This is a genomic window from Shewanella sp. BJSY2023SW005 (assembly GCF_047314585.1).
In the GTDB taxonomy this organism is placed as follows: domain Bacteria; phylum Pseudomonadota; class Gammaproteobacteria; order Enterobacterales; family Shewanellaceae; genus Shewanella; species Shewanella algae.
This window is the reverse complement of the sequence record NZ_JBKORJ010000063.1, coordinates 1-104,469: the sequence shown is the minus strand read 5'-3', so window position 1 is coordinate 104,469 and position 104,469 is coordinate 1. Positions and strand designations below refer to the sequence as shown.

The window sequence follows — 104,469 nt, the reverse complement described above, 5'->3', positions numbered from 1 at the left end:
GAATCAAAGGCACTGTTCAATACCAAGTGGCTGCTTAACTCCATCATGCAAACCATGCGAATTTGAGGATAGGCAGCATCACCAGAAGCGTTGGCAGTTTTGGCAAAGGCCTGATTGTTTTGCTCACTATCAGGTGTTCGCCATACGATACCATCGACCCCATAGAGATTGAGTCCACACCAATGAGGATGCTCTGCTCTTTCATGCCAGGTCTTGGCACTTCGCTTAAACACATCTCGAACAACGTCGGAGCCCAGCCGCTTGCGCGCTTGCGTGACAGCGCTGCGCGCAACGTAATCCACCTCTTGAGGTAAGACGATATCAAGCTTATTGATGAGAGAGCGGACGGATTCGCCTCTGAACAGAGCCATACCAATCACCGCCCAAATCATGGCATCCATAGGTAACTTACGTCGCCTTAAACTGGCAACACCATGTGAATCAAGGCACGACTGAATTAAATCGGGCTCAAGTACATCGGCCAGACAGGTGAATTCGGTAAGACGGTTGATATGAGTACGCGCCAAAGCTTCTGAAAGTTGCATAAAAAAATCCGATGACATGGGGTCATCGGATTTTGATCCTTTCAGTGAGATCGTCAAGCGATCTGTCTTAACTGATCGGCATTAGGGTTATCCCCGCTTTTTCCGGATGACTGTCAACCTCTGAGGATCAGATACAGGCTGCTGTTGCCCCTGACTATCTTCAGTGCCACTGCGCCTTGTTGCTCTTTGAGTTCTTCTTTCAGTGCTTTGAGAGTGGCGGTCTTGGTACGGTTGACCCCAACAATCAAGTCACCTTTTTGCAAGCCACTCATGGCCGCTGGAGAATTCTGGGCGATATCGGTGATCTCGATACCTTTCTTGCTGTTCTCCAGAGTGGCACCGGCCAACATAGGATGAACGGCGCCGGCCGCAGTTTCTTTCACTTGGCTGGCTTCACCCAGAGTGACTTTGACTGTCTTGTCATCGCCATCACGTATCAGGCCAAGTTCTAGCTTGGTGCCGGCACCCATGGTGCCAATTTTGGCTCTCAATTCCTGGAAGCTCTTGATCTTGCGGCCATTAATGCTGACGATAATATCGCCTGCCTTGATGCCCGCCTTATCGGCGGCGCTGCCTTCCATTACTTCGCTGACAAAGCCACCGTGTTGGGTCTTGAGACCGAAGCCTTGAGCCAGTTCATTGTCCAGATCCCGACCCATGACCCCCAGAACGCCGCGGCGGACTTCGCCGTGTTCGATAATCTGATCTACCAGGCTATGAACCATGTTGGCAGGTATCGCGAAGCCGATACCTACGTTACCGCCGCCGGGAGCCACAATGGCGGTATTGATACCGATAAGCTCGCCGCGCAGGTTAACCAAGGCGCCGCCTGAGTTACCGCTGTTAATGGCGGCATCGGTTTGAATGAAGTTTTCCAGCATCTCTATGCCAAGGCCTGTACGCCCCAAAGCACTGACAATACCTGAAGTCACGGTTTGCCCAAGACCGAAGGGGTTACCTATGGCCACGGCAAAGTCGCCAACCCTCAAGTCATCCGAGTCGGCAGATTTGACTGCTGTGAGGTTGTCGGCCTCAATCTGCAGCAGGGCAATATCGGCATCTTTATCTTTGCCTATCAACTTGGCCTTGATTTCGCGGCCGTCGTGCAGCCCCACCTGAATATCATCGGCGCCATCGATTACATGGTTGTTGGTGACTATATAGCCCTTGTCGGCATCTATGATGACTCCGGATCCCAAACCGCGAAACGGTCGCTCCTGTACTTGCTCCTGCGGGGCGTTGGGGCCAAAGAAGTAGCGGAATATATCCGGTACCCGTTGGCGGGAAACCTGAGTGCCGGAAACAGCCACAGAGACAACCGCCGGTGTGGTTTGCTCCAACATGGGGGCCAGACTCGGCATGGCTTGGCCGTCTACGGCTTGTGGCAGCGCGGCCTGGGAGACTACAGGGGCCAGTGTCAGGGTGGCCCCGAGGAGGGCGGCGGAAACAAGAGATAACTTGGTCTTCATCTATGCATTGCTCCTAATACGGGATCAAATAACCATGTACTGTTTGCCACCGAGGTGGCTGAATCATAAAGGCTCTTACGAGCGTCCGGTAATTAATCCGACTTTAATCCTGTTTAAAAAGTTCATCATTCATTAACAAAGATTAATTTTTATTGCACGCTGACAGGGGACGCAGTCTCTGGCCTTTCTTCCGTGTCAGGCACACTGGTCAGCATAGCTGGCAAAGGGGCCAGTTGCTCCTCTTTGGCCAATCTTTGGCTGCCTTGATTCCAATGCTGATTGAGGCGATTGATCTGTTCTGTCAGTTGTCCCAGCAGTGCCCTCTGTTCGGCCAGATGATCGCTGACCTCCTGCTTGTGTTGGCTCAATTCCATCTTGCTGCGCTCTATGGCAGCCCCTTTACTGCTCTTGCCGAGCCCCCGGCTGACCAAGGTCTTGCCGATATAACCCAGTATCAACCCCAGAATGAAAGCCGCAAACACCAGTGGCCATTCCATATCGACTCCTTAAGTTTGTCTTTGTGTCTTATGCTCTTGCTCGACCCCATAGGGATACCTGGCAAAATATACCCCGAGCGTGGGTCTCATGATACCATTTGCCGCCCCAACTCTGTTGCGTGAGTTGGGTTAGGTACCCATCAAATAAGGTTAAAAGAGAAGAATTCAAGTGTCGCAGTTAACCCCCTGGCAGCATTACCAACAAGATCTCACCCGTGAGGATTTCAGCCATGACCCGGCGCAGGAGCAAGCGGTAAAGGCATTGCAGCGTGTTTATGATGAGCTGCAAAGGCCGCAAAAGTCCGGATGGCGCAATTGGTTCAGCCGGGAAAAAAACAGCAAGGTTCAGGGGCTTTACCTCTGGGGCGGTGTTGGGCGCGGCAAGACTTATCTTATGGACACCTTTTTCGATGCCCTGCCGGGTGAGCAGAAACTGAGAGCGCATTTCCATCGATTTATGCACAGAATTCATCGGGAACTGGACGAGCTCAAGGGAACCCGGGACCCGCTGTTGGTGATAGCCAAACAGATGGCGCAGCAATATCGGGTGATCTGCTTTGATGAGTTCTTTGTTTCGGACATCACGGATGCCATGTTGCTGGGCACGCTGTTCGAGGCCCTGTTCAAGGAGGGGGTGGTCTTGGTGGCCACCTCCAACATAGTGCCGGACGACCTTTACAAGAATGGTTTGCAGCGGGCCAGATTTTTACCAGCCATCGCCGAAATCAAGGCCAATTGCCAGGTGTTGAATGTCGATTCTGGAATCGACTACAGACTGCGGACCCTGGAACAGGCCGAGATCTACCATCACCCGCTGGATGAAACCGCCGAGTGCAATTTGCAACGTTATTTCACCCAACTGGCGCCTGAGTCTGAGGTCTCTGAAACGCCGCTGGAGATAGATGGGCGCAGCATAGTGATCCGTAAGCAGGCCCAGGGTGTTTTGCTGGCCGACTTCCGAGCGCTGTGTGATGGGCCGCGCAGTCAGCGGGACTATATGGAATTGGCGCAGTTGTTTCACACAGTGTTGCTCAGTGGCCTGGAACAGATGGGCGCCCAGCAGACAGGGGATGATATTGCCCGCCGGTTTCTGGCGCTGGTGGATGAGTTCTACGAGCGGCATGTGAAACTTATCATCTCGGCCGAGGTACCGCTCGAGCAGATTTACACAGATGGGCAGCTGAGTTTTGAATTTCGTCGCTGCCGCTCCCGTCTGATTGAGATGCAGTCCCGGGATTACCTGGCTCTGGAGCACCTGCCATAGGGGATGATTGCCCCCGTTTTGTTGCCGACAATCCAACCGAATGAGCACGGTGACCAAGGCGTTGATGGTGCCAAAGCGGTAACGACCTGAAAAAGATCGTCTTTTACGGCGGGATCTCAAAAAGCAGGTGATTTTTAGTTCAGCTTTGTCTATAATCCGCCACCTGCCCACGTTACTCCGCCGATTGGGCGGATTTAAAAGCCAGATTCTTTGCTCGAAGGGGCAGAGAAAGGCATTTTTGTGTTATCTGCATCCGCAGGTAGCATGTGACAGAATTTAACTTTGGGTTTTTGTAATAATGAAGACTTTTACTGCTAAGCCAGAAACTGTAGCTCGTGACTGGTACGTTGTTGATGCCGAAGGTAAGACCCTGGGTCGTATCGCCACTGAAATCGCTCTGCGTCTGCGTGGCAAGCACAAGGCTGAGTACACTCCTCACGTAGATACCGGTGACTACATCATCGTGATCAACGCCGAGAAAGTAACTGTGACCGGTAACAAGGCTGCAGGCAAGACGTACTACTCGCACTCAGGCTTCCCAGGTGGCATCAAGCAAATCAGCTTCGAGAAGCTGCAAGCTCACAAGCCAGAAATGATCATCGAGAAAGCAGTCAAGGGTATGTTGCCAAAAGGCCCTCTGGGTCGTGCCATGTTCCGTAAGCTGAAAGTTTACGCTGGCGCAGAGCACAACCACGCTGCACAACAACCTCAAGTTCTTGATATCTAAACGGGATTAAGCAAATGGCTGCAACTCAGTACTACGGCACTGGCCGTCGCAAAACTTCAACTGCTCGCGTATTCGCTAAAGCAGGTAGTGGCAATATCGTTGTTAACCAACGTCCTCTGGATGTTTACTTCGGTCGTGAAACCGCTCGTATGGTTGTTCGTCAACCTCTTGAGCTGGTTGAAATGACTGAAAAGCTGGACATCTATGTAACTGTTAAGGGTGGTGGTATCACTGGCCAAGCCGGCGCTATCCGTCACGGTATCACCCGTGCTCTGATGGAGCTGGACGAAGCTCTGCGTCCTACTTTACGTTCTGCTGGTTATGTAACCCGCGATGCTCGTAAGGTTGAACGTAAGAAAGTTGGTCTGCGTAAAGCACGTCGTAAGCCACAGTTCTCCAAGCGTTAATATCGCTTTCGAGATACCAAAAACCCAGCGTACGCTGGGTTTTTTTATGGCTGAGATTTATCCCTGGCAGCCCTGTATACTCAGGGTTGTTGTGGCAGGTTTAAATGGGGTGAAACATGAGTTGGCAACTACTGTTGATGGCCTTGGGTTTGGTATTGATCCTGGAAGGGGTGGGGCCCTTGTTATTCCCCAACCGCTGGCGTCGTTACCTGTTGGAAGTGGCTTCCCAACCGACAGCTATCATGCAACGCCTGGGCGGCGTCCTGGTTGTTGCAGGAATTGTCATATTGATTATTTTTTCATAAATACTTGCCCCTTCCATGCCAATATCTGTTAGAATCCTGCTTTAACCGCAACCTTGCAGCAAACAATGGGCAAAAATGTAGTTGTTCTCGGCACTCAATGGGGTGACGAGGGAAAAGGTAAGATTGTCGACCTTCTGACCGAACAGGCAAAATTCGTAGTCCGTTACCAAGGTGGCCACAACGCTGGTCATACTCTGGTTATCGATGGTGAAAAAACCGTTCTTCATCTGATCCCCTCAGGCATTCTGCGCGATAACGTCAAGTGCATTATCGGCAACGGCGTGGTTTTGGCGCCCGATGCTCTGATGAAAGAGATCGGCATGCTGAAAGAGAAAGGTATTCCGGTTGAGGAACGCCTGCTGATCTCTGAAGCTTGTCCTCTGATCCTTCCTTTCCACTGTGCGCTGGATATTGCTCGCGAAAAAGCGCGTGGCAACAAGGCTATCGGTACTACAGGGCGCGGCATCGGCCCGGCTTATGAAGATAAAATTTCCCGTCGCGGTTTGCGCGTAGGGGATCTCTTCAATCCACAACTGTTTGCCGAGAAGCTGAAAGAAGTGATGGCCTATCACAACTTTATGCTGACCGAATACTATAAGTGCGAAGCCGTTGATTACCAGAAGACTCTGGATGACGCGCTGGCACTGGCAGACTACCTGAAAGGTCTGTGTGTGGATGTCACCGAATTGCTGGATCAAGCCCGCAAGAATGGCGACAACATACTGTTTGAAGGCGCTCAGGGCACATTGCTGGATATCGACCACGGTACTTATCCATTTGTAACCTCTTCCAACACTACTGCAGGCGGTGTGGCAACAGGTTCAGGATTCGGCCCTCGTCATCTGGATTATGTTTGCGGCATCATCAAGGCTTATACCACCCGTGTGGGTGCCGGCCCATTCCCGACTGAACTGGAATGTGAAATCGGCGATCACTTGGGAACCAAGGGCCAGGAATTTGGTGCGACAACCGGTCGTAAGCGTCGTCCGGGTTGGTTGGACATAGTGGCTATGCGCCGCGCGGTTCAGATCAACAGCATCAGTGGTTTCTGCCTGACCAAGCTCGACGTTTTGGACGGCTTGAAAGAAGTGAAGCTCTGCGTAGGCTATCAGCACCCAGACGGTACTGTGTCCAATGTGACTCCGCTGGCGGCCGAAGGCTACGAGCACGTTACTCCTGTGTATGAAACCATGCCAGGCTGGAGTGAAAACACCTTTGGTGCCACTTCACTGGAGCAACTGCCACAGGCAGCAATCAACTATATCAAGCGGATTGAAGAACTGCTGGAAACACCTGTCGATATCATCTCAACCGGGCCTGACCGGAATGAGACCATGATTCTGGTGAATCCATTCAGTTAAGTAAAAAGGCCGCCTAAGCGGCCTTTTTCGTTTATGGGGCTTACACTGTTTGCCCTTAAGAATTGGGTTATACTGCCGATGAAAAGACAGTCTATTTGTCATCAGGACAGCTTATGTTGCGTATAGCCCTATTACTCTTGTTAGTAACCAGTGCCAATGTGTTGGCCGAAGAAACCAAGGCCGTGGATATCTACAGCCAGGAAGAACTGCTGGAGCTTATTCGCAGCAAACAATACCTGACCCGGGTCAAAGCCGATGACTGTCAGCTGGTGCAGGATATTGAGGCGCGCGCCGAAGTACTCAAGCAGCCGTTGTACCAGTACCTCTGGGGTGAGATGCTTAATTTCGGCATCTGCGTCAAGGCCAATCCGCCCAGAGGAATATCGCTGCTCAGGGATGCCGCCGAGCAGGGCAGTGCCGAAGCCATGGTGCGCATTGCCGAGTATTATAAAGATGGCAAGTTTGTACTGCAGGACAAAGAACGTTCGGTGCAGTACCTGTTACCCGCTGCCGCCAACGGTGACCTGCCGGCCAGAATGATGCTGGTCGAGCTGTTTGCCAAGGGTTATGGCAGCCCAAGGGATTATGTCTTGGGGTATCACTGGCTCTACAACCAGGTGTTCAGCGATGAACAGACCCAGCAAGACGCCAAAAGATTATTGCAGCTGTTAGCGGCTAAAATGCCCGCCAGTCAGGTGGAGAAGGCCAAAAAGGAACATCTGCAAAGCCGTTAACTAGCTTGTCGCACTGGATGCGACAACGAAAAAATTGGAAATTGAATGATAAAAGATCCTCATTTTGAGCGAGAACAAGATAAGTACGACAACCCCATCCCCAGCCGGGAATTTATATTGGAATATCTGCGCTCGCAGACCTCTCCCCTGAATCGTGAGCGGATCGCCACGGCCCTCAACATCTCCGACGAAGAACAACTCGAGGCGCTGCGGCGTCGGCTGCGTGCCATGGAGCGCGATGGTCAGCTGGTATTTACCCGCGGCCAGTGTTATGGCCTGCCGGAGCGGATGGACTTGATCCAGGGCACTGTGCTGGGCCACAGAGATGGCTATGGCTTCTTCCGTCCCGATGAAGGCGGTGATGACCTGTTTATCAACCATGGTGACATGCTCAGATACTTCCATGGCGACAAGGTGTTGGCGCAGAAGGCTGGAGTCGATCGCAAGGGGCGCCGCGAAGCTCGCATAGTGCGCTTGGTCGCCGAGCGAACCGCCGCCTTGGTGGGGCGTTTCCATGTCGATTGTGGCATGGCCTTTGTTATTGCCGATGATAAGCGTATTACCCAGGAAATATTGATAGACAACGCCGATCGCAACGGCGCCCGTCAGGGCGATGTTGTGGTGGTGGAACTCACCCGCAGGCCGGGGCGCTATGTCAAAGCCGCCGGTAAGGTGGTTGAGGTGCTGGGTAAAGAGATGGCGCCGGGCATGGAGATAGAAATTGCCCTGCGCAACTATGATCTACCCCATACCTGGTCTGCCGCAATCGAAAAGAAACTGCGCAAAATATCCGATGAAGTGCAGGAAGAGGACAAGGTAGGTCGGGTCGACCTGCGGCAACTGCCCTTGGTCACCATAGACGGTGAAGATGCTCGCGACTTTGACGATGCTGTCTATGCCGAGCGCAAGCGCAGCGGCGGTTGGCGCCTGTGGGTGGCCATTGCCGATGTCAGCTATTATGTGCGTACTCAATCGGCGCTGGATCAAGAAGCCCGTGCCCGAGGAAACTCTGTGTACTTCCCGTCACAGGTGATCCCCATGTTGCCGGAAAAGCTCTCCAACGGCCTGTGCTCCCTGAACCCGGGAGTTGACCGTCTCTGTATGGTGGCCGAGATGACAGTGTCGGCGTCGGGTAAGTTATCCGGCTACAAGTTCTATCCGGCGGTGATGCATTCCCACGCCCGTTTCACCTATACCCAGGTGGCGGCCATGCTGGAAGGCGAAGAAGGCCTGGAAGAGCATAAGCCTTTACTGCCGCATCTCAAGGTGTTGCAGGAGCTGTATCTGGCGCTCGATAGCCAGCGGGCCAACCGTGGCGCCATCGCCTTTGAGACGCTGGAAACCCAGTTCATCTTCAATGAGCAGCGCAAGATAGACAAGATAGTGCCCAGAGCCCGTAACCAGGCGCACAAGATCATCGAAGAGTGTATGATCCTCGCCAACGTGGCGGCGGCCAAGTTTGTCAAAAAGCACAAGGGTGAAGTCCTCTATCGGGTGCACGAAGCGCCATCCGAGCAGAAGCTGACTCAGTTCAAGGAGTTTCTGGCTGAGCGGGGGCTCTCCATGGGTGGCGGTCTCGAACCCGAACCCAGTGACTACCAGGCTCTGATGGAAAAAGTCCAGGGTCGCGCCGATGCCGAACTCATTCAGGTGATGTTGCTGCGCTCCATGCGCCAGGCGACTTACACACCGGACAATGAAGGCCACTTTGGTCTGGCGCTGGAGGAGTATGCTCACTTTACTTCGCCGATTCGCCGTTATCCTGACTTGGTGTTGCACAGGGTGATCCGTTACCTGCTCGCCAAAGAGCGTGGTGAAGCGAGCGACAAGTGGACCCCGGACGGCGGCTATCACTATCAGCTCGATGAGCTGGATCAGCTTGGCGAAGAGTGTTCCAACACCGAGCGCCGCGCCGATGAAGCCACCCGTGACGTCTCCGACTGGCTCAAGTGTGAGTTTATGCAGGACCATGTGGGTGACACCTTCGATGCGGTGGTGGCTTCCGTCACCAGCTTCGGGCTGTTTGTGCGCCTCAATGAGCTATTTATTGACGGCTTGGTGCATATCTCCACCCTGGGCAGCGACTACTTCCAGTATGATCCCATGCGCCAGCGCCTGATAGGTGAGCACTCAGGGCAGATCTACCAGATTGGCGACGCTGTGACGGTTAAAGTCGCCTCGGTCAATCTGGACGACAGACAGATTGACTTGCTGATGGTGGACGAAGAGGGACGCAGCCAGCGCCGTAAAGGCCGCAGCAAGAGTAAGCCGCTGACCGCACGGGAAAGGGTCAATATTGAAGGAGCCCGCCGCTCGGCCAAGGCACAGAAGCCGGCAGGTAAAGGGAGCGCCAAGTCTAAGTCCACAGGCGCATCCGCCAAGAGCAAATCAACCAAGGCTGCCGGCAACGCCGGGGCGAAAAAGCCCAAGGCAGCCAAACGAGTCAAGAGAAAGAAGTAAATGAAAAAACAGGAACTGGTGTTTGGCATTCACGCGGTCGAGTCTTTGCTGAAACACGCTCCGGAGCGGGTGCTGGAAATGTGGCTGCTCAGTGGTCGTCAGGATGACAGGGTCAAGCCCTTGTTGGAGATGGCGGCTCAGTGGGGCATTCGCGCCCAGCAGGCGTCCCGCAAGACACTGGATGACAAGGCCGAAAGTACTCAGCATCAGGGGATCATCATCCGGGTGCGTCCGGCCAAAGTCTTGACCGAAAACGATCTGGAAGCCTTATTAGACAAGACGGACTCGCCATTTTTGCTGATCCTGGATGGTGTCACAGATCCCCACAATCTGGGGGCCTGTCTGCGAAATGCCGATGCGGCCGGGGTTCACGGCGTCATAGTGCCCAAAGACAACTCAGTGGGGCTGACGCCGACCGTCAGCAAGGTGGCTTGCGGCGCGGCCGAGACAGTACCGCTGTTTCAGGTGACCAACCTGGCGCGTACCATGAAGCGTTTGCAGGAAAGGGGCGTGTGGATTGCCGGCACTGCAGGCGAGGCCGACAGCACCCTGTATCAGGCCGACCTCAAGGGGGCTCTGGCCATTGCCATGGGCGCCGAAGGCAAGGGGCTGAGACGCTTGAGCCGCGAAAGTTGCGACACCCTGATCTCTATTCCTATGGCTGGCAGTGTCTCCAGTCTGAACGTGTCGGTGGCAACAGGTATCTGCCTGTTCGAAGCTGTGCGTCAGCGCCTCTAACTGCCGAATATGGCAGCCTCTCTTGAGAATACGGGCCATGAATTGTATAGCAGTGCCGGCCCGTATCTCATGCAACTGCAACAAGGCTATCTGGGTGAAATCTATGGCATGGCGTTCTTCGAGCGCCTGGGCCGGGATTATCATTTTCAGGCAACCGAGAGCCAGTTAACAGAAAGTCAGTTAACTGAAAGCCACTTAATAGAAAGCCAAGCCGTGTTTTCTCTACTGTTCAAGGTGGAGCAATATACTGCCAAGGCTTTGCTGAAACTGCTGCCTGAGCTGACGAGTCTGGATGAGGCGTTGTTGGAGCAAGTGCGCATGCAGGCGCACAAAGAAGTGGACAGTTGGCTTAAGCTTCCCTGGCATAAACTGCTTGCGGCGCTGCTTCTCTGGGTTGAACCTTACCAGCAAAAATATGCCAAGTGGGCGGATGATGCCGAGAGCAACTCTGAGTACGGCGCAGCCTTTCGTCTGTTGGAGCGGCATGAAATCGCCATCTATCTCTACTTGCAGGCGCTTGAGCGCGGTGAAAAGCGCGCCGCGTTAATCCTGGAGCGTTTTCTTGGAGCTCTTTAGTTGAAAGAGCTCTTCAAGCGCGGGAGTTACTGAAAGGTATAGAGCAGGTTGAAGGTGGTGATGGTATCTGTCTGCTTACTGCCTTCCGGTACCACTTCTGTATATTTGACGTTGAAGCCTATCTTGAAGGCCCAGTCCTGAAAGAGGGTGTTTTTATAGCCCATGTCCAGTGCCAGAGTATTGTTATTTTCGCCCACCTCGGCGGTCAGGTCGGCAGTGAAGCTGGTGTACTCGTGGATCTTCTGTTCAAACTTGGCCGCGGTCCGTAGGATCACATCTTTCTCGGCCACAGGATCCGGCGCCGCATCAGTTTCTATTGGCATGTTGTATCGGTAACCCGGGCCGACTTCGAGACTCAACTTGGTACGGCGGGTGCTGATGGCATCGAAACCATAACCGCTGGAAACCGTGTAGATCTCTGTGTAGGAACCGAACTTGTCCCAGATGAATTCACCACGGCCAAAGATATAGCCGCCGTTGAGTTTGTAGTTGGACTGCAGCTGCAGATCGTATTTTTCGGCTGTGGTTTTTTCAGAGTCAGAGGCGAAATAGGCCTTGAGGGTTCCTTCCTGTTTGGCGTTTTCCGTGTCGTAAACCAACTTGGTACGACCGTTGAAACTGCTTGAATCTGTGTTACCTGTGTTGAGCTGAAAGCCGGCCTCAATCTCAGCGGTGAAGTCGCTTGGAGGCTCGCGATAATCCGGAGGCACCAAGGCCCACGCCGAAGTCGGTAGCGCAAACAATAACGCCAATACAGAGGATCTTGTCATTATTCTTATGTCTTTTGCTGTGACTGCCATAAATTTAGCGTCACATAATACCTGCTCATGGGGCCGAGGCAAAGTTATTGCTTGAGTTTACCGCGGCCTTTATGTACTATTTCGCGCCTAATTCAGTCACATTAATTTTCGTTCCTTGCCTCAATTTGGTCTGACTGAGCCAACAACGAGGCTAGATAACCGTAAGGAGCACTAAATGCGTCATTACGAAATCGTATTTATGGTTCACCCTGATCAGAGTGAACAAGTACCAGGTATGATTGAGCGCTACACAGGTGTTATCACCGAAGCTGGCGGTCAAATCCATCGTTTGGAAGACTGGGGTCGTCGCCAACTGGCTTACCCAATCCAGGATCTGCACAAGGCTCACTATGTTCTGATGAACGTTGAGACCACTGCAGAGTCTGTTGAAGAGCTGGAAACTGCTTTCCGTTTCAACGACGCCGTTCTGCGTAGCCTGGTGATGCGCACTAAAGCTGCCATCACTGAAGCATCTCCAATGGCCAAAGCTAAAGACGAGCGCGATTCACGTCGCAGCGCCGTTAGCGAAAAAGCTGCTGAAGAAACCCAAGAAAACGCTGAAGCAAGCGCTGAGTAAGTTTTTCTGTGACCACCAATCACTTGGTGTTGTCCGGTACCGTCATTCGGTCCAGACACTTTGATAGCCCGGCTGGAATACCTCACACGGTACTTCAACTGGAACACAGGTCGCAGCGTTTCGAGGCCGATTTGCCCAGAAACGTCTACTGCCAACTTCAAGTGATATTGAGTGGTGAACGCTTCAAGAGCGTAGCAGACAAGCTGAAAGCGGGTGTGGATATCCAAGTCAGTGGTTTTCTGGCTCTACAACAGAGTCGCAATGGCCAAAGCCGACTGGTGTTACACGCCGAAAATGTCGAATTGAAAAATTAGGAGACTGTCAAATGGCACGTTATTTCCGTCGTCGTAAGTTCTGCCGTTTCACTGCTGAAGGTGTTACGGAGATCGATTACAAAGATATCGCTACTCTGAAAAACTACATCACAGAAAGCGGTAAGATTGTTCCAAGCCGTATCACTGGTACTTCTGCCAAGTATCAGCGTCAACTGGCTCGCGCTATCAAGCGTGCTCGTTATCTGTCACTGCTGCCATACACTGATCTGCATCAGTAATCGGCACTGTTCTAGCTAGAGGAATTGATAATGAACGTTATTCTGCTTGATAAAATCGCAAACCTGGGCAACCTGGGTGACCAGGTATCAGTTAAGGCCGGTTACGCTCGTAACTACCTGCTGCCAAAAGGCAAAGCTGTTGTTGCCAACGCTGAGAACGTAAAAGTTTTCGAAGCTCGTCGTGCTGAGCTGGAAGCCAAGCTGGCTGCCGACCTGGCCGCTGCCACTGCTCGTGCAGAGCAGATCTCTGCTCTGGAAGCGGTTGTTATCGCTTCTAAAGCCGGTGACGAAGGCAAGCTGTTCGGTTCTATCGGTACCCGTGACATCGCTGACGCAGTAACTGCTGCCGGCGTTGAACTGGCCAAAGCCGAAGTGCGTCTGCCACTGGGCGCTCTGCGCACCACTGGTGACTTCGAAGTTGAAGTTCAGCTGCACACTGAAGTAAAAGCGGTAGTTAAAGTAACTGTTGTTGCTGAAGCTTAATCCCGGCTTTTACTAGAAAAACACCGCCTCCGGGCGGTGTTTTTTTATGCCTGTTTGCTGGCCGGGGCCGACGGTTTTTCCCCTTTCTTCTTCGCCTGCTAATGCCAAACTTAAGCACACTGTCATTTACCCACAGTTACTGTGGCTATCTCTGGCAGAACCGCTGCTGACTGGATTGCCTATAACTACAGAAACACCCGCCGGGGCGGGTGTTTTCTGGGTTATTGCAGATTAGTGGCTATCAGTTGCGCACCAGTTCCAGCTCTTTGAGCAGGTTGTCGGCATGATCCACTTCATCCATCATCCACAGAATGTAGCGGATATCTACGTGCACGGCGCGGGTGATGGTGGGGTTGAAATACCAATCTTTGGTGATGGCTTCATAGGTGGAGTCAAAGTTGAGGCCAACCAGCTCGCCCTTGCCGTTAAACACGGGGGAGCCCGAGTTGCCTCCTGTGGTATCCACGCTGGAGAGGAAGTTAACCGGTACAGAGTTGAACTCGGCCGGGTTATCCAGACAGGAGAACAGGCGGCACAACCAGCTGCGAGGATCCTGATACAAGTGCTGCACCTTATGCTCGCCCAGTCGTCCCTGCTTGATGGCATCCAGCAGCTTCTGCGGTGCATTGTAGGGCTCGACACCTGTGTGCTTGGCGACTATCCCTTCCAGCTTGGTAAAGGGTTGCTTGTAGAGCGCATCACGGGACTGATAGCCATCGACCATACCATAGCTGATCCTTAAGGTGCCGTTGGCATCCGGATAGACAGGCTTACCCATGGCCTTGTTATAGGCAATGATCGCCTTCATGTAGGCGGGGCGGGCGATGGACAGCTTACCGGCCAGTTCCTTGTCGGCTTTTTCCTGCGCCATATTGGTGTCGTACAGGGCCACTGCCATGCGAATGAAGGGATCGCTGCTGCTCTCAAAGGCTTCCGGCTTGGCCTGCATCCAGTCGAGGCGTTTCTCTTGGTCGGTCAGCTCGGTCAGGGCATACATGCCTTCGAGCTTGTCGCCCAGGCTGATACCTTGCTCGGGTGTCAGCAACTGATCCATCACGGCGACCCGGTTATCCTGCGCCAGGTAGGCGTCGATATCCATTTGCCATAGTGTTTTGTCGACGCTGATATCGAAGCTGGAGTCAAGTCGCTTGAGACGGGCGGCGAACATCTTCATGTCACGCTCTTGATAACCCGCTTCGCGCTCGGCATCCGGTTTTTGGTTTTCTTTGGCCAGGCGATAAAGCTGCTTGGCGGCGCCGAGCAGGGCACTGGATTGAGCATTGTCAAAATAGTAGCTCTGCTGATACTTGTGCTGTTGCTCGGCCAGCAGTTGTTCGAGCTCACTCAGTTGTGCCGTCAGCGGCTGTGCGTCTTTATCTTTGGCCAGCCAGTCGCGGAAGGCATTTTCCTCGACCTGCTTGATGGCGGCGATGTCAGTGGCGTGGAAGCCATCCAATAAGCCGTTGAGTTTTTTCATCCGGTTGGCCATGCCGGCCAGAGTCCCGGCATACTTGATGGCGATATCCTTGTCGGAAGCGCCCATGCCCTCAATGGTGTCGATTTTGGCCTGATAGCGGGCGGCTTGGGTCGGATAGAGCCAGTCGCTGGCGAATCTCAGCTCTGAGGTCAGGCGGTAGCGGCTGGTTGAACCCGGGTAACCGGCCACAAACACGCCATCACCGGCCTTAACGCCATCGGCATTGACCTTGAGGAAGCTCTTGGGCTGATAAGGCACGTTATCCTCGGCATAGGCTGCCGGTTTGCCATCCTTGCCGACATAAGCCCTGAGGAAGGTAAAGTCGCCGCTGTGACGAGGGTATTCATAGTTATCTATGTCGCCACCGAAACCGCCAACACTCTCGGGTGGCGCATAAACCAGGCGCACATCGCGAATAATCAGCTGTTTGATCAGGTAGTATTCAAGTCCATTGTGGAAACTACGTACTGAGCAGCGGTAGTTGTCGTCGGCTTCACACTCTTTGACCAGCGCCTTGCTGTTGGCCTGGATGGCTTCATAACGCGCCAGTGGCTCGGTCGGCAGATTGGCAGTTATCTTATCTGTGACATCTGTGACCGCCTCGGTGACATAGAGGCGCTCGTTGGGGCCGGCCGAAGGCTCCAGGCGTTGTTCTTTGGCCAAAAAGCCGTCGGCCAGATAGTTGTGTTCTTTGGTGCTGTTGTATTGGATACCCCGATAGGCACAGTGATGGTTGGTGACAACCAATCCTTGGGGTGAGACGAAACTGGCGGTACAATAGCCGAGGCCCACCACGGCGTTCATGGGATACTTTCCGAGATCGGCCAGTTGCTCTGCCGGGATGGCGATGCCGCGCTCACTGAGCTTGTCGGCAATAGAGGGCATTTGGTAAGGTTGCCACTGCCCTTCATCGGCTATGGCGAGGCCAGAGGTCAGCGCCAAGGCTGCAGCCAATGCATTGCGCATGTTCATTCCTTATTTATTGTTAGTGTCCGTTTGGATATGAAAAACAGGTTATTGTAGGTGTAAAATTCCTGTTCTGATTGAACCGGGTTTTATATCACATTTTGCCTGATTGTTGGAGAGTTGGAGATTTATGCAACAGCAAGGTGCCTTTAAGGCCAAAGACAAGCGAAGAGACGTCCAGGTTGACGCGCTCAAGCTGCCCCCCCATTCCATTGAGGCGGAACAATCCGTGCTCGGGGGACTGATGCTGGATGCAGAGGCCTGGGACAAGGTGTCCGAGGCCGTGGTCAGAGAAGACTTTTACTCCCGTTCCCACAGGCTGATTTTCGGTGCCATGCAAAAGCTGGTAGAAAACGGCCAACCCATAGATTTGATTACGGTTTCAGAACAACTGGAACTGACTGACGAGCTGGAAGATGCCGGTGGTTTTACCTATCTGGGTGAGATCGCCAAGAATACCCCCAGCGCCGGTAATATTCTTTCCTACGCCGAAATCGTGCGCGAGCGTGCCGTGGTGCGGGAGATGATCCGGGTGGCACATGAGATTGCCGATGCCGGTTACAACCCTGAGGGGCGGGACTCAGGCGCCTTGCTGGACTTGGCCGAAACCAAGGTGTTCAAGATAGCCGAGCAGCGCGCCAACGCCAACGAGGGCCCGGAGGGGATCAAGACCATCCTCGAAAAAACCGTCGACAAGATTGAGCAGCTGTACAACAACCCGCACAACGGTGTGACCGGGGTATCCAGCGGTTTCTCCGATCTGGATAAGATGACTGCAGGTTTCCAGTCCGGTGACCTGATCATTGTCGCGGCCCGTCCTTCCATGGGTAAGACCACCTTTGCGATGAACCTGTGTGAATACGCGGCGCTCAATGAAAACAAACCAGTGCTTATTTTCAGTCTCGAGATGCCCTCGGAACAGATCATGATGCGTATGCTGGCGTCGCTTGGCCGGGTGGATCAGACCAAGATACGTACCGGCCAGTTGGATGATGATGATTGGGCGCGGGTGTCCTCTACCATGGGGATCATGCTCGAGCAGGGCAAGATGTATATCGATGACAGCTCGGGCCTGACGCCGACCGAAGTGCGCAGCAGGGCCAGGCGTATCGCCCGGGAATACGGCGGTCTGTCTATGATCATGGTCGACTACCTGCAGCTGATGCAGGTGCCGGCGCTGGCCGATAACCGGACCCTGGAAATTGCTGAAATCTCCCGCTCGCTCAAGGCCTTGGCCAAGGAGCTGGAGATCCCGGTGATCGCTCTGTCGCAGCTGAACCGCTCATTGGAGCAAAGGGCCGATAAGCGCCCGGTGAACTCTGACTTGCGTGAATCCGGCTCTATCGAGCAGGATGCGGACCTTATCATGTTTATTTATCGTGACGAGGTGTATAACGACGATTCGCCCGATAAAGGCACGGCAGAGATCATCATAGGTAAGCAACGTAACGGCCCCATCGGCCGGGTCAGGCTGACTTTCCAGGGGATGTTCTCCCGCTTTGACAATTACGCCGGTCCGCAATTTGAAGAGGACTAAACCTCTGCGGACGGTTTTCCCGGCGCGGCCAGAGAGCGCGCCATCCAATCCAAGATTGAAGGTAAGCTTTGAAACCCTTTCCCAGAGCAGAGATTAGCAGCCGGGCGCTGCAACATAATCTGGCCAGGCTGCGTGAGATCGCACCCGCCAGCAAAGTTATTGCTGTCGTCAAGGCCAACGGCTATGGCCACGGCTCGCTGAACGTGGCCAAGAGTCTGAGCAGTGCCGACGGCTTCGGTCTGGCGCGGCTCGAAGAAGCGTTGGAGCTCAGGGCCGGTGGTGTAACGGCCAAGCTGTTGTTGCTCGAAGGTTTTTTTCGCAGCACTGAGTTGCCTCTGCTGGTTAAGCATGACATAGACACTGTGGTGCATCATGAGTCGCAGTTGCAGATGCTGGAGCAGGCCAAGCTGGATAAGCCGGTAACTGTGTGGCTCAAGGTCGACAGCGGCATGCACAGATTGGGTTTTCGCAGCGACGAGTTTAGCGAGGTGTATCAGCGGCTGCTGGATTGCCCGCAAGTGGCCAAGCCCATCAATCTGATGAGCCATTTCGCCTGCGCCGATGAGCCGGACAATGACTATACCCGCAAGCAGTTGGAGCATTTCAACCAGCTCACCGCCGGGTTGGATGGAGACCGCAGTCTGGCCAACTCGGCCGGTGCCCTCTACTGGCCCAGCAGCCAGCAAAACTGGATCCGCCCGGGTATCGCCCTCTATGGGGTGTCGCCTGTTGTCGGTGACCGAGGCGCCAACCACGACCTGCAACCGGCCATGAGTCTGGTGTCACAGTTGATAGCCGTGCGCGAGCATAAGGCCGGAGAGAGCGTGGGCTACGGGAGTTTTTGGCGCTCATCAAGGGATACCCGCCTCGGCGTGGTGGCCATAGGTTATGGTGATGGTTATCCACGCAACGCCCCCGAGGGCACACCTGTGCTGATCAATGGTCGCCGGGTACCTGTGGTTGGCAGGGTGTCCATGGATATGCTGACTGTGGATCTGGGGCCGGATGCCCGGGACGCGGTCGGTGATGATGCCCTCTTGTGGGGCCCGGCATTACCGGTGGAAGAGGTGGCGGCTCATATCGAAACCGTGGCCTATGAACTGGTGACCAAGTTGACCCCCAGAGTGGCCGTCTGCCTCGATTGAGTGAGTCATGCCATTGAGTTGGTAAACAATAAAGGGCGCTTCGGCGCCCTTTGTCATTACTGATTCTCGAAACAGATCTCTATGTAGGCCGAGCCCTTGGGAGCGACAAAAGGCATGATGATCTTCTGGCCCTGGGCCTGATGGGAAATCTTGTGACCTATGCCGGAAACCACTACAGGGGTGGCCATTTCAAACTCATAGCCCTTGTCCGACAGCAGGTTCTTGGCGCCGCCGGTCACCATGTTGGTGATTTCCCCCACCAGATCTGTCACTTCTTCATTGATATTGCCGGGATTCTCTCCCAGCATATTTTGCATTATCTCCAGGATCAGCCCTTGTTCAAAGGTGATCGACAGCGACCCTTTGGTCTGCGGGCCCACCATACCGATAAGCCCGGAGACATCGCCCTTGGCCAGGTTGTCTGTCTTGAGTCTGGGCTTGCCCGGGGTCAACTGCATGTTGGCCATGGTGGAAACCACATTGAGAAGTGACTGAAGAAAGGGATTGATAAAAGTGACATTCATGCCGGATTTGTTCCTCTTGCTGCCTAGGGAAGTGCAGATAGCGTAAGGCTAATCCATAAGCGGTTTCACTCCCGCCCACTGGATCACACTCTTATTAGCTTAGAACAATGGCTTGGGCTCTGTGGCGATTTCTTGCCCGGAAAAACTGTGCCCGGCATAAAAACCGGGCACAGAGCGAGCTTCAGGAGACTTTTTCGATTTTTGCCGGTAACCCCTGGCGCGCCGAGGCGCCGCTGGCCCAATCCACCAGAGGGTAGGAACCCGAACGGCTGGGATCCAGCACAGCGAGATCGTTGAGGTTAACCCCGGCGCGGATCAGCGGATTGGCAGCAACCTGCTTGCCATCTATGCTGAATGCCCGCGCGCCGAGCTCCTTGTGACCAAAGCCGTGTTCAATGGCGATGCACTCGGGATGCACGCCGGCGACGCATTCCACCAGTGCCAGCACACTGCCGTTGGGGGTGCTGATTTTCACTGTATCCCCTGTGGCTATCCCCAATCTTTGGGCCGTGTCTTTATTGATCCGCACCGGATTATTGGGGTGCACCTGCCTGAGCCTGTCAGAGCCGATACTCATGGAGCTCATGGTGTGCGACTTGTAGCTCGACAGCAACATGGGCCAGGACTGGCGGTCGAAGGCTTGCCTGAGTTCTGTGCCATCGGCCAGACGTTGACCATAGCTGCGCGGACAGCCACTGAGAAACTCGCCGCTCTGGGAGTGACGGCGACTGCCCACCTGAGGGTTCCATAACATCATCGGCTTGGGCCAGACCTTGGTGGGGTTGCCTTCGGCGTCCCTGGCCTTGTTCATTGATTCGAAACGGCCACCGCGGGCATAGAGATAAGCGACTCTCGATGCTTCCTCTTCGCCGAGACGGGCCTTGAGTTCGGGAATGATCCTGACAACCCCGGACCAATAGAGATCTTCCTTGCCGATGGCGGGGACTTTCTCTCCCAACCAGGCGACGTTGGCGGCGCCGTAGAGAGAAAAGTCGGCGGCGCGGGTCAGCGGGTGGCGTGTGCCATCATGGGCCAGCACAGCATTTTCACCGAAGCCGGGCAGGGCCAGCGCCATGGCAACCCGGGTAAGAAAGCTTTCCATACACACGGGATCGCCATCCACTGTGTGTTCCACCCTGGGTTTGACTATCGGCCAGCGGCCGGTGGCTATCTTGGTCATTGTGCCCTGCCAGGCCGAGGTCCAGCCCCAGGACTCATAGGTGAGGGTATCCGGCACTATATAGTCGGACAGTGCTGTGGTTTCGTTGATAAAGCTGTCGATACTGATAAACAGCGGCAGCACCTTGGGGTCTTTGAGTTTTTCGCCTATGGCGGCGCCGAGCCCGGCCTGACCGTAGACAGGGTTGCCCATATGGTTGATCCAGGCCTTGAGCGAATAGGGGTAACCGTTGACCGCCGCGGTTAGATGCTCGCTCAGCATGGGCGCCGAAATCGGGAACCAGGGTTCCTTGGCCGGGTAGGGCGACTCACCGGCCTGCTGCTTGCGCTTGTATTCCGAGCTTTTTTCATAGGGGAAACGGGAGCGCGACAGGAATACTCCCTTGGGCTGTACCATGCCGTCAAACTCGGCCAGATTGTAGCGCGGGCCTTTGCCGAAGGCCGGGAAAGTGCCGCCCTTGGCCAGCGCGCCGCCCTTTTGGTTGATATTGCCTATCATGGCGTTGAGCATCATGATGGCCCAGGCGGTATAGAAGCCATCGCTGCTCATGGTGCCGCCATGGCTGATCACCGCCGCCTTGCTGCCATGGCTGGTGAACTTGTTAGCCAGGGCCTCAATCTCATCGACCGGCACATCGCATTCGGCGCTGTATTGCGCCAATGTCTTGAGCCGGGCCGATTCGGCCAGCAGGCTGAAACTGCTCTTGCAGGCCAGGCTCTGGCCATTTGGGCCTGTGAGTCTGCGGTCCACTTCGAGCTGCGCCTTGGGGCAGACCTCGGCGGCCATGGGTTCACCGCTGACGGCGTCCAGTACCAGCAAGGGGTCTTCATCACCGAATGGCTTGCCGCTGAAGGCCAAACCCAATTCGCTGGCGCGCAGATATTGGCCGTATCTCGGATGCGCCTGGTCTGAATGCACCAGGAAACCAGCATTACTGAAACCGCGGAAACCGGCGGTTTTGGCGGCCTTGGCATTGGGAGCGCTGAGAAACTCGGCGCTGTAGCGCTGATTGTCGATGATCCAGCGCAGCATGGCCATTGCCAGCGAGGCGTCTGTGGCCGGGCGGATCGGCAACCAGACATTGTCCGGTGCCGATGCCAGGTTGGAGGTGTTGGGCAGCATGGGCGAAACCACAACATAGCTGAAGTTGCGGTTGTTGACCCTGGCATTGGCCATTTGCCGTGCTTGGCGCTTGAAGGGGTTGCCGGACTGCTGCGGTGAAGTGCCGATGAACAGCAGAAACTCGGCATGATCCCAGTCCGGTTTCAAGTGGGCGTACTTTTTCAGATCGTCCAGCAAGGCGCCGGCACCGGCCCGATAGCTGAAGCCACAGTAAGAGCCGTGGTTGGCAAAGTTACGGGTGCCGAAGCTGTTGAAAGTGAAGCGTTTTATCAGCGTGTCCCGCCCTTCATCCGAGGCGTTGCTGACCAACAGCTGATTGGCCTTGGGGCCGTATTCAGGGTTGGCGGGATCCAAAGGCGTGTTGAGATCGCGAATCGCCCTGAGTCCATCCACATGGCCTTCACCAAACAGATCGCCGCCTTCGACAACCTCCTTGAGCAACTGCTCGAAGGTTATGCTCTGCCACTGGCCCGAACCTCTGGGGCCGACCCGTTTCAGGCAGCGCGTTACCCGATAGGGGCTGTCCAATAATTCCAGCATGGCGTTACCGCGGGCGCAGGCGGTGGAACGCCCGGCAAGCCCCTGCTCCTGCCAGGCGCTGGTGGACACCAGGGCATCGCGCACCGGGGTGTCAAAGTCCAGGTGTTCACGGGCCGACAGCGGATGATAAGGATTACCACTGATACGGATAATGCTGTCGGTTTCATTATCGATACGGGCCCGTACCCCGCATTTGGTCCAGCAGCCGAAACACATGGTGTTGGCCAGACGCTGGTTGTCATTGGCGCTCAGTTGGCCACTATTCAGGTCAACCCTGAGCTCAGGTGCCAGCGAGTTGCCATGAATCGCTTCTTGGGTATTTTTGCCCGAGCTGCCATTGACCAGGCCCTTGCCCAACTGGGTCAGGGTGTGGCTGTAGCCTGCAACAAATAGTCCGGTACCACCTGTGATGGCAGCCCCTTTGATAAAACGGCGTTTACTCTTGTCCATTATGCGGCTCCTTTCAGTCCGGTGGCAGACTGACGTATCAGTTCGGAAATCAGGGTGATCAGGGCCAGCCATAGGCCAAAGGTACCCAGGATCCCCAGCAGCCCCTGTGGGCCCCAGGGCAGTTCATAGAAGTAGGTGCCGGCGCCATACTTGGGATCTGTCTGCGCCTGGATAAGCACCAGCCAGCGAAAGCCCCAAGCCAGGTGGATGGCGGCAAAGCTGCCAAACAGCAAGGCCCAGCGGGGCAGATGTCTGAAGGCCAGCAGCAGCGCCAACAAGGCCAGGGTTGCCAGCACCCAGATAGCGGCCAGTTGCCAACTGGGGCTGTCGCCGAGCAGTAATCTGGCTTCATTGGCGCTGTTGCCGCCACTGAGAGCCCAGCCGATAAGCAACAGGGCAAACAGGGCGAAGGAGCCACGCAGCCAGAGCAGCAGCTGTTTGTCGGTCTCCTGCTTATGGCCATTGAACAGGCGGTTGAGCCAAATCAACATGCCACTGCCGGCGGCGAGGGCGCTGGCGGCAAACAGGGGAGGCAGCCAGTAACTGTGCCACAGCGGTCTGGCCTTGATGGCCATGGTTTCCATGCCGGTGTAGAGGGCGATACTCAGGCCGCTGAGCAGGGCAACCCAGGCCAGAGGCTTGAGCCAGGGCTCACCTTGCCAGTTCCCCAGGCGTAACCAATATCCCAGGCGGCTCCAGCCATCTTTGGGCTGAGTCGGAAGGGAAGGGCGCAGCAAGAGGTAGGCAAAGGCCAGCGCCGCTGCCATAAACAGCGGCAGTAACCAGGCGCCATACCACATCCAGGAATCCGGTCTGAGCTGCATATAGAAGTGCCAGGCGCGGGCGGGTTGGTGCAGATCGGCCAAGAGTGCCACAGGTGCCACTATGGCGGTGCTGAGGATCAGGCTGCCGCAGAGTGTCAGCAGGCGCTTATCTTGGGCGCCGGGGCGGATAATGGTCAGCGCCGCAATCCACACCGCGGAATAGGCCAGTCCCATCATAAAGAAGTACTGCACCGCCCAGGGTAACCAGGTGATGGCGATATCCGGGGTCAAGATCTCTTTAATGTCCATGGTGCAACTCCTCTCCAGTGGCGGTCATCAGGCTGCGAACCGGTGCTTCGCCGCGGATCCTTTCTTCAAATGCGGCTGTCATCCCCAGATAGAATACGCAGGGCGAGGTTTCGGCCGAGGGCTTGAGTACCTTGATCTCGTCTCTGTACTCGGCCAGCATGCGACTGATTTGGCTGCCGGGATCGTTGAGATCGCCGATGATCCTGGCTTCACCGACACAGGTTTCGACGCAGGCCGGCAGCAAGCCCGCCTCCAGCCGATGGGCGCAGAAGGTGCACTTGTCGGCGGTGTTGGTGTCATGGTTGATAAAGCGCGCATCATAGGGGCAGGCCTGAACACAGTAACCGCAGCCGACACACCAGTGGCTGTCGACTACCACTATGCCGTCCTGGCGCTGGAATGTGGCGCCAGTGGGGCAAACCGGGATGCAGGGTGGGTTTTCGCAGTGGTTGCAGAGCCTGGGCAGCATCATAAAGGCGCTTTCCTGCCCTTGGGTCACTTCATACTGGTTGACTGTGGTACGAAACTGTCCCAATGGGGGTTGGTTTTCTATGGTGCAGGCGACAGTACAAGCCTGGCAACCGACGCAGCGGCGCAGATCGATGAGCATGCCATAGCGTTTGCCACTGGCTGCCTGGGGCTTGGCGGTCGACGCCTGGGCGACGGGCAAAAACGCAGCTCCGGCGCTGATGGCGGCGATTTGCCCCAGTAGTTGACGTTTACTCTTGTCCATACAGACTCCTGAGTCTTGCGGTGATTGGAAACCCACCGGGCTCCTGTTGCCTGTATTCTCGGCAACTGGCGCCCTTGGTCTCTATAGTGGTTTTCCACATATCGGGGCCGCTATTGATCCAGCGCAAGAAATTGAGGCTAGAATGGCGGGCAGACTGATGCTGACCCAGCCGCTTGTGGCCGCAAGATTTCCTAACCGGAGCTAAAACCAAGAGATGAGAACCCTGTATCTGCTGTGTTATCTGTTTGCGGCTGTACTGCTCGGCCATTGGCCGTCAGCTGCGGCAGCGACTGAGCCTTTGCCGCTATCAGGCCCAGCGATGACAACAGGAGCGCTGACCGATAAGGCGGTGGTGGATATAGGTGTGTTGGCTACCCGTGGCTACAGCGACAGCATCAACCGCTGGCAACCCACCATGAATTGGCTCGAGCAGCAGATCCCGGGATATTACTTTCGCCTGCACCCTTTGACGCTGGAGCAGCTGTCGCAGGCGGTGGCCGCCCAGGAGCTGGACTTTGTGATCACCAATCCGGGCCAATCTGTGCTGTTGGCGCGGCAATATTCCTTAAGCTGGCTGGCGACCCTCAAGAGCCGCCTCAATGCCGGTGAGCCGATGCAGGTGGGTTCGGCGCTGGTGGTAAGAAGCGAGTCCAGCCTGCAACATCTGCAAGATCTCAGGCACAAGCGCCTGGGGATAGTCTCGACCCAGGCCTTCGGCGGCTACCTGACCTTGGTGTATGAAGCGCGGCTCAAGCAGATAGACCTGCCAAGCTATGTGGCCGAGATCCAATCTTTGGGGTTTCCGCTGGATAATCTGCTCTATCGCCTGCGCGATGGCAGCATAGACGCCGCCGTGGTGCCAGTCTGCCAGTTGGAGCAGATGGCGGCGGAGGGGCTTATCGATGCCGGGCACTATCGGGTGCTGGATAACCAGGCGCCGGCAGGGTTTGCCTGCGAGGTGTCGACCCGCCTCTATCCCAACTGGTCCATGGCCAAGACCAGCCGTGCCGGCCAGGGGCTGGCCAAGCAATTGACCCTGGCCCTGTTGGCACTGCCGGAGGACAGTGAGGCGGCCAAAATGTCCGGCTCGCTGGGGTGGACCACGGCGGTTAGTCAACTGGCCATTGATAAGCTGCTCAAGGATCTGGACCTGCACCCATTGCAGGCGCCTTGGTGGCAAAGGGCGCTGCAGTGGCTCAAGGCCCACAGTCATTGGGGCTGGAGCTTGCTGGCGCTGCTGGTGCTGCTCAACGGTTATCACTTCTGGCTCGAATACAGTTTCAGCCGCCGCGGCCGGGAACTGGCCAAGGCCCAACGGCAACTGAGTGAAAACCTCAGTCTGCTGGAACATGCCCAGCGGGCGGCGGTGGCCGGTGAACTGGGCGCCAGCCTGGCCCATGAGCTGAACCAACCTTTGGCGGCCATAGGCAACTATTGCCACGGCGCCAGTGTCAGGCTGAAACAGGGGCAACTGGACAAGTTGCCCCTGGCACTGGAACAGATACAGGCGGAAGTGGGCCGCGCCCACGGTATCATTCAAAGGCTCAGGGGGCTTTTGAAAAAGCGCCCGCCGCAAAAACAGTTGCAGCCGTTCAGCCCCTTGCTGAGCGAGACGCTGACTCTGCTGGGGCATGAACTGGAGAAACAAGCGATCCGCGTCGATTGGCAGATTGTCGGCGAAGAAAGCCCCATGCAACTGGATACGGTCGCCATGCAGCAACTCTTGTTGAATCTGCTTAAGAATGCCATCGAAGCCTTGGCTGAAGAGCCTAAAGCCGAGCGAATTATTGCGCTGCGGCTGGATTATCAATCCCAGCCCGGCAAGCTCTTGCTGGAAGTGCAGGACAATGGCCCTGGGCTTAAACTGGACGGCAAGAGCCTGATGCAGGCCTTTACCAGTACCAAGACAGATGGCCTGGGGCTGGGGCTGGTGATCTGCCGCGAAATCGCCGAGAGCCATGGCGGCAGCATCAGTCTGCTGCAGCCGCCTGAGGGCGGTTGTCTGGTCACAGTGGTGCTGACTTAAACTCGTTTTGCCAAGGAGAAAGAAAAATGCCGGGACAATTTGCTGCCCAAAACAGTTCACCGACCGATGACAAGCGTCAGTCAGTCTATCTGGTGGATGACGATGATTCGGTGCGGCGTTCGTTGGGCTTTATGCTGGAAGGCTATGGTTTTGAGGTGCAGGCCTTTGAAGATGCAGAGCATTTTCTCAAGGCGCAGCTGTTGGATCTGCCCGGCTGCCTGATCCTCGATATGCGTATGCCTGGGCTCAGTGGGGCGCAGCTGCAGCAGCTGCTCAATGAGCGTAATAGCCCGCTGGCGGTGATCTTTCTCACCGGCCATGGCGACGTGCCGCTGGCGGTGGATGCGCTTAAATCCGGCGCGGTGGACTTTTTTCAAAAGCCCGCCGATGGTGCTCGCCTGGCCGAGGCGGTCACCAAGGCGCTGAGTCACTCTGCCGAAATCGCCAAACGCCGAAAGCTGCAAGGCATCTACCAGGCGCTGACTCCGAGAGAGAAAGAGATATTGCATCTCATCGCCAAGGGCTATAAGAACCAGCAGATAGCCGACGAACTCTGCATCGCCATGCGCACAGTGGAGATCCACAGATCCAACCTGATGAAGGGCATGCAGGTGAGCTCGCTGGCTGAAATGTTGTTGATTTATGCCGGGATAGAGACAGAGTTTGATTAACTCGGGTCAAAAGTCTTCGGCGGCAACAGAATGACCTTTGATTCGGGTTTATGAGTGGGATTTATCTGCAGCTGTCGTTTTATGGCCGCAGAGGGTAAAATAGCGGCCCATTTTTGCGTACCGGATCCGTTAATGCCAAGCCCTATCGATGCCAACCGCCGTTTTTCCATTGCCCCCATGCTTGATTGGACAGACCGCCACTATCGTTACTTTGCCCGGCTGATGTCGAGTCAGACGCTGCTCTACACTGAGATGGTGACTACAGGCGCGATACTGCATGGCAAGGGCGATTATCTGGCTTATAACCAGGAAGAGCACCCGCTGGCATTGCAACTGGGTGGCTCCAATGTTGAGGATCTGGCGCGCTGCGCCGAAATCGCCTGGCAAAGGGGGTATGACGAAGTTAACCTCAATGTGGGATGCCCATCGGATAGAGTACAGAACGGCCGCTTTGGTGCTTGTTTGATGGAAGAGCCCGAGCTGGTGGCCCATTGCGTCGAAGCCATGCGCCAGAAGGTGGATATCCCGGTGACGGTCAAGACCCGTATCGGCATAGACGACAAAGATTCCTACGAATTTCTTTGTGACTTTATTACCAAGGTGAGTGCTGCCGGCTGCGATACTTTCATCATCCATGCTCGCAAGGCCTGGTTGCAGGGGCTTAGTCCCAAGGAAAACCGTGAGATCCCGCCATTGGATTATCCCCGGGTGTATCAATTGAAGCAGGATTTTCCCGGCCTGCATATCAGCATCAACGGTGGTATCAAGAGCTTTGAAGAGATGCATGCCCATCTGTCCCAGTTGGATGGGGTGATGGTGGGGCGAGAAGCCTACCAAAATCCCTATCTGTTGGCCGAGGTGGATCAGAAGATCTTTGGCCTCGATAGCCAGGTTATGAGTCGCGATCAGGTGGTGGATGCCATGCTGCCCTATGTGGAAGCTCATCTGCAGTCGGGTGGCCGCTTGAATCATATCAGCAGACACATGACAGGCCTGTATCAGGGGATCCCTGGTTCTCGCAGCTGGCGCCGTCATTTGAGCGAGAATGCCCACAAGCCGGGGGCTGGCATCGAAGTGCTGCTTAAGGCTCGTGAAATGATGCACAGCGGAGTTTGACCTTGCTGTAATACCCGAGTGGTGAAAATCGCTATGGTGATAGTGCTTTTTACCAATAGATAGAAAATTGCTGTATTTTTGTGCTGTTACGGTCAGTCATTCTGTGTTAATGATTGACCGTTTTTATTTTTTATTTCATTTAATATCATATCTTTAATGGAAATTTTTCCCAGTTGGCACGCCCTTTGAATTAGTCATCTTGACCGCTGACCCGTTCAGCTTAACCAGAAAGGGATGACAAGCATGAAAACTTCCAACCTGACTATTAAATCTTTGCTTCTTGGCGTTGTTTTGGCTTCAGCCAGTGTTTCAGCCCAGGCCGATGTACTGCCTACTCAACCTATCCTCAGTGCTGTTGAACAGAACCTGAGTCAACAGGCCCAGACCATGTTGCTCAGTGCCAAGCGTGAAATGCTGGCCTCCCTGCAACAGGAACTGGAGCGTAGCGTGGCCCAACTGAGCGACGAGATGACTCAAGAAACCCTGAGTCAGATCACCGAATTACCCGTGGAGACCAGTGTTCTGACCCAAGCCAACGATTGAGGTGCCTATGTGGATAAATAGCACCTTGGCACTACTGATGTTTCTGCCGTTGCTTGGCTACACCCTGGTGGCGTTGTTAGCCTGCAGTGCCCGGCAGATACAGTTAACGAGATAATCGGAGTCAGTTATGTTTGATTTGGAACGTACACTCAAGGGAAATTCTTCCATCGTCTGTGGCCTATGTCGCGATATGGCCGAGCGTTTTGGCTGGTCGGTATTCTGGACACGAATTGTTGCCGCAGTCATCACTCTGATGCACCCATTGCTCGGGTTGACGGCTTACTTTGCCCTGGCACTGTTGTGGCCCAAGTGGGTGAAATGAGTATGTATAACAAGAGTCGAAACAAGCACAGAAGATATAGGTTGCTGTCTCAGTTACTGGTATGGAGCATAGTCGGCGCGCTGATCCTTATGGTCTCTCTGCTCAGCCGCGAGTTTATGTCAGTGGGGATTTGGGGTAGCCCGTTTTTATGGCTGGATGCCGAGAACTGGAGCTGGGTGTTGACCCTGATAACCGCGATGCTGGCATTGGTGTGGGCCGCAATGACTTTCAGTGTGTTGGCGGTGGTGTGTGTACTTTGTGTTGCTGCGGCATTACTGATGTTTATCAGCGGCTTTGCAATGATTTGGCCCGTGCTGGTTTTGGCATTGGCAGTATGGGGAATAGGCAAGTCCAGTCAATGGCAGGAGTAGTGTTGCTGCGACTGGCTTGGTGTCAGCCCAGCCTCAGCAACATTGGATTCAGCCTCGATGATTTAACCTTTGTTGAGAAACTGGCGGAAAACCGCTTTGGCTTCATCGCTCTGCAGACGCTGGCCGAAGAGTTCCAACTCCTGATGCATCTGGTGTTGTACCCGGCTCTTGTGTGGCCGCATAAGTTGTCTGGTGAGTTGCAGCGCCTGAGGTGGCTTGGAAGCCAGGGCTTTGGCCTTTTCCAGCGCATAAGGGAAGAGTTCTGCCGGACTCAACATGTGGTTGATGAGTTTGAGATCCAGCGCCGTTTCGGCATCGAAACTCTCACCCAGCAACAGCAGCTCAGAGGCCTTTTGATAGCCGACCAATTCAGGCAGTAGCATGCTGGAGCCGGCTTCAGGCACCAGTGCCAGGTCGATAAAGGGCAAGCGGAACTGGGCTGTGTTATCGGCATAGACAAGGTCACAATGCAGCAGCAGCGTGGTACCGATTCCGACAGCGGCTCCGCTGACAGCGGCGACCAAGGGCTTTTTCAGCTCCAGCAGGCAAAAGAGAAATCGCACTGCAGGGTGGTTGGGGCCCAGATCCGGCTGCTTGAGAAAATCCGCCACATCATTGCCTGAAGTAAAGCAGTTTTCACTGCCTGTCAGCAGAAAGGCACGGATCTCGTTGTCCGCTTCCCCCTGGATCAGGTATTCTGTAAGCTGCTTATACATATCGAGATCGAGGGCGTTACGTTTATCCGGACGGTTAAAACGTATGATGCGTACACCCTGCTCATCCTGAACCTGAATCGTGCTCATTCGTTGTTTCCTTTGCTGACGAAATGGGTTTTACATGGAGTTTAAGACATAGATGGCGATATTCAAACAACTGTTTAAAGTTATCTTGCTGGCCGGCATCAGTGCCAGCGCCTTCGCCTCGAACATAATGCTCGAACAAGGATATATCCGGGCCATGCCCGCTTCTGTTCCCAATACGGCGGCGTATCTGACACTCAGCAACCATGGCGCGGCGACTGAGCTGGTTTCTGCCAGCACCCCAGTGGCCCGTGAAGCCATGCTGCATACCCTGATTGAGGAAGATGGCCTGGTTAAAATGCGCCATGTGGCGGCTTTCCCGCTGCCTGAGCATGGCCAGTTGACGCTGCAAAGCAGCGGCGATCACATCATGATCATGGGGCTCAAGGCACCGTTAGAGCTGGGGCAAAAAGTGCCTATGACACTGAGTTTTGCCAATGGTGAAACCCTCAATATCGAACTCGAAGTAAAATCCCCCAATGATGCTCCTGCAGCCCAAGAGCATCATCACCATCATTAAGGAGAACCCGGGATGCAAATGACATGGAAAAAAGGTGTCGGTGCTGCGGTCATAGTGTTCGTTATCGCATACGGCATCAGTGTTTGGTGGAGTATTGAACCCGAAGTGTTGACGCCCAAGGTGATGACATCGGAAAAGGGCGAGAAAATCACAGGTTATGCCACTACCAGCGCCTTGATCGAAACCATGGAGACCTTGCTGGATAAGCAAGGAGGCTGGTTGTCCAACGACATGATGCCGCCTTCTGTGATGATGGACAACATGCCGGCGTTTGAATTCGGGGCCCTGGAACAGGTGCGGGATCTCGCCTTGATCATGCGTAAAGAGTTCAGCCGCTCCCAGTCTCAGTCCACCGCTGACAAAGATCTGCTGGAAGCACACTCCAAGCTGAATATTGAGCATACCAGTTGGCTGGTGCCCAGTGCCGAGAGTGAGTATCGCGATGCCATCAAGCTATTGAAGGTTTACCGGGCGCGGATGATGGATCCCAATAACCCGGATGCCCAGTTTTATGCCCGCGCCGACAATCTCAATGAGTGGTTGAAAGAGGTGCAGAAGCGCTTGGGCAGCATGTCACAGCGTCTGGCCGCCAGTGTTGGTCAGGAGAGGCTGAATACCGATCTGGCCGGTGACAGTGCCGCGCGTCAGTCGACCCCCAACCTGGCGAGCCAGCAGATTAAGACCAGCTGGTGGCAAATAGACGATGTCTTCTATGAATCCAGAGGCTCTGCCTGGGCCTTGCTAAATTTCATGAAGGCCGTAGAGGTCGATTTTGCTGACGTACTGAAGAAAAAGAATGCCGAAGTGAGTCTCAAACAGATCATCCGTGAACTGGAAGCGACTCAGCAAACAGTCTGGAGCCCAATGATCCTCAATGGTTCCGGATTCGGTTTGGTGGCCAACCATTCCTTGGTGATGGCCAACTATGTGTCCCGCGCCAATGCCGCGGTGATTGATTTAACCAACTTGCTTTCACAGGGTTAATTTATGAAAAAGACTTTATTGGCGACAGCCTTGCTGGCTTCTTTGATGGCGACCTCCGCCCAGGCAGCAACAGTCGTAGGCTTTAAGGTAGGCGCCGATTACTGGAAAGGAGATGCCAGCGGTACTTTCGCCGAGAAAGGCCAGCCGCAGCAGGAGTTCAACTATGACTCTTCCGCCCAGTACAGCCTTTGGTTCAGCGTTGAGCACCCTGTGCCACTGCTGCCCAACCTGAAGATCCGCGAAAACCGCCTGAAAGAAGATGGCGCTATGAGCAATGCCAACTTCAGTTTCAACGGCCACACCTTCAGCGGTGATGTGTATGCTACGGCCGACCTGAGCAACACAGACTTTATCCTTTACTATGAGCTACTGGACAATGATCTGGTTTCTCTGGATGTGGGTGGGGCCTACAAGTTGATGGATGGTTCTTTCCGGGTGGCAGACAAGGGGCATCCTGAGCAGCGTGATATCGACAGCGGTGTGGTCATGGGGTATGCCAATGCCGAGGTTGGCCTGCCTTTCTTCGGCTTGTACGCCTTTGCCGATGTGTTGGCCGGTATCAATGAATCCAGTGTCTATGACTACCAAGTAGGTCTGGGCTGGGAGTTTGATGGCGTGGCGCTGGATACCCGGGTGCGTGCCGGCTACCGCGACTTTAAATTTGACGTGAACGGCTTCAACGGCATGAGCAGTAATATGCAGTTTGACGGCTTCTTTGCCGGTGTTGAACTGGTGTTCTAATTCCGTTTCAGTCGATTAGCCACAAAAAAACCGCCAGTTGGCGGTTTTTTTATTGGTTAAGCTTCAGCTTACTGCTGTGCAGGAGCTGTCAGGCCGTTGTTGATGGAGATGACATCATCTTCATTCAGGGTGCCTGTGGCTTGTTTCAGCGCCAATATCGACTTGATATAGCCGTAACGGGCGTTGGACAGCTGACGCTTGGAATCATACAGATCCCGGGTACGGTTCAGCACGTCAACTATGGTACGGGTACCCACTTCAAAACCGGCTTGAGTGGCTTTCAATGCACTTTCGGAAGAGAGCACTGATTGCTCATAGGCCTTGATGGAGCTGATAGAAGCGCCAACGTTGTTGAAGTTGTTGCGAACATTTTTGACTACCTGGCGGTAAGTCTGTTCCAGCTTCTGGCTGGCTTCAACATAGGCGTATTGCGCCTGTTTCACCTGAGAGCTGACCTTGAAACCTTCAAAGATAGGTACACTGAGGTTAACCCCAACGGTACCGTTATCGAAGTCAGGTTGGCTCTGGCTGCCGATTTCCTGCTCCAAGCCTTTGGTATAACCGGCGCTCAGGCTCAGAGACGGCATATGGCCGGCCTTATAGAGGCTGATGGTTTCCTGGGCGATATCTTTACCGATACGCTGGGTCAGCAGGTCGACACTGTTGGTCTCGGCCATCTTAAGCCAATCGCCTGGCACTGCCGGGGTTGGGCTGGCCGCAGAGAAGCGGTTGGTATCCAGAATGTCGATGCTCTTGTGATCTATACCTGTGATTTCACGCAGGGCTTCATAGCTGTTGATCAACTGATTCTCTGCCAAAATTTCATCGGCGGTCGCCAGATCATACTGAGCCTGAGCTTCATGAACATCGGTAATGGCTGTCAGACCAACGGCAAAGCGCTGCTTGGTTTGTTCCAACTGACGCTCGATGGCACGCTTCTCGGCGCCTTTGAACTCGTAGTTGTCCTTGGCGGCCAACACGTCAAAGTAAGCGGTTGTTACTCGGGTGATCAGTGTCTGCAGGGCAGAGGCGTAGACGGCATCGGCCTGTGATGCAGCTTTTTCCGCCAGGCTCAAACCGACCCAGGCAGAATGATCATAGATGACCTGGTTAAGTTTAATCGCACCTGTCAGGCCGCTGGTGTCGGCACTGGGATCGTTCCAGGCTTTGTCATAACCGACATTGGCACTGATGGTTGGCAGCAGTGGTGCGCGATTCTCTTCAATTTTCTCATACAACTGGTCTCTTTGGGCCTTGGCCTGGAGTACCACTGGATCATTGGTTAATGCCTGCTGATATATCTGAAGTAAATCGTCGGCTTGAACGGCCGGGGCAGAAACTGCGAGCGTTAACGCCGCGCATAAAGTGCGGATCTTGAATTTCATTGGCTGTCCTTATAGACAAACACCCTGTGACGGGCGGTTTCAACTTCGTTAGACTGTTAATGCCTTTGATAAAGGCGGTTTGCGCTTCCCGACGCTTCCCGATACAGCAAAACTTAATGGTTTTGATACTAAAAAATCAACCGTTTTCAAGTCAATTCGGAAGTGTAACAGATTTTATTGGCAAATGGTGCCGGGTGGTTTGAAATTGCACCTTTTATAGCTAAAGCGGAGTGAAAATGGCAGCAGAAAAATTCACCAAAGAGGATGTTCAGGTGCTGGGGCAGCGCACGCTATACCGTGGGTTTTTCCGTATGGAGGAATACCGTTTCCGTCATCGGCTGTTTGCCGGTGGCTGGAGCGATGAAGTGACTCGTGAGGTGTTTGAGCGCGGCCATGCCGTGGTGGTTTTACCCTATGATCCGCGAGAAGACAAAGTGGTGTTGATTGAGCAGGTGCGGTTTCCTGCGCTGGAAACCAGTGAATCTCCTTGGCTGCTGGAGTTGGTGGCGGGTATGATCGCCCCAGGCGAAGTGGCCGATGAGGTGGCCAAACGGGAACTTTTGGAAGAAACCGGACTCAATGCCAGTGCAATTTCGGCCGTAAGCAGCTATCTTTCCAGCCCCGGAGGTTGCAGTGAACGCTTCTTCTTTTACTGGGCGGCGGTGGATTCATCCAAGGCCAAAGGGCTGCATGGCTTGGCCGAAGAACATGAAGACATTAGGTTGCATGTGCTTTCCCGCAGTGATGCTTATGCCAAGGTGCTTAGTGGCGAAATCGACAATGCTTCGACCGTGCTCGGACTGCAATGGTTGCAGCTTAACTATCAAAGTTTAATCCAGGCCAATGAACAAGAAAGACAGTGACAAGAAATACCAGCCGGATGTCAGCCGCTTTTTAGCCCTGTGTGGCCGCAACTATGGCCATATTCAGCGCTGGTTGCCGGAGCAAGGTGAAGTGGGTGAAAGCTGGCAGGTAGAAGGGGATTTCGGCTGCCTGGATGTCGAGTTGCTGGAAAATACCCGCTATACCCAGTTGGTCAGTATTTCCCGCCATGTAGGGAAGGGCGGATTGATACCTGCCCCCAAGGTCACTGTGCGGATTTATCATGATGCTAAATTAGCAGAAGTGTTAAGCAGCCGACAGATTTACCAATTGCGGCCAGTGTATGATTATCCGAACTTACGCATGTACCACCGCGATGAAAAGTACCAGGTAAACGCCTTCCTGGAGGAGTTATTGAAAATAGACTGTCAGGCGCGCCTCGTTTGTCAGTCCTGAGATTGGGTAATCAAAGTGCTGAAAGAGGCAATCACATACAGTATTCCTGAGGACAAGAGTGTTCGTTTGGTGCAGATCACAGATCCTCACCTGTTTGCCGATCCCGAAGGACAGCTTCTTGGCGTCAATACTGCCAACAGTCTCAATGCCGTTATCAATACCATCCAGGCGGTCAAGTATCCCGCCGACATGCTGCTGGCCAGTGGTGACATTAGCCAGGATTACTCCGGTGAGTCCTACCGCAACTTTGTCGAAGCCATCCAACCGCTGAATCTGCCCTGTCATTATCTGCCGGGCAATCATGATGACCCCAGGATCATGTATCTGCATATGCAGGGTGAGCGTGTCTATGGTCACAGACGGGTATTGGCCGGGAATTGGCAGATTATCTTGCTGGACTCCACAGTGCGGGGAAAGCCCGGTGGCCATATGGCCGAAAGCGAAATTGAGATCATTCGCAGTGCCATAGCCGCTGAACCGGACAAACATGTGCTGCTGGTAATGCATCATAATCCTGTGCTGGTGGACTGCACTTGGCTGGATCAGCACTGTATGGATAATGGCGCCCATTTCCTCAAAGAGATGGGGCGTTATCCTCAGGTCAAGGGCATGCTCTGGGGCCATGTTCATCAGCAATTGGATACAGAATATCAGGGTGAAACCCACAAGTTATCTCTGATGGCGACACCATCGACCTGTATTCAATTTAAACCCTTGTCTTCCTATTTTGCGCTGGATGCACTGCAGCCTGGCTACCGTTTGCTGGAGCTCAAGCCCGATGGTAGCATGCTCACCAATGTTTATCGGATCCCGGGCGAGCGCTTCGCACCGGATGCTGAGGCCAGCGGCTACTGAATTTGCTTTGGAGCAGTGGCCCCTTGTGAGGAACTATGCTGCTCTACATTCACGGTTTCAACAGTTCTCCCTTGTCTGACAAGGCCGTGCTTACCCGCACCTATATTGAACAACACTTTCCAAGTGTGCGACTGGAGCAGCCACAGCTACCCACTTCGCCCAAGACGGCAATGGAACTGTTGATTCAGTTGACCGAAGCGGCCAAAGCCAAGGGCGAGCCACTGGCGTTTATCGGTTCATCCCTCGGCGGGTATTTTGCCTCTTGGCTGGCGGAGCGCTATGGCGGCAAGGCGGTATTGGTCAACCCGGCGGTGCGTCCCTTTGAGTTATTCAGCGACTATTTGGGGCCGCAATACAACCCTTATACCGACGAACATTACCAATTATTGCCACAACATCAGCAGCAGCTGATTGAATTTGATACGCCGGTCATTCTCAATCCGGATCGTTTTTTTGTATTATTACAGACTGCCGATGAGGTGCTGGATTATCGCCAGGCCCTGGGCAAATATCACTGCTGTGAGATGCTGCTGGAAAGCGGTGGAAACCATAGTTTTGTGGGTTACGGCGACAAGCTGGACGCAGTCTGCCGTTTTTTACACTTATCTTGACAATCAGATCCTCGCGGCCCACCATGGCCTGAACATAAAAGACAGTGTGCGCTATGACCAATCAATACACCTCCGATGCCATTGAAGTACTGAACGGACTGGATCCGGTAAAACGCCGTCCCGGCATGTATACCGATACCACCCGACCCAACCACCTGGGTCAGGAAGTCATAGATAACAGTGTCGATGAGGCTTTGGCAGGGTTTGCAACCCGAATCGATGTGGTGTTACACACAGACAACTCGCTGGAAGTCACAGACGATGGCCGTGGTATGCCGGTGGATATTCACCCGGAGGAGGGGATCCCAGGGGTCGAGCTGATCCTGACCAAACTGCATGCCGGTGGTAAGTTTTCCAACAAAAACTATCAGTTTTCCGGTGGTTTGCATGGGGTGGGGATCTCTGTGGTCAACGCCCTCTCCAAAAGGGTTGAGATCACGGTTCGCCGCGATGCCAAAGTGTATGAAATGGCCTTTGAGCATGGCGACAAGGCCGAGAGCCTCAGGGAAACCGGTACCTGCGGGCGCCGCAATACCGGCACCCGGGTGCAGTTTTGGCCCGACCCCAGCTATTTTGACTCACCGAACTTTTCGGTCACCAAGCTGACTTATCTATTGCGGGCCAAGGCGGTACTCTGTCCTGGGCTCAGAATTCGTTTCGCCAACAAACAAAACGGTGAGGTTCATGAGTGGTTTTATGAAGAGGGCCTGACCGATTATCTGAAAGACTCCCTCAAAGAAGCCCCGGCGCTGCCACAGGAGCCTTTTGTCGGCAGTATCAAGACCAATCTGGAAGCCGCAGACTGGGCCATTACCTGGCTGCCTGAGGGCGGCGACAGTATCAGCGAAAGCTATGTCAACCTGATCCCAACGCCGCTTGGTGGTACCCATGTGAACGGTTTCCGTCAGGGACTGCTCGAGTCGATGCGTGAGTTCTGTGAGTTTCGTAACCTGATCCCAAGGGGAATTAAGCTTAGCCCGGAAGATATCTGGGACAAGGCCAGTTTTATTCTGTCGGTGAAGATGCAAGATCCGCAATTTGCCGGCCAGACCAAGGAGAAACTCTCCAGCCGCCAGTGTTCTGCGTTTGTGTCGGGTGTGGTGCGTGATGCCTTCAGCCTCTGGCTCAACAGCAACACAGATCAAGCCGAACTGCTGGCCGAGATGTGCATCAACAACGCCCAGAAGCGCCTCAAGGCGGCTAAGAAAGTCGCCCGTAAGAAGGTCACTTCAGGCCCGGCGCTGCCAGGTAAACTGACCGACTGCACAGGTCAGGATCCGGCGCGTTCCGAGCTGTTTCTGGTGGAAGGGGACTCGGCCGGTGGCAGTGCCAAACAGGCCAGGGACAGAGAGTTTCAGGCGATCATGCCGCTGCGGGGCAAAATTCTCAACACCTGGGAAGTGGAAGCGAGCCAAGTGCTGGCCTCTCAGGAAGTGCACGACATTTCAGTGGCCATAGGCTGCGATCCCGATAGCGACGATATCTCTGAACTCAGATACGGCAAGATCTGTATTCTCGCCGATGCCGACTCGGATGGTTTGCACATAGCAACCTTGCTGTGCGCGCTGTTTTTGAAACATTATCGCACTCTGGTTGAAAAGGGGCATGTGTATATCGCTATGCCGCCACTGTTCCGTATCGATATCGGCAAAGAAGTGTTTTACGCTTTGGATGAGCCTGAAAAGCAAGGCATTCTTGACAGAATTGCCGCCGACAACAAGAAAGGAAAAGTGCAGGTCACCCGCTTTAAAGGTCTGGGTGAGATGAATCCACTGCAACTGAGGGAAACGACCATGGATCCCAACACCCGTAGATTGGTACAACTGACCATAGACGATGTCGACGAGACCGTGGCATTGATGGACATGTTGCTGGCCAAGAAGCGCTCAGGTGATCGTAAGTCGTGGCTGGAAACCAAGGGAGACCTTGCTCAGCTGTAATCGCCCTTGATGTGCCAATAACTATAAAACTTAAAGGCAAGGATATGATGAACCTGAATAACAGAGTCGGTATCGCGGCCGGCGGAGGCTTGCTCCTGCTGGGAGTTGCGTTGCTGAGTGCGGCGGCCAATGCATCTCAGTCGATGATCATTACTGTGACCAAAGGCTTTGGTGTTTCTCTCTATGCTACAGATGTTGGCGATGCCAAGCAGATGGCAGTAGGAGATGAAGGTACCCTGTTTGTCGGTTCTCACAAGAGTGGCACGATTCACGCTTTGGTCGATAGTAACAATGATGGCCGGGTCGATAAGCGTTATCTGATAGCCAAGGGCCTGGATTACCCGGAGGCCTTGGCTTTTCACAAGGGCGATCTCTATGTTGCTCTGGAAGACAGGGTTGTGGTATTCCGTGATATCGAACCCAGGCTCAGGCGCCCTCCGCGGGCACGGGAAGTCTATGATCAACTTCCGGGCAATGGTAAGAAAAGCGCCAGAGCCATGCGCTTTGGCCCGGATAACAGGCTCTATATCGCCATCAGCGCCCCCTGTAATGTGTGTGAGCCCAGTGCCCCTTTTGGCAGCATCATTGCCGTGGATGTGAACTCGGGCAGTAGTCAGCAGATAGCGCTCGGAATACGCAATGTCATAGGTTTTGACTGGTCGCCACTGGATAACCGCCTCTGGTTTGCCGATATGAGCCGCGACTGGATGGGGGATAATCTGCCACCGGATGAAATCAACCGGGTCGATGTTGCCGGGGCGCATTATGGTTTCCCTTATGTGCATGGCAAAGCGGTGCAGGAGCCTACCTATGAGGAGCCCAAGAGCCTGAATATTACCAAGCCAGTCTATGAACTGCCGGCGCATGTGTCTCCTATGGGAATGCTGTTTTATCGGGGAAGCCAGTTTCCCGCCGAATATCACAACCAGATTTTATTGGCTGAGAACGGCTCCTGGAACCGTTCCAGTAAGGTGGGCTACCAGATAGTGGTATTGGAAACCGATGGCCGTCAGGTGAGCAATCGCCGCACCCTGGTGAGTTTTCTCGATGGGGAGTTTCCGGTGGCCAGACCCCATTCACTGGCGATGGCCCCGGATGGCGCCGTCTATATTTCGGATGATCTGAAGGGAAACATCTACCGCCTGTACTACAAAGACACTGATGCAGAAGATACTGAATCTGAGTCGGACTATGCGCCGACACCTGAACAGGAAAATGAATAATGAGTGATGCGATAGCCTTGAGCCTGGATGGCGTGGAGCAGATGCCGCTCAGGCGCTTCACCGAAGAGGCGTATCTCAACTATTCCATGTATGTGATCATGGACCGGGCCTTGCCCCATATCGGCGATGGCCTCAAGCCGGTGCAACGGCGAATCGTCTACGCCATGAGCGAGCTGGGATTATCGGCGGCGGCCAAATACAAGAAGTCGGCCCGTACCGTGGGTGACGTGCTGGGTAAGTATCACCCGCACGGTGACAGCGCCTGTTACGAAGCCATGGTACTGATGGCGCAGCCCTTTACCTATCGCTATCCCCTGGTGGATGGTCAGGGCAACTGGGGGGCTCCGGACGATCCCAAGTCGTTTGCGGCCATGCGTTATACCGAAGCCAGGCTATCCAAGTTTTCCGAGGTACTGCTCAGCGAGCTAGGTCAGGGAACAGTGGACTGGGGCGTCAACTTCGACGGCACCCTGAAAGAGCCTTTGGTACTGCCTGCCAGACTGCCGCATATTCTGCTCAACGGTATTACCGGTATCGCAGTGGGTATGGCCACGGATATTCCGCCCCATAACGCCCGCGAGTTGGCCAATGCCTGTATCGAGCTGCTGGATAATCCCAAGGCTGACCTGCCGCGGCTAATGGAATTCGTGCCCGGGCCCGATTATCCGACAGCTGCCGAGATCATTACCCCGAGCGCCGAAATCGCCAAGGTCTATGAATCGGGCCGCGGCTCAATCAAGGCCCGTGCGGTTTACACTGTGGAAAACGGTGAAGTGGTGATAACGGCTTTGCCGCACCAGGCCAGCTCCAGCAAGATCCTCGAGCAGTTGGCGGCGCAGATGCAGACCAAGAAGCTGCCTATGGTGACAGATCTGCGCGATGAGTCAGACCATGAAAGTCCGGTGCGGCTGGTGATAGTGCCGAGATCCAACCGGGTCGATATCGAACAGTTGATGGCGCACCTGTTTGCCACTACAGATCTGGAGAAGAGCTACAGGGTCAACCTCAATGTGCTTGGTCTCGATGGTCGGCCTCAGGTCAAGGGGCTCAAGCAACTCTTGAGTGAGTGGCTGGAGTTTCGAATTCATACTGTGCGCCGCCGTCTGGAATTTCGTCTGGATAAAGTCCTGGCCAGGTTGCATATTCTTGAAGCCTTGATGATTGCCTTCCTCAATATTGATGAAGTGATAGAAATCATCCGCTTCCACGACGAACCCAAGGCCGAGTTGATGCGCCGCTTCGGGCTGACAGACAAGCAAGCCGAAGCAATTCTGGACCTCAAGCTGCGCCATCTGGCCAAGCTGGAAGAGATGAAGATCCGTGGTGAGCAGGATGAGCTTGAAGCCGAGCGGGAAAAGTTGCAGCAACTGCTCAGTTCGGAACGCCGCCTGAAGACCTTGATCAAGAAAGAACTGCAGGCAGATGCGGAAACCTATGGTGATGACCGCCGCTCGCCACTGGTGGTGAGAAGCGAATCCAGAGCACTGTCTGAGCAGGAGTTGGTGCCCACCGAGCCCGTGACTGTGGTGTTGTCTGAAAAGGGCTGGGTACGCTGTGCCAAGGGCCATGATATAGACGCCGCCGGGTTGTCCTACAAGGCTGGTGACAGTTTCCTCTGCGCCGCAGCCGGCCGCAGCAACCAGCAATCTGTGTTTATTGACAGCGCCGGGCGCGCCTTCGCCACGGATACCCATACTCTGCCTTCGGCCCGTAGCCAAGGGGAACCTATTACCACCAGATTCAATCTGGCCCCAGGGGAGAGCATGGAGCATGTATTGCTCGGGGATGATGATAACTGCTTCCTACTGGCGAGTGATGCCGGTTACGGCTTTATCTGCGCCTTTAAGGACATGGTGTCGCGCAACAAGGCGGGTAAGGCTTTGCTGACACTGCCGGCCAATGCCAAGGCTTTAACGCCGCGTAAACTGGACAAGTCCAGACCCAGTTCGATTCTGGCCATTACCAATGAAGGGCGGATGCTGATGTTCTCCATGGAGGCGCTGCCGCAGTTGGCCAAGGGTAAGGGCAACAAGATCATCGGCATCCCATCGGAGCGGGCGAAAAATCGTGAAGAGTTGGTGACCCATCTATATCTGGTGCCGGAAGGTGCCAATGTCACCCTCTGGGCCGGCAAGCGTAAGCTGACATTGAAGAGCAGCGATCTGGAGCATTACCGTGGTGAGCGTGGCCGTCGTGGCGCCAAGCTGCCAAGAGGGCTGCAAAGGGTCGACAGTGTCGAAGTCAGTTTGGAGGAGCCGGCGCTGTAGCCCGGCCCAGAAACCACAAAAGCCGCATCATGATGCGGCTTTTGTTTTTTTACCCAATATATCAGGCGACTTCGTAATAATTGGGCTCGAGATCCAGCTGATTCTGGATGATTTGCGTCGCCATCCGTACACACTTACCGCATTGATCACCCACACCGAGGCGTTTTTTCACCTCGCTGAGGCTAATATCTCCCTGGCTGACAGCCTGCTTTATCTGGGTATCCGTAATCGCATGACACAGACAAACGTACATTTATCGGGCTCCGGTTGCTGCTGGTAAGTGGAAGGCAATTTTCAGTCCGTAATTCTAAATGAAAACCGTTATCAATACTAATAACACTTGGGTATATTTTAGGGCTGATCACCCTTTAGTTGGTTATTAGGTCTTTAGTCAGCCATAGCACCGCGCCCGGAGGAATGGGCGCGCTAGAGTAAGGATTAGTAGCCTCTGTCGAAGTACACCAGGTTCTCCAGTGATTCGGCATTGAGGTAGTGGTGATAGTTGCGAGCGAAGATATCGACCACCTGAGACGGGAAGCTGGGCGCCGAAATATGGGGAGTGATTACCGCATTGGGGCAATCCCAGATGGGGTGCAGCGGCGACAGCGGCTCCTGGGCAAACACATCCAGCACGGCTTTGAGCCGGTTTCTGCGGCCGAGTTCGACCACCAGGGCATCCAGATCTAGGGCGTCGCCGCGGCCTATGTTGAACAGTATCGCGCTGTCTTTGAGTTGTGCCAGCTTCTCTTTGCTCAGCAAGCCTCGGCTCTCCAGAGTGCTCGGCAGAGTGTTGATGACCACATCGGCCTGAGGCAAAAGCTCATTGAGCTGGGCCGGGCTGATGATGCAATCAAAGCCCGCGACGGCCCTTTGGCTGCGGTTCATACCCCAGACCTGCATCTTGAAGTGCTTGGCGCTGGCGGCCAGGTGCTCGCCGATGGAACCCGTTCCCAGGATCAGCATCTTCATCCCCTGTAGGGTGGCCAGGGAGCCTGGGTGCCAGTATTTCTCCTGCTGCTGGTGATGATACAGCGCATGTTGGCGAACTTCGGCGAGCAGATAACCGAACACATATTCACTCATCAAGGGGCCGAAGATCCCCTTCACATTGGTCAGCAGGTAGTCTTTCCTGGTTTTAGCGCCAAGTAGTTTATCGACACCGGCGAAGGTTGATTGCAACCAACTGAGATTCTTGCCGTGACTCAGCAGCGGTTGGGCCAGAGCCGGCTCGGCCAGCCAGATATCGGCACTGGCGATATTGGTCGGGTCATCGCCCAGGATAGTAAGGCCAGGAAGTGATTTTTCTGACAACAACTGTCGATATTCAGCATTTTCCCGGGTGAGTAACAGCAGCTTGTATGCCATAGTATCTGTCCTTGTTGTTTTCGTTATTTTTATGGATTTTATATTTTAATGGATTCAGTTACGCAACTGCTGACCCAGCTGGGCAGTCAGCTCTATCCCTGGCTCAATGAGATAGCCACCGCCATGGTTGCCTGCGTCATTTTGGTGTTCGGTGCCGACTTCAACCGTTTTCTGCGCCGTAAGCTCGGGGCTCGCAATTTTGTGCTGCGCACGCTGATCTTTATTCTGGTCAACGCCTTTGGTTACGGCATGCTGATAGTGGCGCTCAGTCCCTGGCTCGCCAGGCAGCTGGCGCACCTACCGGCGCTGTGGACTTTACTCTTGGTCATCGCCACCTTTATCTTTGTCGGCAGCTGGGCCCAGCGTAATAACCAGAGTTGAACACGCTAATCAGAGAGCATTCAAACGACTAATCACTCAAACCAGTGGCGGTAGTCGGTTTGTGACTCCTGAGTCAATGCGGCGGCGGCTCTGTCTGGATAGTTGGCAAAAATACCATCTACCCCCAGCGCCGCCAGTGCCCTGATATCATCGGCATCATCTACGGTATAGACATACACTTTGGCGCCACGCTGATGAGCATCGGCAACCAGTTCACGGCTGATAAAGCTGATATCCAGATGCAGTGACCAGGCTTTGAGTTCACTGACCACTGCGGCTTGGTCGAGAGCTATCCCTTCGAGCAGTGGCGCCACGGGTACGTCGGGCAACTGCTGTTTTACCTGTTTGAGCCAGAGATGATTGAATGAAGACACCAGCAGCTGCTCTGGCTGGTAGCCGAGTTGCAGTAGCTGCGGGTATTGCTGGATAAAAGGCTCGACGCAACCCACTCCCTTGAGCTCTATGTTGACCGTCATGCGCCCCTTGATAAGCTCAAGTACCTGGCGCAGGGTCGGGATAGGTTCTCCCTCGACCCTCAGCTGCCGTAGATAGCTGCTGCTTTGCTGCGCGAGCAGCCCTTTGCCGTCGCTCTTGGGGCTCAGGCGGCGGTCATGGAAGACCCAGAGCTCACCATCGGCATGATGTACATCCAGCTCAACTGCCTCACAACCAAGCTCTAGTGCCAGCGCCATAGCCTTAAGGGTGTTTTCCGGCGCATAACCACTGGCGCCACGGTGCGCGAAAATCAACATCTGCGATTAACCTCTGATAATACCGCTGGTGTCTTTGTTGTGCGTGTTGCTGATATGCACTTCCAACTGAGGATAAGCTAGCTCCAGCTGGTTCTCCTTGAGCTTCTTGCTGATCCGCTTGTGCAGATCGTGGCGCAGCGGCCAGCGGGAAGACATATCTTTGGCGTAAGCCCTGACTTCATAGTCCTGAGTGTGTTTGCCGAAACCGGCAAACCAGACTTCCGGCTCAGGGGTTTCCAGCGCGTTCTCACACTCTTTCACTGCCTGATAGAGCGCGGCCTCCACCCGGGCAGGATCTGAATCCCTGGCGACCGAAACATAGATGATCACCCGGGTAATGGGATCTGACAGCGACCAGTTAATTAACTGCTCTGTGATAAAGGCCTTGTTGGGGATGATAATCTCTTTCCTGTCCCAATCTATGATGGTGGTTGCGCGAATTTTGATCTTGGAAACCGTGCCTGTTAGCTCGCGAATAGTGACGGTATCGCCGATACGCACCGGCTTTTCAAACAGTATGATAAGGCCCGAGATAAAGTTGGCGAAGATCTCCTGCAGACCAAAACCCAGACCCAGAGTCAAGGCCGCAATCAACCATTGCAGCTTGGACCACTCCATCCCCAGGGTGGCAAAGCCGATGACGATACCGATAAAGACCACTAGGTAACGGGTCACAGTGGTGATGGCAAAGCCGGTTCCCGGGGTGAGATCCAGCTTTTGCAGCACAGTCAGCTCCAACAGGCCGGGCAGGTTGGTGGCTATCATCATGGAAAAGCCGACCACAATGGCGCCAAATACCAGCGACTTCATGGTGATGGGCAGAGGTTGCTCGACTCCGCCTACCCCGGTAGTCGTTGTTGTCCAAAGAGTAATGCCGTCGAGGAAGCTGAATAGGGCGGTATGGGTTTGGGTCCACAGGCCGACCAAACAGGCGAGAAACGCCAGCAGCAGCAGGGATCTCACCAAACCCAGTGATTGGCTGGACATGGTTTCCAAATCGACTACCGGCTCTTCATAGGTGTCCTGATGATCGTTGGTGCCCGATGAGGTATCGCCTTTTTCCCGCTGCGCCAGACGTTCGGCTCGGCGGGCCTTGGCGCGATCGAAGGCGATGCGGCGCCTTTCAATCAACATCCAACGTTTCAGCAACTGGTACAGCAACAGGAAGCCGAGTCCCAGCAGTAAAGAAAGCTGCAGCTGCAGCAGCATCTGGAAGGCGGTGAAATAGTAGCCCCTGAATGCCAACACGGCGCTCAGTGGCGGCACCAGCAACAGCAGCAGCCACAGCAGCTTTTGCAGCAGGCGCTTGTTCTTGTCGTCCAGATGGCTTTCACGGTAGCGACGGGACAGAGTCAGTACGTCCCGATAGAGCATAAACAGCATGATACAGAACAGAATAAAGGCACCGCGGCCTATGCTGTTGCGCACCAGAGAGGAGTCGAGAATTTCGGTAAAGCCCATGACGCCCACCAGAGGCATGGCCATGATGACAAAGCGGCGAAAACGCTGTTGGCCTTGACGGATCACCTCTTGCGGCCGTTTGAAATGGCCTATGAGCAGGCCCTTGTCCAGCGCCAGCAGATAGATGAAGCGATAGAGCTGGTAAAGGCTGCCTATGGCCAGTACACCCATGCCTATGGCCTGAATGGGATTACTGTCTGACTGCAGCATAATCAAGCCAGCAGCCACTATGGGAAAGGGTTTGAATAGACTGTAACCGGCGCTGATCACTAATGTCTGGATGGTGTAGATGAACTTATCCTGGGTCACCTTGCCGACCGGCGCCTCACATTCGCGCATCATGGTCTTGAATCTGGGGGTGAGGATATCCTGGGCCACCAGACACAACACCACTAGGATGATCCACCAGGACCAGTAAGGACTCAGTTCGGTCAGTCCCTGCTTTATCTCAGGCAGACTGGTTTGTTGCCAGAGCCAGAGACTGGAGCGCTGCAGATCCGTCAGCCACAGCTTGCTGATGCTGTAGGCATTGGGTACCCAGAACAGGTGTTCATTGAGGGTGGACTTGAGCCTCTGGTAGCTGTCGGTGAGCAGCTCATACTTGCTCTTGAGCTTGGCCAGTTCACTGAGATAAGTGTCGTAGCCTTTCAATAGTTGATTCAGCAAAGCCTGTTGCGACTCAAGCAGCCGCAGCTGAGATTCATTGCTGTAGGCCTGGGTCGTTAGCAGTTGCTCATTGGCGGCAAACTGCTGCTCAATCTGATAGCGATTGAGTCTGGCATCGGCTATCTGGGTCTGCAGGTGTTCTTGGTTGGGGGGCTTTGGCAGTGACTGCAGGATCTGCAAAAAACGCTCACCGAAAACCGGGTTCATCTTGACCCAGCTTATCTGCTCCTTGATGTTGTCCAGTTGCTTGCTGTGGGACTGATCCAGCTTCTCCGCTTGTTCCTGCAGGGCTATGGTCTGCGCGGTCTGCTCAGTCAGTAGCTGCAATTGCTGGCCATATCTCTGGTTGGCCAGACTCAGCTCTGTGGTCAGGCGATCGCGGCCATCAGCCTCGGCATTGAGGGTTTCGGCCAGTGTGGCATTGACCTGCTGCTGCCTGGCATCGGTAATGGCGCGGTTAAGCTGTTCGATAAGCAGCTCTTGTTGCTGCAACTGCTTGCGTACCAGTTGCAGTTGTAACTGATGTAATTCGCGCTTTTGTTGGCTGACTGCCAACTCGCTTTCCAGCGTGGTGAGCTGTTGTTCCAGCAATAACAACTGTGCCTGTTGCAGCTCTTTGGCGGCATTGTCACCGGCCACTGCCTGGGCCTTTTGCTGTTGCAGCAGTGCCTGTCTGATTTTGACTATTTCGGCAGGTAACTCGCTGTGGCGCTTGAGCATGGCGCTGTTGGCCTGGCTTAGGCTGGTTTCACTCTCTTTCAGTTCGGAAAGGCGCAGATAGGCCATGGAGGCCTGCTGATCCAGATCCTGATGGAGTTCGGGCTTAAGTGGCGCGGCGGCTTCCTGCAACTGATCATAAAGATGCTGGCGCCTGCTTTCGAAATTGAGTTGCAGTTCCTGATAACTGCGGTTGGTGTCGGCAAGCTGCTGAATGCTCTTTTCCAGCTGCGCCAGTTGTTGCTCCTGCGACAGGGTTTCAGTGTTTTGTTGGTTGAGACCCAGACGTTTATCCAACCCCAGTGGCGAGTTGGCCTGGGCGGAGGCGATAAATAGACAAAACAGCAGAAGGCAGGCTCGAACCATAGTTAAATTCAAAGAGCTAAATTCAAAGAGTTAATCGACAGCTCATATTAGCTAAGTTAAGCGGGTTTTGATATGTCAGCCAAGGTTCTTTTTCGGGGCTTGTGATTTGTGACTCTGTGATGTTTCAAACAAGGCGGTAGCTACCACTAAAGTGCCACCGATCGCGGTTGCCAGAGTCAGCGATTCATCCAGCAGCAACCAGGCGAGCATGGCGCCATAGAAGGGTTGTAAACAGGCAACCAAACCGACAGTCTTGGCGCTCAGGTATCTGAGTGCCGAAGTAAACAAGGCATGGGGCGCCGCGGTAAAGACGACTCCCAAAAGCAGCAGCAATCCCCAGGTTTGGTTGCTGATGTCAGCGGTATCAAGACTGTGCCATGGAGCCAACACCAGCACTGCCACCGCGGTTTGATAAAACATCGCCTGCTGGCCGCTGTAGGCGGTGAAGTAGCGTTTGTGCAACAGGTTACGGGCGGTGAACAAGATGGCGGAAACAACGCCAACCAGGATCCCAAGGGTAACATCATTGCCCAATGACGGCTCGGGGATCAGCAGAATCACCCCCAGCAGCACCGCCAAACCGCTGACAAGGTCTCTGAGATGTAAGCGACTGCCGGTAAACCAGGGTTCGATCAGCACTGTCATCACGGGATAGGTGAAAAAGGCTATCATGCCGATGGCGACAGAGGAGAGTTGCATCGCCGCAAAGTAGGTCACCCAATGGAGGCTGACAATCACCCCAAGTAACAGAGCAATAAGGTAATCTTTGCCGCGCAGCAAGCGCAGGCGTTGACGGCTGAGTTTAACCAGCAGCGCCAGAACTATGGCGGCGATAACGCAGCGCAGCAGAGTGATATCGAGGGCGCTCAAGGGAATAAGTCGGGAGAACAGGGCGGTTCCCCCGAACAGGAGTACCGCCAGATGCAGTTCTGTCAGGCCTGTACGAGCTTGCCCCTTGGCAGACAAGTTCAGTCCTCTATTTTGGCAAAAGGTGCACCCATACGGGTCACGGCGCCTGGCTCAACACCATCGGCAAATTCATCCAAGGCGTCCTTGGCAAACAGCATGACCACGGTACTGCCCAATTTGAAGCGGCCCATCTCGGCACCTTTCTCCAATGTGATCGCATCCGGCCCTGTGGTGGGGTATTCCCAGGTAAAGACGCATTTGCCTGTCGGCGGTGTGACAGTGCCGGCCCAAACGGTTTCAATACTGGCCACTATGGTGGCACCGACCAATACCATGGCCAGGGGGCCAATCCCGGTTTCGAAGATGGCTACCACTCGCTCGTTACGGGCAAACAGCCCGGGTACATTGCGGGCGGTTAACGGATTGACCGAGAAGAGTTCGCCGGGCACATAAGTCATTTTCGACAGCGTGCCTTTGATGGGCATATGGATTCTGTGATAGTCCTTGGGCGCCAAATAAATGGTAGCAAAGTCACCGTCTTCGAAGCGTTCGGCGTCTTTGGCCTGATTGCCCAGCAGGGTCAGAGCCGAATAGTGGTGACCTTTGGCTTGAAAAATGCGGCCGTCTTCAATGGGACCACACTGACTCACGGCGCCATCGACCGGGTGCACTATATATTCTGCGTCCTGATGCAGAGGGCGAACGCCGTCTTTCAGGGCGCGGGTGAAAAAAGCGTTGAAGCTTTTGTAGGCTTCAGGCTCACTCTGAGCCGCTTCTGACATATCTATCTTGTACTGTTTGATAAACCAGCGAATAGCCCAGGTGGTTAGCTTGCCGGCTTCGGCCGCGGCCAGTTTCCCGACCAGACGGGACAACAGGTGTTTTGGCAGCATGTACTGCAGTGCAATCTTCACTTTATCCAATTTTTGCTTCCTTCAAATGGGCTTTGCCAGCTTAAATGTCGTCCATGCCGGCGCGGAAGTGGCGGGCGTGACGCTGTTCATCCAGGCTGGTGATAATTCTGTGATAATTGTTGAATCTGTCTTCGGCAATTTTGCCTTCCTCTACCGCTTTACGCAATGCGCAGCCGGGATCGTCCAGATGTTTGCAATCGCGGAATTTACAGCCGCCGAGAAAATCCCTGAACTCCACGAAGCACCAGCCGACACGGTCGGCAGGTAAGTGCCAGAGGGCAAATTCGCGAACTCCTGGAGAGTCAATCAGATCGCCGCCGCTAGGAAGGTGAACCAGTTTGGCCGTGGTGGTAGTGTGTTGACCCAGGCCTGAGTTTTCCGAGACTTCCCCGGTTTGTAACTGCGCCTGTGGCAGCAGGGCATTGACAATAGACGATTTACCTACCCCGGATTGCCCGGCAAATACACTGGTTTTGCCTTGCAACAGGGTTTTCAGTTGCTCTATCCCTTCAGCGGTTTTACTGCTGACTTTATAGACCGGGTAGCCGATAGCGCGGTAACGGGCCAGAGCCGTTTCCACTTCAACAGCCTGAGTCTCGTCCAGCAAGTCGACCTTGTTGAGAATGATCACCGGCGGAATTTCTGTGTCTTCAGCCGCCACCAGATAGCGGTCAATAATCTGGGTAGTAAAGCTCGGCAGCACAGATGACACTATAAAAATTTGATCTATATTGGCGGCAATGACTTTAACGCCATCATAGAGATCGGGCCGGGTCAGTGACGAGCTACGCGGGTGGACGGCTTCAACCACACCGGCGACAGTAGTTTGCGGATCGGTCGCCAGGCGTACCACTACTTTATCGCCGGTAACCAGGCTGCCTATGGTGCGGCGAAGATTACAACGAACCAGTTGGCCATCATGGGTTTTAATATCGGCATGCTGACCGAAACGGGAAATAACCGTGGCCTCCAGCTCGGGGCCGAGTGAGCTATCCTGTATTTCAGGAGCGGCCTCTGTAGCGTTTTTTCCACGTTGCAGACGCTTCTGATGATTGGCTTTCATACGGCGCAGTTGGCCATGACTCAATGGTTTCTTTTTACTCACAGGCTGTTCTTCGCGGTATAAGGTGATTTTGTGTCTTGGCAAAAAGCAGTATGATACACGGTCTTAAACAAAAAAGCCTGAATTTAGGCGAACAGGAGCGATAGGCTGAGCTATGGTTGCGGATGCAAATAACCTGATTTGGATAGATCTTGAGATGTCCGGGCTGGAGCCTGAAACCGATAGAGTACTGGAAATAGCCACCTTGGTTACAGACAAGGAGCTGAACATTATCGGTGAAGGGCCTGTGATAGCGATTCACCAGAGCGATGAAGTGTTGGCTGCCATGGATGATTGGAATCAACAACATCATGGCGCTTCTGGGCTAATTGAGCGGGTGAAAGCTTCGAAACACACAGAGGCTGACGCCATAGCCGAGACCATAGCTTTTTTGAGCCAGTACGTGCCTAAAGGCGTGTCCCCCATGTGTGGCAACAGTGTTGGTCAGGACAGACGCTTTCTGAACAAGTATATGCGTGAGCTGGAAGATTACTTCCATTACCGCAATATCGATGTCAGTACGGTCAAGGAACTGACCAAGCGTTGGCAGCCGGAAATCATGAAGGATTTCAAAAAGCAAAATACTCACCAGGCTTTGATGGATATTCAGGAGTCGATCGCCGAGCTGAAATTCTATCGTGAGCGGGTATTTAAAATTTGAGCGATCGGTAGATAAATCTGTTTCAGGGGGTTGCAGCAGATGGAAATTTCCATATAATGCGGCCTCACCTTTCCGCTGGTGGTAACCAGTGTGAACGGTTAAAGTAAGTGGAAATGCGACATTAGCTCAGTTGGTAGAGCGGTACCTTGCCAAGGTACAGGTCATCGGTTCGAACCCGATATGTCGCTCCAAATTCCAGACACCCACTGTCTTTAAATGTGGACTTAAATGATGCGACATTAGCTCAGTTGGTAGAGCGGTACCTTGCCAAGGTACAGGTCATCGGTTCGAACCCGATATGTCGCTCCAAATTCCAGACGCCCACGGTCTTTAAATGTGGACTTAAGTGATGCGACATTAGCTCAGTTGATAAAACAGAGGTCGGTACCTTTGTTGATTATCAGCTCGGATGATGCAGCAAACAAGCGATGCGACATTAGCTCAGTTGGTAGAGCGGTACCTTGCCAAGGTACAGGTCATCGGTTCGAACCCGATATGTCGCTCCAAATTCCAGACTCCCACTGTCTTTAAAGGTGGATGCATTATTGCAATGCGACATTAGTTCGGTTGATAAAACAGAAGGTCGGTACCTTTGTTGATTATCAGCTCGAATGATGCAGCAAATAAGCAATGCGACATTAGCTCAGTTGGTAGAGCGGTACCTTGCCAAGGTACAGGTCATCGGTTCGAACCCGATATGTCGCTCCAATCTTTATTTCCCCTTCAAAATTCTTAAAAAGTGCTTTTCGTGATCTGCCGCAGGTTTCTTGCGTTTTGTCTAATGTAGCGACATTTGTAAGCACTGATTTATGACCTTGTTCAAATATTCCCACCTTTTTTACTTCCATAATGTCTCCATACCGAATTGAATTGTGCCGTTGACGGCAGAAGAATGGAGATAGGCAGATGCGTATTCAACAGTTACGTGAACTCCTTGAATTTATAGCGAAATGTCGTCTTGATATGGCTCAGCTCTATCATAGATTACACACTCAGGCCGACTCATCCAGGGTCAAACTAATGCTGGAATATTTTGAACAGCATCAGAAACATATTGCTGAAACTCTCGAAGACTATATCGATGATGCGCCAAACAAGATCCTCGATACCTGGTACAAAGACATTGTGTTTGAGGACTTTGGCAAACGCTGCCGCGATACCATGCTGGCGGCCAATATGACAGAGGATGATGTGCTGAATCTGCATCTGGATCTGGAAAACCGCTTGATTGCCTTACTGGAAAAAACTGCCGGTTCGTCGGCTTCGGCCGAGGTAAAAGGGGCTTTGGAGGATTTGGTGCGGGTCGAGAAGATCCAGCAGCAACGACTGGTGCACAGTACCATACGTATGGACGATATTTAACGTCTCCCAGACTTGGCGGATCTGCTTGGGTCTGCCGTTAGTTCTGCCCGGCCCAGACCGGGCTTTTTCATTTTTTATCAACTTGTTTCTGATTCAAGTCATAAATACTCACTGACTTTACTGCTAGTGTGTTATCAATCATCACAGTCTTTATGCTGATTTTTTATCGGTAGTGTCAGCGCCCGAAAGATGCCAACGGCGACCAATAAGGCGCAGAGAGCCAGGAGCCAGAACCAGGGAAATGCCCCGTTAAGGGGTAATCCCAGCAGTAATACGCAGAGTATTAAAATAAGCAGTGTCAGCAGTATCATCCCTGTGCTTCCTTCCGGCATCCTTTGCCACAGCATAAGTTTAGTGAACGAGTGGATTTTTTCGAGTTAACAAGTCATCAGTATCTGTCAGTCAGGAGATAGGAGAATCGATATGGCCCAGGATTTGTCAGATATGCCCCGTCAGCTGTATAGCGCCAAAGCCGTGCGCCAGGCCGAATTGGACTGGGTGGCAGCCGGACAGGGCAGCCTCTATGAGTTGGTCGAGCGGGCAGGGAAAGCAGCCTTTGAGTTATTGGCGGCCAAGCTGACTCAAGGCAGCCGGGTACTGGTCATTGCCGGGCAGGGAAACAACGGCGCCGATGCTTTGGTTTGTTTGCGCTGGTTATTGAACTCGGGTTTCAACGCCAGCCTGTTTATCTTTCCCGCCAGTCAGCCCAGTACCGAGTGGCAGCAAGCCTGGGATAAGTTGCAGCAATCCGCGCCGAAGGTGGCTCAGGTATCAGAGATAACCGCAGCCGAATATGATTGGATAGTGGACGGCCTGTTGGGAACCGGCCTCAAGGGCGATGTCCGGCCGGAAGCCGCCGTCATGATAGCCCGGATAAATGCCGCGCGGGCCAAGGTGCTGAGTCTGGATTTGCCTTCCGGTATAGATGCCGATACCGGCGCAGCTCTAGGGGCGGCAGTCGAAGCCGAGCAGACACTCTGTTTTGCGGCCCTTAAGCAAGGGCTACTGACCGGCAGGGCCAGGCACTGCTGCGGCGAACTGCATTTTGTTGACTTGGGGCTGAGTGAATTCCTGCCACCATCGGATGTGGTCAGAGTCGGCGCTGAGTACCTCAAGGGGCTTTTCGATGCCCGCCCCAGGGACAGCCACAAGGGCAAATCGGGCAAGGTCACCGTTATAGGCGGCGATTATGGCATGGGGGGGGCAGTCAGGTTGGCGGGCGAAGCCTGTCTCAGGGCCGGCGCCGGTTTGGTTACTGTGGTGAGCCGGCCGGAGCATCAGCTCACGGTCAATGCCAACAGGCCGGAACTGATGTTCTGGGGCTGTGAATTGGTGGATATGGAGGTTTATTTGCGCCTTGGCTGGGCACAGGTACTGGTGTTGGGGCCAGGGCTTGGCCGCGCCGACTGGGGATACAATCTGTTCAAGGCGGTCAGCCTGAGCGATAAGCCCTGCGTGCTGGATGCCGATGCGCTCAATCTCTTGAGCCAGGAAAAACGCTCCCAGGACAATCGGGTTCTGACCCCTCATCCGGGGGAAGCCGCCAGGTTGCTGGCAACGGGTACTGCTGATGTCGAAGCCGACAGGTTTGCAGCGGTTAGAAAGCTGCAGGCTCAATATGGCGGTGTGGTACTGCTTAAGGGCGCGGGTACTCTCATTTATGATGGTAAACAGCTGTTTGTTGCCCCTGTGGGGAATCCCGGGCTCGCCAGCGGTGGGTGCGGCGATGTGTTATCTGGTATAATCGGCGCGCTGATGGCTCAGGGGCTGGACAACACCCGCGCGACTGTGGCAGGCGTGATAGTTCACGGCGGCGCTGCCGACCTTGCTGCCCGTGATGGGGAGAGAGGCATGCTCGCCAGCGATCTTATGCCCTGGATCCGCCATCTGGTAAACACTGACTTGTAAGCTTAATGGGCCAATGTAAGGCGTGGATCCACACTTAAATGACTATCGAACACAGCTTGACTCTGCAATTGGCAGATGAGACTCAAACTGTCGCCTTCGGGCGGCAATTGGCGGCCTTGATCAGTGCGCCGCTGACCATTTATCTGACCGGAGAACTTGGTGCCGGCAAAACGACTTTCAGCCGTGGCTTAATTCAAGCCTTGGGTCATCAAGGTGCGGTTAAGAGTCCGACCTATACACTCGTGGAACCTTATGAGCTTGAAGGAATCGAAGTATATCATTTCGACCTTTATCGACTCAGCGACCCTGAAGAACTGGAGTTTATGGGGATCCGGGATTACTTCAACGAGCGCAGCCTTTGCATTATTGAATGGCCGGAACAGGGAATGGGGTGCTTGCCCGCTGCCGATATACATCTGCATATCAAGTATGCTAATACTGGTCGCGAAGTCTCTCTGCAAGCCGGTTCCGACAAGGGTAAGGTGCTATTAAGAAAAATAACAAACAATGGTAAAGACTAATAACATCTTATTTAAACTGACTTTTTTTGTTATCTGTTGGGTAATGGCGGCGCCAACTTGGGCAGCCAATAAACTCGACGGTGTGCGTATTTGGGCGGCGCCCGAGTCTACCCGGGTGGTATTTGACTTAAGCCAGGCGCCTGATTACAGCTATTTCACACTGAGCAACCCTGACAGACTTGTGGTGGATCTGAAAAAGAGCACCAATGGCGTCAAGCTGGAAAAAGTTGAAAACAACAGCCCCTTGGTCAAAAGGGTGCGTTTGAGCCAGCCGCCGGAGAAAGGCACCTTGCGGGTGGTCATAGATCTCAAGCGGGCCGCTAAGGCCAATCTGTTCTCCCTGCCGCCAACTGCCCCATACGGCAACCGTTTGGTGGTGGATCTCGATGACAAGAGCACTTCGGCCAAAGCCAGGGTAACCCCGACAGCCACTGAGGCGGTGCGGGATGTGATTATTGCCATTGATGCCGGTCATGGCGGTGATGACCCTGGCTCTATCGGGCCTTCCGGTTTGTACGAGAAAAAGGTATCACTGGCGATTGCCAAGCGAGTCGAGCAGAAAATCAACGCGACTCCCGGGCTTAAAGCCGTGATGATTCGCACCGGTGACTACTTTGTTAACCTGAACCGTCGCTCGGAACTGGCGCGACAGAGTAAGGCCGATCTGCTGATCTCAATCCACGCCGATGCCTTTACTTCACCTCAGCCCAGGGGCGCCTCTGTGTGGGTGCTCTCCATGCGCAGAGCCAATACCGAGATCGGCCGCTGGCTGGAGCAGAAAGAGAAACATTCAGAGCTGCTCGGCGGTGCCGGTGAGATTATTCAAAATACCGATAATGAACAGTATCTGGCGATGACCTTGCTGGATATGTCGATGGATAGATCCATGGCGATGAGTCACACAGTGGCCAGCGACATACTTTCTGGTTTGGGTAAGGTGACCAAACTGCACAAGCACAAGCCCGAGTCGGCGAGCCTGGCGGTACTCAAGTCGCCGGATATCCCGTCCATTCTGGTGGAGACTGGTTTTATCTCCAACCCTCAGGAAGAGAAGTTGCTCAGTAATGCCAACCATCAGGACAAGCTGGCCAAGGCGATTCATAAAGGCGTGCTCAAGTATTTTGAAGCCAATCCGCCAGCCGGTACCATGCTGGCCAAACAGGGCGTGATTAAACACAAGGTTGTCAGAGGTGAATCTCTGTCGGTAATCGCCAATCGTTATGAAGTGTCGGTGGCCGATATCAAGAAAGCCAATAACCTGAAATCGGATGTAGTGCGTATAGGTCAGCAACTGGTTATCCCCAGAGCCTGAGGAAGAAATGGCAATTCAGATATTACCCCCACAACTGGCCAACCAGATTGCGGCGGGCGAAGTGGTAGAGAGGCCGGCCTCCGTTGTTAAGGAGCTGGTGGAAAACAGCCTGGATGCCGGTGCAACCCGAGTCGATATTGAAATCGATAAGGGCGGTGCCAAGCTTATTCGAATTCAGGACAATGGCGGCGGTATCGCCAAGGAGGAACTGGCACTGGCGCTGTCCCGTCACGCCACTTCCAAGGTGCATACACTGGACGATCTCGAAGCCATTCTCAGCTTTGGCTTTCGAGGCGAGGCGCTGGCCAGTATCAGTTCGGTGTCCCGCCTGACCCTGACATCTCGCACGGCCGAACAATCCGAGGCCTGGCTTGCTTACGCCGAAGGCGCGGATATGGGGGTCAAGATACTGCCTGCGGCTCATCCAGTGGGTACCAGTATTGAAGTGGTCGATCTCTTCTTCAATACCCCGGCGCGCAGACGTTTCCTCAAGAGTGACAAGACAGAATTCACCCATATCGATGAGTGGCTGAAAAGGATTGCACTGGCTAGGCCGGAAATCCACCTGACTTTGAAACACAATGGCAAACAGGTGCGCAACTATCGTCCGGCAGAGAATGAAGCCCAATATCTGCAGCGTCTGGCTCAGGTTTGTGGTCGGCCGTTTGCCGAGCAGGCGTTGAAGGTGGAATGTCAGCATGACGACATGCGCCTCAGTGGCTACCTGCAGTCGCCCTGGCAAGTTGAGCCTTGTGATACTCACTATTTTTATGTCAATGGCCGTCTGGTCAGAGACCGTTTGGTGAACCATGCGGTTAGGCAGGCCTTTGCCGGTTTGGCCGAGTTGGAACAACCCGGCTATGTGCTGATGCTGGAGCTGGATCCCCATCAGGTAGATGTCAATGTGCACCCGGCCAAGCATGAGGTGCGTTTTCATCAGGCCAGATATGTGCACGATTATATTCAGCAGGCCTTGAGCTCTGCCCTGCAGCAAGCGCAGCAACTGCCGGTCGATGACGTTAATCCGCATTTAAGCCAAACAGATTATGCTGCGCCCATTGATGCGCGTTCAGACGCCGCTGGCACAAGCTTCACCCAAGGTGGGGCGACAGATGACAGCCGTGCCGAGCCACGTTTTCGCGAGCCCGACTCAAGCGGCGGCAGCGCTGGATATCAAAGCCAATATAGCGACAGCGCCCCTTTAGGCGGTAAGGCATCGGGTTCATATTCTGGGGGCAATCCCCGTCAGGGAGCCGCTGCCCCGTCCAAGTCGGCCATCAGCAGTTATGGCGCCTTATTGTCGACGCCTGGCGTGGTCAATGAAGCAAGCCCAGAAGCTAAGATGACCGTCATGCCACCTCTGTTGGATGGCGAGCATTGGGTGTTGGTCGAAGATGAGCAAATTAAACTGCTCAAGGTGAAAGCTGCTGCCAAGCGATTGAGATATATTGAGATTATCGCTCGCCTCCCTACCGGGTTGACCGGTCAGCCCCTGTTGATGCCGGTTGCTGTGGATGCCGACCCTGAATGGCCGGTATTACTGGGTGAAAGGGCTACTTTGCTGAGGCAGCTAGGGCTGGATCTCAGTATTCGTCATTCGCAGTTGATAATCAAAAAAGTGCCCCCATATCTGAGGGACACGCAGCTGGCGAGTTTGATCCCTGAGCTGCTGCAATGGCTCAGATTTGAGCAGCCCCAGGAAGCGGCCTTGGCTAATTGGCTGGCGCAGAGCAGCTTAAGTAGCTTTGTTTCGGCACCATTGATATGGCAGGGGATCTCTGCATTGGACGAGCAAGCTCGACAAGAAATTTTACAGCTGGCCAAGGTATTGCCCTGGCAGCAATGGTTGGAAGAAGAAGGCAGTGAGTAAGGCGAAACAGCCAAGAGTGCTGACATTGATGGGGCCCACTGCCTCAGGAAAAACAGCGTTGGCGCTGGAACTCGCCGAACATCACAACTGCGAGATCATCTCGGTAGATTCGGCACTTATCTATCGGGAAATGGATATAGGCACGGCTAAGCCCAGCGCGGAAGAGCTGGCTCGCGGGCCGCACAGGCTGATAGATATCCGCGATCCCCGCGAAAGTTATTCAGCTGCCGATTTTCGCAGCGATTGTCTGCGGGAGATTGAGCAGATAATCAGCATGGGAAAAACCCCGCTTTTGGTGGGTGGTACCATGTTGTATTTTAAAGCATTATTGGAAGGCTTATCGCCACTTCCCAGTGCCGATGAGGGGATAAGGGCTCAGATACAGCAGGAAGCCGAGCAGCAAGGCTGGCAAATGCTGCATCAGGAGTTGGCGCGGATTGACCCGGTTTCGGCCGCACGCATTCATCCCAATGACCCACAGCGACTGGCTCGGGCACTGGAGGTATATCGTATCAGCGGTAAGAGTTTAACTGAGCTGACTCAATCCAAATCTCCAGAGCTTCCCTATGATGTGGTGCAGTTTGCCATTGCGCCACAGGAGCGCAAGACGCTGCATGGGCTGATTGAGACAAGATTTATGCAGATGCTGCAGGCCGGATTCACAGACGAAGTGGCCAAGCTGAAGCAAAGGGGCGATCTGCACCTGGATATGCCCTCTATGCGATGTGTTGGATATCGTCAGTGTTGGCAATATCTGGAGGGTGAATTTGACCATGATACTATGGTCGAAAAAGCCGTCGCTGCTACTAGGCAATTGGCAAAGCGTCAATTAACATGGTTGCGAGGATGGCCAGAGTTGAATTGGCTGGAGAGCGGGGCGCAAGGGAATATAGTTCAGCTTATACGCCACTGCCGCTAGCTTAATAGCCCTTGCTGTATAATACTCAAACCGAACAAGAAAGCTTTTTGTTAGATTTTATATAAATTAAAAAAAGGAAATAAAAACATGGCTAAGGGGCAATCTTTACAAGACCCATTTCTGAACGCACTACGCCGTGAGCGCGTTCCTGTTTCCATCTACCTGGTCAACGGTATCAAGTTGCAGGGACAGGTGGAATCTTTTGACCAGTTCGTTATCTTGCTGAAAAACACGGTTAGCCAGATGGTATACAAGCATGCCATTTCAACTGTTGTGCCTTCTCGTCCATTCAACGTGAGCAATCACCAGGGCGGCGGCCAGCAGGGCTATAACTCGCAGCATGATGATAGCAGCGAACAGTAATAAGTTAAGGAGTTCACTTCTTGTTTGATCGCTATGAGGCGGGAGAAACTGCAGTACTTGTTCATATCGACTTTTCCGACGAAGACAGTCGGGAAGACCTTCTCGAATTGCAACTCTTGGTCGATTCGGCTGGAGCACGTTCGGTAGGGGTGATAACAGGAAGCCGCCGGGCACCTGACCGCAAGTTTTTCTTGGGGACGGGAAAGGCGGAAGAACTGGCAGCTTTGGTAGCTGCGACCGAGGCAAATGTGGTGATCTTCAACCACGCATTGAGTCCTGCACAGGAAAGAAATCTTGAAATCCTGTGTCAATGCCGGGTGTTGGACAGAACCACGCTTATCCTCGATATCTTTGCTCAGCGGGCCCGTACCCATGAGGGTAAGTTGCAGGTGGAGCTAGCGCAGTTGCGCCACATGTCGACTCGCCTGGTACGGGGCTGGACTCACCTTGAACGTCAAAAGGGCGGGATAGGTTTGCGCGGCCCCGGGGAAACCCAGCTGGAAACTGACCGGCGATTGCTGCGGGGGCGGATCAAGTCCATCAATCGTCGTTTGGAAAAAGTGGACAAACAGCGGGAACAAAGTCGCCGGGCCAGACAGCGAAGCGACTTGGCTACTGTGTCACTGGTCGGTTATACCAACGCCGGAAAGTCCACTCTATTCAACGCTTTGACAACATCGGAGGTCTATGCCGCCGATCAGTTGTTTGCGACCCTGGATCCGACGCTGCGTAAGCTGGAGTTGGACAACGGCGCCGTATTTTTAGCCGACACTGTGGGGTTTATTCGTCATTTGCCCCATGAGTTGGTGGCGGCGTTCAAGGCGACATTACAGGAAACCCGCCAGGCTGACCTCCTGCTGCACGTGGTGGACTGCGCCGACGACAATATGAATGACAACTTTGAGCAGGTGCAAGAAGTGCTCAAAGAGATTGAGGCCGATGAAATTCCGCAGCTTCTGGTCTGCAACAAGATAGATCTGCTGGAAGAGATAGGCCCAAAAATAGATTTCGACCCCGAAGGCCGGCCATACAGAGTATGGATTTCGGCCCAAAAAGGGTTGGGACTGGACCTTCTCAAGCAGGCGGTGGATCAACTGACCGCTGCCACTATAGTTGAGCTTAGCTTGAGAATACCGGCAATGGCCGGACATTATCTTGGCCAGTTTTATCGACTGGATGCGATACAGCAGAAAGAGTATGACGACCTGGGGAACTGTATCTTGTCTATTCGTTTACCACAGCCGGACTGGCATCGGCTGGTTAAACAGAGTCAAGGTGAGTTGGAAACCTTTATCCTCGAACCCGAGATTGATAAAGTAGTTTGTTAATAATCTCGTTTATTCATCCACTTATGGAGAGTTAAATGGCTTGGAACGAGCCCGGTAACAAGGGTAATGATCCTTGGGGAAACAAAGGTGGCAACGACAAGGGGCCACCGGATCTGGACGATGTATTTCGCAATCTGACCAAACGCTTTGGCGGCAAGGGCAACGGTGGTTCTGGCTTCAGCATGGGGACTCTGGCCATAGTTGCAGGTATTGCCCTGGCAGTATGGGTTTTTTCCGGTTTCTACACTATCAAGGAAGCGGAGCAGGGTGTCGTGCTGCGTTTCGGTGAACATGTCGGCGAAGTTGGTCCAGGCCTGCACTGGAAAGCCACTTTTGTCGATTCGGTTTTACCGGTAGATGTCTCAACGGTTCGCTCTATTCCTGCTTCCGGCAGCATGCTGACAGCCGATGAAAACATGGTCGTGGTTGAACTCGATGTGCAGTACAAGGTGAAAGATGCCTACCAGTATCTGTTCAGTGCCGTTGATGCCAACTCGAGCCTGCGTGAAGCTACCGACAGTGCGCTGCGTTATGTCATAGGTCATTCAAAAATGAATGACATTTTGACCACAGGGCGTGCCAAGGTTCGTGACGACACCCGTGCCGAGATTGAACGTATTATCGCGCCTTACAACCTGGGACTGCAGATTGAAGACGTTAACTTCCTGCCGGCCAGACCGCCTGAAGAGGTGAAAGACGCCTTCGATGACGCGATTTCAGCGCAGGAAGATGAGCACACTTATATCCGTCAGGCCGAAGCTTATCAGCTGGAAATTGAGCCCAAGGCTCGTGGTCAGGTGGAGCGTATCAAGCAGGACGCCCGTGCATACAAAGAACGTGTTATCCAGGATGCTGAAGGCGCAGTGGCCAAGTTCAACAAGCTGTTGCCCGAGTATAAGCAGGCCCCTGAAGTGACTCGCGATCGCCTCTATATCGATGCGATGCAGCAGGTGTTCAGTGATACCAATAAGGTACTGATAGATGCCAAAAATAATGGCAATTTGATGTATCTGCCACTGGATAAGCTGATGTCTCAGGAAGGCAAGCCTAAACCCAAAACTGAACAGGAACCTGAGCAGCAAGTGGATGCCGTCAGTAGTCAAAGAAACACTAACAGCAGCAGTTTCAACGGACGCATGTCCCGCGAAGAGCGCATGCGTCAGGGAAGGGAGTAAACCATGAGCAGATTCGTACTCATTATTATTGCCCTGCTGGCGGTCGTTGGTGTGTCTTCGCTGATGGTCGTCAACGAAGGGGAGCGCGCTATTGTTTCCCGCTTTGGTGAAGTGTTGAAAGACAAGGTCGACGGTAAAATGGTGCCCCGAGTCTATGGCCCGGGTCTCAACGTTAAGATCCCGTTGATCGACAAAGTCCGCTATATGGATGCCCGTATCCAGACTCTGGATGGCGCCGCCGACCGCTTTGTGACCTCTGAGAAGAAAGACCTAATGGTCGACTCTTATGTCAAATGGCGGATCAAAGACTTTGAAAAGTACTATCTGGCTACAGATGGTGGCAACAAGTCCAAGGCCGAGTCACTGTTGCAGCGTAAGATTAACAGTGACCTGCGTACCGAGTTCGGTAAGCTGACCATTAAACAGATTGTTTCCGGTACCAGTGAAGGCAGCACAAACTTGTCTGAGAGCAGCAGTCGTGATGACCTGATGCGTATCACCCTGGAAAATGCTGCCAAGAGTGCTGAAGGTCTGGGTATAGAAGTGGTCGATGTCAGGGTGAAGCAGATCAATCTGCCATCCAACGTTAGCCACAGTATCTTCCAGCGGATGCGTGCCGAGCGTCAGGCGGTAGCCAAGAAACACAGGGCAGAAGGTAAGGAAGCGGCTGAGAAAATCCGTGCACTGACCGATGCCGACGTGGTTGTGACTCTGGCCAATGCCCGTCGCGATGCAGAGAACATCCGCGGTGAAGGCGACGCCATTGCTGCCAAGATTTACGCCGATGCTTATACCAAGGATCCTGAATTCTTCAGTTTCCTGCGTAGCCTGGAGGCCTACAAGGCCAGCTTCGCTGGGAAGTCTGATGTTATGGTGTTGGAGCCGGACAGCGAATTCTTCAAATACATGAAGCAAAAAGGCAAGTAATTGCACTGCTTGAAAGACCCGGACTGGTTCCGGGTCTTTTTTTATCTTTTTCTCGGCTTGATGCGAAAGTCACAGAATTATTGGCATTAATGTGTAAAGCCAAAATATACTTTTAATAGTCAATTGGTTATGTTTTAGCTATGGTTAAATTACTATCGAGATGCTCAGATTTTGCAGCCTAAATCTGCTGTTTTTTTAACCCTATCTGCTAAAAAACTGTAATCTCCCTAACCAACTTGTGTCTTTTGACTATGATCTGCTTCTAATTTTTCGCTATAATGAGCCCCGCCTCAAAATTCGACTTTTCCCTTTAGTGAGAACTAAGAGGCCTAAAGTCTTGAAAAACAAAAATTCCAACACCCTCTGGGAGATAAGTGGATGAGCAATGCGCCAGTCGATACCGGACGTCGCAGATTCCTGACAGCTGCAACCGCCGTAGTGGGCGGTGCTGGTGCCGTCGCTGTAGCGGTTCCCTTTATAAAGTCATGGAATCCGAGTGCCAAAGCGAAAGCTGCAGGCGCGCCGGTAGAAGTAAATATCAGTAAGCTAGAACCAGGTCAGCTGATCCGTGTGGAATGGCGTGGCAAACCCGTATGGATTGTCCGCCGTACAGAGGAAGTTCTTAACGAGCTCCCAACCCACGATGACAGACTGCGGGACCCGGCTTCTGACGAATTACAGCAGCCTGATTACGCCCAAAATGGCGTACGTTCGATTAAGCCTGAGTACTTTATTGCCGTAGGTATTTGTACTCACCTGGGTTGTTCACCTACTTACCTGCCAGACTCTTTCTCAGAGCAGGTTGAAGGTGTGACTTCAGGTTTCTTCTGTCCATGTCACGGTTCCAAGTTCGATATGGCCGGTCGCGTCTTCCAGGGCGTACCAGCTCCACTGAACCTGGTGATTCCTCCACATCAATACATTGATGATGGTAACGTGCTCATCGGCGTAGACCAGGGAGCTGCATAATGGTTAAGAATATAATTGACTGGATCGATGCGCGTATCCCTATGACGGCAACTTATAACCGCCATGTTGGTCAGTACGCCACCCCAAAGAATTTTAACTTCTGGTATTTCTTCGGCTCTCTGGCACTGTTGGTTCTGGTAAACCAGCTGTTGACCGGTATCTGGCTGACCATGAACTATGTGCCTACCGCCGAAGGCGCATTTGCCTCCATCGAATACATCATGCGTGATGTCGAGTACGGCTGGTTGCTGCGTTACATGCACTCCACCGGGGCTTCGGCCTTCTTTGTGGTGGTTTACCTGCATATGTTCCGTGGTCTGCTCTACGGTTCTTACCAGAAGCCTCGTGAACTGCTGTGGCTGTTCGGTATGTTGATCTTCCTGGTGCTGATGGCCGAAGCCTTTATGGGTTATCTGCTGCCATGGGGCCAGATGTCCTACTGGGGCGCTCAGGTAATTATCTCACTGTTCGGTGCTATTCCGGTTATCGGTGATGACTTGACCCTGTGGATCCGCGGTGACTATGTGATCTCAGGTGCAACCCTGAACCGCTTCTTCGCTCTGCACGTTATCGCGTTGCCTCTGGTACTTGTGGTACTGGTATTCCTGCACCTGATTGCGCTGCATGAAGTGGGTTCCAACAACCCGGATGGTATCGAAATCAAGAAGAACAAAGATGAAAATGGCTGGCCTGTCGATGGCATCCCATTCCATCCTTACTTCACCGTAAAAGATATCATGGGCGTTGCCGGCTTCCTGATTGTCTTCTGTTACGTGCTGTTCTTTATGCCTGAAGGTGGTGGTTACTTCCTCGAGAAGCCTAACTTCGAAGCTGCTAACCCAATGAAGACGCCTGAGCATATCGCGCCTGTATGGTACTTCACTCCGTTCTACGCCATCTTGCGGGCCGTACCGGACAAGCTGGGTGGTGTAGTTATGATGGGTCTGGCGATTGCCGTACTCTTTGTTCTGCCATGGCTGGATCGCTGTAAGGTCAAGTCGGTTCGCTACCGCAGCATGATTCACAAGCTGAACATTGCTCAGTTTGCTGTGTCCTTTATCGTCCTGGGGTACCTGGGGGCGGTACCTGCGACACCAACGCTGACCATTGTTGCCCGAATCTTTACTTTCACTTACTTCGGTTTCTTCCTGCTGTTGTTCATCTACAGCAAGAGTGAAAAGACCAAGCCAGTACCAGAAAGGGTGACATTCAAATGAAAAAGTTATTGATTGCTTTGGTTGCCTTTGTGCCTGGTATGGTGTCTGCCGCCAGTGGTCACAATGTGCACCTGGAAGATGCCAATATTGATCTGACCGATAAAGAGTCGCTGCGTCGTGGTGTGGAGCTGTTTCAAAACAACTGCGCCGGTTGTCACAGCACTCAATATCAACGTTACCAACGTGTCGCCGAAGATCTGGATATTCCTGTCGATGAGATGCGCAAGCTGATCCACACAGATGCCAAGATCGGCGAGCTGATGGAAAACTCGATTGAAACCAAAGATGCGGCCAAGTGGTTCGGTGCTGCGCCACCGGACCTGACTCTGGTAGCCCGTGTCCGTGGTGAAGATTGGGTATATTCCTACCTCAAAGGGTTCTACAAAGACCCAAGTCGTCCTTTCGGCGTGAACAACACTGTGTTCCCGTCAGTCGGTATGCCGCATGTGCTGGAAGGCCTGCAAGGTATGCCGGTTAAGCAGGAAGATGGCAGCATCACCGTCAGCGGTGGCAGTCTGTCTGCGGAAGAGTACGATCAGGTTGTTCGCGACCTTACCGGTTTTCTGGTTTACTCGGCTGAGCCGGTTAAACTGGAGCGCGAAAACCTGGGTAAATGGGTACTCGGCTTCCTGTTCATATTCTTCGTGATCGCATACCTGCTCAAGAAAGAATATTGGAAGGATGTACACTAACCCTTAGAAAGGGGTAGAATATATTATCCGCATAATGTAAACGGGGGGCATTGCCCCTCGTTTACATTTGTTTTTTTCAATTCCGGAGGGTATCAATGGCTGTTGCTGCCAATAAACGCTCTATCATGACCCTGTTCTCAGGTGCCGATGATCTCTATAGCCATCAGGTTCGCATCGTATTGGCTGAAAAAGGGGTAACTGTTGATGTGTTGCAGGTGGATCCCAATGATATGCCAGAGGATCTGCTGGAACTCAACCCTTACAACTCAGTGCCTACACTGGTAGACCGTGAACTGGTGTTGTACGAAAGCCGTATTATCATGGAGTATCTGGACGAGCGCTTCCCGCACCCGCCGCTGATGCCCGTTTACCCAGTTTCCCGTGGTCAAAGCCGTCTGATGATGCATCGCATCGATACAGACTGGTATTGTCTGGTCGACCGTATCCGTAAGGGTGACCGCGCCGATGCGGCCCGTAAAGAGTTGCAGGAAAGCCTGCTGTCTATCGCGCCTGTGTTTGCCGAAATGCCTTACTTCATGAGTGAAGAGTTCGGTTTGGCTGACTGTTATCTTGGCCCCTTGTTGTGGCGTCTGCCAGTGCTGGGTATCGAACTGGATAACCGCGCGGGTAAAGACATCAAAGCCTATATGAACCGTATTTTCGAGCGTGAGTCCTTTAAGGCCTCTCTGACCGAAGCCGAGCGCGAAATGCGCATGGGTATCTGATGAAAGATTTGACCCCAAGTCGTCCATATCTGCTTAGAGCTTACTATGAATGGCTGATGGATAATCAGCTGACCCCACATCTGGTAGTGGATGCCACAGTGCCAGATATTCAGGTACCGCTGCAGTATGTTAAGGATGGTCAAATAGTATTGAATGTCGCCGGCAGTGCTGTCGGTGGCCTGCAGCTCGGCAACGAGTTTGTCGAGTTCAATGCTCGTTTCGGTGGTGTGCCACAGCAAGTGCTGCTGCCTATGGCTTCTATTGTTGCCATCTATGCCCGTGAAAATGGTGCCGGCACAGTATTCGATATGGAAGACGCCTATCTGCTTGAAGATGGTGAAGAATCACTGCTGAATGTGGTTGAAGAGGTTGAACAGCCACGGACTGAAGCCGAAACTGAACCTACAGCAGACAAGCCCAAACGGCGTGGCCACCTGACTTTGGTTAAATAAAGCCGGGTTGACGCTTCAGCTACAGCATTGCAAAAAGCCAGTCACTATGACTGGCTTTTTCTTTTCAGCGGCTGCAATACCGTGCCGGCCAGCTCCACTCGGTTACGACCATTTATCTTGGCCTGATACAGAGCCTTGTCTGCCTGTTTGAGTGCCTCGCTTGCACTATCTCCAGGATCGAGAGTTGCCAGGCCAACAGAAGCGGTCAGTTGTAGGTAATGGCTTTGATATTCCAGGCCTTGTTGTCTGAGGGACTCAAGGAGTTGCTCGCCTCTTTGCTGCAGGGCCTGAGTCCCGGTTTCATCCAGCCTCAGCAGCAAGGCAAACTCTTCCCCGCCTATTCTGGCCAGTCGCTCCTGAGGCTTGAGCGCTTTCTTGAGCAGCTTACTGACATGAATAAGGGCGACATCGCCGGCATCATGGCCAAAGTTATCGTTTATCTTCTTGAAGAAATCCAGATCCAACAGGGCAAGTACCCAGCAGCCCGGCTGCTCTCTTTGCAGTGCGACTTGGCGCATGAATGCGCGGCGGTTAAGCAATCCGGTCAAGGTGTCTGTGTCGGCCTGATGTTGCAGTACCAGCTCGGCGCGCTCGGCATACATTTCGCTGATCAATAGTATGGCGCAGGAGCTGATAATACATGAGCAGATCACCAAGGCCTTTAAAATGGCCAGAGTGTGTGTAGAAAGCAGGGCGATATCAGGGTGGGATGGCCAGCCGTGCAGCTCAAAGAAGCTGAACAACCCCAGATTGGCTAACATCAGGATCAGGATGGAACGCCATTCACGGATCTCAAACAGTACAACCAACATGATGGCAAACAGCAGGTAATAGCTGTGGATTTTGATACTGGTACCTTGGGCCGTCATTAAAGCTGTGGCGGCATCGGCCATCAACAGCAACATTAAACACCACCTGGCGGCAAAGAACTTTCCCTTGTAGTTGAGCAGTAACACCAGAGGCAGCAGGGCAACAAAGGGTAGCTGATTCAAGCCGGAAAGAATAAAGCCTTGGTTACCGCTGATGTAAAAACCCAAAATAAACAGCAATATAGTTGTTACGGAAACCAGTACGCCCAAGTTGACCTGAATGACTTTGCGCTCCCGGGTCTTGATAGCGCATCTATCACACCCCAGCATCAGCAAAAAATTCAGCAACCTGGTCATATTGGGCATAGGCAAAGCACTTTTATAAGCCACTCGAAATATCAGCTTAATTCAAACCCCGTTGTTGAACCAGTCTTGGCGACAGGTAACAGCGGATTGCCTGTGAAGTTTGGCGGAACGGCCAATGTCTTTCAGCGGTAAGCGGCAGGCATCTCCCCCTCTGTGCCACTTTGGCTTATTCCCAGATTACAGCGGCTATAAAAGTTAGGATTCTTGGCCAAAATGGCAATAAATCTACCCAAGCTGGCGCGGGAAGTTTCGGTCCCCAGAAAGCACTCGCCTTTTTGAGTAAGTTGAAACTCTTCTATCGGTTTATCGGTTAACCAGACGGGGCGCAGTATGGTGTAGTCGAGTGATGAAGCTTCGATAACATTGGCACTTCTGAGGTTAACAGGCCGGGTGAAACCCACCATACTCTTGTCCCAGCTATTGAAGGGTTCAGGAAGTTCTTCATAGATACCGCCGGCATTGAGTGCAACGAGGCGCTGCACCTGAGCATTTTCCATGGCGTGCACCAGATTTCGGGTCTTGCGGTCCAGATCCATTCCACCCATGGTGTTTATCACCAGATCGATTCCGGGCAATGCCGAGACCAGGTCATCGACTTTGTTGGCATCCCCCTCAACCAGCCGAACTCTGTCATTGTAAAGGTGTTGCAGTCGTTCAGATCTTCGAAGAAAAAGCGTCAGTTGCACTTCCTTTATCTCCAACAAACGCGGCAAGATGGCTTGCGCCGAACGGCCATTGGCACCGATTAACAAAATGTGCATCAACAAACTCCATTAAAGATGAAAGCTGGACAGAGGAGAGCCTCTGTCCGCTTGAAAGTTATAAATACTCACCGAAGAATGCGTTCAACTTATCGAAGGGGATCCGCTCCAATTGGTCATAGAGGTCAACATGGTTGGCGTCTTCGATAATCAGCAGCTCCTTGGGAGAGGCGGCTTCAGCGAAAGCTGTTTCACTGAAATAGCGGGAATGCGCCTTCTCACCGTGGATCAACAAAATGGGCCTGGGAGAGATTTCGGCGATATGAGTCAGCAGAGGTTGATTCATAAATGACATAGGGTTGGTGATGGTCCAGGAAGCATTTGAGTTGATGGCCCTTGGGTGAAAACCGCGCGAGGTCTTGTAGTAATCGGCGTATTCCTGCACAAACCGGGGTTCACCTCCCTTAAGTTCCAGAGAGATAGGGCCATAGCCGGGTGAGCCATTTTCGGCATCCAACCAGCGCTGTTGGCTCAACTGGCACAAAATTTCTTTGCGCTGCTCATGAGTCATGCTGTCGTTGTAGCCCTTGGACATGACCCGGGACATGTCATACATGGTGCTGGTTACCACGGCCTTGATGCGTTGATCCACTGCGGCAGCGTTCAGTGCCATGCCTCCCCAGCCACATATGCCGATAATGCCAATTCGTTGGCGATCCACCTGGCTTTGCAAGCCGAGAAAATCCACGGCGGCACTGAAATCTTCGGTATTGATATCCGGGGATGCGACGTTCCTGGGTTCTCCACCACTTTCACCTGTATAGGAGGGGTCAAACGCCAATGTGGCAAAGCCGTATTCGGCCATCTTTTGGGCGTATAGGCCTGATGATTGTTCTTTCACCGCGCCGAAGGGGCCACTTATTGCGATTGCGGCCAGCTTGCCCTGCCTTGCTTTTGGCAGGTAGAAGTCGGCGGCCAGGGTGATGCCGTAGCGATTTTTAAAGGTGACTTTTTGATGTTCGACCTTGTCACTCTTGCTGAAGGTCTTGTCCCAACTGTCACTGAGCTTCAATTCAGACTCGGCCAATGCCGGAGTGGGGATGGTGGTTGCAATGGTCATGGCGATACCGGCTCCTGTCATTTTCAATAGTTCACGACGCCCATTATCGAGCGTCTCAGAGGGGGATTTTGCTGTGTCTAGGTTGTTCATGCTGGTGTTACTCTTGGTTGTAGGGCTGGTGCTCCAGATGCTGGTTCAGCGCGGTTTGCGCGCGCTCGGCGCTGGCTTGATTCACCAGTTGCTTCAAGCCGGTGATCACAGATGTGAGTTGCTCAGGTGTTAGTCCCAGATTCATGGCAATGGCTATGTGGGCCTGAAGTTGGGGTTCAGCGCCAGGCAAAACCGCCAACATGGCCAGCGTTGCGATTTCCCTGTCATGCCAGCTCAGGTTATCGCGGCTGAAAATATCACCGAATAAATGGGTCTTGAGAAACTCATCAATGGCCGGTGCAAAGTCAAACAGAGGGCCTTGGACAACGCCTCCAGCCAGTTGTGTCTGGTTGGCTGTACCCGTTGAGAGTAACGCATCACCTTTGGGGAGCGGATGACTGGGCAACTTGCCAATTTCATCTGTCACGCCGCGAGCCTTGCGTGTCTCTACTACTGACATAAGAGTTCCCAGCGCATTGAGGCTACGGGGAAAGCCGGCGTAGGCATAAACCTGTACCAGTATTTCCTTGGTATCGTTGATGGTGAGTCCGGCATCCAGTCCCTGTTCCAGGGCGGTATCCAGCTTGGCCAAGTTACCTTCGGCGGCAAAAGCCGCAATAGGTACTATCGCTTGCTGTCTTGAGGTTAAAGGCTCTGGTTCTGTCATAGTGGGTGTCCTCGATTGGAACGTATGGGGTGTTTGTCCGGCAGTCTGAAATATTGGGATGCAAAGACACAGTATCAGCGGCCAATAACTAATCCCGGGTTTCATGGGTGCTTCCCTGTCTTGTCTGCTTGATCCTGTCCCAGATACTGTTCATCGCTGACCTTTTCCAACCAACTGACATTACGGCCTTCATTGTCTTGACCCGTGACCACAAGATGTGTCATCGCAGTCTTGGGAGCTGCGCCATGCCAGTGCTTTATGCCTGCAGGGCACCAGATCACATCGCCTGGTTTTATCTGTTGTCGAGGTTTGCCCCATTCCTGTGTGTAGCCTACGCCCTGAGTCACAATAATTTGTTGGCCTTTGGGATGGATATGCCAGGCTGTGCGGGTACCAGGCTCAAAGGTGACATAGGCTGCAGATGCATTGATTTCATCGGTCGCAGGAAACAGTGGGTCGATACGTGCTGCACCAGTGAAAAATTGCTCTGGCCCGGCAATTGAAGGCCGGGAACCTGCTTCTGAGATACTTTGCTTTGGCTGAGCAGCCACATTTGGCAGCGAAATAAGCAATAATGTGCAAGTGAATATGAAGTTGAGTTTCATTGCTTTACTCCTTGTTAAAGTGAGACTTGAGCTGTTTACTTTCGATAAGCCCCGATTTTTCTATGCGAATTTTCTGCCTGCCTGAAAATTTCATCAGCTCTTTGCCAGTGTCTATCCGCCCTAGCGGGATCAAGCCTTGGGCGTAGCCGTGATCACGATAGAAAATGGCCAGATTCCCCCAAGGGGCGTAATAGGTGAGGTCGCCAACCTTGGCCGAATGCCCGCTGGGGACATCCAAGGTGGAGAGCTTTTTGGGTAAGTCCGCTATTTTCTCACTGGCGCCATAGTCGCTCAGTTCAAGTTCAAGGGGTAATAAGGCAAGAAAATCCCGGCTGGCAGAGTTGTCTTCCAGGCTCGCGACCAGGGTTTTGCCGCCCAGTAACAGAGTTATGCTGTGCATGATTTTTGTCTCCTCAATCTGAGTGGGTAACTGGTCTTGAGCCAGAGACATTTGTCCTCCAAGGAAAGACAGGACAAACATAAATACCTTGGTTATCTTTAAACAGGCTGTATTGGTCAAAGGCTTTGTCCATGTCATCGTCAGACCCTATCCTTTTGGCTTTTCGGGGTTTCGTAGCCTTGCGTTACCCCGACCAAAGCTGTGGATAGCAACAGCAGCAGGGCGCTGATACCAAAACAGAGTTGGTGGCCACCAATGTCGAATAACACACCTCCCAAGGTAGAACCCAAGGCGATAGAGAGCTGAATGACTGCGACCATCAGGCCACCGGCTGTTTCGGCCGATTGCGGAATAGTCCGTGGCACCCAGGCCCACCAACCCACAGGGGCGGCAGTGGCGATAAGTCCCCAGAGGAGTAACAGCACAATCACCAAGATCAATTGAGTGCCAAAGAACGCCAAACCGAGTGCGCTGACAGCCATCAACAAGGGCATGATTTTCAGCGTCAGATAAAATTGTCGTTTCAGAGCCCCATTGATAAGGCTGGTACCTATGAGCCCGGCCAGGCCTATGAGCAACAGGATCAGGGATAATGGCTTTACAGCCACTTGTGTGACGCTTTCCAGAAACGGGCGAACATAAGTGAATAGGGTAAACTGCCCCATAAACAAACTGGCAATCGCCAGCATACCGGCCAGTACTACTGGAGTGCGTAACAAGCCCAGTACCGCAAAAGTGCCGCGGATCCTCGCTGAACGCTCTCTAACTGGCATGGACGGTAGGCTAAGCCATTGCCAAATCAGGGTGATGACAGCTATTGGCAATAAACAGAGAAAGGCGCCACGCCAACCAAGCAGTGAGCCCAGATAAGCGCCGAGAGGGGCTGCCAAAATCATCGCCAAGGCGTTCCCGCCATTGAAGATGGCCAGCGCTTTGGGGACTTGTTCACTCGGTACCAAGCGCATGGCAATAGCCGCCGACATGGACCAGAATCCACCTATGACGACACCGATCAGTGCCCGGCCCAGCAAGTAACTGGCATAGCTATTGGACAGACCTATGATGAGGCCGGAAATCCCCATCAGCCCTGTCAGTCCCAGAAGCAGTGTTTTACGGTTTACCTTACCGGCCAGTACCGGGATAAGTAAGCTGGTCACCACGGCCAATATGCCGGAAATGGCTATCCCTTGGCCGGCCATTCCTTCGGTTATCTGCAGGGATGAGGCTATAGGAGTCAACAGGCTGACCGGCATAAATTCAGACGCAATTAGGACGAAGACACATAACGACATGGCAAAGACACCACTCCAGCAGGCGGTATCTTCAGTGGTTGGAAGCGGATCTGTAACTGAATGGCTCATAGATTGAGAATTTCCCCTCAGGAGTAGCTGGCGCTGGTAGCCGTTGTTGGATGAATTTATGACCAGCAGAATAGGCCTGGACGCCTGTGGTAACAAGCGCTCTAAATTCATTGAAACTATGAATTTAATTCATTAATAACGGATGTTTTTCGGTTATATTGGCCCAGTTTTCGAAGTATTCTTGTGAATATTTGATTGATTTGGTGAGCTGAAGGCCAAGCTGGGGAATAATATGAAGCGGGAAGAATTGAGTGATTTAACTCTATTTATGGCGGTCGCTGAAGAGCGCAGTTTTACTCGCGCGGCGACCCGACTCGAGCTGTCTCAATCCGCGGTCAGCCATGCAATAAGGCGCCTGGAAGAGGGGGTTGGTATCAAATTACTCAATCGTACTTCCCGTAAAGTGTCCACCACAGATGCAGGTGAAAAATTGTTGGCGGCCCTCAAGCCCGGGCTGGGGATGATCAATGCGAGAATTGAAGAGTTGCGACTATTGGGTGATGCCCCTAGAGGGCTGGTGAGACTGGCTACCAGTAAACCTGCGCTGCGAACCCTGCTGTGGCCCAAGTTGTCACAGATAGTGCGTGACTACCCGGAAGTGCAGATTGAGCTGAATCTGGAAAGTCGCCTCACGGATTTGACCGAAGAACGTTTCGATGCCGGGGTAAGGCTGCGGGAGTTTATCGGCCCGGACATGATTGCCGTGAAAATTGGCCCCGCTGTGCGATTGGCAGCCGTGGCCACCCCTGAATACTTCAAACGCCATGGCGTGCCAAAGCACCCCCATGACTTGGACGAACATGCTTGCCTGGTATTGAGGTTTCATGCTCATGCACCCGTCTATGACTGGGAGTTTGAAAAAGAGGGCGAAGAGATAGTCAAATATGTATCCGGCCCCTTTATTTTCAGTGAGAGTGATGTGTGTATTGAAGCGGCCAAGGCCGGGCACGGCATTGCCTTTGTTACCGAAGCCGAAGTGACGGAAGAGATAGAGAATGGATCCCTTCGGCGGGTGTTGGCCGATTGGTGTCCGCCGTTTGAAGGATACTGCCTGTGTTATTCCGGGCGGCGTAATATCAGTTCGGCATTCAGGTTGGTTATTGACAGACTCAGGTATGAGGGTAAGGATTGAACTGGCATCAAGGAGAACCGGCCCAAGGCATCTATTATTCAGGATACAATAAGTTTGTCGTTTGAATGAGCCAATAGCTGACCGAATAAAGCTATCCTTGTTCATCCCCAGGTTGAACCAGCTCAGCGTTAAACGTAACATAGCGTGCGCAAAAAGATGGCGCCTGAAAAAATATGGAACATCTCCAGCGGTATCTTGTTTGCGGCACTGTAAGCCCTATCTCTTAAATCAATCGGTTCCCGTTATATGCTGCTGATGATCGACAACTATGATTCCTTTACCTTCAATCTGGTGCAGTATTTTCAGCAGTTGGGGCAGCAGCCTGTTATCAAGCGCAACGATGAGATTGGGCTCGATGAGATCCGCGAGCTGGCGCCGGATTATCTGGTGATCTCTCCCGGGCCCTGTAGCCCGGATCAGGCGGGGATCTCGCTGGCCGCCATCGAATATTTTGCCGGTAAGTTGCCTATCTTGGGTGTCTGTCTTGGACACCAGTCGCTGGCTCAGGTATTCGGTGCCAAGGTGGTTCGGGCCAAGCGGGTGATGCATGGCAAGACATCGGCAATCAGTCACAATGGTCGCGGGCTGTTTCAAGGTCTGGCCAACCCCTTGACCGTGACCCGCTATCACTCGCTGCTGATTGACAGCGTGCCCGAAGGCTTCAGTCTGGATGCCTGGTATGATGACCCGGTACACGGGCGGGAAATCATGGCCATCAGCCATGCACAAAAACGCCTCTACGGCGTGCAGTTTCATCCTGAATCCATTCTGACCCAACAGGGGCTTGAACTGCTCAATAATTTCCTGCGTCTGGCTTAAGGAGCAGTGAGTCAGTCCCGGATTCGTACCAAGGCTCCATCCTTAACAAGCCTTTACAAGTTTTCAGCTTTTGGAGAACAACATCCTCTGGCAAATATGGTATAACAGGCCGCAATCGCTTGTTTTCTGTCATATGTCGCTTCCCGGCGGCCAAGATAACTATAAAAAAGGAAGGATGATGAAAAGCCTGATGCGTCATGCCGGTCTGAGTGTTTTGACTCTGGCCGTTCTCAGCGGCTGCGCCGCCACCGAGCCGCAACTCACCACCCAAGAGATCACCAACCCCAGCCAAACAGTACCCTTGGCAGCGCCTCCTGTGGCCGACAAGCCGTTAACTCTGAATCAAATTATGGCGGATCCAGATTGGATGGGACTCGCCCCCAAAGGTGCCTACTGGAGCGATGACAGCCACGCTGTGCTGTTCGCCCGCCAGCAGAGTGCATCTGTGCTGCGCAGTTACTATCGTCAGGGAGTGACAGACAAACAGGCGCAGGAGCTGGCGTTGTCTGAACTGCATACCGTCTCACAACGAGACGGTGTTCTGAGCCCGGATAAACGCCGCAAGGCTTATATCTATCAGGGCAACCTGTTCGTGAAGGCGCTCGATAGCGGTGAGATCACTCAGTTGACCCGGCAAAATATCAAGGTTGAAGGGCTGCGTTTTTTAGCGAATGGCGATCTTGCCTATTGGCAGGCGGGGCAGATATTCAGATTGCATGCAGACTCAGGCCTTGTGGAGCAACTCGCGGATATCAAGATGACCAAAGAGCCGGCACAGACCAAAGAGCCGGAAACTTATCTCGCCAAGGAGCAACACAAGCTGATCCGCTATGTGGCCAAACAGCAGGAAAACGCCAAGGCTCGGGAGACGTATCAGCAGCAGTTACGGAATGAAGACCCGACCCTGTCGGCCAAGCCTTGGTATCTGGGTGAGAGTGAGCAGCTGGTGGAACTGAGCCTGTCGCCGGATGGCCGCTATGTGCTGCTGGCGTTGCAGGACAAGAGTTACAACTGGCGTGGCGAGCATGACATCATGCCCAACTATCTTGGCAAAGATGGCTATGTCGATCCTGTGCCTGTGCGAGCCAGAGTAGCTGAAGACAAGGCACCGGGGCAGCGCTTGGTACTGCTGGACTTGCAGCAGCAGAGTAAGAAAGAGATAACCATCGAAGGTTTGCTCGGCTACAACCAGGATGTGTTGGCCAGCGTCAAGGCAGAAAACGCCAAGGCGAAGGGGGAGCGCTACGAAAGTGAAAAAGCCCCGCGCAAGATCCAACTGATGCAGGATTGGGGCTGGAGTCAGAGCGCCATTCAATGGCAAGACTCAGGCAAGCGCTTGGCCGTAATGCTGGAAGCCGTGGACAACAAAGACCGGTGGCTGGCCAGTGTCGATCTGGCCAAGGGCAAGCTAATCACTGAGCACAGGCTGCATGACGATGCCTGGGTCAACTATGACTACAATCAGTATGGTTGGTTACCCGGCAGCGAGACCCTTTACTACCTGTCGGAAGAGAGTGGTTATTCGCAGCTGTATCTCAAGCCGCTCGGTGGCAAGACGCGGGCTTTGACCTCGGGCAAGTTCGTGGTCAGTGACATCACTCTGAGCCCGGATAATCGTTATATCTACTACAAGGCCAACAAAGAACACCCCGGCAAGTACAATGTTTATCGGGTTGAGATAAGTAGCGGCAAGGATGAACAACTGACCCAGTGGAACGGCGTGCTCGACTACAGCCTGAGCCCGGATGGCCGTTCGCTGCTGTTGACCGCCTCCAGCCTGACCCAGCCGGATGAGCTCTATATTCAAGCCATAGGCGGTGAGCTGACCCAACTGACCCATTACACCAGTGACAGCTTCAAGAGCTATCCTTGGCAGGCGCCTGAGGTGGTTGCCGTGCCTTCCAGCCATGGCGCAGGTGAAGTCTATGCCAGGGTGTATCTGCCGGCAGGTTTCGACAAGGATCGCGCCGAATCATATCCGGCGGTGATCTTCAATCATGGTGCCGGTTATCTGCAGAATGCCCATTATGGTTTTTCCGGTTATTTCCGTGAGTTCATGTTCCATAACCTGCTGGCACAGCAGGGATATGTGGTGATGGACATGGATTATCGCGGCTCCAAAGGCTATGGCCGCGACTGGCGCACCGCCATCTACCGTAATATGGGGCATCCGGAAGTGGAAGACTTGGCCGATGGCGTCAAATGGATGAGCCAGCATGCCAATGTTGATGCCAAACGTGTGGGCACCTATGGTGGTTCTTACGGTGGCTTTTTGACCTTTATGGCACTGTTTACCCAACCCGAGTTGTTCCAGGCCGGCGCCGCGCTGCGGCCTGTGACCGACTGGGCTCACTATAATGCGCCTTATACCTCGAACATACTCAACACCCCGGATGTGGACCACATCGCCTATGAACGCAGCTCGCCCATCTATCATGCCGAGGGCTTGCAAAAGCCGCTGCTTATCATGAGCGGGGTAATGGACGACAACGTGTTCTTCCAGGACAGTGTCCGCCTGGTGCAGCGACTGATAGAGCTGGAAAAGCCGATGTTTGAGACGGCTATCTACCCGGTTGAACCCCATGGCTTCAGACAGCCATCGAGCTGGCTGGACGAGTATCGCCGCATCTATAAGTTGTTTGAACAAGAGCTGAAATAGTCACTTTACAGGCCTCATTCGAGGCCTGTTTCTTTTTGGTATCAAGATTTTGCCGGTGTGACCGCTATATATATAACCCTAAAGGGACTAACATAAAGCACAGGGCCCGGGTGCGGGCGTGGCAGGAAGGCAACATTTTGGGCTTGTCGGTAGCGGGTGGGGTCAAACCCGGCAGTGTAATAGAGATAGAGCAGCGTCTGTATCAGCAGTTGATACTGGGCAAGCAACGCATTGACAGCGGTGACGATGAGCTTGAACCTGAGCTGGAGGCGGTGGCCTTCAAGCTTGAGGTTGAACGTGAGGCGACTCTGGAGCGGCTCGCCAGGCAGCAACAGGCCAAGGCGCTTTATCAAAGAGTGTCGGCTCAATTGACCGATACCCTGGCGGCTGAGCTTGGCAACCGTCTGGCTTCCATCGAAGAAGTGACACGCCTGTCGGGCATCACAGATAAACAGATCTTGCTGCTGGAGTTATTGCAGCACCCAAGGCTTGATCTGGCACGCCTTCGTCCGGTCGTTGCCGAGCAGAGTTGGCTGGTGAGAGACTTGAGTTCTCTGGTGAACAGCCCTTCCTTCAGGGCCCGCAGGCCGCAGAATCTGGATGTGCAACTGACAGATCTCAAGCTGGTGCTCAGCTATATAGGCGTTGAGCACTTGCGGGTATTGATCCCTTACTACACCTGTCGTCATTGGCTGCCTACAGGCCACGCCAGTTTACTTTGGACTGTGCGCAAGCTATGGCGTTTCTCTCAGGTGCAGGGCATTGCCGTCAGAACCCTGGCCAAGTTGCATGACTTGGATGCCCCAATGCTGTACGCGGTTTCCTTGATGCAGCAACTGGGGATCTCAGTGCTGCTCTCCATGAGCGCCAAGTTGTTTGAGCAGTTGCGCGGCTCATGGCTCAGGGAGGCGAGCAGCGACAGGGATAAGGCGCTCTATGATGCCATAGCCCTGTGTGATTTCCCCGCCACCTTGGTCTATTCCCTGGTCAAGCAGCATGCGCTATCACTCAATTGGCAACTGCCAACCCAGCTTGGGTTTGCGGATGCGGCCATGGTGACTCTGCTCAAGGAGCGGGACACGGCCCTTGGCTTCAGTCAGTTGTCACCCAATGCGGCAGTGCTGGCCAAAGCCGATTGTTTTGCCAAGTGTTTTTTACTGGAAGAGATGCGGCAACTGGAATTCAGGGACAGGCGGATCATGATGGCGTATCATGAGCTCACGGAACAGGAACTCATTCGTCTCAAAGGCCAGAATTACCGCAAACCCGAACTACTTTAAGCGCTTGCGGAGCCTGTAGGCCTTCCATGGAGGAGCTATGCCCAGTTGGCAAGCCTCGGTATTGAACCGGTTGTTAACTTACGTGGCGCGGCCATCGGTCAGTCGCGGCAGTGCCAAAGTGCCTCTGTGCGGCATTCGCCGGCGCTTACTGGAGATGGATCGCCGCTGGTTGGGCTGGCCGCAGGAACTCAAGGTCGAGCACTGGCCGCTGAGCCACTCGCCACTCATCCATTACCAGCTGCCGCAGCCAAGAGAAGTCAGCCTCTTCTATATTCGCGGCGGCGGCTTCTGTTTCAAGACACCCCATGCCCATGCCCGTTTCCTGGCCGATATTATGCGGCGCAGTCTGGCGGACTGCTATGTGCCCGATTATCGTCTGGCGCCGGAGCACCCGTTTCCGGCAGCCTGTGATGATGTGCTGGAAGCTTATCGGATGACACTTGAGCATTGTGACCCGGACAAACTGGTGCTGATGGGCGACTCTGCCGGAGGCAATCTGGCCTTGAGCCTGTTGTTGCAGCTGAAACAGCTCGAGTTGCCGTTGCCGAGAGCCTGCGTGTTGCTCTCTCCGGCGCTGGATCTCGGCATCACAGGTGATACCGAGCGCATTCTGGCGGCAGATGATCCTTTGTTCACCATTGAATCACTGCTCAGACTCAGGGGGGCGTATCTCGCCGGTAGTAACCCCATGTCTGAGCGGGTTTCGCCGCTTTATGGTTGCTTTAACGATCTGCCGCCCATCTTGCTGCTGGCCGGTACCCGTGAGCTGCTGCTACAGGATGCCGAGCGCCTGCAACAGGCGGTATTGCGCGACGGAGGCCGGATAGAAGCCGGTTTCTACCTCAATATGCCCCATGTCTTTCCACTATTTGAACTCTTGCCCGAGGCCATGGAAGCCAGGGGCCAAATCGCTGCTTTTATACGCAATAATCTACTGTTATGATTGTCGTTAACTATTCAAAATAGGTGAATAGTTAACGAGTTCGGTGTCAGTTGAGATTTTTTGTGACTATTTATGCCGTTAAACGGCAGATATTTGCCTGCTTAATTCTCAAACTCAGATCTTTATGCACTTATAGGCCAAGGCATTGCTCCTGCATATTGATCAAACTGGTATTTTGATCACAATTTCGCTAATAATGACACCTAAGCAACACAAGTAAGTGCAGTTTTACTCACAAAAAATAAAGATTAACTGCTTAAAACGGTGGCCGACAGAGCCGCCGACAACACAAAGGATGAGAAGGAATGAGTGTAAACATGAATTTGACACGTGCCCAGTTTGATGAAGTCATGGTGCCTAATTATGCACCGTCACCCGTTATCCCGGTTCGTGGCGATGGCAGTCGTGTTTGGGATCAGGAAGGCAAAGAGTATGTCGACTTTGCCGGTGGTATTGCAGTTAACTGTTTGGGCCACTGTCATCCAGCCGCCGTTGAGGCGCTTAAGGCGCAGGGCGAAAAACTCTGGCACTTGTCCAATGTCATGACCAATGAGCCGGCACTGGCATTGGCGACCAAACTGGTTAACGCCACTTTTGCCGACAAGGTCTATTTCGCCAACTCAGGCGCCGAAGCCAATGAAGCGGCCCTGAAACTGGCCCGCCGCTATGCTCTGGATAATTTCGGCGCCGAAAAAGATCAGATTATCGCCTTCGACAAGGCTTTCCACGGCAGAACCTTCTTTACCGTCAGCGTAGGTGGCCAGGCCGCCTACTCAGATGGTTTTGGGCCCAAGCCGCAGGGGATCACACACCTGCCATTCAACGATGTTGCCGCATTGGAAGCCGCGGTGTCGGACAAGACCTGTGCCATCATGCTGGAGCCGCTGCAGGGTGAGGGCGGTATCATAAACGCCACTCCGGAATTTTTGGCCAAGGTGCGTGAACTGGCCGACAAGCACAATGCATTGGTGGTGTTCGATGAAGTGCAAACCGGCGTTGGCCGTACCGGCGAGCTGTATGCCTACATGGGGACAGATATAGTGCCGGACATTCTCACCACTGCCAAGGCTCTGGGCGGCGGTTTCCCCATCGCGGCCATGCTGACCACTGACAAGATTGCCGCTCATCTTAAAGTGGGCACTCATGGTTCCACCTATGGTGGTAACCCTCTGGCCTGCGCCGTCAGCAACGCGGTATTTGATGTAGTCAATACCCCCGAAGTGCTGCAGGGCGTTAAGCGTCGTGAGCAACTGCTGCGTGATGGCCTGGAAAAAATCAATGCCAAGTACCAGGTGTTTTCCGAGGTACGCGGCAAGGGACTGTTGCTCGGCGCCGTGTTGAATGAACAGTATCAGGGACGCAGCCGTGAGTTTCTGTTGGCCTCGGTCGACAATGGCCTGATGACACTGATGGCCGGTGCCAATGTGGTTCGTTTTACTCCTTCTTTGATCATCCCTGAAAGTGATATTGCCGAGGGTCTGGCACGCTTTGAAAAAGCGGTCGCCAAGGTGGTTGCCGCCTGATCCCCGTGGGCCCAGGCCCACTTAGCGCAATAGACTCACAGCTGCTGTTCTGACGGGCCGGCCCGACGGAGCAGCAACTGTGGATGAGTGGAGATTTAACCATGTTAATCATACGGCCTATCCGAGCCTCAGATTTCCCGGCACTGCGCTGTATCGCCGAAGAATCGGGCCATGGATTCACCTCGCTGCCGGTCAATGATGAGCTGCTGACCCGCAAGATTGCCCGTTCGGAAGCTTCTTTCGCCAAGGCGGTGGAAACGCCTTTTGATGAAGGCTACCTCATGGTGTTGGAAGACACAGAGACCCAGGAGGTCGTGGGCACCTGTGGTCTGGAAGCCGCGGTGGGAATGGAAGATGCCTTCTACCATTACCGTTTGGGCACAGAGGTTTATCATTCGTCGCAGATAGAAGTGCGTAACGAGGTTGAAACCCTCAGCCTGTGTCATGACTACACTGGTGCCGCCGAGCTCTGCACCCTGTTTCTGAGAGACTCCTACCGCAAGGGCAACAATGGCCGCATGCTGTCACGCAGCCGCTTTCTGTTTTTGGCCCAGCATGCCAATCGGTTCGGTGAAACTGTTATTGCCGAGATGCGCGGGGTCAGCGATGAAAACGGTAATTCCCCTTTCTACGGCTGGCTGCAGCAAAACTTCCTCGGCATAGACTTTATTCAAGCCGATTACCTCTCAGGTCTGGGGCAGAAGGCCTTTATGGCCGAGATGATGCCCCGCAGCCCTGTCTATGTCTGCCTGTTGCCCGAAGCGGCGCAGAAGGTTATCGGTGAAGTGCACACCAATACACGCCCGGCCCTGAGCCTGTTACAGGCGGAAGGTTTCCGCTGGCGCAACTATGTGGATATTTTTGATGGTGGCCCCACGGTTGAATGCAATCTGGCGGACATTCGCTCCGTGCGCGAGAGTCGCCTGCTGACGGTGCGTATCGGCGATATGCCTCAATCAAAGGACAGCTTTATTCTCTCCAACACCCATTTGGCAGACTACCGTGCCGGTTCGGCCAAGTTGGCGCTGACAGACGACAGTGAAGAAGTGATCCTGTCGAGCGAGTTGGCCGCAGCACTCTTGGTGGCAGACGGGCAATCGGTCAGGGTATTGGCAATATAGGAACAGCATAATGACACAATTTATCAAGGGCCAATGGCTCGCTGGCGAAGGCCAGGCAATGAGTTCAAGCAACCCGGCCAACGGCGAAACCCTGTGGCAGGGTAATGCCGCTACCCCGGCTCAAGTAGAAGCTGCCGTTGCAGCCGCCAGAGAGGCACAGTTTGACTGGTTTATGCTCGGCTTTGACGGCCGCCTCCAGGTGATAGAGGCCTATCGCGATCAGCTGGAAGCCCATAAGGCGGAAATCGCCGACACCATAGCGCAGGAAACCGGTAAGCCACTGTGGGAAACGGCCACTGAGGCGGGTGCCATGATAGGCAAAATTGGTCTGTCGGTCGCGGCTTATCACAAGCGTACCGGTGAAACTGAAAATGAACTGCCTGCCGGACGAGCCGTGCTGAGACATAAGCCCCACGGTGTAGTGGCGGTCTTTGGGCCTTATAACTTCCCTGGGCATCTTCCCAATGGCCATATAGTACCGGCTCTGCTGGCGGGCAATACCGTGGTATTCAAGCCATCGGAACTGACGCCAAAAGTGGCAGAGCTGATGCTCAAGCTGTGGGAGAAAGCCGGCCTGCCCGCCGGGGTCATCAATCTGGTGCAGGGCGAAGTGGAAACCGGCAAGGCGCTGGCTTCACATCCTCAGCTTGATGGTCTGTTCTTTACCGGCAGCTCCCGCACCGGCCACTTGCTGCATCAGCAGTATGCCGGTCATCCGGGCAAGATCCTTGCCCTGGAAATGGGCGGTAACAATCCGCTCATCGTCAAAGGGATCAGTGATATCAAGGCGGCCGTGCACGAAATAATTCAATCTGCCTATATCTCCAGTGGCCAGCGTTGTACCTGTGCCCGCCGTCTCTACATAGAGAAAGGTGAGCAGGGCGATGCTTTGATTGCCTCACTGGTTGCGGCGGTCAAAGCGATAGCTGTCGGCCCCTGGAATGCCGAACCTCAGCCCTTTATGGGCTCGATGATCTCTGAAGCAGCAGCCAAGGGAATGGTCGCGGCGCAGCGTAATCTGCAGAATCTCGGCGGGGTCTCGCTGGTGGAACTAACCCATATTGAGAGCGGTACCGGCCTGGTGTCTCCTGGGTTGATTGATGTTACCGAGGTGATTGAACTGCCCGATGAAGAGTATTTCGGACCCTTGCTGCAACTGGTGCGCTACAGCAGCTTTGATCAGGCGATTTCGCTGGCCAATGATACCCGCTATGGCCTTTCTGCCGGGTTGCTGGCCGATAGCCGTGAAGACTATGACTATTTCCTGGCACGAATTCGTGCCGGCATAGTGAACTGGAACAAGCAGATCACCGGAGCCTCTGGTGCGGCGCCATTCGGCGGTGTCGGGGCATCGGGTAACCACAGAGCCAGCGCCTTCTATGCGGCCGACTATTGTGCTTATCCCGTGGCTTCCATGGAGGCCGATGGTCTGAGTTTGCCACAGGCATTGAGTCCGGGACTTAGCCTCTGACAGTGAAGGGAAGCGCAGTGGCGCTTCCCTTTTTTGAACATACCATTTGCCTTTGGGCAAACTGCATTACACAGGGAATAACCATGCATACAGATATCAATGCGCTGTTCAATGCCATGTGGCAGGACTATATCAAGATGACGCCATCGGCGGCCAAAGTGCACCAGCTGTTGGGGCAAGGCAAGGCGATTATTAACGACCATATTGCCTTGCGTACATTCAATCTGCCCAAGGTGGGCTTGGATGTTCTGGCAGCCCATTTCGAAGCACTGGGCTATGTGGCTTGCGGCGATTATCGCTTTGAGCAGAAAAAGCTGGTGGCAAAGCACTTTGAGCATCCGGACCCGACTCAGCCCAAGGTCTTTATTTCTGAGCTGCTGGTGGAAGAGTTCAGCCCAGAGTTGCAACAGCGGGTTGCCGACTTGGTTGAGCAGATCCCAACCCAGGCTTTGACCGCAGATAACTTTACTTATTCAGGCAGACACTGGCAGCTTGACTATGACACCTACCAAGCCCTGCTCGCCGAGAGTGAGTATGCTGCCTGGGTTGCCGCCTTTGGTTATCGTGCCAACCACTTTACCGTGTCTGTGAACCACCTGGCCGAATTCAGCACCCTGGCCGCCGTGAATACTGCGCTCAAGGAGGCTGGTTTTACCCTCAACAGTGTTGGCGGTGAGATCAAAGGTTCAGCTGAAGTCTTGTTGGAACAGTCTTCCACCATGGCCGACAGAATCCCTGTCGCCTTTGATGACAAGACGGTAGAGATCCCCAGTTGTTTCTATGAATTTGCCCTGCGTTATCCCAAAGCCGATGGTGAACTCTATACCGGCTTTGTTGCGGCTTCGGCAGATAAGATTTTTGAGAGTACCAACGTCAAGTCGTAACAGTGCTTAACTAGTTACAGAATGGCCTCCTTAATTAAGGAGGCTTTTTTGTAAGTAAACAAAACATCATGCTTAATATAGTGAAGCATTAATGTTTTTATGATGTTTTAATTATGTTTTATATTGGTGTTGATTTGCCAAGGTTAATTTATTTTTATGATGTTTTTTATGATATATACCCAGTTTTTAATCTATTTAGACTAGTCATTAAGTGTTGGTGTTGATCACTGTGTTTTTCATGATTATGCTGTTTACATAAGTAACAATATGTATTGAATGCATTCGAGCTAATATCGAGACGCTATTCCGTTTGGGGCGGCGGAAAATCACATGAATAAGAGAAATAAGTCGAATAGTAAATTGCAGAGCTTGGTCAAGTTGGCCATGCCTTTGCTGTTGTTTTTGGCTTTTTCTAATGCAGCGATATCTAATGAGTTTGAAGAAGTTAATACGCTGATATCTATTGCCAAACAGAACGCGTCACCGGTAAATCAGTTGGCAATCTATTCTTTCTCCTTGCCTTGTATTATGGCCGTTAAACTGGCGGATAACGCCGTCTTGGCCGAAGTGTTTAAAGCCATTTCAGTCAGTTGGTTTATTTTGTTCTTATGCGGGCCCCGTATTCCCAACCTGGGTGTCCCGCAACTTTCCTTTGGTTGGATGCCCTATTGGGCGCAATTACTCCTTGAATGGGTAAAACCTATTCGTGGCAGTACCTCTTAGACTGGAATTACCTCCAGATTAATTCGTTTTAAATAAATTAAGGCTTTTAAATATGAGATCCGGTAAATATCACCGCGATCTGGCCTTGTCACGCATAATAAAAAGTAAAAAAGCAAAGACGAGCTTCCCTTTGCTGGGCTTACTATTGCTTGCGGGACAAGCTCAGGCGGTTAATGAGTTTGAACTCAAACAGGAAGAATTCGGCGAATGGACTGCCTATTTCAATGCGTCTTATACCCGCAATGTCTACAGTGAGTCGGCCTTCGATGCGTATCGGGCTTATAGCCTGGATGCCAGAGTCGATTACAACAGTGATTGGGGCAGTGTGCTGCTGACCTTTGGCGGTGAAAAAGAGACGCTGCACGGTAGGGAGTCGAGCTTTTTTGACCCCTTGCTCGAGTATCGGACGCCACTCTATTCTCTGACCGACACTCTGTCGCTCAAGGGCAGTGTCGGTGTCTATCTGCCGGCGGCGCATTACACCAAGCTGGATAGGCTGGAGTATGCCCCCAGAGTGGCGGCCTATCTCTTCTATCGCCCTGAGGGCAACTTCAGCTTCTACCTGTCTCCCAGATACAGGTACAACGCCTACAAGTACAAGACCGCCGGTGAGCGGGTGCTGATTGAACATCAGGTCGATCTGGTGGCCGATGCCTATTGGCAGTTTGCCAGTAATTGGTACCTGGATATCAGCGGCCGCTATCGGATGTCGAAGAATTACCGTGGTCGTCGTATGGATGACCAATTCACCTTTGCCCAGGAACTGGGATGGATGCCTGCCGAGAGTTGGACATTGGCCATTGGCCATAACAACAGCGGCCGTTTCTACCACCCGGAACTGGGGTCTTCCGAAGGATTTGAGCTGTATGACAAGCGCAGCTCCACCTTCTATTTCTCAGTAACAAAATACCTATAAACTCAATTTATTCAGAGGATTAAATGAAGAAGTCAAGTCTGAGCCTGGCGATAGCAGCCAGCCTGGCACTCGCAGGATGTGGGGCAGGAGAAGAACCATACAAGGAGTTGCCCAAAGATGAGAAACAGATTAGCAGCGACTCGATAGAGAAGGCCGGTGAGCGCCAATACCTCTATATCCGCAGTGTCGGCAAGGCGCCGCGTTATGCCGCCGCTATCCGCGGCTTCAGCCAGGGGGATCCCAAGTTGGTGACCCTGCACAAGACAGAGAATGGTATTCAGGTTCGCCAGTTGGACCGGGACGCCATAGGTCTTGGTCATGACAGCCGCTACCAGGAGGGCATCAACCAGGCCCCGGTACTGACTATCCCCGGTGAGTACATAGACTTCAGATGTACCGAAGACAGGTGGCGTGAATGCATCAACGTCGAGCAGGTCAATACAGATGCCAACCTGACCTGGCAGGACAAGCGCTTCTTTGTGCCTGACTTTGCCGACACCAAGATTGCCGAGCTGGGGATCAACGATATCTTTATGTTTGGTGAGTGCGTCACCGAAACTGAATCCCCAAAACTGGTCAATGCCGGAGCCTACAAAGGCTATGAAATGGACCTGGACAAGGGCGTGATCAACTTCGAGATAGAACACACCTATCAGGCATCGGGCCAGTGTTTCAATCAGTTTTACGGTGGCAATCTGGATAATCTGTCGTTCACCACCACGGAATTTATCTCCATAGTGGCGCTGGATCAGCTGGCCAGTGAAGATTATCAAGCCATTCCTTACAGCGAGCATGAGAAGGGCACCTTTGGTTTCTTCAACTCCAGTCACAGCTATCGGGACAGAACCGACTCAGAAGGGGTGGATGGCTATGTTCGTACCTACCTGAACCGCTTCAACCCGGCTAAGAGTGAGTTGGTGTACTACTTGTCCAACAACTTCTATGAAGCCAAGAACAAGCCTTTCCTGGATGCGGCTATCGAATCTGTGACCGCGATGAATATCGCCAACAGTCGTTATCATACCGGCTTGCCACAGATTAAGCTGGAGCAGGCGGGCGATAAACGCCATGGCGATCTGCGTTATAACCATATCACTCTGTTTGATGAGCCTCTGGATAACGGTCTGGCCGGTTACGGTCCATCAGCAGCCAACCCTCTGACAGGGGAGATTGTCAGCGCCAGGGTTAACCAATACAGCTCCAACCTCAAGCAAGGTGCGGTGCGTTACTATCGGCAACTGATGCTGGATTATAACCGCGGCAAGCTGGATGCGACTTCGGTCGAAGCGCTCACCGGCGTGCCTTATCAGCAAGCCGTGGTTAAGCCAGCGGCTTCCACCACATTGCAAGCTGTGCCTGCGGCGCTGGACAAGCCTGCCGATGTGATGGTCGCCGCCACTCCGGCAGCTCTGCCACTCAAGCCCGCTGAGCAGCAGTTCAACGCCTTGGCCGACTTCGATGAAGCCAGCCGTGACTATTGGTCCGAGCATACTTTGATGCATGTCGACACTGTGTTTGCCGCAGGTGGTCAGCAAAGAATGCTGCCGGCCGGTGTCAAGGACCACAAGATTGATTGGCAGAATGCCGAGTTGTGGGTCAATGGTGATGTTGGCGGTAAGCTGCAGGCATTCGAGAAGCTGAGCCTGGATCTGCAGGATAGCCTGAGCACTGCGCTGGCCGCCCAGGCCTTTGCCGGTACCCTGACCCATGAACTGGGCCACAACTTCGGCCTGAGACACAACTTCGCCGGTAGCCGCGATGGTGACAACACCTTCAACCAACAGGAAATGGAAACACTTAACCAGGCCTTTGCCGGTGCCGGTTATCCTGATCTGAAAGTGAACGCCGAGTTCTCCAGCCAGATGGACTACAACGTCAACCGTTTTGCGACCACTTTTGAGCCCTATGACTTGGCGGCGCTACGTTTCGGTTATGCCCGTGAAGTTGAGGCCGACAACGGCGACTTTGTCTCCCTTAAAGACGAAGATGCCAAGCGTCGTGATGAGCTGCAAAAAGGAGTGATCCAGGGCGAGACACGTTTCGGTACGCTCTACAACATTGCCCGCGACCACAAGCTGCGCAGCTATGCCTTCTGTACCGACGAGCATGTGTCGCTCAACAGCAACTGTAACCGCAGTGATGCCGGTCAGAACCTGGATGACATCGCCCAGTTCTATATCGACAGATATCAGGACAGCTATGAAACCAGTAACCTGAGACATAACCGTCAGTCGCTTTATGAAGACCACAGCCTGGGTTACACCATTGCCCGCAAGCGTCAGTTTGATGAGATCCGCCAGTTTATCGAAGATGTCAGCTTCCTCGAGGGGATCTTTGACTTGCCGGAAAACTTCTTCGCCAACGACTGTCAGCTGAAAGCCGCAGCCGGCCAGGATGCCTGGTATTGTGCCAACCAAAGGGCGATGAACAAGGCGGCAGACCTGTTCCTGCGCCTTGCCGGTGAAAATGATGCCGTGGTAGATGTCACCTTCCGCACTGCAGATGGCCAGGCAGCCCTGAGACAGCAGTACAACTTTGCCAAGTTGCTGGAACAGTATCGCTTCAAGAGCGCCGACATGACCATGAAGTTTGCTCCGGGTGAAGTGATCAGCAGGTTTGCCGATTCTCCAGAGGCATTGAAGGAACTGATTATCAACTATGGTATCAAGGAAGAGTTCCGGGATATGCTGAGCGCCGATGTTACCTTCGCCGGTCGTTTGCTGAACGGAATCAAGGCGCCTGAAGGCTCGCCCAACCATCCTTATGTCAACGAGCGTGATGTGCTTGGGGTATGGCCGGACAAACTGCTGGCAGTGCGTGCCTTGGTAAGTCGCACTACTCCGAGATCGACTTCCAGCCGTGGTCACAAGGCGCTGGTGGATCTGCCACAAACCGGCAAGCTGTTCGAAGATATGCTTTGCCGCATGGCGCTGGGTAATGGCCCGGATCTGGTCAGCAATGGCAAGCCTTTGTTTGCCGATGCCTGCAACAGCAGTCCTGAGCTGAAAACGTATCTGCCTTACTACAGCGATTTTGCCAGCCAGAGCATAGAGCCTCTGCCTAATTATGACCGCACAGTATCACGCTTCTTCGGCTTTGATACCGTCAATGGTCAACCCAAAGGCAAGAGCAACCTGCTGCAGATGATGCTGAGACAAGTGGTGTTGGCATCGGTCGACAGCGACTATCAGGGTGAGCAGAAGGCCAGGGTATGGCGTGAATATGTCGGTATTCATCAGGCTGCCCCTGGGCTGGATATGCAGGCCCAAGTGTCCCTGAACGGTAAAATCTACGCCGCGACCGCCGAGAACAAGTTGGCGCTGGCGCTGATTGCCCGCATCAAGGAAGTGGAGCAGTTTATCGCCTCGGCTTCTCCTGAACTGCTGGCGCAGCAGCTCAAGGGTGGCACTGTGGGTGAGATACTCAATGGTCAACTGAGCCGCGATCGTCTGGCTCTGAGCTACCTGCCTGTGCTTGATTGAGCCAAGGTTTGACTGTTTGATAATAAAGAACCCAGCCTAGGCTGGGTTCTTTATTTGTGTCTGAGTGACTCTTTGAGGAGCCAGGCTAACCTTCAGGCCTTGAAGGTCAGTGAAACCTTGAGTCCGCCCAGTGCCGGGCTCTTGCAGAAGTCGATATCCAACTGATACTGCTCGGCAATATCCTTGACTATCGACAACCCCAACCCATGACCATTGATCTCTTCATCCAGGCGATTGCCGCGGCGGGTGAGGGTTTGCATGTTTTCCTCTGCCACCCCTGGTCCGTCATCTTCGACGCTGACATACACCAGTCCCTGATGTTGCCACACCCTCACCAACACCTGGCTTGAGGCCCACTTATAGGCGTTGTCCAACAGGTTACCGAGCAGTTCCATGCCGTCTTCTCTGTGGATTGGTAGCCTGGGAATACCATCACTGATATCGAAGCGCCAGCTAATCTGCTTGTGTCTATGCACCTTATCCAGGGTCTGGCACAGGCTCTCCAGATCCCTTGGCAGCACCAACTGTGCCGCCGGCAGCATATCGCCTGTGATCCGCGCCGCCGCCAGTTTACGCTCTATCATCTTGTGGATCTGATCCAGTTGTTGCTCCAGTGCCCTGGCGGTATCGGGATCTTTCAGCCCCAGCGCTTCTACTTGCTGGCGCATCACTGCCAGTGGCGTCTTCAGGCCGTGGCTGAGATTGCCCAGATTGTTGCGGCTGCGCTGAATTTGGTTACTCGTGTATTCGAGTAGCTCGTTGTAGGTTTCGGCCAGAGGTTTGACTTCGGGAGGAATGGTCTCCAGCGACAGCGAGTTGATCTCCCCCTCCCTGAGTTTGGCCAGCGCCTGTTTTATCTGCTTCACCGGCTTAAAGGATTGCCGCAATACCAGAAATATCCCCAGGATCATCGCCAGCAACATGGCCAGGTTGACACTCAGTTTGGTGCCATAAACCTCGGTAAATACCTTGCGCCCTATGCTGAGATCCTGTGCCACCGTCAGGGTGGCATTGATCTTCTTGCTACTTGAGGTCAGCCCCAATGACAACAGTTGAATGTCGTGATTCTGTGGCCCCTTGGTTTGCCAGGCGCGGGTTTGCCCTGGCTCCAATTGCACTATTTCCAGGCGTTGATCCCATAAGGAGCGGGAGCGGATCTCCCGATCCGGCAGATTGAGCTGGTAGTAGCGCCCGGAATAGGCGGGTTTGTAGAAGCCGGAAAGCAGGCTCTGATCTATCAGGATTTCACCGTCATTGAGGTGAGTGGCCAGCGCCACTTGCTCCAGATCTTCCTGCAAGCGGTTGATAATAGAGTCGTGAAATGCCTGGCGCAGCATGGATTCCATAAACGCCAGGCCTATCAGGGTACTCAGTAACACCAGTGCTGTCAGCCACAGGCTCAGCTTGGTGCGGATGGACATCATCAGGATTGGCTGCCGTGAAAGATATAACCTTGGCCGCGACGGGTTTCTATCGCTGTCTTACCCAGTTTCTTGCGCAGATGGGTGACATAGACCTCGACCACATTGCTCTCTTTCTCATCATCAAACTGGTACAGCTTGTCGGTGATCTGTGCCTTGGAAAGCAGCTTCTTGGGCGACATCAAGAAGATCCGCAGCAAGCGAAACTCCATGGCGGTCAGGTCGAAACGTTGACCATTGACAGTCACAGTCTGCTCGGCTTCATCCAGACTGACGCCACCGAAGTTCAATTGCTTGCCGGGCACAGTGGCACGGCCATGGGTGCGGTGGATTATCGCCTGCAGTCTGGCCAGCAGTTCCTGGGTGTGAAAGGGTTTGCCCAGATAGTCGTCGGCACCGGCATTGAAGCCTTCAACCTTTTCATGCCACTGGCTGCGGGCGGTCAGCATAATCACAGGAGTGGTCAGCCCCTGCTGACGCCATTTTTCCAGCAACTGCAAGCCGTTGCCATCGGGCAGGCCGATATCGAGAATGATGCAGTCATACTGGGTTTCTTTGACCAGATAGTCGGCTTCTATGGCTTTGTCGGTCACATCCGTGACATAGCCTGCTTGCTTTAGTTGTTTTGCCAGTTCTTCAACCAGCAGGGCATTATCTTCAACGAGTAGAAGTTTCATTGGGACGACATTCGCTCGGTAATGGGATTAGATCATCGTGTAAACCTGTGCCTGCATTCAGACTCAGACTGACGATATGGCCATGTTCGACTTTTATCTGCAAATCATAACGCCATTCACCCTCTTTCTGATAGAGATGAGCGTCAATCAATTTGCCATGGCACACCCATTGTAGCTGAGAGAGAGTGGCATCCAGGGAGAGGATCGTCCCGGATTTCACTAATTCCTTGGCGATATCGTGATCGGGTTCCAGGTGGGGACTGGCCACTTCAGCCTTTGCAGTGCTCAAAGTCAGGCTAATAAAGCAAATGAAAAATAGCCCTCTCAATTGATGCTCCTGAAAAACAAAAGTGGCCAAGGTTATTACCTTGGCCACTCTATAGAATCAGGCTTAAATCAAGCTGAAGCTGGCTTAGCGGGTACCGTAAACTACTATGGTTTTACCGTGCGCCTGGATCAGGTTCTGCTCTTCCAGCATCTTGAGGATGCGGCCCACGGTTTCGCGGGAGCAGCCAACAATCTGACCGATTTCCTGACGGGTGATCTTGATCTGCATGCCGTCTGGATGTGTCATGGCATCAGGCTGTTTAGCCAGATGCAACAGGGTCTGAGCGATGCGACCGGCCACGTCGAGGAAGGCCAGGTTGCCCACTTTCTGGCTGGTGCTTTGCAGACGGTGTGCCATCTGAGCGGCCAGCTTCATCAGGATCTCAGGGTTAACCTGGATCAGCTGCTTGAACTTCTTGTAAGAGATCTCAGCAATTTCACAGGCTTGCTTGGCGCGAACCCAAGCGGTACGCTCGGCTTGCTCTTCAAACAGACCCAGTTCACCGATAAAGTCGCCCTGATTCAGGTAAGAGAGGATCATTTCCTTACCTTCTTCATCTTTAATCAATACGGCAACAGACCCTTTTACTATGTAATACAGAGTGTCTGAATCTTCACCAGCATGGATCAGAGTGCTTTTGGCTGGATACTTATGAATGTGACAGTGTGATAAAAACCACTCCAAAGTCGGATCTGGTTTTGGCTTACCAATCAGAGCCATGCCTATGTTCCTCGATTGATTAAAACGAAAGTAAGGATATTCTAAATAAGGATTTTACGTCAATATCAAAGAGTAAACTTTGAACCAAGTCTTAGTTTAGACTGAGTGAATCAACGCAATTAAATCGCTAATCTTGGTTATCATTCTGATACTTTAGTGATACATGTCAACCAATACAGATTAAAAGCCCCTGGAATCGCTCCAGTCTGTAGGTTAAATCACATCTTCTTCACCTTGCTCACAATTCGCCAAGCCCATTGAGAGCTACTATTAGCGTTTTATTGGTGGATTGACCTCGACTTTCACGCCGGGTTCGGGCTAATTTATGAGTCTGTATGCATAGATTATCAAAGGGTATCAGAGTGAAATCTCCCTTAATTGCAGCGGCTGCCATGTTGGCCTTGAGTCTGTTCAGCGGACAGTTACAGGCCTTTGCCATTCCCCAGCCAAGCAAGGAAATTGCCGCCAGCAAACTGGCCTATATTCAGCTCAATGCCGCAAATGGTGAAGTGGAAGCTCAGTACCTGCTAGGTTTGATGTATCTCTCCGGCCGCTTCGTTGCCGAGGACAAAATTGCCGGCCTCGCTTGGCTGACCAAGGCTGCCGAAGGGAGCGAAACCAAGGCGCAGCAAACCCTGGCAGACCTGGCATTTGAAGGCAAGTTGATGCAGCGGGATCTGGCGCTGGCCGAGCGTTGGTATCTGCCGTTGGCGGAGCAGGGCAACCATTGGGCCAGGTTCAGACTGGGTTTCCTCTATGCTTCAGGTGGTGAAGGGGTTAACCGCCATTGCGGCAAGGCTGTGGCGTTTTTCAGCTCGGCCGGTGATGACATCTCTCTTGGTAATGCCGCCTGGATCCTGGCCACTTGCCCCGAAGCCAAGTACCGCGATGGTGGTCGGGCGTTGGCGCTTGCCAAGCAACTACTGGAAGACAACAATCAGGACCCCACCAATCTCGATAACTTGGCGGCAGCTTACGCCGAATTAGGGGATTTTACCGCCGCGGTGGCGACTCAGCAGCAGGCCATTGCAGCGCTGGAGCAGTCGCAGGATCTCAGTAAGGCGCTTGAATTCCGGCAGCGGCTGGAGAGTTATCGCAGCCACAAGCCTTACCGTGAAGTGGTGCCCTTGATGGAATAACGCCCGTTGTGAATGCTTCAAGCCGATACGGATAATCCCTTTGCTGAACGCTGGGATTTTGGCTGTAGTTTTAGCTGTGATTGATTGTGTTTGCGTCAGAGGAAGAAACTGACGCTTGCATGGAGAGTACGAATTCGGGCAATAAAAAATGCCCATTATGGGCATCTAAAATAGGGTAGGTTGTTGACATACTCGAGGGAACAAACAGATCAAGATGGGGGAATCTATCCCCAAGAGTATGTCAACCATCAGTATTTCGCCTGAAATCCCGATGACTGTAATTTACCCCTTTAGACTTAAATCAAACTTAATCGAGTCTGAAGCCAAAATTTATCTGCATCCAGCCTATTCAATATCCTGCTCCAGCAGGGCTTGGCGCTTATCCATCAGGTCTTTGATCAGCGGTGTCAGAATAAGCTCCATCGCCAGTGACATCTTGCCTCCCGGCACGACCAGGGTGTTAACCCTGGACATAAAAGCCCCCTGGATCATCTTCAAATAATAGGGGAAGTCGACATTGTTGATGCCGCGAAAGCGGATCACCACAAAGCTTTCGTCCAGGCTGGGAATATCCTTGGCGCTGAAGGGGTTGGAGGTATCTACCGTGGGAACCCGCTGAAAATTGATATGAGTGCGGGAGAATTGCGGCGTCATATGATTGATATAGTCGTCCATCGAACGCACGATTGAGCCCATCACTTTTTCACGGGTATGGCCGCGCTCAGAGGTATCGCGAATGATCTTCTGGATCCACTCCAGGTTGACTATGGGTACCATGCCAATCAAGAGATCCACGTGCTGGGCAACATTGCTTTCGCCGGTCACTACACCGCCGTGCAGCCCCTCGTAGTAGAGCATATCCGTGTCTTCCGGCAGCGGTCGCCACTGAGTAAAGGTACCCGGCATCTGGTTGTAAGGCACGGCTTCATCGAAGGTATGCAGGTAGGAGCGGGTTTCCCCTTGCCCCGTGCCGGCATAGTCGGAAAAACACTTCTCCAGACGGGCAAAGTCATTGGCTTCCGGGCCAAAATAGCTGATGTTGCGGTTTTCGGCCTTGGCCTTGCGGATCATCACTTCCATTTCGGCGCGGGTATAGTGGTGAAAGCTGTCCCCTTCCACCATGGCCGCATTGATCCCCAGTTGTCTGAAGATGTGACTGAAGGCGGTTGTGGTAGTCGTGGTTCCGGCACCCGATGAACCTGTCACTGCGATAATTGGATGTTTTGCAGACATTTTTCCTACCTGTTTCAAAGAACTTGGGCTGCGGGCCGACGCTGTGGTTATCTGACCCGTTAACCTTTAGTTAACTACTTATAAAGGAATGCAGGGGGACGGGTCAATCGTCGACAAGTGGGGTACGCCGCATGATCTCCTCGCGGGAGCGGATGGCAACAGACTCGTCATCTTCGCTGAATTCTACCAGTAAATGGCCGCTCTCGAGCGCCAGGCGGCACTTGCCGATGGCCTGCTCCAACGCCTTGTCACCCAGGGCATCGAAACTGCCGTCTTCCACCTGGGAAAGCAGGTATTCCTTAATCAGGTTATCCAGGGTTTCCTTGGGCAGTTGCAGCAGGTATTCATAGGGTATCAGCATGGGTTGACTCCGTCAGATAACGCAGCAATCGCTGCTCCAGATAATAGCGTGGCTGCCACGGTGTGCCGCCCTCGATAAAGCCCACATGGCCGCCATTGGCATGCAGCTCATATTCGACGCAGGCGGGCAGATGCTCCAATGAAGGGATTACGGCGTCAGTCATAAAAGGGTCGTCTGCTGCATGCAGTATCAGGGTCGGTTTGGCTATCTTACCCAATAAAGGCAAGGCGCTGGCCCTTTGATAATAGTCATCGACACCGTTGAAACCGTGCAGCGGTGCAGTCACCTGATGGTCAAAATCATAAAAGGTGTTCAGCCGTTTGATGGCTTCACCATTCAGCGGCAACTGGCTGTTGCCCCGCTCGAGTTTCAGCAGCATTTTTTGCTGCAATTGGCGGATAAGATAACTTTGATAAACTTTGGAGAAGCCTTTCTCCAACCGCTTGGCACAGGATGCCAGCGCCAGCGGTGCCGATACCACGGCGGCGCGGCTGAGCAGGCTTTTATCTGCAAATTCTCCCTGGTACTTGGCCAGTACATTGCCGCCGAGACTGTAACCTACCGCCAGCAGAGGCGAATGGGGATAGCGCTGCTTCAGGGTTTGCAGGCTATGGCTGATATCGGCCGTATCACCACTGTGGTAACTGCGCGCCAGGCGATTGTCTTCACCCGAGCAGCCTCTGTGATGGTGCACTACGGCTGCCAGCTCCTGCTTCTGACACTCGCGCAGCAGGCGGCGGATATAGTGGGAGTCGGCGCTGCCTTCCAGCCCGTGCAGTATTACCAACAAGGGCTTACCCGGGATTGGCGTCTTGAGCCAGTCGAGGTCGATAAAGTCGCCATCCTCCAGCTCCAGCCGTTCACGCCGCAGTGGTAGCCCTGCCACCTTGGTCAAAACAGGTATGATCGTTTGGAAATGGGGGCTCCTGGCCCACCAGGGCGGACGAAAACTACTGCTCATGGGATCTCGCTTGCGAAATGGCCTATTGCCGTGGGCACTTTGCTGTGGTTAATTGGTTATTGGCAGGATTGTAACACAGATGTCAGCACAGCTGAGTGCAGGGGAATGACAGGAGGACAGGCATGCAAAGACGGCAGTTTCTGCTTTGGGCTTTGGGGGGAACCAGTGCATTGGCATTGGGTGTCAGCCTCTATGAGGAGGAGGAAATCGCCAACCTGAGTGAGCATGAAAAGCCCCATGACCTTCTGCTTGGTGCCTTGATCCCCGTGTTGCTGGAAGGGGCATTGCCGGAGATTAACAAACATAGAAGCAGTGCCATCAATCGCACGCTGGATGCGGTCAATCAAACCCTGAAATGGCTACCTAAGGCCCAGCGTCAGGAGTTGGAACAACTGCTCGACATCCTGGAGAACCGCTTTGGTTTACTCTTGCTGAGTGGCAGCATGACGCCTCTGATGCTGCGCAGCCCCAATGAATTGGTCGAGATGCTGGAATCCTGGCGCAGCTCTTGGATGGAGCTGCTGCAACAAGCTTATCTCGGTCTCAGAGAGTTGTTGATGGCAAGCTATTATGCCTGCCCTGAGCATTGGGACAGACTCAACTATAACAAGCCAAAACTGGCACTCTGATACCCGACTGGAGACACATTTGCCGATAGCTGATCCCATTTTGGCCGGGCTGGCCGCAGGTTGGAAACATACAGATGGAGCCTCTTTGACCGAGGATCTTGAACTGGAGACGGATGTTGTCATCATAGGCACAGGTGCCGGCGGTGGCACGGCGGCTGAAGTATTGACTCAGGCGGGGCTCAGAGTCTTGCTGTTGGAGGCCGGGCCGCTCAAGTCATCCCCTGACTTTGTCATGGAGGAGCGCCGCGCCTATCCAGAACTCTACCAGCAAGCGGCGGCCATGAAGACCCAGGATAAGGGGATCAGTATTTTCCAGGGTAAGTCGGTCGGCGGCTCCACCACAGTCAACTGGACTACTTCGATTCGCACCCCCAAAGCCACTTTGGATTATTGGCAAAGCCTTGGGGTTAAAGGTTTGTCCCGCAGCGAGCTGGATCCCTGGTTCGACAAGATGGAGCAAAGGCTCAATATCAGTCGCTGGCCGATAGATCCCAACCGCAACAACCAGGCCCTCAGGGATGGCTGTGTCGCGCTTGGCTGGGACTACACAGTTATCAAACGCAATGTGCTGGGCTGCTGGAACACGGGGTACTGCGGTATGGGTTGCCCGGTGAATGCCAAGCAATCCATGCTGGTCACCACAATACCGGCTGCCCTGAATGCCGGAGCAGAGTTATACAGCCATGTTCGCGCCGAGCGCTTCGAGCATCATGGTGAGCGGGTTTTTGCCCTCAGAGCCGAGGCGCTCGATGGCTATAACAAGCCCACTGGAGTCAAATTGATGATCCGCGCCCGTCATTATGTGGTGGCGGCTGGGGCAATCCACACTCCGGCATTACTGCTGCGTTCACAAATGACAGATCCCTATCAGCGCCTCGGCAAGCAGACCTGTTTACACCCAACCGTGCTCAGTGGCGCCCGCTTTCGGGAGGCAATCAATGCCCACTCCGGGGCACCGCAGTCGATATATTCGGATCAGTTTGTTTGGCAAGATGGGGCCACTGGTCAACCAGGATATAAGCTGGAGGTACCGCCGGTACATCCTGTGCTTATCGCCTCCAAAACTCTGGGCTATGGGCCACAGCATGCCGAGCTGATGTCCTGGTTCAATCATCTGCAGGTCACCATAGCCCTGATCCGGGATGGCTTTTCGCCGGAATTGCCCGGTGGCCAGGTATTGCTGACAGATAAAGGCACTGCCCTGGATTACCCTCTGACGCCGGCCTTGTTTGCCGCCGCCAGAAGGGCCTTTGCCTGCATGGCCGAGCTGCAGTTTGCCGCAGGCGCCGAGCAGGTTATGCCCATCAATGAGGGCGCCGGAATTTTGTCCTCCTGGCAAGAGGCCAAACAGGTTATTGCCGACATGCCGCTGGCGCCACTGAAGACCATAGTGGCTTCGGCGCATGTGATGGGTGGCTGCGCCATGGGGGAAGACAGGCAGTTATCCTGGGTGAGCAGCGAAGGCCAGGCGCATTACTACAGCAATCTGTCGGTGATGGATGGCTCTGTATTCCCCAGCAGTTTGGGAGCCAATCCACAGCTGAGTATCTATGGTTTGACTGCGCGCAACGCCAGCTTGCTGGCCCGGAGGCTCAAGCCTGAGCCAGCAGAGCAGGATGTTGCTGAGGGCTGAGGTTGAACTGTGCCAGATAGGTACTGAGATTGTGTTGCTTGTCTTCAGTGACGCTGCGAGGCAGGCCATTGAGTTTGTGCAATATCAGCTGCTGCCCTCTGCGTTCCATCATCAGCTCGACATCCAACATCTGTTGGTACTCGGCTTGTCCCAGGTTGGGTTTGGCCAAGCGTCTCAGCCGCCGATAGGGGCGCAGAATGCCGCTTTCCCACTGCTCAACTTCGCTGTGGAGCTGGGACCATGATCCCTGGTTGAGGCTAACGCCTTTGTTGTCCAGAGTCAGCGCCAGCAGCAAGAGGTTGACTATCAGGCCGTGTTCGTCCTGCAGTTTTATCAGCAGGCTTTCCAGCGCCGGGTAAAGTGTTTCACATTCCTGCCAAAGACTAGAGGTAAACAGACTCGTATGTGGCACGCTTTTCTCCTTGCTTGCAATCTCAACACCCGGGTTTCCCCGGCTCAAAGGCCTGACTCGGCTTCGATGGTGTCTATCTCTTCCTGAAGTTCCAACCAGTTCATTTCACTCTCTTCCAGCGCCTGCGAAAGTTGGGTGCGCTCGGCGAGGATCTCCGTCAGTTTGGGCTTTTGCTCGGCCTCGTAGAGAGAAGTATCCGCCAGCAGATTTTCCAGCTCCGCCAATCTGTCGGTAGCCTGGCTTTGCTCGGCTTCCAGTTTGGCCTGACGTTTCTTCAGCGGCGATAGTTTTTGCCTCAATTCAGCTTCCAGACGCTTTTGCAGCTTCTTGTCCTGGGCCGGTGAGGCTTCGTCAACCTGAGACATACATGCCGTTGCGGCTTTGGCGGCATCCAGCAACCACTGGTGATAGTCATCCAGATCGCCATCGAACATCCGCACTTCGCCGCCATCGACCAGGTAATAGTCGTTGCAGGTGAGTCTCAGCAGGTGACGGTCGTGGGACACTATCACCATGGCGCCTTCAAAGCCCTGCAGCGCTACGGTCAGGGCGTGGCGCATCTCCAGATCCAGGTGGTTGGTGGGCTCATCGAGCAGCAATAGATTGGGGCGTTGCCAAACCAGCAGCGCCAGCACCAGACGGGCCTTTTCACCACCGGAGAAGGGACGCACTTGGGCAAGTGCCATATCGCCCTGGAACCCAAAACCACCGAGGAAGTCTCTCAACTCCTGTTCGCGGGCATTGGGGGCCAGGCGCTGCAGATGCTGCAGCGGGGTATCATCCAGCTGTAGAAACTCTATCTGATGCTGGGCAAAGTAGCCGATATTGAGCCCGGGATTGGGCTCGTACAGGCCGCGCATGGGCGAGAGTTGCTCAGACAGCAACTTAATCAGGGTGGACTTACCGGCACCGTTGCGCCCCAGCAAACCGATGCGGGCGCCGGGTACCAGATTGAGATGCACCTTGTTGAGAATAGCCTTGTCGCCGTAGCCAACCGACACATCTTCCATCTTCACCAAGGGGTTGGGCAGCGCATCCGGCTCGCGAAACTCCATATAGAAAGGGCTGTCGGCCTTGGAAGGCATCAACTCAGTCATCCTTTCCAGTGCTTTCAGGCGGCTTTGGGCCTGTTTGGCCTTACTGGCCTTGTAACGGAAGCGGTCCACAAAAGACTGCATGTGCGCACGCTCTCGCTGCTGGCGTTCATAGGCCACCTGTTGCTGGGCCATACGCTCGGCGCGAGTGTGTTCAAAGGCGCTGTAGTTACCCTTGTAGAAGTTGAGTTTCTGGTGTTCCACATGGACGATTTCGTCCACTATGGCATCGATAAAGTCACGGTCGTGGCTGATCAGCACCAGCGTACCCTGATAGGATTTAATCCAACCCTCCAGCCAGTACATGGTATCCAGATCCAGGTGGTTGGTGGGTTCATCGAGCAGCAATAATTCCGAGCGACACAGCAGTGCCTGCGCCAGATTGAGACGCATCCGCCAGCCGCCGGAGAAACTCTTCACCGGATGGCTCTGCTGGGCCTCGGTAAAGCCAAGACCTGCCAGTAGGGTACCGGCACGGGCGCGTATGCTGTAGCCGCCTACGGCATCAAGCTTGCCGTGCAGTTCGGCTATCCTGTGGCCATTATCCTCTGCTTCAGCTTTCGCCAGCTGGGTTTCGAGCTCGCGAAACTCACGATCGCCATCGAGCACATATTCCAGTGCCGATACCTCCAGCGCCGGGGTTTCCTGGGCGACAGTTGCAATGCGCCACTGGGATGGCACGCTGATCTCGCCTTTGTCCAGGTGTAGTTGCCCTAAAATCAGGGCCAGCAATGAGGACTTGCCCGTACCGTTGGCGCCGACTAATCCCACCTTGTGGCCGGGATAAATAGTCAATGAGGCCTCGTCAAGCAAGGTCTTGGTGCCACGGATCAACTGGGCATCGGAAATGGTGATCATGAATACTGCTTTGGAATACGCTGAATTTATGGGGCCAGATGATAGCCCAGAACCCCGGCCTCAGGCTATAGCAGCAACACTTTGCTGTGAGCTGGCACCTGGGTAAAAGTAGTTCATCATTTCGAATGAAAGACTCCCCTCAAAAGTATAGTTTTACGGCTAACGACGCGAAAAATATCGGAAAAAGCCAAAGTTTCAGATATTTCTGAGCTGCTTTTTGTAAAAACTTGCAGTACCATCCAGGCGCGCTCAAAAAAGCGCCACAGGAAACAAGGAGTTTTACCAAGGGGTAACCTAATTACCTTGGGGCAGACAGGGAGAGTCGTAGATGGGCGTAATCCGCGTAGTCAGCATGGCTGAGTTGCATCTCAGCGATGCCGGGCAGATTGAGGCCAACTGGCAAAGCTTGAGCAATGAACAGCTTGTATCTTTGGCGCCGTCCGGGCGCTCGCTCGAGCAGCTCAAGCGGGAACTGGCCGATGGCAGCAGAGTGATCCTCAGTGATACTCCAATCTTGCCACTATTTCGTTATCAATCAGGCGAGTGGATTACCAACATTCAAGAAGGTATTTCCCCTCACGCCGTTAATCAGATCCAAAAGCGTTTTGCCTCTGCAGGCAGCAGTGCTCACTTTAAGACATCCACCGGCAGCCTGGCCCCGGCCATCGAACCTGTTTACAGCCCGGATCCCAGCCTTACTCAGATTGCGCCCACCACGGCGCCAACGGCCAAAATCAGCCCCAAGTTCGCTCAAGCCAGACGCAGGTTGGAGTTGGAACTGGTTTACGATGACGAAGAGGAGACGGCGGCCGGTAAGGTGCCCTATAGAGTCGAATTCAGTGATGGTTCGCAAAAGAGCGGGGTATTGAATGCCAAGGGCTGGGCCTGCCTGGAAGATTGCCCCAACGGGGAAGCCACAGTGATCTTCGGCGATGAGGCTGAGCGCCAAAGTGCAGAGCAAAGGTTACCCGGCCTCTACCGTCAGTTGGCGGCGTCGCTGGACACTGCGGCAGCGGAAATGGCCAAGAAAAGCGAACAGTTGGCCGCTCAGGCGGATGTTCAGCAAATCAGTGACAGCTTCAGGCAAAAAGTGGATGCACAGCTGGCGGAGCTGACGGCTCAGCGAGAGCAGTTCAACCAACAGCAAATCTGGCAACAAGCCTTGCAGACTGGCCAGGCTTACACACAGGGGCTAAGTCAGGGAACAGCCAGCTTCATGGACGATTTGCTGGATTTCAGCGGCTTGATGGCATTCCTCGAGGAAGCAGAGATAAGTCTTTCTTTGTTGCTCGAGGCGATAATGACAGGCGATGTCGATGCTCTGGAGGCCAAACTGGCCCAATGGCGTGCCCGCGGTGAAAATGGCTTGAAGGCCAGCGGTGAGGCGATGGAAATGCTGATCTTGCTGTTAAAAGATGAGTATGTCCGGGCCTTATTGCAATCACTGCCACTGCGTTATCTCGACGCCCTTCCCAAAGATAAGCTGGCCGAAATAACCGGTTATATACATAGCCGGGTCAGTTTGGATGGCATGTTGGAGATGTCTCTTGTCCTGCTTGCGGCGCTGGTTGGCAGCGTCTTTGGGGTGATCCTGATGTTTCTTGTTGTGACAAAGAAACGGGCCAGCAGGATTATCAGCCCGGCCAGCAGCGTATTGGAAGATATCGCCAAGGCCCAAAAGGCGATTCGGAACGACCATGCAGTTCAAACTTATATCGGGAAACACCAGACTCCACTGAATAGTAAGGCATCAGAGGGTGATGTTGACACTCCCCAGAAAAGTCGGAAGAATGCGGATAAAGATGTTCCAAACAGGCAAGTGTTGACTTAGTCTGAAAGACTAAACATCCAAAAGGCGCTACAAACCCGAGTTGAAGATATTCGTGCTGAGCTACCTAAAAAGCTTCAAGGTAGCGGCAATGTTGGAGTTGCTCAGCTTGATATTCCAGGATTGCCAATAGAGTTGAAGGCTCATAGTCGTATTAACTATCCAACCGATAAGGGCGCTGATGGGTTTGTGCATTTAGCTGATGAATCTGATTGGATTTTTAAACCGAAGGCAGTCGATCCCGACAATGTTAGAGTGGGTACGCCAGACGCGTATACAAGACAATGGGATACGGAGTTTAAGATCTTGAACGATGTGGCTTTAAGGCTTGGAAATAATCGAAATGCAACAGGCTCAATAAACCTGTTTACAGAAAGGTTAACTTGTACCAGTTGCACTGATGTTATTTTCGATTTTAAAGCTCGTTATCCTAATATTCAGCTAAACGTGTTTGCGGGGGAATAATTATGGACAAATGGTCATACGAAGAACTTCAAGAATTTATCCATGAGGATATTGAAGAGTTTATGCGCGATGGGCTCGATATTCGACAAGCTTCTTCACGTGTACAGGTTGAGTATGCGAAGTCAATTGAGAGTGGTGAGCTAGAAAAGCTAATTATTTATATGGTTTTGTGTGAAGAAGGCCTAATGCATGGATTTCTCAGGGATGATATCAAGGAGCAAACTCTAGAATTGTTAGAGCGGATTAATCTTGAACGGTGTGATCAACAACTTAGTGATGATGAACAGTGTAGGTTAAGAGATGATATGAATCGAATATCTTCTCTTCTTGCATAAAGCGAACCCGACAGTGGCGGGTATGTTGTTCCAAACAAGTTTGGTGAAATCTACTCTAAGGCACCAGCGGCAAAATTAGAGATTGATACAATGGCGGACGAGATTGCTGATATGTTTGGTGGTCAAGTTGCGAAAGCACCCCAATTAAATCTCAAGAAAGAGCTATCCAAAAAATCATGAATCACTATGGTGGAGATGCTTCGAGCTAAAAAAAACATAAAAAAAACAGTGAAAAAAATAAAAAAAACAGGACAGCCATATCTTTTTGATGTTTCGCACAGCCTTGACTAGGCTTTGAAATACCCATCAAAGCTCAGTCGAGGTTGGTTATGACCACTGCCCGTCGCCAGTTGATAGATGCTGAAAGTACGCC

Annotated in this window: 101 protein-coding genes and 4 tRNA genes; 70 read left to right on the top strand and 35 right to left on the bottom strand. The window is 53.4% G+C overall.

Annotation, left to right across the window (positions count from 1 at the left end):
- The 3 genes from ACMHXI_RS20310 to ACMHXI_RS20300 all read right to left on the bottom strand — a co-directional run.
- A partial coding sequence (locus ACMHXI_RS20310; RefSeq protein WP_413734065.1) for an IS4 family transposase occupies window positions 1–563 on the bottom strand: 563 nt, incomplete at its 3' end.
- Between the two features lie 95 nt (window positions 564–658).
- Window positions 659–2,014, bottom strand: coding sequence for a Do family serine endopeptidase DegQ (degQ, locus tag ACMHXI_RS20305; RefSeq protein WP_234519530.1), 1,356 nt, complete (start codon window positions 2,012–2,014; stop codon window positions 659–661).
- Window positions 2,015–2,163: 149 nt separating this feature from the next.
- Window positions 2,164–2,511, bottom strand: a complete 348-nt coding sequence (locus ACMHXI_RS20300) for a ZapG family protein (RefSeq protein WP_045283169.1) — start codon at window positions 2,509–2,511, stop codon at window positions 2,164–2,166.
- 169 nt (window positions 2,512–2,680) lie between these two features.
- Here ACMHXI_RS20300 and zapE point away from each other — a divergent pair, with 169 nt between their 5' ends.
- The 9 genes from zapE to ACMHXI_RS20255 all read left to right on the top strand — a co-directional run bounded on the left by zapE (window position 2,681) and on the right by ACMHXI_RS20255 (window position 11,083).
- Window positions 2,681–3,775, top strand: a complete 1,095-nt coding sequence (gene zapE / locus ACMHXI_RS20295) for a cell division protein ZapE (RefSeq protein WP_062793557.1) — start codon at window positions 2,681–2,683, stop codon at window positions 3,773–3,775.
- 298 nt (window positions 3,776–4,073) lie between these two features.
- Window positions 4,074–4,502 (top strand): 50S ribosomal protein L13, encoded by a 429-nt coding sequence (rplM, locus tag ACMHXI_RS20290; protein ID WP_025009334.1) that lies wholly within the window; start codon window positions 4,074–4,076, stop codon window positions 4,500–4,502.
- 14 nt (window positions 4,503–4,516) lie between these two features.
- Window positions 4,517–4,909 (top strand): 30S ribosomal protein S9, encoded by a 393-nt coding sequence (gene rpsI, locus ACMHXI_RS20285; protein ID WP_025009335.1) that lies wholly within the window; start codon window positions 4,517–4,519, stop codon window positions 4,907–4,909.
- 116 nt (window positions 4,910–5,025) lie between these two features.
- A complete protein-coding gene (locus tag ACMHXI_RS20280; RefSeq protein ID WP_025009336.1) occupies window positions 5,026–5,214 on the top strand; it encodes a DUF2065 domain-containing protein in 189 nt (62 codons plus the stop codon).
- Window positions 5,215–5,279: 65 nt separating this feature from the next.
- Window positions 5,280–6,575 (top strand): adenylosuccinate synthase, encoded by a 1,296-nt coding sequence (locus ACMHXI_RS20275; protein ID WP_025886864.1) that lies wholly within the window; start codon window positions 5,280–5,282, stop codon window positions 6,573–6,575.
- 113 nt (window positions 6,576–6,688) lie between these two features.
- Entirely contained in the window at window positions 6,689–7,309 is a 621-nt protein-coding gene (locus tag ACMHXI_RS20270) for a tetratricopeptide repeat protein (RefSeq protein WP_025009338.1), read from the top strand.
- A 45-nt stretch (window positions 7,310–7,354) separates the two neighbouring features.
- Complete coding sequence (rnr, locus tag ACMHXI_RS20265) at window positions 7,355–9,769, top strand: ribonuclease R (protein ID WP_028779664.1); 2,415 nt, start codon at window positions 7,355–7,357, stop codon at window positions 9,767–9,769.
- Window positions 9,770–10,507: a 23S rRNA (guanosine(2251)-2'-O)-methyltransferase RlmB gene (gene rlmB, locus ACMHXI_RS20260; RefSeq protein WP_025886866.1), complete on the top strand. Its 738-nt coding sequence runs from the start codon at window positions 9,770–9,772 to the stop codon at window positions 10,505–10,507.
- Between the two features lie 69 nt (window positions 10,508–10,576).
- A complete protein-coding gene (locus ACMHXI_RS20255) occupies window positions 10,577–11,083 on the top strand; it encodes a hypothetical protein (protein WP_208185157.1) in 507 nt (168 codons plus the stop codon).
- 26 nt (window positions 11,084–11,109) lie between these two features.
- Here ACMHXI_RS20255 and ACMHXI_RS20250 read toward each other — a convergent pair whose 3' ends face one another.
- Entirely contained in the window at window positions 11,110–11,853 is a 744-nt protein-coding gene (locus ACMHXI_RS20250; protein ID WP_025886868.1) for a YdiY family protein, read from the bottom strand.
- Window positions 11,854–12,058: 205 nt separating this feature from the next.
- Here ACMHXI_RS20250 and rpsF point away from each other — a divergent pair, with 205 nt between their 5' ends.
- From rpsF to rplI, 4 genes are read left to right on the top strand one after another with little or no spacing between them, the layout of a single operon-like run.
- On the top strand, window positions 12,059–12,460 hold the full coding sequence (gene rpsF / locus ACMHXI_RS20245; RefSeq protein WP_025009342.1) for a 30S ribosomal protein S6: 402 nt from the start codon (window positions 12,059–12,061) through the stop codon (window positions 12,458–12,460).
- 8 nt (window positions 12,461–12,468) lie between these two features.
- On the top strand, window positions 12,469–12,774 hold the full coding sequence (priB, locus tag ACMHXI_RS20240; protein ID WP_028779665.1) for a primosomal replication protein N: 306 nt from the start codon (window positions 12,469–12,471) through the stop codon (window positions 12,772–12,774).
- An 11-nt stretch (window positions 12,775–12,785) separates the two neighbouring features.
- Window positions 12,786–13,013 (top strand): 30S ribosomal protein S18, encoded by a 228-nt coding sequence (gene rpsR / locus ACMHXI_RS20235; RefSeq protein WP_025009344.1) that lies wholly within the window; start codon window positions 12,786–12,788, stop codon window positions 13,011–13,013.
- Between the two features lie 30 nt (window positions 13,014–13,043).
- Window positions 13,044–13,496, top strand: a complete 453-nt coding sequence (gene rplI / locus ACMHXI_RS20230; RefSeq protein WP_025009345.1) for a 50S ribosomal protein L9 — start codon at window positions 13,044–13,046, stop codon at window positions 13,494–13,496.
- A 241-nt stretch (window positions 13,497–13,737) separates the two neighbouring features.
- Here the strand turns inward: rplI and ACMHXI_RS20225 are convergent, their stop codons facing one another.
- A complete protein-coding gene (locus ACMHXI_RS20225; protein ID WP_208185156.1) occupies window positions 13,738–15,939 on the bottom strand; it encodes a S46 family peptidase in 2,202 nt (733 codons plus the stop codon).
- Between the two features lie 130 nt (window positions 15,940–16,069).
- Between ACMHXI_RS20225 and dnaB the strand changes: the two genes are divergently transcribed.
- Together dnaB and alr are read left to right on the top strand one after the other, a co-directional pair.
- Window positions 16,070–17,476: a replicative DNA helicase gene (gene dnaB, locus ACMHXI_RS20220; protein WP_025009346.1), complete on the top strand. Its 1,407-nt coding sequence runs from the start codon at window positions 16,070–16,072 to the stop codon at window positions 17,474–17,476.
- Between the two features lie 68 nt (window positions 17,477–17,544).
- A complete protein-coding gene (gene alr, locus ACMHXI_RS20215; protein ID WP_208185155.1) occupies window positions 17,545–18,621 on the top strand; it encodes an alanine racemase in 1,077 nt (358 codons plus the stop codon).
- A gap of 56 nt (window positions 18,622–18,677) precedes the next feature.
- Here the strand turns inward: alr and ACMHXI_RS20210 are convergent, their stop codons facing one another.
- The 4 genes from ACMHXI_RS20210 to dsrO form a co-directional block, all read right to left on the bottom strand.
- Entirely contained in the window at window positions 18,678–19,145 is a 468-nt protein-coding gene (locus ACMHXI_RS20210; RefSeq protein ID WP_028779668.1) for a chemotaxis protein CheX, read from the bottom strand.
- Between the two features lie 181 nt (window positions 19,146–19,326).
- Window positions 19,327–22,437 (bottom strand): tetrathionate reductase subunit A, encoded by a 3,111-nt coding sequence (locus ACMHXI_RS20205; protein ID WP_413735945.1) that lies wholly within the window; start codon window positions 22,435–22,437, stop codon window positions 19,327–19,329.
- On the bottom strand, window positions 22,437–23,510 hold the full coding sequence (nrfD, locus tag ACMHXI_RS20200) for an NrfD/PsrC family molybdoenzyme membrane anchor subunit (protein ID WP_345862969.1): 1,074 nt from the start codon (window positions 23,508–23,510) through the stop codon (window positions 22,437–22,439). Before nrfD ends, ACMHXI_RS20205 begins: the two co-directional genes overlap by 1 nt.
- Window positions 23,500–24,243, bottom strand: a complete 744-nt coding sequence (dsrO, locus tag ACMHXI_RS20195; protein WP_345862968.1) for a sulfate reduction electron transfer complex DsrMKJOP subunit DsrO — start codon at window positions 24,241–24,243, stop codon at window positions 23,500–23,502. The genes nrfD and dsrO overlap by 11 nt, the downstream gene beginning before the upstream one ends.
- A 214-nt stretch (window positions 24,244–24,457) precedes the next feature.
- Between dsrO and ACMHXI_RS20190 the strand changes: the two genes are divergently transcribed.
- From ACMHXI_RS20190 to ACMHXI_RS20165, 6 genes are all read left to right on the top strand, one after another.
- A complete protein-coding gene (locus ACMHXI_RS20190) occupies window positions 24,458–26,269 on the top strand; it encodes a PhnD/SsuA/transferrin family substrate-binding protein (RefSeq protein ID WP_345862966.1) in 1,812 nt (603 codons plus the stop codon).
- Window positions 26,270–26,295: 26 nt separating this feature from the next.
- A complete protein-coding gene (locus tag ACMHXI_RS20185) occupies window positions 26,296–26,940 on the top strand; it encodes a response regulator transcription factor (RefSeq protein ID WP_107352376.1) in 645 nt (214 codons plus the stop codon).
- 132 nt (window positions 26,941–27,072) lie between these two features.
- Window positions 27,073–28,056: a tRNA-dihydrouridine(20/20a) synthase DusA gene (dusA, locus tag ACMHXI_RS20180; RefSeq protein ID WP_413735942.1), complete on the top strand. Its 984-nt coding sequence runs from the start codon at window positions 27,073–27,075 to the stop codon at window positions 28,054–28,056.
- Window positions 28,057–28,299: 243 nt separating this feature from the next.
- Window positions 28,300–28,599, top strand: coding sequence for a hypothetical protein (locus ACMHXI_RS20175; RefSeq protein WP_025009352.1), 300 nt, complete (start codon window positions 28,300–28,302; stop codon window positions 28,597–28,599).
- 127 nt (window positions 28,600–28,726) lie between these two features.
- Window positions 28,727–28,921: a PspC domain-containing protein gene (locus tag ACMHXI_RS20170; protein ID WP_025009353.1), complete on the top strand. Its 195-nt coding sequence runs from the start codon at window positions 28,727–28,729 to the stop codon at window positions 28,919–28,921.
- Window positions 28,918–29,292, top strand: coding sequence for a hypothetical protein (locus ACMHXI_RS20165; protein WP_129585965.1), 375 nt, complete (start codon window positions 28,918–28,920; stop codon window positions 29,290–29,292). The genes ACMHXI_RS20170 and ACMHXI_RS20165 overlap by 4 nt, the downstream gene beginning before the upstream one ends.
- A gap of 62 nt (window positions 29,293–29,354) precedes the next feature.
- Here the strand turns inward: ACMHXI_RS20165 and ACMHXI_RS20160 are convergent, their stop codons facing one another.
- Complete coding sequence (locus ACMHXI_RS20160; protein WP_219014398.1) at window positions 29,355–30,095, bottom strand: enoyl-CoA hydratase; 741 nt, start codon at window positions 30,093–30,095, stop codon at window positions 29,355–29,357.
- Window positions 30,096–30,147: 52 nt separating this feature from the next.
- On the opposite strand from ACMHXI_RS20160, the gene ACMHXI_RS20155 reads away from it, so the two are divergent.
- Genes ACMHXI_RS20155 through ACMHXI_RS20145 form a run of 3 tightly spaced genes read left to right on the top strand, consistent with a single transcriptional unit; the run spans window position 30,148 to window position 32,337 of the window.
- Complete coding sequence (locus ACMHXI_RS20155) at window positions 30,148–30,612, top strand: copper chaperone PCu(A)C (protein ID WP_071239108.1); 465 nt, start codon at window positions 30,148–30,150, stop codon at window positions 30,610–30,612.
- 12 nt (window positions 30,613–30,624) lie between these two features.
- Window positions 30,625–31,596, top strand: a complete 972-nt coding sequence (locus ACMHXI_RS20150) for a DUF2333 family protein (protein WP_025009356.1) — start codon at window positions 30,625–30,627, stop codon at window positions 31,594–31,596.
- 3 nt (window positions 31,597–31,599) lie between these two features.
- Window positions 31,600–32,337: a TIGR04219 family outer membrane beta-barrel protein gene (locus ACMHXI_RS20145; protein ID WP_025009357.1), complete on the top strand. Its 738-nt coding sequence runs from the start codon at window positions 31,600–31,602 to the stop codon at window positions 32,335–32,337.
- Window positions 32,338–32,405: 68 nt separating this feature from the next.
- On the opposite strand, the gene tolC is transcribed toward ACMHXI_RS20145, so the two are convergent.
- Entirely contained in the window at window positions 32,406–33,722 is a 1,317-nt protein-coding gene (tolC, locus tag ACMHXI_RS20140; RefSeq protein ID WP_025009358.1) for an outer membrane channel protein TolC, read from the bottom strand.
- Between the two features lie 236 nt (window positions 33,723–33,958).
- On the opposite strand from tolC, the gene nudF reads away from it, so the two are divergent.
- From nudF to parC, 7 genes are read left to right on the top strand one after another with little or no spacing between them, the layout of a single operon-like run.
- Window positions 33,959–34,585 (top strand): ADP-ribose diphosphatase, encoded by a 627-nt coding sequence (nudF, locus tag ACMHXI_RS20135; RefSeq protein WP_028779681.1) that lies wholly within the window; start codon window positions 33,959–33,961, stop codon window positions 34,583–34,585.
- On the top strand, window positions 34,566–35,000 hold the full coding sequence (locus ACMHXI_RS20130; RefSeq protein WP_025009360.1) for a DUF1249 domain-containing protein: 435 nt from the start codon (window positions 34,566–34,568) through the stop codon (window positions 34,998–35,000). Before nudF ends, ACMHXI_RS20130 begins: the two co-directional genes overlap by 20 nt.
- Window positions 35,001–35,015: 15 nt before the next feature.
- Window positions 35,016–35,855 carry a 3',5'-cyclic-AMP phosphodiesterase gene (cpdA, locus tag ACMHXI_RS20125; RefSeq protein WP_208223144.1) on the top strand — a complete coding sequence of 280 codons (840 nt, stop codon included), beginning with the start codon at window positions 35,016–35,018 and terminating at the stop codon, window positions 35,853–35,855.
- A gap of 35 nt (window positions 35,856–35,890) precedes the next feature.
- Window positions 35,891–36,466, top strand: a complete 576-nt coding sequence (locus tag ACMHXI_RS20120; RefSeq protein ID WP_025886880.1) for a YqiA/YcfP family alpha/beta fold hydrolase — start codon at window positions 35,891–35,893, stop codon at window positions 36,464–36,466.
- A 53-nt stretch (window positions 36,467–36,519) separates the two neighbouring features.
- The gene (gene parE, locus ACMHXI_RS20115) at window positions 36,520–38,406 is read left to right on the top strand and encodes a DNA topoisomerase IV subunit B (RefSeq protein WP_025009362.1); all 1,887 of its coding nucleotides are present in this window, start codon (window positions 36,520–36,522) and stop codon (window positions 38,404–38,406) included.
- A 47-nt stretch (window positions 38,407–38,453) separates the two neighbouring features.
- A complete protein-coding gene (locus ACMHXI_RS20110) occupies window positions 38,454–39,629 on the top strand; it encodes a PQQ-dependent sugar dehydrogenase (protein WP_413735954.1) in 1,176 nt (391 codons plus the stop codon).
- Window positions 39,629–41,896 (top strand): DNA topoisomerase IV subunit A, encoded by a 2,268-nt coding sequence (gene parC, locus ACMHXI_RS20105; RefSeq protein WP_028779684.1) that lies wholly within the window; start codon window positions 39,629–39,631, stop codon window positions 41,894–41,896. The genes ACMHXI_RS20110 and parC overlap by 1 nt, the downstream gene beginning before the upstream one ends.
- Window positions 41,897–41,957: 61 nt before the next feature.
- Here the strand turns inward: parC and ACMHXI_RS20100 are convergent, their stop codons facing one another.
- Both ACMHXI_RS20100 and ACMHXI_RS20095 read right to left on the bottom strand, forming a co-directional pair.
- A complete protein-coding gene (locus tag ACMHXI_RS20100) occupies window positions 41,958–42,149 on the bottom strand; it encodes a bacterioferritin-associated ferredoxin (RefSeq protein WP_044733650.1) in 192 nt (63 codons plus the stop codon).
- Between the two features lie 185 nt (window positions 42,150–42,334).
- A complete protein-coding gene (locus tag ACMHXI_RS20095) occupies window positions 42,335–43,261 on the bottom strand; it encodes a D-2-hydroxyacid dehydrogenase (protein WP_208193935.1) in 927 nt (308 codons plus the stop codon).
- Between the two features lie 48 nt (window positions 43,262–43,309).
- Between ACMHXI_RS20095 and ACMHXI_RS20090 the strand changes: the two genes are divergently transcribed.
- Window positions 43,310–43,642, top strand: coding sequence for a DUF3392 domain-containing protein (locus ACMHXI_RS20090; RefSeq protein WP_413735936.1), 333 nt, complete (start codon window positions 43,310–43,312; stop codon window positions 43,640–43,642).
- Between the two features lie 32 nt (window positions 43,643–43,674).
- On the opposite strand, the gene ACMHXI_RS20085 is transcribed toward ACMHXI_RS20090, so the two are convergent.
- From ACMHXI_RS20085 to rsgA, 5 genes are all read right to left on the bottom strand, one after another.
- A complete protein-coding gene (locus tag ACMHXI_RS20085; protein WP_107005500.1) occupies window positions 43,675–44,394 on the bottom strand; it encodes a glycerophosphodiester phosphodiesterase in 720 nt (239 codons plus the stop codon).
- 6 nt (window positions 44,395–44,400) lie between these two features.
- Window positions 44,401–47,604: a mechanosensitive ion channel domain-containing protein gene (locus tag ACMHXI_RS20080; RefSeq protein ID WP_156020314.1), complete on the bottom strand. Its 3,204-nt coding sequence runs from the start codon at window positions 47,602–47,604 to the stop codon at window positions 44,401–44,403.
- A 75-nt stretch (window positions 47,605–47,679) separates the two neighbouring features.
- Window positions 47,680–48,570 carry a DMT family transporter gene (locus tag ACMHXI_RS20075; protein WP_375336444.1) on the bottom strand — a complete coding sequence of 297 codons (891 nt, stop codon included), beginning with the start codon at window positions 48,568–48,570 and terminating at the stop codon, window positions 47,680–47,682.
- 2 nt (window positions 48,571–48,572) lie between these two features.
- A complete protein-coding gene (gene asd, locus ACMHXI_RS20070; protein WP_208193936.1) occupies window positions 48,573–49,436 on the bottom strand; it encodes an archaetidylserine decarboxylase in 864 nt (287 codons plus the stop codon).
- A 31-nt stretch (window positions 49,437–49,467) separates the two neighbouring features.
- Window positions 49,468–50,532, bottom strand: coding sequence for a small ribosomal subunit biogenesis GTPase RsgA (gene rsgA / locus ACMHXI_RS20065; protein ID WP_208193937.1), 1,065 nt, complete (start codon window positions 50,530–50,532; stop codon window positions 49,468–49,470).
- A 112-nt stretch (window positions 50,533–50,644) separates the two neighbouring features.
- Between rsgA and orn the strand changes: the two genes are divergently transcribed.
- The 6 genes from orn to ACMHXI_RS20035 all read left to right on the top strand — a co-directional run bounded on the left by orn (window position 50,645) and on the right by ACMHXI_RS20035 (window position 52,552).
- The gene (orn, locus tag ACMHXI_RS20060; RefSeq protein WP_025009371.1) at window positions 50,645–51,190 is read left to right on the top strand and encodes an oligoribonuclease; all 546 of its coding nucleotides are present in this window, start codon (window positions 50,645–50,647) and stop codon (window positions 51,188–51,190) included.
- 115 nt (window positions 51,191–51,305) lie between these two features.
- Window positions 51,306–51,381: transfer RNA gene (locus tag ACMHXI_RS20055), tRNA-Gly, on the top strand.
- 42 nt (window positions 51,382–51,423) lie between these two features.
- A tRNA-Gly gene (locus ACMHXI_RS20050) sits at window positions 51,424–51,499 on the top strand.
- A gap of 121 nt (window positions 51,500–51,620) precedes the next feature.
- Window positions 51,621–51,696 (top strand) — tRNA-Gly (locus ACMHXI_RS20045).
- Window positions 51,697–51,822: 126 nt separating this feature from the next.
- Window positions 51,823–51,898 (top strand) — tRNA-Gly (locus tag ACMHXI_RS20040).
- Window positions 51,899–52,096: 198 nt separating this feature from the next.
- A complete protein-coding gene (locus ACMHXI_RS20035) occupies window positions 52,097–52,552 on the top strand; it encodes a hypothetical protein (RefSeq protein ID WP_025011330.1) in 456 nt (151 codons plus the stop codon).
- A gap of 134 nt (window positions 52,553–52,686) precedes the next feature.
- On the opposite strand, the gene ACMHXI_RS20030 is transcribed toward ACMHXI_RS20035, so the two are convergent.
- A complete protein-coding gene (locus tag ACMHXI_RS20030) occupies window positions 52,687–52,863 on the bottom strand; it encodes a hypothetical protein (RefSeq protein WP_162887874.1) in 177 nt (58 codons plus the stop codon).
- A 112-nt stretch (window positions 52,864–52,975) separates the two neighbouring features.
- Here ACMHXI_RS20030 and ACMHXI_RS20025 point away from each other — a divergent pair, with 112 nt between their 5' ends.
- The 14 genes from ACMHXI_RS20025 (at window position 52,976) to ACMHXI_RS19960 (ending at window position 66,930) form a co-directional block, all read left to right on the top strand.
- A complete protein-coding gene (locus ACMHXI_RS20025) occupies window positions 52,976–54,460 on the top strand; it encodes an NAD(P)H-hydrate dehydratase (protein ID WP_159352488.1) in 1,485 nt (494 codons plus the stop codon).
- Between the two features lie 38 nt (window positions 54,461–54,498).
- Window positions 54,499–54,981, top strand: coding sequence for a tRNA (adenosine(37)-N6)-threonylcarbamoyltransferase complex ATPase subunit type 1 TsaE (gene tsaE, locus ACMHXI_RS20020; RefSeq protein WP_028779694.1), 483 nt, complete (start codon window positions 54,499–54,501; stop codon window positions 54,979–54,981).
- 43 nt (window positions 54,982–55,024) lie between these two features.
- Window positions 55,025–56,293, top strand: a complete 1,269-nt coding sequence (locus ACMHXI_RS20015; protein ID WP_025889150.1) for an N-acetylmuramoyl-L-alanine amidase — start codon at window positions 55,025–55,027, stop codon at window positions 56,291–56,293.
- Window positions 56,294–56,300: 7 nt separating this feature from the next.
- The gene (gene mutL / locus ACMHXI_RS20010) at window positions 56,301–58,163 is read left to right on the top strand and encodes a DNA mismatch repair endonuclease MutL (protein ID WP_304716030.1); all 1,863 of its coding nucleotides are present in this window, start codon (window positions 56,301–56,303) and stop codon (window positions 58,161–58,163) included.
- Entirely contained in the window at window positions 58,156–59,082 is a 927-nt protein-coding gene (gene miaA / locus ACMHXI_RS20005; RefSeq protein ID WP_208125485.1) for a tRNA (adenosine(37)-N6)-dimethylallyltransferase MiaA, read from the top strand. Before mutL ends, miaA begins: the two co-directional genes overlap by 8 nt.
- A gap of 87 nt (window positions 59,083–59,169) precedes the next feature.
- Entirely contained in the window at window positions 59,170–59,445 is a 276-nt protein-coding gene (gene hfq / locus ACMHXI_RS20000; RefSeq protein WP_025011327.1) for an RNA chaperone Hfq, read from the top strand.
- Window positions 59,446–59,465: 20 nt separating this feature from the next.
- Complete coding sequence (gene hflX, locus ACMHXI_RS19995) at window positions 59,466–60,773, top strand: ribosome rescue GTPase HflX (protein WP_028779698.1); 1,308 nt, start codon at window positions 59,466–59,468, stop codon at window positions 60,771–60,773.
- A 35-nt stretch (window positions 60,774–60,808) separates the two neighbouring features.
- Complete coding sequence (gene hflK, locus ACMHXI_RS19990; RefSeq protein ID WP_413735929.1) at window positions 60,809–61,948, top strand: FtsH protease activity modulator HflK; 1,140 nt, start codon at window positions 60,809–60,811, stop codon at window positions 61,946–61,948.
- Between the two features lie 3 nt (window positions 61,949–61,951).
- Window positions 61,952–62,875 (top strand): protease modulator HflC, encoded by a 924-nt coding sequence (hflC, locus tag ACMHXI_RS19985; protein WP_071239096.1) that lies wholly within the window; start codon window positions 61,952–61,954, stop codon window positions 62,873–62,875.
- A gap of 378 nt (window positions 62,876–63,253) precedes the next feature.
- Entirely contained in the window at window positions 63,254–63,844 is a 591-nt protein-coding gene (gene petA, locus ACMHXI_RS19980) for a ubiquinol-cytochrome c reductase iron-sulfur subunit (protein WP_025011324.1), read from the top strand.
- Window positions 63,844–65,061, top strand: a complete 1,218-nt coding sequence (locus ACMHXI_RS19975) for a cytochrome b (RefSeq protein WP_025011323.1) — start codon at window positions 63,844–63,846, stop codon at window positions 65,059–65,061. Before petA ends, ACMHXI_RS19975 begins: the two co-directional genes overlap by 1 nt.
- Window positions 65,058–65,753: a cytochrome c1 gene (locus ACMHXI_RS19970; RefSeq protein ID WP_025011322.1), complete on the top strand. Its 696-nt coding sequence runs from the start codon at window positions 65,058–65,060 to the stop codon at window positions 65,751–65,753. Before ACMHXI_RS19975 ends, ACMHXI_RS19970 begins: the two co-directional genes overlap by 4 nt.
- Window positions 65,754–65,848: 95 nt before the next feature.
- The gene (gene sspA / locus ACMHXI_RS19965; protein WP_025011321.1) at window positions 65,849–66,478 is read left to right on the top strand and encodes a stringent starvation protein SspA; all 630 of its coding nucleotides are present in this window, start codon (window positions 65,849–65,851) and stop codon (window positions 66,476–66,478) included.
- Window positions 66,478–66,930 (top strand): ClpXP protease specificity-enhancing factor, encoded by a 453-nt coding sequence (locus tag ACMHXI_RS19960; protein ID WP_045283150.1) that lies wholly within the window; start codon window positions 66,478–66,480, stop codon window positions 66,928–66,930. The genes sspA and ACMHXI_RS19960 overlap by 1 nt, the downstream gene beginning before the upstream one ends.
- A gap of 44 nt (window positions 66,931–66,974) precedes the next feature.
- Here ACMHXI_RS19960 and ACMHXI_RS19955 read toward each other — a convergent pair whose 3' ends face one another.
- From ACMHXI_RS19955 to ACMHXI_RS19925, 7 genes are all read right to left on the bottom strand, one after another.
- Window positions 66,975–68,105, bottom strand: a complete 1,131-nt coding sequence (locus tag ACMHXI_RS19955; protein WP_052657931.1) for a GGDEF domain-containing protein — start codon at window positions 68,103–68,105, stop codon at window positions 66,975–66,977.
- A 122-nt stretch (window positions 68,106–68,227) separates the two neighbouring features.
- Window positions 68,228–68,866, bottom strand: coding sequence for an NAD(P)H-binding protein (locus ACMHXI_RS19950; RefSeq protein ID WP_208146259.1), 639 nt, complete (start codon window positions 68,864–68,866; stop codon window positions 68,228–68,230).
- A 58-nt stretch (window positions 68,867–68,924) separates the two neighbouring features.
- Entirely contained in the window at window positions 68,925–70,016 is a 1,092-nt protein-coding gene (locus tag ACMHXI_RS19945) for an alpha/beta hydrolase (protein WP_413735925.1), read from the bottom strand.
- A gap of 7 nt (window positions 70,017–70,023) precedes the next feature.
- Window positions 70,024–70,683, bottom strand: coding sequence for a carboxymuconolactone decarboxylase family protein (locus ACMHXI_RS19940; protein ID WP_071239094.1), 660 nt, complete (start codon window positions 70,681–70,683; stop codon window positions 70,024–70,026).
- A gap of 101 nt (window positions 70,684–70,784) precedes the next feature.
- Complete coding sequence (locus tag ACMHXI_RS19935; RefSeq protein ID WP_101059276.1) at window positions 70,785–71,288, bottom strand: cupin domain-containing protein; 504 nt, start codon at window positions 71,286–71,288, stop codon at window positions 70,785–70,787.
- A 4-nt stretch (window positions 71,289–71,292) separates the two neighbouring features.
- On the bottom strand, window positions 71,293–71,688 hold the full coding sequence (locus ACMHXI_RS19930) for a cyclophilin-like fold protein (protein WP_044735640.1): 396 nt from the start codon (window positions 71,686–71,688) through the stop codon (window positions 71,293–71,295).
- A 140-nt stretch (window positions 71,689–71,828) separates the two neighbouring features.
- Entirely contained in the window at window positions 71,829–73,049 is a 1,221-nt protein-coding gene (locus tag ACMHXI_RS19925; protein ID WP_101059277.1) for an MFS transporter, read from the bottom strand.
- Window positions 73,050–73,281: 232 nt separating this feature from the next.
- Here ACMHXI_RS19925 and ACMHXI_RS19920 point away from each other — a divergent pair, with 232 nt between their 5' ends.
- The 12 genes from ACMHXI_RS19920 to ACMHXI_RS19865 all read left to right on the top strand — a co-directional run bounded on the left by ACMHXI_RS19920 (window position 73,282) and on the right by ACMHXI_RS19865 (window position 90,002).
- Window positions 73,282–74,181: a LysR family transcriptional regulator gene (locus tag ACMHXI_RS19920; protein ID WP_101059278.1), complete on the top strand. Its 900-nt coding sequence runs from the start codon at window positions 73,282–73,284 to the stop codon at window positions 74,179–74,181.
- Window positions 74,182–74,427: 246 nt separating this feature from the next.
- A complete protein-coding gene (locus tag ACMHXI_RS19915; RefSeq protein ID WP_025889168.1) occupies window positions 74,428–75,000 on the top strand; it encodes an aminodeoxychorismate/anthranilate synthase component II in 573 nt (190 codons plus the stop codon).
- Between the two features lie 178 nt (window positions 75,001–75,178).
- On the top strand, window positions 75,179–77,659 hold the full coding sequence (locus tag ACMHXI_RS19910; RefSeq protein ID WP_144164316.1) for a S9 family peptidase: 2,481 nt from the start codon (window positions 75,179–75,181) through the stop codon (window positions 77,657–77,659).
- A 137-nt stretch (window positions 77,660–77,796) separates the two neighbouring features.
- A complete protein-coding gene (locus ACMHXI_RS19905; protein WP_208185147.1) occupies window positions 77,797–78,939 on the top strand; it encodes an HDOD domain-containing protein in 1,143 nt (380 codons plus the stop codon).
- A 37-nt stretch (window positions 78,940–78,976) separates the two neighbouring features.
- Window positions 78,977–79,882, top strand: coding sequence for an alpha/beta hydrolase (locus ACMHXI_RS19900; protein WP_044733669.1), 906 nt, complete (start codon window positions 78,977–78,979; stop codon window positions 79,880–79,882).
- Window positions 79,883–80,187: 305 nt separating this feature from the next.
- Window positions 80,188–81,405 (top strand): aspartate aminotransferase family protein, encoded by a 1,218-nt coding sequence (locus tag ACMHXI_RS19895; protein ID WP_028779706.1) that lies wholly within the window; start codon window positions 80,188–80,190, stop codon window positions 81,403–81,405.
- Window positions 81,406–81,506: 101 nt separating this feature from the next.
- Window positions 81,507–82,526: an arginine N-succinyltransferase gene (astA, locus tag ACMHXI_RS19890; protein WP_025011311.1), complete on the top strand. Its 1,020-nt coding sequence runs from the start codon at window positions 81,507–81,509 to the stop codon at window positions 82,524–82,526.
- Between the two features lie 10 nt (window positions 82,527–82,536).
- Entirely contained in the window at window positions 82,537–83,997 is a 1,461-nt protein-coding gene (gene astD / locus ACMHXI_RS19885) for a succinylglutamate-semialdehyde dehydrogenase (RefSeq protein WP_044733670.1), read from the top strand.
- A gap of 83 nt (window positions 83,998–84,080) precedes the next feature.
- Window positions 84,081–84,881 carry a DUF1338 domain-containing protein gene (locus tag ACMHXI_RS19880; RefSeq protein WP_025011309.1) on the top strand — a complete coding sequence of 267 codons (801 nt, stop codon included), beginning with the start codon at window positions 84,081–84,083 and terminating at the stop codon, window positions 84,879–84,881.
- Between the two features lie 330 nt (window positions 84,882–85,211).
- Window positions 85,212–85,604 (top strand): hypothetical protein, encoded by a 393-nt coding sequence (locus ACMHXI_RS19875; protein WP_054743358.1) that lies wholly within the window; start codon window positions 85,212–85,214, stop codon window positions 85,602–85,604.
- 52 nt (window positions 85,605–85,656) lie between these two features.
- A complete protein-coding gene (locus ACMHXI_RS19870) occupies window positions 85,657–86,520 on the top strand; it encodes a hypothetical protein (protein WP_025889174.1) in 864 nt (287 codons plus the stop codon).
- 23 nt (window positions 86,521–86,543) lie between these two features.
- Entirely contained in the window at window positions 86,544–90,002 is a 3,459-nt protein-coding gene (locus ACMHXI_RS19865; protein ID WP_413735919.1) for a zinc-dependent metalloprotease, read from the top strand.
- A 92-nt stretch (window positions 90,003–90,094) separates the two neighbouring features.
- Here the strand turns inward: ACMHXI_RS19865 and ACMHXI_RS19860 are convergent, their stop codons facing one another.
- The 4 genes from ACMHXI_RS19860 to crp all read right to left on the bottom strand — a co-directional run bounded on the left by ACMHXI_RS19860 (window position 90,095) and on the right by crp (window position 93,148).
- Window positions 90,095–91,426, bottom strand: coding sequence for an ATP-binding protein (locus tag ACMHXI_RS19860; RefSeq protein WP_025011306.1), 1,332 nt, complete (start codon window positions 91,424–91,426; stop codon window positions 90,095–90,097).
- Window positions 91,426–92,100, bottom strand: a complete 675-nt coding sequence (locus tag ACMHXI_RS19855; RefSeq protein WP_025011305.1) for a response regulator transcription factor — start codon at window positions 92,098–92,100, stop codon at window positions 91,426–91,428. Before ACMHXI_RS19855 ends, ACMHXI_RS19860 begins: the two co-directional genes overlap by 1 nt.
- The gene (locus ACMHXI_RS19850) at window positions 92,081–92,368 is read right to left on the bottom strand and encodes a PepSY domain-containing protein (RefSeq protein ID WP_223828894.1); all 288 of its coding nucleotides are present in this window, start codon (window positions 92,366–92,368) and stop codon (window positions 92,081–92,083) included. Before ACMHXI_RS19850 ends, ACMHXI_RS19855 begins: the two co-directional genes overlap by 20 nt.
- A 144-nt stretch (window positions 92,369–92,512) precedes the next feature.
- Window positions 92,513–93,148 carry a cAMP-activated global transcriptional regulator CRP gene (gene crp, locus ACMHXI_RS19845; RefSeq protein ID WP_025011303.1) on the bottom strand — a complete coding sequence of 212 codons (636 nt, stop codon included), beginning with the start codon at window positions 93,146–93,148 and terminating at the stop codon, window positions 92,513–92,515.
- 356 nt (window positions 93,149–93,504) lie between these two features.
- On the opposite strand from crp, the gene ACMHXI_RS19840 reads away from it, so the two are divergent.
- Window positions 93,505–94,287 (top strand): tetratricopeptide repeat protein, encoded by a 783-nt coding sequence (locus ACMHXI_RS19840; RefSeq protein ID WP_413735951.1) that lies wholly within the window; start codon window positions 93,505–93,507, stop codon window positions 94,285–94,287.
- 345 nt (window positions 94,288–94,632) lie between these two features.
- Here ACMHXI_RS19840 and ACMHXI_RS19835 read toward each other — a convergent pair whose 3' ends face one another.
- The 3 genes from ACMHXI_RS19835 to ACMHXI_RS19825 form a co-directional block, all read right to left on the bottom strand.
- A complete protein-coding gene (locus ACMHXI_RS19835) occupies window positions 94,633–95,520 on the bottom strand; it encodes a phosphoribulokinase (RefSeq protein WP_025011301.1) in 888 nt (295 codons plus the stop codon).
- A gap of 103 nt (window positions 95,521–95,623) precedes the next feature.
- Window positions 95,624–95,881 carry a YheU family protein gene (locus ACMHXI_RS19830; RefSeq protein ID WP_144161413.1) on the bottom strand — a complete coding sequence of 86 codons (258 nt, stop codon included), beginning with the start codon at window positions 95,879–95,881 and terminating at the stop codon, window positions 95,624–95,626.
- A complete protein-coding gene (locus ACMHXI_RS19825; protein ID WP_044733674.1) occupies window positions 95,865–96,842 on the bottom strand; it encodes a hydrolase in 978 nt (325 codons plus the stop codon). The genes ACMHXI_RS19830 and ACMHXI_RS19825 overlap by 17 nt, the downstream gene beginning before the upstream one ends.
- 122 nt (window positions 96,843–96,964) lie before the next feature.
- Between ACMHXI_RS19825 and ACMHXI_RS19820 the strand changes: the two genes are divergently transcribed.
- Both ACMHXI_RS19820 and ACMHXI_RS19815 read left to right on the top strand, forming a co-directional pair.
- Window positions 96,965–97,471, top strand: a complete 507-nt coding sequence (locus ACMHXI_RS19820) for a hypothetical protein (RefSeq protein ID WP_025011298.1) — start codon at window positions 96,965–96,967, stop codon at window positions 97,469–97,471.
- A gap of 19 nt (window positions 97,472–97,490) precedes the next feature.
- The gene (locus ACMHXI_RS19815; protein WP_413735914.1) at window positions 97,491–99,104 is read left to right on the top strand and encodes a GMC family oxidoreductase N-terminal domain-containing protein; all 1,614 of its coding nucleotides are present in this window, start codon (window positions 97,491–97,493) and stop codon (window positions 99,102–99,104) included.
- Here ACMHXI_RS19815 and ACMHXI_RS19810 read toward each other — a convergent pair.
- Both ACMHXI_RS19810 and ACMHXI_RS19805 read right to left on the bottom strand, forming a co-directional pair.
- Window positions 99,064–99,516 (bottom strand): DUF2390 domain-containing protein, encoded by a 453-nt coding sequence (locus ACMHXI_RS19810; protein WP_096141983.1) that lies wholly within the window; start codon window positions 99,514–99,516, stop codon window positions 99,064–99,066. The two genes, ACMHXI_RS19815 and ACMHXI_RS19810, sit on opposite strands and share 41 nt — an antisense overlap.
- A gap of 44 nt (window positions 99,517–99,560) precedes the next feature.
- Entirely contained in the window at window positions 99,561–101,468 is a 1,908-nt protein-coding gene (locus tag ACMHXI_RS19805; RefSeq protein ID WP_096141982.1) for an ABC transporter ATP-binding protein, read from the bottom strand.
- Between the two features lie 328 nt (window positions 101,469–101,796).
- On the opposite strand from ACMHXI_RS19805, the gene ACMHXI_RS19800 reads away from it, so the two are divergent.
- From ACMHXI_RS19800 to ACMHXI_RS19790, 3 genes are read left to right on the top strand one after another with little or no spacing between them, the layout of a single operon-like run.
- Window positions 101,797–103,299, top strand: a complete 1,503-nt coding sequence (locus ACMHXI_RS19800; protein WP_413735912.1) for a hypothetical protein — start codon at window positions 101,797–101,799, stop codon at window positions 103,297–103,299.
- Window positions 103,300–103,314: 15 nt separating this feature from the next.
- Entirely contained in the window at window positions 103,315–103,761 is a 447-nt protein-coding gene (locus tag ACMHXI_RS19795; RefSeq protein WP_028779713.1) for a deaminase domain-containing protein, read from the top strand.
- Window positions 103,762–103,763: 2 nt separating this feature from the next.
- Window positions 103,764–104,096 (top strand): Imm3 family immunity protein, encoded by a 333-nt coding sequence (locus ACMHXI_RS19790; RefSeq protein ID WP_028779714.1) that lies wholly within the window; start codon window positions 103,764–103,766, stop codon window positions 104,094–104,096.
- The last annotated feature ends 373 nt before the right edge of the window (window positions 104,097–104,469 follow it).

Coding starts and splice junctions, on each gene's coding strand:
- degQ (WP_234519530.1), bottom strand. CDS start 2,014: ATGAAGACCAAGTTATCTCTTGTTTCCGCCGCCCTCCTCGGGGCCACC.
- ACMHXI_RS20300 (WP_045283169.1), bottom strand. CDS start 2,511: ATGGAATGGCCACTGGTGTTTGCGGCTTTCATTCTGGGGTTGATACTG.
- rplM (WP_025009334.1), top strand. CDS start 4,074: ATGAAGACTTTTACTGCTAAGCCAGAAACTGTAGCTCGTGACTGGTAC.
- rpsI (WP_025009335.1), top strand. CDS start 4,517: ATGGCTGCAACTCAGTACTACGGCACTGGCCGTCGCAAAACTTCAACT.
- ACMHXI_RS20280 (WP_025009336.1), top strand. CDS start 5,026: ATGAGTTGGCAACTACTGTTGATGGCCTTGGGTTTGGTATTGATCCTG.
- ACMHXI_RS20275 (WP_025886864.1), top strand. CDS start 5,280: ATGGGCAAAAATGTAGTTGTTCTCGGCACTCAATGGGGTGACGAGGGA.
- ACMHXI_RS20270 (WP_025009338.1), top strand. CDS start 6,689: ATGTTGCGTATAGCCCTATTACTCTTGTTAGTAACCAGTGCCAATGTG.
- rnr (WP_028779664.1), top strand. CDS start 7,355: ATGATAAAAGATCCTCATTTTGAGCGAGAACAAGATAAGTACGACAAC.
- rlmB (WP_025886866.1), top strand. CDS start 9,770: ATGAAAAAACAGGAACTGGTGTTTGGCATTCACGCGGTCGAGTCTTTG.
- ACMHXI_RS20255 (WP_208185157.1), top strand. CDS start 10,577: ATGCAACTGCAACAAGGCTATCTGGGTGAAATCTATGGCATGGCGTTC.
- ACMHXI_RS20250 (WP_025886868.1), bottom strand. CDS start 11,853: ATGACAAGATCCTCTGTATTGGCGTTATTGTTTGCGCTACCGACTTCG.
- rpsF (WP_025009342.1), top strand. CDS start 12,059: ATGCGTCATTACGAAATCGTATTTATGGTTCACCCTGATCAGAGTGAA.
- rpsR (WP_025009344.1), top strand. CDS start 12,786: ATGGCACGTTATTTCCGTCGTCGTAAGTTCTGCCGTTTCACTGCTGAA.
- rplI (WP_025009345.1), top strand. CDS start 13,044: ATGAACGTTATTCTGCTTGATAAAATCGCAAACCTGGGCAACCTGGGT.
- ACMHXI_RS20225 (WP_208185156.1), bottom strand. CDS start 15,939: ATGCGCAATGCATTGGCTGCAGCCTTGGCGCTGACCTCTGGCCTCGCC.
- dnaB (WP_025009346.1), top strand. CDS start 16,070: ATGCAACAGCAAGGTGCCTTTAAGGCCAAAGACAAGCGAAGAGACGTC.
- ACMHXI_RS20210 (WP_028779668.1), bottom strand. CDS start 19,145: ATGAATGTCACTTTTATCAATCCCTTTCTTCAGTCACTTCTCAATGTG.
- ACMHXI_RS20205 (WP_413735945.1), bottom strand. CDS start 22,437: ATGGACAAGAGTAAACGCCGTTTTATCAAAGGGGCTGCCATCACAGGT.
- nrfD (WP_345862969.1), bottom strand. CDS start 23,510: ATGGACATTAAAGAGATCTTGACCCCGGATATCGCCATCACCTGGTTA.
- dsrO (WP_345862968.1), bottom strand. CDS start 24,243: ATGGACAAGAGTAAACGTCAACTACTGGGGCAAATCGCCGCCATCAGC.
- ACMHXI_RS20190 (WP_345862966.1), top strand. CDS start 24,458: ATGAGAACCCTGTATCTGCTGTGTTATCTGTTTGCGGCTGTACTGCTC.
- ACMHXI_RS20185 (WP_107352376.1), top strand. CDS start 26,296: ATGCCGGGACAATTTGCTGCCCAAAACAGTTCACCGACCGATGACAAG.
- dusA (WP_413735942.1), top strand. CDS start 27,073: ATGCCAAGCCCTATCGATGCCAACCGCCGTTTTTCCATTGCCCCCATG.
- ACMHXI_RS20175 (WP_025009352.1), top strand. CDS start 28,300: ATGAAAACTTCCAACCTGACTATTAAATCTTTGCTTCTTGGCGTTGTT.
- ACMHXI_RS20170 (WP_025009353.1), top strand. CDS start 28,727: ATGTTTGATTTGGAACGTACACTCAAGGGAAATTCTTCCATCGTCTGT.
- ACMHXI_RS20165 (WP_129585965.1), top strand. CDS start 28,918: ATGAGTATGTATAACAAGAGTCGAAACAAGCACAGAAGATATAGGTTG.
- ACMHXI_RS20160 (WP_219014398.1), bottom strand. CDS start 30,095: ATGAGCACGATTCAGGTTCAGGATGAGCAGGGTGTACGCATCATACGT.
- ACMHXI_RS20155 (WP_071239108.1), top strand. CDS start 30,148: ATGGCGATATTCAAACAACTGTTTAAAGTTATCTTGCTGGCCGGCATC.
- ACMHXI_RS20150 (WP_025009356.1), top strand. CDS start 30,625: ATGCAAATGACATGGAAAAAAGGTGTCGGTGCTGCGGTCATAGTGTTC.
- ACMHXI_RS20145 (WP_025009357.1), top strand. CDS start 31,600: ATGAAAAAGACTTTATTGGCGACAGCCTTGCTGGCTTCTTTGATGGCG.
- tolC (WP_025009358.1), bottom strand. CDS start 33,722: ATGAAATTCAAGATCCGCACTTTATGCGCGGCGTTAACGCTCGCAGTT.
- nudF (WP_028779681.1), top strand. CDS start 33,959: ATGGCAGCAGAAAAATTCACCAAAGAGGATGTTCAGGTGCTGGGGCAG.
- ACMHXI_RS20130 (WP_025009360.1), top strand. CDS start 34,566: ATGAACAAGAAAGACAGTGACAAGAAATACCAGCCGGATGTCAGCCGC.
- ACMHXI_RS20120 (WP_025886880.1), top strand. CDS start 35,891: ATGCTGCTCTACATTCACGGTTTCAACAGTTCTCCCTTGTCTGACAAG.
- parE (WP_025009362.1), top strand. CDS start 36,520: ATGACCAATCAATACACCTCCGATGCCATTGAAGTACTGAACGGACTG.
- ACMHXI_RS20110 (WP_413735954.1), top strand. CDS start 38,454: ATGAACCTGAATAACAGAGTCGGTATCGCGGCCGGCGGAGGCTTGCTC.
- parC (WP_028779684.1), top strand. CDS start 39,629: ATGAGTGATGCGATAGCCTTGAGCCTGGATGGCGTGGAGCAGATGCCG.
- ACMHXI_RS20100 (WP_044733650.1), bottom strand. CDS start 42,149: ATGTACGTTTGTCTGTGTCATGCGATTACGGATACCCAGATAAAGCAG.
- ACMHXI_RS20095 (WP_208193935.1), bottom strand. CDS start 43,261: ATGGCATACAAGCTGCTGTTACTCACCCGGGAAAATGCTGAATATCGA.
- ACMHXI_RS20090 (WP_413735936.1), top strand. CDS start 43,310: ATGGATTCAGTTACGCAACTGCTGACCCAGCTGGGCAGTCAGCTCTAT.
- ACMHXI_RS20085 (WP_107005500.1), bottom strand. CDS start 44,394: ATGTTGATTTTCGCGCACCGTGGCGCCAGTGGTTATGCGCCGGAAAAC.
- ACMHXI_RS20080 (WP_156020314.1), bottom strand. CDS start 47,604: ATGGTTCGAGCCTGCCTTCTGCTGTTTTGTCTATTTATCGCCTCCGCC.
- orn (WP_025009371.1), top strand. CDS start 50,645: ATGGTTGCGGATGCAAATAACCTGATTTGGATAGATCTTGAGATGTCC.
- ACMHXI_RS20035 (WP_025011330.1), top strand. CDS start 52,097: ATGCGTATTCAACAGTTACGTGAACTCCTTGAATTTATAGCGAAATGT.
- ACMHXI_RS20030 (WP_162887874.1), bottom strand. CDS start 52,863: ATGATACTGCTGACACTGCTTATTTTAATACTCTGCGTATTACTGCTG.
- ACMHXI_RS20025 (WP_159352488.1), top strand. CDS start 52,976: ATGGCCCAGGATTTGTCAGATATGCCCCGTCAGCTGTATAGCGCCAAA.
- tsaE (WP_028779694.1), top strand. CDS start 54,499: ATGACTATCGAACACAGCTTGACTCTGCAATTGGCAGATGAGACTCAA.
- ACMHXI_RS20015 (WP_025889150.1), top strand. CDS start 55,025: ATGGCGGCGCCAACTTGGGCAGCCAATAAACTCGACGGTGTGCGTATT.
- mutL (WP_304716030.1), top strand. CDS start 56,301: ATGGCAATTCAGATATTACCCCCACAACTGGCCAACCAGATTGCGGCG.
- hfq (WP_025011327.1), top strand. CDS start 59,170: ATGGCTAAGGGGCAATCTTTACAAGACCCATTTCTGAACGCACTACGC.
- hflK (WP_413735929.1), top strand. CDS start 60,809: ATGGCTTGGAACGAGCCCGGTAACAAGGGTAATGATCCTTGGGGAAAC.
- hflC (WP_071239096.1), top strand. CDS start 61,952: ATGAGCAGATTCGTACTCATTATTATTGCCCTGCTGGCGGTCGTTGGT.
- petA (WP_025011324.1), top strand. CDS start 63,254: ATGAGCAATGCGCCAGTCGATACCGGACGTCGCAGATTCCTGACAGCT.
- ACMHXI_RS19975 (WP_025011323.1), top strand. CDS start 63,844: ATGGTTAAGAATATAATTGACTGGATCGATGCGCGTATCCCTATGACG.
- ACMHXI_RS19970 (WP_025011322.1), top strand. CDS start 65,058: ATGAAAAAGTTATTGATTGCTTTGGTTGCCTTTGTGCCTGGTATGGTG.
- sspA (WP_025011321.1), top strand. CDS start 65,849: ATGGCTGTTGCTGCCAATAAACGCTCTATCATGACCCTGTTCTCAGGT.
- ACMHXI_RS19960 (WP_045283150.1), top strand. CDS start 66,478: ATGAAAGATTTGACCCCAAGTCGTCCATATCTGCTTAGAGCTTACTAT.
- ACMHXI_RS19955 (WP_052657931.1), bottom strand. CDS start 68,105: ATGCCCAATATGACCAGGTTGCTGAATTTTTTGCTGATGCTGGGGTGT.
- ACMHXI_RS19950 (WP_208146259.1), bottom strand. CDS start 68,866: ATGCACATTTTGTTAATCGGTGCCAATGGCCGTTCGGCGCAAGCCATC.
- ACMHXI_RS19945 (WP_413735925.1), bottom strand. CDS start 70,016: ATGAACAACCTAGACACAGCAAAATCCCCCTCTGAGACGCTCGATAAT.
- ACMHXI_RS19940 (WP_071239094.1), bottom strand. CDS start 70,683: ATGACAGAACCAGAGCCTTTAACCTCAAGACAGCAAGCGATAGTACCT.
- ACMHXI_RS19935 (WP_101059276.1), bottom strand. CDS start 71,288: ATGAAACTCAACTTCATATTCACTTGCACATTATTGCTTATTTCGCTG.
- ACMHXI_RS19930 (WP_044735640.1), bottom strand. CDS start 71,688: ATGCACAGCATAACTCTGTTACTGGGCGGCAAAACCCTGGTCGCGAGC.
- ACMHXI_RS19925 (WP_101059277.1), bottom strand. CDS start 73,049: ATGAGCCATTCAGTTACAGATCCGCTTCCAACCACTGAAGATACCGCC.
- ACMHXI_RS19920 (WP_101059278.1), top strand. CDS start 73,282: ATGAAGCGGGAAGAATTGAGTGATTTAACTCTATTTATGGCGGTCGCT.
- ACMHXI_RS19915 (WP_025889168.1), top strand. CDS start 74,428: ATGCTGCTGATGATCGACAACTATGATTCCTTTACCTTCAATCTGGTG.
- ACMHXI_RS19910 (WP_144164316.1), top strand. CDS start 75,179: ATGAAAAGCCTGATGCGTCATGCCGGTCTGAGTGTTTTGACTCTGGCC.
- ACMHXI_RS19900 (WP_044733669.1), top strand. CDS start 78,977: ATGCCCAGTTGGCAAGCCTCGGTATTGAACCGGTTGTTAACTTACGTG.
- ACMHXI_RS19895 (WP_028779706.1), top strand. CDS start 80,188: ATGAGTGTAAACATGAATTTGACACGTGCCCAGTTTGATGAAGTCATG.
- astA (WP_025011311.1), top strand. CDS start 81,507: ATGTTAATCATACGGCCTATCCGAGCCTCAGATTTCCCGGCACTGCGC.
- astD (WP_044733670.1), top strand. CDS start 82,537: ATGACACAATTTATCAAGGGCCAATGGCTCGCTGGCGAAGGCCAGGCA.
- ACMHXI_RS19880 (WP_025011309.1), top strand. CDS start 84,081: ATGCATACAGATATCAATGCGCTGTTCAATGCCATGTGGCAGGACTAT.
- ACMHXI_RS19875 (WP_054743358.1), top strand. CDS start 85,212: ATGAATAAGAGAAATAAGTCGAATAGTAAATTGCAGAGCTTGGTCAAG.
- ACMHXI_RS19870 (WP_025889174.1), top strand. CDS start 85,657: ATGAGATCCGGTAAATATCACCGCGATCTGGCCTTGTCACGCATAATA.
- ACMHXI_RS19865 (WP_413735919.1), top strand. CDS start 86,544: ATGAAGAAGTCAAGTCTGAGCCTGGCGATAGCAGCCAGCCTGGCACTC.
- ACMHXI_RS19860 (WP_025011306.1), bottom strand. CDS start 91,426: ATGATGTCCATCCGCACCAAGCTGAGCCTGTGGCTGACAGCACTGGTG.
- ACMHXI_RS19855 (WP_025011305.1), bottom strand. CDS start 92,100: ATGAAACTTCTACTCGTTGAAGATAATGCCCTGCTGGTTGAAGAACTG.
- crp (WP_025011303.1), bottom strand. CDS start 93,148: ATGGCTCTGATTGGTAAGCCAAAACCAGATCCGACTTTGGAGTGGTTT.
- ACMHXI_RS19835 (WP_025011301.1), bottom strand. CDS start 95,520: ATGTCTGCAAAACATCCAATTATCGCAGTGACAGGTTCATCGGGTGCC.
- ACMHXI_RS19830 (WP_144161413.1), bottom strand. CDS start 95,881: ATGCTGATACCCTATGAATACCTGCTGCAACTGCCCAAGGAAACCCTG.
- ACMHXI_RS19825 (WP_044733674.1), bottom strand. CDS start 96,842: ATGAGCAGTAGTTTTCGTCCGCCCTGGTGGGCCAGGAGCCCCCATTTC.
- ACMHXI_RS19820 (WP_025011298.1), top strand. CDS start 96,965: ATGCAAAGACGGCAGTTTCTGCTTTGGGCTTTGGGGGGAACCAGTGCA.
- ACMHXI_RS19805 (WP_096141982.1), bottom strand. CDS start 101,468: ATGATCACCATTTCCGATGCCCAGTTGATCCGTGGCACCAAGACCTTG.
- ACMHXI_RS19800 (WP_413735912.1), top strand. CDS start 101,797: ATGGGCGTAATCCGCGTAGTCAGCATGGCTGAGTTGCATCTCAGCGAT.
- ACMHXI_RS19790 (WP_028779714.1), top strand. CDS start 103,764: ATGGACAAATGGTCATACGAAGAACTTCAAGAATTTATCCATGAGGAT.